At 47.3% G+C, this 97,654-nt stretch carries 83 protein-coding genes, 4 tRNA genes and 4 CRISPR repeat arrays (1 of these 91 running past the window's edge); of the genes, 63 read left to right on the forward strand and 24 right to left on the reverse strand.

What is annotated here, in order from left to right; translation table 11 throughout:
• Both DWY25_RS07950 and DWY25_RS07955 read left to right on the forward strand, forming a co-directional pair.
• On the forward strand, positions 1–673 hold the 3' portion of the coding sequence (locus tag DWY25_RS07950; protein ID WP_117894789.1) for a GntR family transcriptional regulator. 32 nt of this gene lie to the left of the window's left edge; only the last 673 of its 705 coding nucleotides appear in the window; the start codon falls outside the window, past its left edge; the stop codon is at positions 671–673.
• 286 nt (positions 674–959) lie between these two features.
• A complete protein-coding gene (locus DWY25_RS07955) occupies positions 960–1,478 on the forward strand; it encodes a metal-dependent transcriptional regulator (RefSeq protein ID WP_181981749.1) in 519 nt (172 codons plus the stop codon).
• A 240-nt stretch (positions 1,479–1,718) separates the two neighbouring features.
• Here the strand turns inward: DWY25_RS07955 and DWY25_RS07960 are convergent, their stop codons facing one another.
• Positions 1,719–2,570, reverse strand: coding sequence for a delta-lactam-biosynthetic de-N-acetylase (locus tag DWY25_RS07960; protein WP_117894791.1), 852 nt, complete (start codon positions 2,568–2,570; stop codon positions 1,719–1,721).
• A gap of 274 nt (positions 2,571–2,844) precedes the next feature.
• Here DWY25_RS07960 and DWY25_RS07965 point away from each other — a divergent pair, with 274 nt between their 5' ends.
• From DWY25_RS07965 to DWY25_RS07985, 5 genes are all read left to right on the forward strand, one after another.
• Positions 2,845–3,486, forward strand: coding sequence for an ECF transporter S component (locus tag DWY25_RS07965; RefSeq protein ID WP_117894792.1), 642 nt, complete (start codon positions 2,845–2,847; stop codon positions 3,484–3,486).
• Between the two features lie 91 nt (positions 3,487–3,577).
• A complete protein-coding gene (gene coaBC, locus DWY25_RS07970; protein WP_117894793.1) occupies positions 3,578–4,780 on the forward strand; it encodes a bifunctional phosphopantothenoylcysteine decarboxylase/phosphopantothenate--cysteine ligase CoaBC in 1,203 nt (400 codons plus the stop codon).
• A 3-nt stretch (positions 4,781–4,783) separates the two neighbouring features.
• Positions 4,784–5,566: a type III pantothenate kinase gene (locus DWY25_RS07975; protein ID WP_117894794.1), complete on the forward strand. Its 783-nt coding sequence runs from the start codon at positions 4,784–4,786 to the stop codon at positions 5,564–5,566.
• Positions 5,563–6,126, forward strand: coding sequence for a Maf family protein (locus tag DWY25_RS07980; RefSeq protein WP_117894795.1), 564 nt, complete (start codon positions 5,563–5,565; stop codon positions 6,124–6,126). Before DWY25_RS07975 ends, DWY25_RS07980 begins: the two co-directional genes overlap by 4 nt.
• A 50-nt stretch (positions 6,127–6,176) precedes the next feature.
• A tRNA-Thr gene (locus tag DWY25_RS07985) sits at positions 6,177–6,250 on the forward strand.
• Positions 6,251–6,714: 464 nt separating this feature from the next.
• Positions 6,715–7,081: a CRISPR direct-repeat array (repeat unit 33 nt; unit sequence ATTTCAATCCACGCACCGGATGAGCGATGCGAA).
• Between the two features lie 147 nt (positions 7,082–7,228).
• Here DWY25_RS07985 and DWY25_RS07990 read toward each other — a convergent pair.
• From DWY25_RS07990 to DWY25_RS08005, 4 genes are all read right to left on the reverse strand, one after another.
• A complete protein-coding gene (locus DWY25_RS07990; RefSeq protein ID WP_244925950.1) occupies positions 7,229–8,056 on the reverse strand; it encodes a SagB/ThcOx family dehydrogenase in 828 nt (275 codons plus the stop codon).
• A gap of 93 nt (positions 8,057–8,149) precedes the next feature.
• Complete coding sequence (locus DWY25_RS07995) at positions 8,150–10,087, reverse strand: FAD-binding protein (RefSeq protein ID WP_117894797.1); 1,938 nt, start codon at positions 10,085–10,087, stop codon at positions 8,150–8,152.
• Between the two features lie 97 nt (positions 10,088–10,184).
• A complete protein-coding gene (locus DWY25_RS08000; RefSeq protein ID WP_181981750.1) occupies positions 10,185–11,351 on the reverse strand; it encodes a sensor histidine kinase in 1,167 nt (388 codons plus the stop codon).
• A 169-nt stretch (positions 11,352–11,520) separates the two neighbouring features.
• The gene (locus DWY25_RS08005) at positions 11,521–12,228 is read right to left on the reverse strand and encodes a LytR/AlgR family response regulator transcription factor (RefSeq protein ID WP_117894799.1); all 708 of its coding nucleotides are present in this window, start codon (positions 12,226–12,228) and stop codon (positions 11,521–11,523) included.
• 214 nt (positions 12,229–12,442) lie between these two features.
• Between DWY25_RS08005 and DWY25_RS08010 the strand changes: the two genes are divergently transcribed.
• The 17 genes from DWY25_RS08010 (at position 12,443) to DWY25_RS08100 (ending at position 32,117) form a co-directional block, all read left to right on the forward strand.
• Positions 12,443–13,525, forward strand: a complete 1,083-nt coding sequence (locus DWY25_RS08010) for a hypothetical protein (RefSeq protein ID WP_117894800.1) — start codon at positions 12,443–12,445, stop codon at positions 13,523–13,525.
• Positions 13,526–13,770: 245 nt separating this feature from the next.
• Positions 13,771–15,214: direct repeats of the CRISPR family, unit length 33 nt; unit sequence GTCGCATCGCTCACGCGGTGCGTGGATTGAAAT.
• 194 nt (positions 15,215–15,408) lie between these two features.
• Positions 15,409–17,937: a CRISPR-associated helicase Cas3' gene (gene cas3, locus DWY25_RS08015; RefSeq protein WP_117894801.1), complete on the forward strand. Its 2,529-nt coding sequence runs from the start codon at positions 15,409–15,411 to the stop codon at positions 17,935–17,937.
• Positions 17,938–17,950: 13 nt separating this feature from the next.
• Positions 17,951–18,649 carry a type I-C CRISPR-associated protein Cas5c gene (gene cas5c / locus DWY25_RS08020; protein ID WP_117894802.1) on the forward strand — a complete coding sequence of 233 codons (699 nt, stop codon included), beginning with the start codon at positions 17,951–17,953 and terminating at the stop codon, positions 18,647–18,649.
• 1 nt (position 18,650) lies between these two features.
• A complete protein-coding gene (cas8c, locus tag DWY25_RS08025; protein ID WP_117894803.1) occupies positions 18,651–20,528 on the forward strand; it encodes a type I-C CRISPR-associated protein Cas8c/Csd1 in 1,878 nt (625 codons plus the stop codon).
• 4 nt (positions 20,529–20,532) lie between these two features.
• The gene (gene cas7c, locus DWY25_RS08030) at positions 20,533–21,390 is read left to right on the forward strand and encodes a type I-C CRISPR-associated protein Cas7/Csd2 (RefSeq protein WP_117894804.1); all 858 of its coding nucleotides are present in this window, start codon (positions 20,533–20,535) and stop codon (positions 21,388–21,390) included.
• Positions 21,380–22,042: a CRISPR-associated protein Cas4 gene (gene cas4 / locus DWY25_RS08035; RefSeq protein ID WP_117894805.1), complete on the forward strand. Its 663-nt coding sequence runs from the start codon at positions 21,380–21,382 to the stop codon at positions 22,040–22,042. The genes cas7c and cas4 overlap by 11 nt, the downstream gene beginning before the upstream one ends.
• Positions 22,039–23,070 (forward strand): type I-C CRISPR-associated endonuclease Cas1c, encoded by a 1,032-nt coding sequence (gene cas1c / locus DWY25_RS08040; RefSeq protein ID WP_117894806.1) that lies wholly within the window; start codon positions 22,039–22,041, stop codon positions 23,068–23,070. The genes cas4 and cas1c overlap by 4 nt, the downstream gene beginning before the upstream one ends.
• Positions 23,071–23,079: 9 nt before the next feature.
• Complete coding sequence (gene cas2 / locus DWY25_RS08045; RefSeq protein WP_117894807.1) at positions 23,080–23,370, forward strand: CRISPR-associated endonuclease Cas2; 291 nt, start codon at positions 23,080–23,082, stop codon at positions 23,368–23,370.
• 285 nt (positions 23,371–23,655) lie between these two features.
• A complete protein-coding gene (locus tag DWY25_RS08050) occupies positions 23,656–24,075 on the forward strand; it encodes an RNA polymerase sigma factor (RefSeq protein ID WP_002322726.1) in 420 nt (139 codons plus the stop codon).
• A 3-nt stretch (positions 24,076–24,078) separates the two neighbouring features.
• The gene (locus DWY25_RS08055; protein WP_009319880.1) at positions 24,079–24,333 is read left to right on the forward strand and encodes a helix-turn-helix domain-containing protein; all 255 of its coding nucleotides are present in this window, start codon (positions 24,079–24,081) and stop codon (positions 24,331–24,333) included.
• 370 nt (positions 24,334–24,703) lie between these two features.
• Complete coding sequence (locus DWY25_RS08070) at positions 24,704–24,907, forward strand: excisionase (RefSeq protein WP_002347229.1); 204 nt, start codon at positions 24,704–24,706, stop codon at positions 24,905–24,907.
• A gap of 78 nt (positions 24,908–24,985) precedes the next feature.
• Positions 24,986–26,176 carry a tyrosine-type recombinase/integrase gene (locus tag DWY25_RS08075; protein WP_009319881.1) on the forward strand — a complete coding sequence of 397 codons (1,191 nt, stop codon included), beginning with the start codon at positions 24,986–24,988 and terminating at the stop codon, positions 26,174–26,176.
• Between the two features lie 216 nt (positions 26,177–26,392).
• A CRISPR array of direct repeats spans positions 26,393–27,750; the repeat unit is 35 nt; unit sequence GTCGCATCGTTTGCGTACGATGCGTGGATTGAAAT.
• Positions 27,751–28,058: 308 nt separating this feature from the next.
• The gene (locus DWY25_RS08080) at positions 28,059–28,682 is read left to right on the forward strand and encodes a GntR family transcriptional regulator (protein ID WP_117894808.1); all 624 of its coding nucleotides are present in this window, start codon (positions 28,059–28,061) and stop codon (positions 28,680–28,682) included.
• 159 nt (positions 28,683–28,841) lie between these two features.
• Positions 28,842–29,969: an ABC transporter ATP-binding protein gene (locus tag DWY25_RS08085; protein WP_072684727.1), complete on the forward strand. Its 1,128-nt coding sequence runs from the start codon at positions 28,842–28,844 to the stop codon at positions 29,967–29,969.
• Positions 29,966–30,604, forward strand: coding sequence for an ABC transporter permease (locus DWY25_RS08090; RefSeq protein ID WP_117894809.1), 639 nt, complete (start codon positions 29,966–29,968; stop codon positions 30,602–30,604). The genes DWY25_RS08085 and DWY25_RS08090 overlap by 4 nt, the downstream gene beginning before the upstream one ends.
• Positions 30,601–31,194 (forward strand): ABC transporter permease, encoded by a 594-nt coding sequence (locus DWY25_RS08095; protein ID WP_117894810.1) that lies wholly within the window; start codon positions 30,601–30,603, stop codon positions 31,192–31,194. Before DWY25_RS08090 ends, DWY25_RS08095 begins: the two co-directional genes overlap by 4 nt.
• A 17-nt stretch (positions 31,195–31,211) precedes the next feature.
• Positions 31,212–32,117: a glycine betaine ABC transporter substrate-binding protein gene (locus DWY25_RS08100; protein WP_244925951.1), complete on the forward strand. Its 906-nt coding sequence runs from the start codon at positions 31,212–31,214 to the stop codon at positions 32,115–32,117.
• 222 nt (positions 32,118–32,339) lie between these two features.
• Here the strand turns inward: DWY25_RS08100 and DWY25_RS08105 are convergent, their stop codons facing one another.
• Positions 32,340–33,914 carry an ATP-binding cassette domain-containing protein gene (locus DWY25_RS08105; RefSeq protein WP_117894812.1) on the reverse strand — a complete coding sequence of 525 codons (1,575 nt, stop codon included), beginning with the start codon at positions 33,912–33,914 and terminating at the stop codon, positions 32,340–32,342.
• Between the two features lie 628 nt (positions 33,915–34,542).
• Between DWY25_RS08105 and DWY25_RS08115 the strand changes: the two genes are divergently transcribed.
• The 4 genes from DWY25_RS08115 (at position 34,543) to DWY25_RS08130 (ending at position 39,209) form a co-directional block, all read left to right on the forward strand.
• Complete coding sequence (locus DWY25_RS08115; protein WP_181981751.1) at positions 34,543–35,568, forward strand: zinc-dependent alcohol dehydrogenase; 1,026 nt, start codon at positions 34,543–34,545, stop codon at positions 35,566–35,568.
• Between the two features lie 124 nt (positions 35,569–35,692).
• Positions 35,693–36,190, forward strand: a complete 498-nt coding sequence (locus DWY25_RS08120; RefSeq protein WP_117894815.1) for a D-glycero-alpha-D-manno-heptose-1,7-bisphosphate 7-phosphatase — start codon at positions 35,693–35,695, stop codon at positions 36,188–36,190.
• Entirely contained in the window at positions 36,174–37,259 is a 1,086-nt protein-coding gene (locus tag DWY25_RS08125; RefSeq protein ID WP_117894816.1) for a phosphotransferase enzyme family protein, read from the forward strand. The genes DWY25_RS08120 and DWY25_RS08125 overlap by 17 nt, the downstream gene beginning before the upstream one ends.
• A 174-nt stretch (positions 37,260–37,433) precedes the next feature.
• Positions 37,434–39,209 carry a M23 family metallopeptidase gene (locus DWY25_RS08130; protein WP_117894817.1) on the forward strand — a complete coding sequence of 592 codons (1,776 nt, stop codon included), beginning with the start codon at positions 37,434–37,436 and terminating at the stop codon, positions 39,207–39,209.
• A gap of 389 nt (positions 39,210–39,598) precedes the next feature.
• On the opposite strand, the gene DWY25_RS08135 is transcribed toward DWY25_RS08130, so the two are convergent.
• From DWY25_RS08135 to DWY25_RS08145, 3 genes are all read right to left on the reverse strand, one after another.
• Complete coding sequence (locus DWY25_RS08135) at positions 39,599–41,161, reverse strand: ABC transporter substrate-binding protein (RefSeq protein ID WP_006060967.1); 1,563 nt, start codon at positions 41,159–41,161, stop codon at positions 39,599–39,601.
• A gap of 209 nt (positions 41,162–41,370) precedes the next feature.
• Entirely contained in the window at positions 41,371–41,871 is a 501-nt protein-coding gene (locus DWY25_RS08140; RefSeq protein ID WP_117894818.1) for an HD domain-containing protein, read from the reverse strand.
• A gap of 158 nt (positions 41,872–42,029) precedes the next feature.
• Positions 42,030–42,737: a response regulator transcription factor gene (locus DWY25_RS08145; RefSeq protein WP_117894819.1), complete on the reverse strand. Its 708-nt coding sequence runs from the start codon at positions 42,735–42,737 to the stop codon at positions 42,030–42,032.
• A gap of 38 nt (positions 42,738–42,775) precedes the next feature.
• Between DWY25_RS08145 and DWY25_RS08150 the strand changes: the two genes are divergently transcribed.
• The 9 genes from DWY25_RS08150 to DWY25_RS08190 all read left to right on the forward strand — a co-directional run bounded on the left by DWY25_RS08150 (position 42,776) and on the right by DWY25_RS08190 (position 54,575).
• Positions 42,776–44,644: a sensor histidine kinase gene (locus DWY25_RS08150; protein ID WP_117894820.1), complete on the forward strand. Its 1,869-nt coding sequence runs from the start codon at positions 42,776–42,778 to the stop codon at positions 44,642–44,644.
• 22 nt (positions 44,645–44,666) lie between these two features.
• A complete protein-coding gene (locus tag DWY25_RS08155) occupies positions 44,667–45,920 on the forward strand; it encodes a helix-turn-helix domain-containing protein (RefSeq protein WP_117894821.1) in 1,254 nt (417 codons plus the stop codon).
• Between the two features lie 112 nt (positions 45,921–46,032).
• Positions 46,033–46,161 (forward strand): hypothetical protein, encoded by a 129-nt coding sequence (locus DWY25_RS18030; RefSeq protein WP_261795723.1) that lies wholly within the window; start codon positions 46,033–46,035, stop codon positions 46,159–46,161.
• Between the two features lie 454 nt (positions 46,162–46,615).
• A complete protein-coding gene (locus tag DWY25_RS08165; protein ID WP_117894823.1) occupies positions 46,616–48,016 on the forward strand; it encodes a hypothetical protein in 1,401 nt (466 codons plus the stop codon).
• Positions 48,017–48,019: 3 nt separating this feature from the next.
• Positions 48,020–49,159 carry a hypothetical protein gene (locus tag DWY25_RS08170; protein WP_117894824.1) on the forward strand — a complete coding sequence of 380 codons (1,140 nt, stop codon included), beginning with the start codon at positions 48,020–48,022 and terminating at the stop codon, positions 49,157–49,159.
• A 5-nt stretch (positions 49,160–49,164) separates the two neighbouring features.
• Positions 49,165–50,037: an ABC transporter ATP-binding protein gene (locus DWY25_RS08175; RefSeq protein ID WP_117894825.1), complete on the forward strand. Its 873-nt coding sequence runs from the start codon at positions 49,165–49,167 to the stop codon at positions 50,035–50,037.
• Positions 50,028–52,013, forward strand: a complete 1,986-nt coding sequence (locus tag DWY25_RS08180; RefSeq protein WP_117894826.1) for an ABC transporter permease — start codon at positions 50,028–50,030, stop codon at positions 52,011–52,013. The genes DWY25_RS08175 and DWY25_RS08180 overlap by 10 nt, the downstream gene beginning before the upstream one ends.
• 230 nt (positions 52,014–52,243) lie before the next feature.
• On the forward strand, positions 52,244–53,512 hold the full coding sequence (locus tag DWY25_RS08185; RefSeq protein WP_039865326.1) for a DNA polymerase Y family protein: 1,269 nt from the start codon (positions 52,244–52,246) through the stop codon (positions 53,510–53,512).
• Positions 53,513–53,663: 151 nt separating this feature from the next.
• On the forward strand, positions 53,664–54,575 hold the full coding sequence (locus tag DWY25_RS08190; RefSeq protein ID WP_117894827.1) for a nucleotidyltransferase family protein: 912 nt from the start codon (positions 53,664–53,666) through the stop codon (positions 54,573–54,575).
• Positions 54,576–54,686: 111 nt separating this feature from the next.
• Here DWY25_RS08190 and DWY25_RS08195 read toward each other — a convergent pair whose 3' ends face one another.
• Together DWY25_RS08195 and DWY25_RS08200 are read right to left on the reverse strand one after the other, a co-directional pair.
• Positions 54,687–56,162, reverse strand: a complete 1,476-nt coding sequence (locus DWY25_RS08195) for an FAD-dependent oxidoreductase (protein ID WP_117894828.1) — start codon at positions 56,160–56,162, stop codon at positions 54,687–54,689.
• 80 nt (positions 56,163–56,242) lie between these two features.
• Positions 56,243–57,415 carry a TraB/GumN family protein gene (locus DWY25_RS08200; RefSeq protein WP_117894829.1) on the reverse strand — a complete coding sequence of 391 codons (1,173 nt, stop codon included), beginning with the start codon at positions 57,413–57,415 and terminating at the stop codon, positions 56,243–56,245.
• A 124-nt stretch (positions 57,416–57,539) separates the two neighbouring features.
• Between DWY25_RS08200 and DWY25_RS08205 the strand changes: the two genes are divergently transcribed.
• From DWY25_RS08205 to DWY25_RS08245, 9 genes are all read left to right on the forward strand, one after another.
• On the forward strand, positions 57,540–58,244 hold the full coding sequence (locus tag DWY25_RS08205) for a hypothetical protein (RefSeq protein WP_117894830.1): 705 nt from the start codon (positions 57,540–57,542) through the stop codon (positions 58,242–58,244).
• 224 nt (positions 58,245–58,468) lie between these two features.
• Positions 58,469–60,064, forward strand: coding sequence for a diadenylate cyclase CdaA (gene cdaA, locus DWY25_RS08210; RefSeq protein ID WP_117894831.1), 1,596 nt, complete (start codon positions 58,469–58,471; stop codon positions 60,062–60,064).
• Positions 60,054–61,472: a CdaR family protein gene (locus tag DWY25_RS08215; RefSeq protein ID WP_117894832.1), complete on the forward strand. Its 1,419-nt coding sequence runs from the start codon at positions 60,054–60,056 to the stop codon at positions 61,470–61,472. The genes cdaA and DWY25_RS08215 overlap by 11 nt, the downstream gene beginning before the upstream one ends.
• On the forward strand, positions 61,472–62,806 hold the full coding sequence (gene glmM, locus DWY25_RS08220; RefSeq protein WP_117894833.1) for a phosphoglucosamine mutase: 1,335 nt from the start codon (positions 61,472–61,474) through the stop codon (positions 62,804–62,806). The genes DWY25_RS08215 and glmM overlap by 1 nt, the downstream gene beginning before the upstream one ends.
• A 194-nt stretch (positions 62,807–63,000) precedes the next feature.
• Positions 63,001–63,735, forward strand: coding sequence for a class I SAM-dependent methyltransferase (locus tag DWY25_RS08225; protein ID WP_117894834.1), 735 nt, complete (start codon positions 63,001–63,003; stop codon positions 63,733–63,735).
• Between the two features lie 107 nt (positions 63,736–63,842).
• Entirely contained in the window at positions 63,843–64,502 is a 660-nt protein-coding gene (locus tag DWY25_RS08230) for a response regulator transcription factor (RefSeq protein WP_039865455.1), read from the forward strand.
• Positions 64,503–65,924, forward strand: coding sequence for a HAMP domain-containing sensor histidine kinase (locus DWY25_RS08235; RefSeq protein WP_117894835.1), 1,422 nt, complete (start codon positions 64,503–64,505; stop codon positions 65,922–65,924). It abuts the gene before it with no gap.
• A complete protein-coding gene (locus tag DWY25_RS08240; protein WP_117894836.1) occupies positions 65,905–67,062 on the forward strand; it encodes a hypothetical protein in 1,158 nt (385 codons plus the stop codon). The genes DWY25_RS08235 and DWY25_RS08240 overlap by 20 nt, the downstream gene beginning before the upstream one ends.
• 321 nt (positions 67,063–67,383) lie before the next feature.
• A complete protein-coding gene (locus tag DWY25_RS08245; RefSeq protein WP_117894837.1) occupies positions 67,384–69,483 on the forward strand; it encodes a glycerophosphodiester phosphodiesterase in 2,100 nt (699 codons plus the stop codon).
• Positions 69,484–69,773: 290 nt separating this feature from the next.
• Here DWY25_RS08245 and DWY25_RS08250 read toward each other — a convergent pair whose 3' ends face one another.
• The 4 genes from DWY25_RS08250 to DWY25_RS08265 form a co-directional block, all read right to left on the reverse strand.
• Entirely contained in the window at positions 69,774–70,514 is a 741-nt protein-coding gene (locus DWY25_RS08250; protein WP_117894838.1) for a CPBP family glutamic-type intramembrane protease, read from the reverse strand.
• Between the two features lie 147 nt (positions 70,515–70,661).
• Positions 70,662–71,576 carry an SPFH domain-containing protein gene (locus DWY25_RS08255; RefSeq protein ID WP_006060944.1) on the reverse strand — a complete coding sequence of 305 codons (915 nt, stop codon included), beginning with the start codon at positions 71,574–71,576 and terminating at the stop codon, positions 70,662–70,664.
• Between the two features lie 27 nt (positions 71,577–71,603).
• A complete protein-coding gene (locus DWY25_RS08260; protein WP_117894839.1) occupies positions 71,604–72,035 on the reverse strand; it encodes an NfeD family protein in 432 nt (143 codons plus the stop codon).
• A gap of 14 nt (positions 72,036–72,049) precedes the next feature.
• A complete protein-coding gene (locus DWY25_RS08265; protein ID WP_020224318.1) occupies positions 72,050–72,415 on the reverse strand; it encodes a hypothetical protein in 366 nt (121 codons plus the stop codon).
• Between the two features lie 151 nt (positions 72,416–72,566).
• On the opposite strand from DWY25_RS08265, the gene DWY25_RS08270 reads away from it, so the two are divergent.
• From DWY25_RS08270 to DWY25_RS08280, 3 genes are read left to right on the forward strand one after another with little or no spacing between them, the layout of a single operon-like run.
• The gene (locus tag DWY25_RS08270; protein ID WP_006060941.1) at positions 72,567–73,325 is read left to right on the forward strand and encodes an alpha/beta fold hydrolase; all 759 of its coding nucleotides are present in this window, start codon (positions 72,567–72,569) and stop codon (positions 73,323–73,325) included.
• A 1-nt stretch (position 73,326) separates the two neighbouring features.
• A complete protein-coding gene (locus DWY25_RS08275; RefSeq protein ID WP_117894840.1) occupies positions 73,327–74,934 on the forward strand; it encodes a Mur ligase family protein in 1,608 nt (535 codons plus the stop codon).
• A 13-nt stretch (positions 74,935–74,947) separates the two neighbouring features.
• Positions 74,948–75,865 (forward strand): isoaspartyl peptidase/L-asparaginase, encoded by a 918-nt coding sequence (locus DWY25_RS08280; protein ID WP_244925952.1) that lies wholly within the window; start codon positions 74,948–74,950, stop codon positions 75,863–75,865.
• Between the two features lie 113 nt (positions 75,866–75,978).
• Positions 75,979–77,015: a CRISPR direct-repeat array (repeat unit 33 nt; unit sequence ATTTCAACCCACATACCGCTCGCGCGGTATGAC).
• A 195-nt stretch (positions 77,016–77,210) separates the two neighbouring features.
• Here the strand turns inward: DWY25_RS08280 and DWY25_RS08285 are convergent.
• Positions 77,211–78,476 carry an AI-2E family transporter gene (locus DWY25_RS08285; RefSeq protein WP_117894842.1) on the reverse strand — a complete coding sequence of 422 codons (1,266 nt, stop codon included), beginning with the start codon at positions 78,474–78,476 and terminating at the stop codon, positions 77,211–77,213.
• 182 nt (positions 78,477–78,658) lie between these two features.
• Here DWY25_RS08285 and DWY25_RS08290 point away from each other — a divergent pair, with 182 nt between their 5' ends.
• Positions 78,659–79,894 carry a D-alanine--D-alanine ligase family protein gene (locus DWY25_RS08290; RefSeq protein ID WP_117894843.1) on the forward strand — a complete coding sequence of 412 codons (1,236 nt, stop codon included), beginning with the start codon at positions 78,659–78,661 and terminating at the stop codon, positions 79,892–79,894.
• 285 nt (positions 79,895–80,179) lie between these two features.
• Here DWY25_RS08290 and DWY25_RS08295 read toward each other — a convergent pair whose 3' ends face one another.
• Together DWY25_RS08295 and DWY25_RS08300 are read right to left on the reverse strand one after the other, a co-directional pair.
• Positions 80,180–81,112: a ComEC/Rec2 family competence protein gene (locus tag DWY25_RS08295; protein WP_117894844.1), complete on the reverse strand. Its 933-nt coding sequence runs from the start codon at positions 81,110–81,112 to the stop codon at positions 80,180–80,182.
• A gap of 279 nt (positions 81,113–81,391) precedes the next feature.
• Positions 81,392–82,042 (reverse strand): DsbA family oxidoreductase, encoded by a 651-nt coding sequence (locus tag DWY25_RS08300; protein ID WP_181981752.1) that lies wholly within the window; start codon positions 82,040–82,042, stop codon positions 81,392–81,394.
• Between the two features lie 160 nt (positions 82,043–82,202).
• Between DWY25_RS08300 and deoD the strand changes: the two genes are divergently transcribed.
• The 4 genes from deoD (at position 82,203) to DWY25_RS08320 (ending at position 84,893) form a co-directional block, all read left to right on the forward strand.
• Positions 82,203–82,913: a purine-nucleoside phosphorylase gene (gene deoD / locus DWY25_RS08305; RefSeq protein WP_117894846.1), complete on the forward strand. Its 711-nt coding sequence runs from the start codon at positions 82,203–82,205 to the stop codon at positions 82,911–82,913.
• Between the two features lie 142 nt (positions 82,914–83,055).
• Positions 83,056–83,802, forward strand: coding sequence for an amino acid kinase family protein (locus tag DWY25_RS08310; protein ID WP_006060928.1), 747 nt, complete (start codon positions 83,056–83,058; stop codon positions 83,800–83,802).
• Complete coding sequence (locus tag DWY25_RS08315; RefSeq protein WP_117894847.1) at positions 83,781–84,629, forward strand: hypothetical protein; 849 nt, start codon at positions 83,781–83,783, stop codon at positions 84,627–84,629. Before DWY25_RS08310 ends, DWY25_RS08315 begins: the two co-directional genes overlap by 22 nt.
• Positions 84,630–84,701: 72 nt before the next feature.
• Positions 84,702–84,893, forward strand: coding sequence for a hypothetical protein (locus DWY25_RS08320; RefSeq protein WP_006060926.1), 192 nt, complete (start codon positions 84,702–84,704; stop codon positions 84,891–84,893).
• A gap of 88 nt (positions 84,894–84,981) precedes the next feature.
• On the opposite strand, the gene DWY25_RS08325 is transcribed toward DWY25_RS08320, so the two are convergent.
• Positions 84,982–85,176 (reverse strand): hypothetical protein, encoded by a 195-nt coding sequence (locus tag DWY25_RS08325; protein WP_006060925.1) that lies wholly within the window; start codon positions 85,174–85,176, stop codon positions 84,982–84,984.
• A gap of 98 nt (positions 85,177–85,274) precedes the next feature.
• Between DWY25_RS08325 and DWY25_RS08330 the strand changes: the two genes are divergently transcribed.
• Both DWY25_RS08330 and DWY25_RS08335 read left to right on the forward strand, forming a co-directional pair.
• Positions 85,275–86,261: a LolA family protein gene (locus tag DWY25_RS08330; RefSeq protein WP_117894848.1), complete on the forward strand. Its 987-nt coding sequence runs from the start codon at positions 85,275–85,277 to the stop codon at positions 86,259–86,261.
• A 2-nt stretch (positions 86,262–86,263) separates the two neighbouring features.
• On the forward strand, positions 86,264–86,605 hold the full coding sequence (locus DWY25_RS08335) for a type II toxin-antitoxin system PemK/MazF family toxin (protein WP_039865321.1): 342 nt from the start codon (positions 86,264–86,266) through the stop codon (positions 86,603–86,605).
• A 496-nt stretch (positions 86,606–87,101) separates the two neighbouring features.
• Here the strand turns inward: DWY25_RS08335 and DWY25_RS08340 are convergent.
• The 3 genes from DWY25_RS08340 to DWY25_RS08350 form a co-directional block, all read right to left on the reverse strand.
• A tRNA-Gly gene (locus tag DWY25_RS08340) sits at positions 87,102–87,175 on the reverse strand.
• Positions 87,176–87,180: 5 nt separating this feature from the next.
• Positions 87,181–87,256: transfer RNA gene (locus DWY25_RS08345), tRNA-Asp, on the reverse strand.
• A gap of 32 nt (positions 87,257–87,288) precedes the next feature.
• Positions 87,289–87,379: transfer RNA gene (locus DWY25_RS08350), tRNA-Ser, on the reverse strand.
• Positions 87,380–87,704: 325 nt separating this feature from the next.
• Here DWY25_RS08350 and DWY25_RS08355 point away from each other — a divergent pair.
• Together DWY25_RS08355 and DWY25_RS08360 are read left to right on the forward strand one after the other, a co-directional pair.
• Positions 87,705–88,700 (forward strand): RNA-guided endonuclease InsQ/TnpB family protein, encoded by a 996-nt coding sequence (locus tag DWY25_RS08355; RefSeq protein WP_147336677.1) that lies wholly within the window; start codon positions 87,705–87,707, stop codon positions 88,698–88,700.
• A 217-nt stretch (positions 88,701–88,917) separates the two neighbouring features.
• Positions 88,918–89,433, forward strand: a complete 516-nt coding sequence (locus DWY25_RS08360) for a dCTP deaminase/dUTPase family protein (RefSeq protein WP_117894850.1) — start codon at positions 88,918–88,920, stop codon at positions 89,431–89,433.
• Positions 89,434–89,644: 211 nt separating this feature from the next.
• Here DWY25_RS08360 and DWY25_RS08365 read toward each other — a convergent pair whose 3' ends face one another.
• Entirely contained in the window at positions 89,645–91,867 is a 2,223-nt protein-coding gene (locus DWY25_RS08365; RefSeq protein WP_117894851.1) for a thiamine pyrophosphate-dependent enzyme, read from the reverse strand.
• Positions 91,864–92,958, reverse strand: a complete 1,095-nt coding sequence (locus DWY25_RS08370; protein ID WP_117894852.1) for a 2-oxoacid:acceptor oxidoreductase family protein — start codon at positions 92,956–92,958, stop codon at positions 91,864–91,866. Before DWY25_RS08370 ends, DWY25_RS08365 begins: the two co-directional genes overlap by 4 nt.
• A 210-nt stretch (positions 92,959–93,168) precedes the next feature.
• On the opposite strand from DWY25_RS08370, the gene DWY25_RS08375 reads away from it, so the two are divergent.
• The 5 genes from DWY25_RS08375 (at position 93,169) to DWY25_RS08395 (ending at position 97,478) form a co-directional block, all read left to right on the forward strand.
• Positions 93,169–94,485: a M18 family aminopeptidase gene (locus tag DWY25_RS08375; protein ID WP_117894853.1), complete on the forward strand. Its 1,317-nt coding sequence runs from the start codon at positions 93,169–93,171 to the stop codon at positions 94,483–94,485.
• A gap of 57 nt (positions 94,486–94,542) precedes the next feature.
• On the forward strand, positions 94,543–95,202 hold the full coding sequence (locus DWY25_RS08380) for an HD domain-containing protein (protein WP_006061366.1): 660 nt from the start codon (positions 94,543–94,545) through the stop codon (positions 95,200–95,202).
• A gap of 23 nt (positions 95,203–95,225) precedes the next feature.
• A complete protein-coding gene (locus DWY25_RS08385; RefSeq protein ID WP_425268591.1) occupies positions 95,226–96,095 on the forward strand; it encodes a methionyl aminopeptidase in 870 nt (289 codons plus the stop codon).
• Between the two features lie 49 nt (positions 96,096–96,144).
• Positions 96,145–96,654 (forward strand): nitroreductase family protein, encoded by a 510-nt coding sequence (locus DWY25_RS08390; RefSeq protein ID WP_181981753.1) that lies wholly within the window; start codon positions 96,145–96,147, stop codon positions 96,652–96,654.
• Positions 96,655–96,815: 161 nt separating this feature from the next.
• The gene (locus DWY25_RS08395) at positions 96,816–97,478 is read left to right on the forward strand and encodes a manganese catalase family protein (protein ID WP_006061363.1); all 663 of its coding nucleotides are present in this window, start codon (positions 96,816–96,818) and stop codon (positions 97,476–97,478) included.
• Positions 97,479–97,654: the final 176 nt, after the last annotated feature.

A 97,654-nucleotide genomic window follows, 5' to 3' on the forward strand; every position in this document is an offset into this window, starting at 1 on the left:
GGAAGAAATTATCGATCTGAAAATTGAACCGGGGGCGTTGATCAGTGAAAATGAAATATCCCGTCGGTTTGAGGTGTCCCGAACGCCGGTTCGCGACGTGTTCCTGCGGTTGTGCAACGATGGCTTGCTGGAAGTCTTGCCGCAGCGGGGAACAAAGGTGTCGCTGATTGATATGGAGTTAGTCATGGCCACGATCAATATGCGGACAATCGTGGAAATTCAAATCTTGAAAGATGGTATCGAGCGGCGGACCCCAGCCCAGCTGCAGCAGCTGAAAATGGATCTGGAACGGCAGCGGCAGGCAATCGCGCAGAAGCGGACGCCGGATGAATTCTACGCGTTGGACAGTGAATTTCACGAGCATATCTTCGCAATTGCCGGTCAGCGGGCAATGTGGCAAATCATCAATCAAATGAAAGTCCATTATTCGCGATTCCGGATGCTGGACGTCAAAGCCAATTTCTCAATGAACGAACTGCTTCATGAACATGAGGAAATTGTGGAAATTGTGGAAAAGCGTCAGCGGGAGCGCTGCGGCGAGGTGATGCGGTATCATTTGGAAGGCGGCGTGCGGCGTCTGCATGATCGGATCCAAGGGGAATTCAGCCGGTATTTTCTGTTGCCGCCAGATGAAACTGAAACGCAGCTTCCGGAAAGCGGCCAGCGTTATTAAATGAAGGAAAGCTGGAAAAACAAGCGTAAAAGGATTAAGTCGAATACAGGAAATCAGGCGGGCAGCGCTATCTGGGGTTTGATTGTTACCTTTCTGCTCGCGAATGCGTCAGATCCGGGTAAGTTTGTTTAGAAGTGAAGACTGGGGTTTTGGAACTCCGGTTTTTTTCTTGTTCTTTTCCCTGAATTCCAGGCAAGCAAGCATCTCTTTCGGTGACAGCCCGGACTGCCTGCTGATCCTGGCATAGAATGGAATGGAAGCTGTATGTGGAGAAGAGGCGAAGGTGATGGTGGAAAACAAGGGATTCCGACCGTTTCGGGAAGCGGCGCGGAATGAAGCGGATCAGCTGAGGGCCGCGATGGAAGACTATTTGGAAATGATATACCGGCTGCAGCAGGAAAATCAAACGCTTCGGGTGTCCGCCTTGGCCGGCGCGCTTCAGGTCGGGCGCAGCTCGGTCAGTAAAATGCTGCGAAAATTGGCGGCTGAAGGTTTTCTGATGGTGGAAAACTATGGAAATGTACAGTTGACAGAGAAAGGACGGAAACAAGGGAAAGCCTTGCTGGAGCGGCATCAGCGGGTAGCCCGGTTTTTGCAGCTGGCTGGAATTCAAGCGGAAAAGCTGCTGGAAGAAACTGAAAAACTGGAACACATGAGTTCCCCGGAAACGCTTCGATGTCTGGATTTACTCGTCGATTTTTTCGATCAGGATGCAGCGGCAGAAGCGCGGTTGGAACATTTGCGATCGAAAGCGCAGCATCAGCGGGAATACACTTCCCAGACGAATGAAAATGAAGATCGATGAAACGATGAATTCGCCATGGTGATAAACAAGAGTAAAAGCTTTATAAGTGCGCCTGCTCCATTAAAGCAAACTGCTAATTTTGCAGCCTTATCGCAACTTTTATCGCAAGAGGCCGCAAAGCGAAAACGTCAATCGAAAAGAAAAAGGCAAATCCTTTAACAGCTCAGTCTCTGTAGTAATATCGGATTTGTCTTTTATTGTTTATTTTAAGAAAGAGGATAAGTTTTTCATTTGTAAATCCTATTTTAAATCATAGCGGGCTACTTCATAATTCAACTTCCGCAGGCCTTCGATCAACTCGGGGAGGATCTGCATGTTGGTATCCGAGACCGCGTGCAGAAGATAAATGGCGCCGGGATGCGCGTTATCCAGGTTTTTCTTCAGCGCGGCTGCCGGATCGGGCTGATCGGCGACATTGTAATCATAGTAAGCATAGGACCACAGCACGGTCTGATAGCCTAATAAGTTACATAAGGCCAGCGACTGCTCGTTGAATTCTCCCTTCGGCGGGCGGACCAGCGTCATCTTGTATTGAAACTGATCTAATAACAACGCGTCCAGCTGCATGATTTCATCATAAACCTTCTCAATACTGATGGTCGGGAAGGAGTGATGATGATAGCTGTGATTGCCGATCACATGGCCTTCATCGATCATCCGCTGAACCAAATCCGGATTTTCCAATACATATTGCGATGTGACAAAGAAGACAGCGCTGACGTTCTTCTCTTTCAGCGTATCCAGAATCTTTGGCGTATTTCCGTTTTCGTAGCCATTGTCGAAGGTCAGATAAACCTTTTGATCCGGCCGGCCGACAAAGACAGCGTCGTAAGCTTTATACTTTTGATTCGCAAGCACAGCGTCTGCGGGCTGGCCGTTTTCGTCTTTGTCTTTGCCTAAGCCCCACGCCTGCATCCGGGCGTCCAGCGTACTGAATTGCGAAAAGTCGATATCGGTTTCCGGAATATTAATTTCCGGAACATCATCGGTTATGGATCCGACCTTTGCCGTTGGATCGTTATTCCCGGGCTGGCTCTGGCATCCGCTTAATAAAAGCAGACTGATTAAAATGACATAGGGTATTCTTTTCATCCGTTCACCTTCATTTCCTGTACCGTTAGTATGGCAGCTGTTCAACAAATTCAGAGCTGTCTATTTTTGGTAGAATTTTGTCGCCTTCCCGTCGTGAAACGGTTGAATTGAAGGGGATCTTGAGTATAATAAATATGAATTCCCACAATCCGGATTTTCACATCGCAAGGAGATCGTAACGGACTTCTATCCGATGGACGCAATTCCGGCAGGGATTCTTGAATTTCAGTACGCTGTATCCTGGAAAAGGAGCGGCAGGAGGAAAACAGAAAATATGAAATCGAAACAGAAGACGAAGAACATGGTGTTGCTGGCATTATTCGGCTGCATCGAAATTGTGCTGATGCTGACGCCGTTAGGTTACATTCCGATCGGTCCGGTGCGGGCGACGACGCTGCATATTCCGGTCATTCTGGCAGGAGTTCTGATGGGGCCGGGAGCCGGGAGCGCAATCGGCTTGATCTTCGGGATCAGCAGCGTGATTATCAACACCTTGACGCCGACGGTGACCTCGTTTGTTTTTTCCCCGTTTTATTCGGTTGGCGAATTTCACGGGGGACTGGCGAGTTTGATCATTGCGATCGGACCGCGGGTTTTGTTAGGCTGGCTGGCCGGTGTGTTGTTTACCTTGCTGATGAAAACGACGAAGAAGATCAATGTCAGTCTAATCCTGGCAGCGCTGATCAGTACGTTGACGCATACAGCCCTGGTCATGCTGGGAATTTATGTTTTCTTCGGCTCGGCGTATGCCGCGGTAAAAGGGGTTGCACTGTCAGGCTTGGCAGCCTTGTTGTTGGGGGCAGTCATGACGAACGGTCTTTTGGAAATGGCGATCGGCGTTGTGATTGTTCTCGCGGTTGGCCGTGTTCTGCTGCCGCTAACGAAAGGAAAGATCAAAAAAGCCGCCGGAGAATAATCGTAAAAACTACAGATATAGATTTTGCGATGCGCAAGCCGAAGTGAGTGAGAATATAGAAAAGACCGTTTTTGACGGCAGGGAGGAACCGATGAAAAAAACTGTGATTTTAGGCGTCACCGGCGGTATTGCCGCATACAAAGCGGCGCAGCTGACGAGTGATTTGAAAAAGCTGGATCTGGATGTTCATGTGATCATGACCCGCAACGCGACGGAGTTCGTCAGTCCGCTGACTTTTGAAACGCTGAGCGGGCATCGGGTTAGTGTGGATACATTTGACCGGAATTTCGAGTATCATGTCCAGCATGTTTCGCTGGCGAAACAGGCGGATGTGTTTGTGATCGCCCCGGCAACAGCGAATGTGATCGCCAAGCTGGCTCAGGGATTGGCGGACGATATGCTGACGACGACTTTTCTGGCCTGCAGCTGCACGAAAATTATCTGCCCGGCGATGAATACCGGGATGCTGGAAAATCCGACGACGCAGGAAAACCTGCGGTTATTGAAGGCTCGCGGAATGCGGATCGTAGAAGCGGACAGCGGTTTGCTGGCGTGCGGCGATGTCGGCAAAGGGCGGCTGGCGCCATTGGCTGTGATTGAGGATGAGATTGAGCAGGCTCTGATCAAGGAAAAGCCGCTGGCAGGATTGAAGGTTCTGGTCACTGCCGGCCCAACCTGGGAGGCTTTGGATCCGGTCCGGTATCTGACGAATCATTCCAGTGGAAAAATGGGATATGCGATTGCCAAAGCCGCACGGAACTGGGGCGCGAAGGTTACGTTAGTTCATGGCCCGACGGCTTTGCCTGCTTTGCGCGGAGTGGAGGACCAGCCGGTGACTTCCGCTCAGTCAATGGCTGAAGCGGTGTTCAGCCGGGCTTCTGAATCAGATCTGATTATCAAGGCCGCGGCCGTGGCGGATTATACTCCAGTGGAAACAGCTTCTGAAAAAATAAAAAAGACAGATGGGGAATTCCAGCTGACTTTAAAGCGGACCCAGGATATTCTGAAAGCCGTAGGTGAGAGAAAGCGGGATGATCAGGTGTTGTGCGGATTCGCGATGGAAACCGAGCAGCTGTTGGCACGGGCGCGTACAAAATTGGCATCCAAGCATGCCGATCTGATCGTCGCGAACGATTTAAGGGAAAGTGGAGCTGGTTTTGGAATCGATACAAACCGGGTCACGGTAATCACGGCCTCGGGTGAAGAAATGCTGCCGCTCATGCGCAAGGAAGATCTGGCCTATGAGCTGCTGAAGCGTTGTCTGGCAATTTTGAAAGAGAAAAGGGAGAAATAGCCTATGTTGATGACTTTGGATGTTGGAAATACCAACATTACAGTCGGCGTGTTTGATCATGACGATTTAAAAGCGACATTTCGGATGACGACGAAAACGCCGCGGACTTCGGATGAATTGGGAATGGTATTGTGGACGATGTTGTCAACCCGGCTGATTGACAGTTCTCTGATTCACGACGTCGTGATTTCCAGCGTCGTTCCGAAAATCATGCATTCCTTGGAAAATGCGGTGATTAAATATTTCCATTGTACACCGCTGATTATCGGCCCGGGAGTGAAGACGGGAATCTCTGTGAATTCTGAAAACCCGAAAGAGGTGGGCGCTGATCGGATTGTGAACGTTGCGGCTGCTTATCATTTATATCATCAGGCGTGTTTGGTCATTGATTTCGGTACGGCCACGACTTATGATTACATTTCTGCCAAAGGGGTGTTTGAATATACTGTGATTTCACCTGGAATTGAGATCGCTGCGCAGGCTTTGTGGTCGATGACGGCAAAATTGCCGGAAATTGAAATCATCAAGCCGGAGCGGGTGTTGTCAAAGAATACGGTGTCCGGAATGCAGTCGGGGTTGGTCTATGGTTATATCGGTCAGGTGGAATATCTTGTGCGTCGGATTAAAGAGGAGCTGAATCAGCCGCAGTTGAAAGTAATCGCTACGGGAGGATTGGGCCGCATTTTGGTAAACGAAACGGATTGCATTGATGAATATGATCCGGATTTGGCGTTTAAGGGAATGAAGATTATTTATGATAAAAATCAGAAAGGAAATCGCGAATGAAGCGTGAATTAATCCTTGCGAGCCAGTCGCCGCGCCGGCGTGAGCTTTTGGAACGCTGCCATGTTCCGTTTCGCATCGAAGTCGCGGATATTGATGAAGCTTTGAATCCGGATATTCCGCTGGAAGCGGCGATGGAGGAGTTGGCTTGGCGAAAAGCGCACACTGTGTTTGAAAGGCATCCGGAAGCGGTAGTGATCGGTGCGGATACGATCGTGGTGTTGGAGAGGCAGATTTTAGGGAAACCTAAAGATGTGGAAGAAGCGAAAGCGATGCTTTCTCGGCTATCGGGGAAAACGCACCAGGTCATGACCGGCGTATGTCTGCTTTCCGCTGATCAGAGGGTTTGCTTTAGTGATGTGAGTGATGTGGAATTTTATCCTTTAACAGCGGAGGAGATTGACACTTATGTAGCAACGGGCGAGCCGTTGGATAAAGCGGGAGCGTATGGAATCCAGGGCGAGGGATTTTTTCTGGCGAAGAAAATTACTGGTGATTTTTATTCGATTATGGGATTCCCGGTTGCGCGTGTCCTGCGAGCTTTGAAAAAGTTTGATTTCTAAAAAAAGACTGTTGCATTTTTTATAAGTAACTGATATTATATTAAATGCCTGCCGATATAGTTCAATGGTAAAACGGAGCAATGGTAATGCTCAGTTCCCAGTTCAATTCTGGGTATCGGCACCAGTTAACAATAAAGCCCTTAATTAAGGGCTTTTTTAATACCTTCGTTTTCCATTCGTACCCCAAACGTATCATTTTCAGATTTTTCGTGATTTTGGTCGATGTTTTGTGTTTTTACGAACAACGGGATGAATAGAAGCAATCGTGTTGGTTTCGTGGTCGTTAGAGTTTTAATTTTTTAAGTTTACCTAGTTGAACTCATTTGCTCAAGGTATTGTTTTATTTTTTTGTAAAGCAGATCCGCGGAGCAACTTAATGATAACCGATACAATGTTTGATAAGAGTTTTCTAATAAAACGTTTCTGTGTTGGATCGAATCCCGCTTATTCTTAAGTGAGATTTTTTTTCGGCCTAGTTAATTCGCATAAATTGAAAAAGTTTTAATTCATACGCTGCCTGTATTAAGAGAGGGGTATCATTTGTGTGATTCGACGTACATATCTCCGTTGGGTTGTTAACGTGCAGATATTTCAATCCACGCACCGCGTGAGCGATGCGACCCTTTGGTTAATAGATTGTCCATCGTCTGAGCCTATTTCAATCCACGCACCGCGTGAGCGATGCGACGGCGTTAGACTGGTGGAATACCTACGTCATGACGGATTTCAATCCACGCACCGGATGAGCGATGCGACAGACTACACTAAAGGTACAGATATCGATGCACCTATTTCAATCCACGCACCGGATGAGCGATGCGAATTAATCAATCCTTTCTCCTTGCTCAACGATTCACATTTCAATCCACGCACCGGATGAGCGATGCGAAATTTCCTTTCAGCAGTATGAGTCATTTTCCCGATTTCAATCCACGCACCGGATGAGCGATGCGAAGCAAATAAGAAACTTAATGACTTCTACTTGTTTCCTATTTCAATTCTATGATAAACAATCTTGGGTACACTTGCAATATTTTCTTTAATTTTCACATTTTCCCGGTGAGAACCTCCCAGGATTTTTATGTTCACTTCACGTTCGCACTTAAAGACCTTCTTCTTCCACAAATCGATAGAAACCTTTTTCTTTCTCAATATCCGCAGAACTAATCGTTCCTACAGGTGCAGTATAAATAATAAATTCCTCATCTTTATCCAATCCAAAAATGTCACTGCAAACTTTATCATCAAACGCCGCAATCCCGCAAACCCCTAAATTTAGCGCAGCGCAGCCCAGATATAAATTCTGTCCAACATGTCCCACGTCGATCAATGCCACTCGATGCGCCCGAATCCCATATCGCCACTCGCAACGATAGGCTACCAGCGACCAATAGAAAACAACACTCGCTTTGCTCGCCCAGCGCTGTCCGCACAGTGAATCCGAAATCATCTGCTCTTCATCATCTATTCTATGTAAAAATTCAAGCGCATGCTCCATTGGTAAATAATGATAAACTCCACAATCCAATCCCTCGCACATCCGCACAATCAAATACGTTTCAAATCCATGACGAGCACCGCCGGATGGCACAGTTCGCAATGTTGCGTATCTCTTTCCACGAATATCTTTCACCCCTTGACTTGCCCATAATAAATACGATAACTGAAGTAAACTAATCGGCTGCTGAGTAAAAACACGAGAACTATGCCGTCTTAATAAAATCTCAGTAAAATCCCCATCAATATCCAAATCTTCAAAATTCCGCGGCAGCATTATTCTCTGTTTGCTCATCGTAGCCTTCACGAGCGGTGGCTGCGGTTTCTTTAGCTGCTGATCAGACACAAAATCATCCTGATCCACTAGACTCTGACAATGCAAAAATTGCCGGCCTTCCCGAATAAGTCTCTGTATGCGCTTCTCATCCATCATTTTAAGACCCTCCCTTTTCTTTATTATAACAGTCCGCAAGAAAACAAAAAGAAAAACTCCATCCCAACAAAGCCAGGATGGAGAAAATCATATCTATTTTTTTCCGCAAGTGTGCCCTGCCAGCCAACCATGGGTCATTGCCATACCGACAGAGTTGCCTGCCATCGGCGTGCTGTAACCTAAGCCATAACGGCCACCTAAACAATTACCCGCCGCATACAGGTTGCCGATCTTTTCCCATTGTGTATTCAGCACGTTTTGTTCCGCATCCGTAACCAGTCCTGACAACGTAACCATTGACGGGTTGCCGCCATGACCTAAATTTCCAGTTCCGCCATAGAACGGCGCTTTTTCAATCGGGATCATGAATTCTTTATCTTTGCCATAATCTGTATCTCCCTCGGCTGAATGGCATATCTCATTATAATGCGCAATACTGTCAAGGAAATTCTGTTTTGCTTCCCCCTCATAACCTAACAAGTCTGCTAATTCTTCCAGCGTATTGGCAGCAAAAACCGTCCCCTTCATCATTTTCCGTTCTGCCAGATTTGCCCCTGTGACTGTCGAGCCTTCCGGATTGCCGATCTCAACCGCATCCATATCGGCTTTCAATACATCGTAAAAATCATCCATGCCAAAGTTAGGTGCTCCGTGATCCAGCGGCGCCTTCGCTACAGTTTCGCTCCAGTTCGCATCCGTGACATAGCAAGCTAAGCCTGCCGGCTGACGTTTAGATACGGAACCCAGCTGACTGATTGCGCCTTCGTTGCAGAAACGCTTGCCTTCAACATTCAGCATCAACATCGGGCAGGTTCCCCAAGGACCACTTACGCCGCCGCCCAGCGCCATCCATCCGCGCGGAGAAGCTTCAATCATACCGCCGGCCCAACAGCCCATTTTATGACCGATTCCGGCACGAATCGTCGTGCTCGCCCAATCTTCAGCCGTTTTTCCATCGCGTTCTGCCCATTCCATGCCTTCATTCAGCAAAGCCCAGCACATTTTCGGATCGCCGATGAAGTCACCTGCGCATAAAATAACACCTTTGTCCGCTGTGAATTTAATGTACTCTCCGTCAGCATTTTTTGCAATTAACCCAGTGACTGTCCCGTCATCTGCCTGGACTAAGACAACACCAGTATGCTCGAAGAACCACTCCGCTCCATGTTCCTGGGTATATTTAACAATGTATTTGTGGACAAATTCAATATTATTTCCCTGATAGCCATAGAACTGCGCATTGCATGGCCATGTTTTATAACCACCGCAGCGGATCGGATAGGAAACCTTTGCCCCGCTGTAAGCCGCCTGCGTGTTGCATAACGGATATTCAAACATATTGGACATGTCGAATTGCCCTTCATCCGGAACTTCGACCCCCGGAATCCGAACCATTGTGCCCTTCATGAAGACTTGGCTGTCATTCGCCTTTCGTTCTTCTTCGTATAAATTGTAAACTTCCTGATACCGGTCGAACATCGCTCCGGAATTCTGAACAAAACCACGGATGATATCCGGATTGCAGCGTCCGTTAGCACGCAGACAGAACTCGGAAGTGATTTCTCCGGTATTGTACGGGCCGAAACCTCGATTGATCAGAAACTGTGAATTGACGTGGCCAATATCCTCGCCAAACCAGCCGCCCATATTCGCCCCGGTATTTTCCAGATCGACAAAGGCACCCCAGGCCTGCTGTTCAATAACCGCGACACTCGCACCTTCATCAACCGCGCCAAGAGCCGCACCTAGACCAGAATGGCCACCGCCCAAAATGACAACATCAAATTTTTTTTCTTCTTTGATTTCTGAATCTGCAATCACAGGCTTTTCGCCCAACCAGTCGCCGGGCCCGCAATAACCTGGAACACGACCTGCCGCTGAAGCAGCATCATTGCCCGCCGTTACAACCGGTGTTGTTTCCGGCTGTGTCTCATTCGTTGAACAAGCACTGAGCAGTCCCATCGCTGCAACGCCTAAAGCGCCAGCCGCTGTTGATTTTAGAAAATCACGTCTTGAAATTCCTTTACCCATAAGTTTCTCCCTTCGTTCATGGTATTTTTATCCTACCATTGACGATATTGAAAAAAAATGGGGTATGTCTTCTTGGACATTTTTCCTGTCTGCTTAGTCAATCTTTTAACAAAGTTTCAGGTAAGGGTAAAAGAAGCGTCAGGATAAAATGATTTTCGATCACCTCTGTACTCATTGTTCCATGATATTTTTCAACAGTATAACGAATACTACGCAAACCATAGCCATGTTCGGCATCGTGTTTGGTGGATTGCAGCTGATTCTTATGCCAGATCAACATTTCACTTTGACAAGGGTTATTAAAGCAGATAACGCACCAGACTTGGCGGCGGCAGACTTTGACGTTTATTTCTCGCTGATCAACTGGTAATTCGCAGACATGTTCAATTGCATTGTCCAGCGCGTTGGCAAAAATCGTCGTTAAATCGGCTGGTGATAAAAGATCCAGCAACTCTGCCTGAATCATCGTCAAGAGCGGAATGTTATTTTTCATACACTGTTCATGCTTATCAGTCAAAATTACGTCTAAAGTTTCATTACCTGTATCGACGAAATTTTCAAACCCTGCCATTTGCTCCTGCAGCGTATTCAAATATCGCCGACGTTTTTCATGATCTTCCAGCTGTTCCAATACCTGCAGATGATTTTTCATGTCATGATATTTCTGATTCACGATCTCCATTGTCTGCTGTCGATTCTCTACCTGCCGGTATTGCAGCTTCAGCATCGTCTGCATGCGCTGCAAGTCTTCTTCCTTGCGCTGACTTTCCATCATCCACTGCACGCCGATGATCGTTAAAAACCCACAGACACTGGCAATACCTTCGATCGAAATCGCCTCCAATCCGCGCGCCCAGCTTTCCTTGCCTAGCGTTTCCGCAAACGTGCCAATATAGACCACCGGAACGACGCTCAGAGCCACCAATCCCATATAAATCGGATTTTGCCGGGTTAAATCATAACGAAAAACCATTTTTTTAACGGGTGTCAACAGCAGCAGGTAAATACCAAGCAAACTCAAGCTGGAAATTAAGCGCAGCCCCCATGCGGAACCTTCGACCAAAAAATTCGTCGATTGCGCGCTGATCATCAGATGACCGATCAAATGTCGGACAAACCGAGTCGCCAAAAACAGGACAACGACATAATAAAAACATTCCCGCCATTGGCAGCCGCAATACAGCCGAACAAAAATTGTCAGCGTTAAATAGGTTTCCAAAACATACAGGATACTGTAAATATCACGGGTTTGCTGAGAAGTCATGCTGAGTATATTCCAACAATAATAGATGATGATCAAAAGGAGTGGCCATCCCCAGCGACGCCAAAGGGAACAGGGGCGCAGAGGTGCCAGATAATACAGAATCGCCAACACTTCACAAAATGTAAAAAGCAATAGAAACGCAAGATCAAACAAAGCTTCCGGTGTCATATTACAGCGACCTTCCCACATGTTTCGTCAGAGCGTCCATAAATTCTTTCCGGCGGTACTTGCTAACTAATAATTCGTCCTTTCCAACTCTAACCGTCGTTTTATAAACCTGCTTCACATAATCCATATTGACTAAATAAGCGACATGACAGCGGAAAAAGCGTTCATCCAGCAAAGCTTGCAAATTCTGAAGGGGTTCACTGCAGCACAGTACTTGGGTGTCCGTATGGATTTCAAGATGCCGGCTGACAATTTCGACATAGCATATTTCATCCATTTTCAGCCAGACCCATCCCTGAGTTGTCTTAATTGAAATTCGTTTTTCCTTCTGCTTTCTTTCAATGCGGCGTATGGCTTTCATCAGTTTTTCTTTAAACAGAACAGGGTTCACCGGCTTCAGAATAAAATCCATCGCTTGCACAGCATAGCCTTGTATTGCATATTGGGCAAGATTCGTGATAAAAATGATGATCAGATCCTCATCTTGCTTTCGGATCTTAGCGGCAGCCTGCATTCCATCCATTTTATCCATTTGGATATCCAATAACGCCAGATCAAAAGAATGCGGAGGCATGGAGGAAAAAGTTTCACCATCCTGAAAAACAGTAATTTGCAAATTTAACTTTTCATCATGCTGGATTTGATTCAGAATTTCTTCCATACGTTGGATTTGCGGTAAATAGTCTTCTACCAGCGCCACTCTGATCATCGTCGTTCCCCCTTATGTTTCCTTGTGAAATCTTTACGTTATTCGTATCATATCATAGTTTAAGAGACCAAACAATCCGGATCCAGAAAAGCAGATTCCCTTACAAAGACTACTTGGGCATTTTTAGTGACTGATTGGAAATCGTGATCTTCTTTTTTCAGCGGCAATTCGTGATATAATGAACGAAAAGAAAATAGGAGAGGATTATTTATAGATGAATACAAATAAAACGATGGTCATGGCGATCAATTTTCCATTCTGTCTGCAGGAAGAAAATTTAGCGCATCCTTTTCAGATTCTTGGGGATTCACAAACTAAGCTGGATTATATGGAAGCGTTGAGCCGTGAGATTCATAGTGCTGCGGATGATTTTCAAGATGTTGCTTTTACTGCAGTGAAGTTTGCTGGATGTCCGACGATCATGAATGCGGATAAGTTAGGAATGTTATTGCATCAAATTCGACAGGAATACCGGCTAGCGGATTTCTGCGAAGTGAGTATTGAAACGTTGCCCAATACCGTATGTGTCCCTTTATTAAGTGGATTGAGTCAGGGACAGCCTACTCGTTTCCAACTAAGAGTTCATTCACTGCAGCCACGCGAATTGCTGACGTTGAAAGTTCCGTTTACCCTGCCGGATGTGCAAAATGCGGTCTTATTTTTGGATAAATTCCGGGTTAATAATGTTTCTATGGTATTAGATCTGGGAATTCCTGGACAGACGTTTGTTTCTTTAAAGCGCACATTGCGTTCTTGTTTGGAAATGGAGCCGGATCATCTAATGCTTCAGCCGTATCTAGGGCCGAAAGGACAGGCAGATCAAAAATTACAGCGACGTATGTTACTAGCTACAGATGAGTATTTAAAAGAGCAGGGGTGGATTGCCTATGCACCTGGGCTTTATTGTAAAAAGGAGTGCCGGGATCAATTCTTAAGTCAACTATGGTTACAAGGTGAGGTTGTCGGCTTTGGTTTAGATGCTTATTCCTGCTTTGATGGTTATCAGTACAGGAACACACGAAATTTGGAAACTTATATAAAGGAAGCTGAAAATTGTCAGCAGTTAATTGAAAATCCTCAGTCTTTATCATCGGAAGAAATGGCAATGCGAAAACTTCGCGGTCAGTTATTATTGGATCAGCAAGCTGCCGCTGAAGGATATACAGAGAATATACAAAGTGAAATTGATTCTTTTATACATCAGGAATGTCTTATCAATCGTGAAGGAAAACTATCTTTGACCGCTGAAGGATTGGGAGCTTTCTGGTTTAGCTTATTGAACGATGCTTATTATTAGAAACAGATAAAGGTCAGGAATGTTTCCTATAACATGTTCCTGACCTTTCTTTAAATTAGTAATAATTATTTACTTAGGAAAAATAAAGGATAATCTGGTGCGAACCTGAAGTGAACATAAAAACCTAGGGAGGTTCGCACCGGAAATTTGTGAAATTTATTTAAATAGTTGCAAGCTGCCAAGTGATTCGTTATTATAAGTATAGAATAAGTAACAAGTAAAACTTGTACAGTTTCTTATTTGCGGTCGCATCGCTCACGCGGTGCGTGGATTGAAATCTAAACTTGAAAATAAGCTTTTAAAGGAAAAACCGTCGCATCGCTCACGCGGTGCGTGGATTGAAATGACGGTGTCAAAATACTGTAAAACTCCCCATCGCGTCGCATCGCTCACGCGGTGCGTGGATTGAAATAGCTGCCGTTCTATTTCTTTGCGGTCTTTCGCGATAGTCGCATCGCTCACGCGGTGCGTGGATTGAAATCTCCTGACCGTCTGATCTGGCGCTGATGTTCCAGCGTCGCATCGCTCACGCGGTGCGTGGATTGAAATGATCATGCGGTACTTTCGTTCAAGTCTGCCTTCCGTCGCATCGCTCACGCGGTGCGTGGATTGAAATGCGATGTTTGTGGATTGTGGAAACGTATTGTCCAGTCGCATCGCTCACGCGGTGCGTGGATTGAAATCCCGAAGACCTATAAAAAAGGTGGCGCCACCAACGGTCGCATCGCTCACGCGGTGCGTGGATTGAAATACTTTGTCCCAGTTGATTGTTCCGTTATGCTTTGTCGCATCGCTCACGCGGTGCGTGGATTGAAATCCATCGAGCTGCCGCATCTTCTCACTGCCCGTGGTCGCATCGCTCACGCGGTGCGTGGATTGAAATTGAAATACTCGCAAACTGCGACGATGTCGGCCAGTCGCATCGCTCACGCGGTGCGTGGATTGAAATTTGGACGCTTCCACGGCCTGTTTTTCCAGGTCCTGTCGCATCGCTCACGCGGTGCGTGGATTGAAATTTCAACGCCGTTCATCGTCGTGTTTCTGACGTCGGTCGCATCGCTCACGCGGCGCGTGGATTGAAATTGTCCAATCTGGATCGTAGAATTTTAAGTAACTGAGTCGCATCGCTCACGCGGTGCGTGGATTGAAATACCTCACACCTCCTTTATTTGTTTGGAAACCTTGTCGCATCGCTCACGCGGTGCGTGGATTGAAATCAAGTTCCCACAGTTATACACGAATATCTGCGAAGTCGCATCGCTCACGCGGTGCGTGGATTGAAATAATGGCGACGGCGCAAGTAAAGAGTACAAGCTGACGTCGCATCGCTCACGCGGTGCGTGGATTGAAATATTTTGTCTGCGGTCGGCATTAAATCCTCAAAAAGTCGCATCGCTCACGCGGTGCGTGGATTGAAATTCTGTAGTAACAATGGATTGGTTGGTATTTGTTTGTCGCATCGCTCACGCGGTGCGTGGATTGAAATCAGCTGTTTGCCGCCGAACGGTGTTACAAAATTGTCGCATCGCTCACGCGGTGCGTGGATTGAAATTGTACGAGTTTCGGTATCGGGTATAAATTCTGTTGGTCGCATCGCTCACGCGGTGCGTGGATTGAAATTCACTTCCGGATTATCCGCAAGTCGGATATATCCAGGTCGCATCGCTCACGCGGTGTATTGATTGAAATAGGGGCTTTAATCTCTGCTTACTCATTAATAGTTTGAATTTGTACCTCAAGCAATGTATTAATTATTATGATAGTGTGCTGTTTTTTACTTGATTGGAAAAAGTTAGCCAGATGTAAGATTTATTTTGTGGTAGGAATAATTAGGAAATAAGATATAATATAACTATCAGAGGCTGTGTATAGGAGGTGTGTTTATGTTATTAGCACACTGGGATGGAAAAGAACATCGAGCACAATCCCTAAAAGATCATAGTGAAAATGTAGCAAGAATAATGGAAGAAAATTGTTTTTCGCTTGGCCTTACATCAACTGGACGATTAATAGGATTACTCCATGATGCAGGGAAAGCCAATCCTGTGTTTCAGCAATATATGCTTGAAAATCAAACAGAGAAGAAAGGAAAAATCAATCATTCGGCAGCAGGAGCTCAGATCCTAAGAAAACTATTTTTTGGTACGGAATTTTGGACAATGCCGAAAAAGCAGCAACAATTCAGAACACTTCTATTTCAGCTATGTTCCATCGCGATATTAGGACATCATCGTGGATTGATGGATATATATGATCCAAATGGGAACTCTCCTTTTGAGCGGATGCTGAATGCTGAGGAAAACCAATCAGTTCATGATTCGTTTTTCAATGAATTAAATTGTAAAGAAGAGATAAACCAGCTTATTGAAAAAGCACAAAATGAAATAATTCAATTAAATACCCGAATAAATATACTTGTAAAAGGACATTCCTTTGAAATAAATAATGATAAACTCAAAAAGGCGAAGTTAGAAGAAGGGATGTTCACCTATGGACTGATCGAACGTTTTCTTTTCAGTAGTTTAATAGATAGTGATCGACTGGATACAGCTTGTTTTCTAGATAAGAAAAATATTCCGGTAGAAGAAAATAGGATAGAAATCTGGGCAGAACTTCAGGAGAGATTGAATAAAGAATTATTGGGTTTAGAAAAACTCAATCCATCACAAGCTTCTTCGACTTTGAATCAAATTCGCAAGCGAGTGAGCAAATCATGCTTAAACGCAGGAAATTGGCCTTCAGGAATATATCGATTACAATCAATAACTGGATCCGGAAAGACCCTGGCAAGTCTCCGTCTCGCTTTGCAACACGCTTGTAATTTTCCTGAAACAAAACATATTATTTATGTTATTCCTTTTCTGAGTATTTTGCTGCAGAATTCACAAACTATTAAAGAAACTCTCCATTTAGAAGAACATTCGGACTGGATTCTTGAACATTACTCTGACTTTGAGAATGAGTTAATAAATGCATCAACGGATGATAATTTGCAAAAACAGGAAGAACTTCAGGAATATGAATTGCGAACAGAGCGGTGGGATTCTCCAATAATTATTACGTCTTTGGTTCACTTTATGGATACATTTTTTTCCGCAAGAAAAAAAGATGTACGCCGTCTTCATCAGTTAGGCAATTCCGTAATTATTTTTGATGAAATCCAATCTATACCGGACAACTGTATCGGAATGTTTAATAGTGCATTAAATATGCTTGAACACTTAGCCAATGTGAAAGTTGTTTTATGCAGTGCTACGCCGCCGCTTTTGGAAAAAATAAAACATCCATTACAATGGTCGCAATGCAAAGATATCGACACGAATTATTCAAAAGATATGAAAAAAATTCATCGTGTTTTTGTTACGGATAAGACTGATGTACAAAATTGTTTCTCAGTTGAAAAGATTGCTGAACTCGCTTATGAAAAGCAGCAAGAGCGATCTAATGCATTAACGATTATGAACACTGTATCTGGAGCTACTCGCGTATTTGAATGCTTAAAGAAGAAATTTGAGCAAATTCCAGAGATGAATCGACCACTCTTAATTCTCTTGACAACAAATTTATGCCCTGATCACAAAAAAAGACGGATACAACAGATGATTAACGCTTTGAAAGAAAATATTCCAGTCTTATGTGTTAGTACATCCTTGATTGAAGCCGGGGTGGATATCAGTTTTGATGTTGTTTTACGTGCCTGTTCAGGATTGGATTCATTAATCCAGGCTGCTGGAAGATGCAATCGACATGATCATAAAAAGCTAGGCGAACTCATTGTCTTTTATTCGTATGAAATTGATTTTATGCATGAATCAATAACTAAGAATACAACCATTTCACAGCTGACAAGAAAACTGATTTGCTCTCATTGTGTATTAGATAAATTCAAGAAAGCTCCAGAAGATTTTGAAAATAATATATTATCGAATAAGGCTTTGGAAATGTATTATTCTCGATATTATGAAATGATTCAGGATCGAGTTGATTATCCTGTAACAAGCCAGGGTTTTACATTATATGATCTGAATTCTTTCTGTTCTTGTTGGTGTACTGAAATTTCAAAGGCAAAGAAATCAGACGTAAACTGGATGATGCATCAAGCTTTTGAAACGGCAGGAAGGTATTTTAAAGTGATTGAAGATTATTCAATTGGGGTTTTAGTCCCTTATGAAAAAGGGAGAGAACTGATTGAAGAATTGAATAGTGGAAATATTAAATTCCAGCCAGATAATTTGCGAAAATTAAAACGTCAAGCTCAAAATTATAGTGTTAATCTGAATGAATCCTATATTCGGAAACATAAACAGAATTTTAGTTATTTTGAAGCTGCTGATCTTTATTGCTTAAAAGAAGGCTGTTATGACGAAGAAAAAGGTGTGACTGATTTCGAAGCACAGTCATGGATTATTTGAAAGAGGTGAGAAAATGCTTTATGACAATAAGATTTGTTTCCGTGTCTGGGGAAATGAAGCGCTGTTTACAGATCCACTTACCAAGGTGGGAGGAGAAAAATTCAGTTATCCTGTCCCGACTTATCAAGCTCTGAAAGGAATCACTGAAAGTATTTATTGGAAACCTACATTAATTTGGGTTATCGATCGTTGCCGGGTGATGAAAATCATTCAGACGCAGTCAAAAGGGATTCGGCCAATTCGATATTATTCCAATCAGAACGATTTATCGCTGTACACTTACCTTCATGATGTTGAATATCAGGTTGAGGCTCATTTCATTTGGAATGCAAAAAGAGCGGATTTAGCTCAGGATCGCAATGAACATAAGCATTATGATATCGCTAAAAGAATGGTTGCTCGCGGCGGCCGCCGAGATATTTTCTTAGGCACGAGAGAGTGCCAGGGCTATGTTGAACCTTGTACTTTTGGAGATGGAACTTCACCTTATGATGAAGCTGAAGAGGTAGCTTTTGGTGTTATGTTTCATTCGTTTATCTATCCTTCTGAATCACAAGATGAAAACTTAAAATCCTGTTTCTGGATGCCGGTTATGAAGAAAGGTGTGATTGAGTTTATTTCACCGCAGTCATGTACAATGATCCGGGAATTAGGGAAAATGTCGGAAAAGCAGTTTATTCCTGGCGTGAATATGACGATGGAGGACAAGTGACATGGGATGGATACAAAACTTGTGTTCGGTTTATGATCAAAATCTCGAAGAAATAAAGGCAGAAACAAAAGGCCTTTTACCGATCGGGTACATAGAACAAGCAGCTCAGTTAGAAGTATGGATTGATCAAGGCTGTTTTGAATATGCGAGGGTTTTGCCTAAATCTGAATCCATGACACGAATCCCCTGTACTATCGAATCTTCCAGCCGGTCTGGTAAAAATCCGGCGCCTCATCCGTTATTTGATAAACTTAAATATATTGCGAAGGATTTTAATCAATATTCAGAAGAAGGCGGAAGTTATTCTCAGTATCGCTTATTTTTGGAAGCTTGGTGTAAATCCTCTTATGCGTATCCATTAGTGCGGGAATTATTTGAATACTTAGAAGCGGGGACTTTGATTCAGGATTTAGTTGAGGAAAAAATACTAGTCCTTGACGAACAAGGAAAACTAATTGAAAAATGGAAAGGTTTAGAAAACAAACCAGCGATTTTTCAAATGGTTACGGGGACTCAAGCCGATGCCTTTGTCAGATTTGTTGTCGATGGTGTTCAATTGTGGAAAGATCCCAATTTAGTGGAATCCTTTACTCATTTTTATCAGGATCAATTGAGGAATAAAGAAAGAATTGATTTAGACTTAATCACAGGTCAACAGATACCTGTAACTATGAGAATTCCATCAAAAGTTAGAAATTCAGCGGATATGAGTAAATTGATTTCATCCAATGATTCTCAAGGTTTTACATATCGCGGTCGGTTTGTAAATCCGGAAGAATCGATGAGTATGGGATACGAATCTTCTCAGAAGGCAATTAATGCACTAAAATGGTTAATTAATAAACAAGGCCGCACTTTTGGAGAAGCAGTGTTTGTCAGCTGGGGGAGTAATATTACAAGTCTGATCGAGTTTAATGAAAGTGCTGACTTATTTGATCTTGATGAAAATCTGCCGGAGTATCAGTTTGATACCTATGAAGAGTTTTCAAAAGCTCTAAATCAAGCTATGAAAGGATATCTGTCAAAACCTTTAATTGCGAATGAAGAAGTTATGACCCTGGGCTTAGAAGCTGCAACTCCAGGACGACTTTCGATCATTTATTATCAACAAACCAGCAGTTCTCAGCTATTTAGAAATGTTCTGTTTTGGCATAAGACAATAAGTTGGCATAAAACCCTATTTTACAAACATGCAGAAACAGGAAAGACGATTTCACGTCAAACAATCGGTTCGCCGGACATGAATAAAATCATCAAGACATTATATGGTGAGTCAGTCAATCCTAAATTACTTGCATCTTCAGCAAAAAGACTGGTTAAATGTATTCAGGAAGGTCAGCCATTACCGCGGGATTTCATGCAGAAAGCGGTCGTTAAAGCTTTAAATCCCTATGGGAAAAGCGCAGATGAATACAATCAGATTTTAGAAGTCTGCTGCGCTGTGATCCGGAAATATTACATTGATGAAGCCAGAATAAATGGAAAAGAGGAGGAAATGCCTGTGAGAACAGATTTGGAATGCAAAGATATCAGTTATCTTTGTGGCCGCGCTTTGGCAGTAATGAATTTTATTGAAGACAAAGCAAAACCAGAGAATGAAAAGAAACGTGAAACGAATGCTATGCGGTATATGGGTCAATTTTCACGTTATCCGCAATCCACATTGATTAGTTTGCAAAGTAAACTTCAGCCCTATTTATTAAGATTAAAAACAGATTATTACGAATATCTTTTGAGTGATATTCTTTCTCAGATTGATCCAAAACAATTTGAAGACGCACCTTTATCAGGTAAATTTGTATTAGGTTTTCATGCTCAACTTCATGATTTAAAGTACGGCTATAAAAAAGATCAAGCTAAGGCTGAAAAGGAGGATTAAGTGTATGAGTTTAACGAACAAGATTGATTTTGCGGTTGTTTTTTCAGTAAAGAATGCCAATCCGAATGGAGATCCACTAAATGGCAATCGTCCGCGAACGACGTTGGACGGTCGTGGAGAAATCAGTGACGTTTGCTTGAAACGAAAAATCAGAAATCGGTTGATGGATCTTGGTGAAAATGTTTTTGTTCAAAGTGATGATAAGAACTTAGATTCCTATCGAAGCTTGAAGGATCGGGCGGATGCTTGCGCGGCGTTTAAAAATGAAAAAGATAAAGAGAAAGCAGCCGCTGCAGCTTGTAAACAGTGGTTTGATGTGAGAGCTTTTGGCCAGGTTTTCGCTTTTAAAAACGCAGGCGGAGCTAAAGGCGAAGGAGTTTCAATCGGTGTAAGAGGTCCAGTTTCAATTCATCCAGCGATCAGTGTTGATCCAATTTTTGTGAATGAGATGCAGATTACCAAGAGCGTGAATAGTGTTACCGGTGATAAAAAATCTTCAGATACGATGGGAACAAAGAATACGGTAGACTTTGGAATTTATGTGACTTATGGAAGTATTAATTGTCAGCTGGCAGAGAAAACTGGATTTAGTGAGAAGGATGCTGAGCAAATTAAACAATGCCTGATTACGTTGTTTGAAAATGATTGTTCTTCGGCACGTCCTGACGGCAGCATGGAGGTTCTGGAAGTAATCTGGTGGCGACATAATTGTCCATCAGGGCAGTATTCTTCAGCAAAGGTTCATCGTAGTTTAGAAGTACGAAGAAAAGAGAATGTGGAAATTGGCAGTAAAATAGAAGATTATGAAATTATCGTTCATAACCTTGAAGGACTGACTCCGGAAATTATCAGTGAATTATAACGAAGATCAATATTTAAATTTAGCTGGCATCCAGCATTTCAGCTTTTGCCCCCGACAATGGGCTTTGATTCATGTCGAACAGCTTTGGGAGGACAATTCACTTACTATTTTAGGTCAAATTGTTCATGAAAAAGCACATGATGAAACACAGCTTGAAAAAAGAGGGAAAGTAATTATCACTCGGAATTTGCCTGTTTATTCAAAGATATTGGGAATAAATGGGTATTGTGATGTGGTGGAATTCCATCAGGATGAAGATGGAGTTCCACTCATTCACTTTGATGGAAAGTATAAACCTATTCCTGTGGAAGACAAAAAGGGACATAGTAAAACAATTGACGCTGATCGGCTACAGCACTGCGCTCAAGCTATGTGTCTTGAAGAAATGTTGGTTTGCGAGGTTAATATTGGTTATTTATATTATGATGAAACTAGAAGAAGGGAAGAGGTCAGTTTATCTCAGGAATTACGCGATCAGGTAAAAACAGATTACAATATGATGCATCAGTATTTATCCAAAGGATTAACGCCAAAAGTAAGGAAGAGTAAAAAATGCCAATCTTGTTCTTTGAAAGAAATTTGTTTGCCAGGATTGACTGTGGAATCAGCGAAAGCTTATATAACAAGAAAACTGCATGAGGAAGAAGTATGAGAAAAATTGGAAATACGTTATATATAACGCTGCCGGATGTTTATCTTTCTTTAGATGGTGAGAATGTTGTTATTTTGAATCAGCAAAAAGTGATAAAACGAATTCCATTACATAATTTAAGCAGCATTGTCATGTTTAATTATCAGGGGATCAGTCCGGCATTAATGGGAAAATGTATGTCACAGAATATAACGCTCAGTTTTCTTTCACCTGCAGGCTATTTTTTAGGCCGTGTCGTTGGAGAATATCAAGGTAATGTTTTACTTAGAAAAAAGCAAATACTTGTTTCCGAGAATAATCAGCAAAGTCTATTGATCGCGAAGAATATGATTTTAGCCAAAGTTTATAACAGTAAATGGATTCTTGAACGTGCTATTCGGGATTATCCGCTGCGAATTGATATTGAGAAAATGCGAGCCATTTCCAAACAATTGAGTGAAATACTCAATTCGATTGAGAAGGTGCAGAGTCATGACGAACTGCGTGGTTTTGAAGGTACGGCAGCGAAATTGTATTTTAGCAGTTTTGATGATTTGATTTTGCGTCAGAAAGAAGACTTTGTTTTTACTACAAGAACCCGGCGGCCTCCTTTAAATAAGGTGAATGCCCTGCTTTCTTTTGTTTATACATTGTTGTCTCATGACTGTGCCTCGGCGTTGGAAAGTGTGGGGTTAGATTGTTATATTGGTTTCTTTCATGTTGATCGTCCCGGTCGAATGTCGTTGGCTTTGGATTTGATGGAAGAATTCCGCCCTTGCCTGGCAGATCGTTTTGTTTTGTCATTAATTAATCGTAAAGAGATAGATAGCTGTGATTTCTTTGATTATGAGAATGGCGCTGTTTATTTAAATGATGATGGAAGAAAAAAAGTAATCCAAGCCTGGCAGCTTAAGAAAAATGAAGAATTAACACATCCCTATTTGTCAGAAAAAATGAATTGGGGATTAGCTCCTTATCTGCAAGCTCAATTATTATCACGCTACTTAAGGGGGGATTTAGATGCTTATCCGCCATTTATGTGGAAGTAGAGGCAGTTTATGTTGGTTTTAATTACTTATGATGTGAATACGGAGACGAAAGCGGGGCGGACGCGTCTGCGGAAAGTTGCTAAGCAGTGTGTTAATTATGGCCTGCGAGTCCAGAACTCAGTTTTTGAATGTTCTTTGGATAATGCAAAATTAATAGAAGTGCAGCATTTGTTGGAGGGCTTGATTGATAAAAATGTTGATAGTTTGAGATTTTATATTCTCGGCAATAAATATAAAAATAAAGTAATTCACATAGGGGTAAAGCCAAGCTTTGATGTCAATGATCCACTTATCATTTGAATAATAGTTTAGTGCGAACCTGAAGTAAACATGAAATGCCTGGAATGTTCGCACTTAAAATCAGGCTAAGTTTAATGAAATATCACAAGTTAAATTTAATGAGTTAATTAAGTTATTAAATAAAAAGCTCGTACAGACTATATGTTTTGTGCGGGCTTTTTTCATACCCGAAAAAAACTTAAAAATTTTTCAAAAGAGGTCATTAAATCACACCTAGCTGTCCTTATATGGTGCGGAAAGAGGGATAAACACTTTTCAAATCATAAAGGAAAGGGGGTGAGATTGATGAAACCGTCTGACTTCCAGAAAACAGTTCAATGTCGTTTTGAAAGTTGTTTAAAGAAAGTTGTTCGTAGTGTCGTGAAAGATTATTACAAGGAATTAAACCGTCGTAAAAATAAAGAAATATCTTTCAGCGAATTGCCAGATGTCATTGTTGATAAAATGACTGTTTGGGACGACTACGAAACAGATTATACAATCTTTTCAGTATGTGGCATTGATATTCGTGTCCTTGATGATGAATTGGCAGAAGCATTGAAGAAACTTCCAGAAAGAAAACGCAATACTCTGTTGATGTATTACTTTTTGGAAATGACAGAAAGTGAAATTGCCAACTTGCAGAAAATCACGCAAAGCGGTGTATTTAGAAATCGACATCACGCTTTGGAAATTATGAAAAAAATACTCAAGGAGGAACATTAGAAAATGAAACAGTTATTTAAAAAGCCGTCCTATTACTTGATTTCATCAGCTATGGACGGAAACGAAAAAGCGATTGAGAAATTGCTGGCATTTTATGACCCGTACATATCAAAGTGCTGTTTACGTTCACTTTATGACGAATATGGCAATGTTTATATTGTTGTAGACATGGAATTAAAAGGACGTATCAGAGAAGCACTTATCAAAATGATTTTAGGTTTTAATATTGAAGATATGGACTTGGAACCAGAAAAATAAGCAGTTTTTAGCGGAGCATGATTTAATGTCCCCCTCTTTCCTGCTCTGCCCCTGCTTCTACATGAAAGCAACACGCTTTCGCTACAGCTCTTTGACAACTGAATAAAGCAGACAGATACGTTTGTGAGATAGCGAGCCACGGGAACTGTACGCCACGACCTTTTAAAAGAAAGCGAGCGACCCACGCAGTGATCCGAGAGCGACTGTTGGAAAAGTCGTTTTGCCACGACCTATCCTCACAGAATAATGATACGTCCGCATGGTGCGGTTCTGCCCACAAGAATGGGAATAGTTGAGATACTAACGGAGTTTTCCAAAGCCGTCTGCCTGCTTGTAAAAAATGACACACAGTAAAGGGGGTGCATAGATTATGAACAATACTGATGTGCCTATCTGGGAAAAATATACGCTGACGATTGAAGAAGCGTCTAAATACTTCCGCATTGGCGAAAAGAAATTGCGTAAATTAGCCGAAGAAAATCTTGACGCTGGCTGGGTTATCGTGAACGGCAACCGTATTCAGATTAAGCGAAAACAATTTGAAAAAATCATAGATACATTGGACGAAATCTAATGTCATTGAGCCGTAGATATGGTATAATAAGGTATAGCGTATCACGGCTCATTCCATGACGGAAAGGAGCTTTACACTATGTCTAATGTAAAACGAAAAGACAGTAAAAATCGCAATTTGCGTAATGGAGAGAGCCAGCGAAAAGACGGAAGATACGTTTATAAATATACCGATATATACGGAAAGCCACAATTTATTTATTCTTGGAAACTTGTACCGACAGACAAGACACCTGCTGGAAAACGTGATGATATATCGTTGAGGGAAAAAGAAACACAGATAAAAAAAGACCTTAACGACGGTATCGACACAGCAGGCGGTAAAATGACAGTCTGCCAGCTCTACGACAAGAAGAACAGCCAAAGAAAGAACATCAAAAGGGCTACTGAAAAAGGACGACAGTATCTTATGAACGCTCTGAAAAATGACCCGTTGGGTATGAGAGCGATTGATACCGTCAAGCAGTCGGACGCTAAAGAATGGGCTATCAGAATGAGTGAAAAAGGATATGCCTACAAAACGATTGATAACTATAAGCGTTCCTTGAAAGCGTCATTTTACATGGCGATACAAGACGACTGTATCAGAAAGAACCCGTTTGAATTTAAGCTAAGTGATGTTCTGGAAGATGATACGGAGCAGAAAGTTATCCTTACACCAGAGCAGGAAGAACGCCTGCTTGCCTTTATGGAAACGGATAAGATTTACAGCAAGTATTATGATGAGATTGTGCTTCTGCTGGAAACGGGACTTCGTATTTCTGAATTTTGCGGACTGACGACGCATATTGATATGCAGAACAGAATACTCAATATAGACCATCAGTTATTGAAAGATAGCGAAATCGGCTACTATATTGAAACGCCAAAGACCAAAAACGGAAAACGGGAACTTCCATTGACAGAACGGGCTTATCAAGCAATCCAAAGAATACTAAAGAACAGAGGAAAAGCACAACCGCTGATTGTAGGTGGTTACAGCAATTTTCTATTCTTAAACCGTGAGGGCTTGCCTAAAGTTGCAGGAAACTATGAGGGCATGGTGCGAGGACTGATTAAGAAGTATAACAAGTATCACACGGACAAGTTACCGAACATCACACCACATTCATTCCGACATACTTATTGTACGAATATGGCAAACAAAGGAATGAACCCTAACACTCTGCAATATCTCATGGGACACGCTAACATAACCATGACACTTGGCTATTATGCACACGGTACATTTCAATCTGCAAAAGCAGAACTGGAAAGACTGGCTTGTTAATATCGGAGCTTATATTTACTACTCATTTACTACTTTTGGTTGCATTTTCATGCTGGTAAATGCCAGCTTATGCAAGGTATCTTCCAAAAAGAAAATACCGATAAAGCCCTAAAATACGGGATATATCGGCATTTACCAACTTATGAAAAGATAATCAGAAATTTAGTAAGTTTTTGGTATAGAAACTATATTCTATATTTTTGTTTCTTATTTGCAGTCGCATCGTTTGCGTACGATGCGTGGATTGAAATGTCCAGATCCCCGATCCAGATCGGAAAACTGCCGGTCGCATCGTTTGCGTACGATGCGTGGATTGAAATCTGAATATCGACATGCAGATTATCGATGATTTAGTCGCATCGTTTGCGTACGATGCGTGGATTGAAATCGGAACATGGTGGAAGTATAAGTCTGGATCAAAATTAGTCGCATCGTTTGCGTACGATGCGTGGATTGAAATTTTTACTCGCTGAATGATATCCGATATCTTATTGTCGCATCGTTTGCGTACGATGCGTGGATTGAAATGCCATTAGGCTCGACCCCTTACGCGCCGAACTTGTCGCATCGTTTGCGTACGATGCGTGGATTGAAATTGATACGCCGAATTCGGTGCAAATTAATTTTATGTCGCATCGTTTGCGTACGATGCGTGGATTGAAATTTTCAAAAACCGATCCAGCTCATAATCGGGAACAAGTCGCATCGTTTGCGTACGATGCGTGGATTGAAATCGATAAACGTGTCTCCATGGCGCTTTGACGCGAACACCCGTCGCATCGTTTGCGTACGATGCGTGGATTGAAATAATTACGCAGATATTATTCAAGAGTTAAAATGCGTCGCATCGTTTGCGTACGATGCGTGGATTGAAATGGCACATCGGCCCCCACATCCTCACAGGGGAAGGATGTCGCATCGTTTGCGTACGATGCGTGGATTGAAATGGTCTACAATAGGGGCTATTACAGCGATAGGAAATAGTCGCATCGTTTGCGTACGATGCGTGGATTGAAATACCGGGTATCAGAATTCATACAATACCGGAACGAGTCGCATCGTTTGCGTACGATGCGTGGATTGAAATGCTAATCTCTGACGCGACCTGGGCATCGTTATGCGTCGCATCGTTTGCGTACGATGCGTGGATTGAAATATATCGTTGAGAACGATACCGGTTAATACGTCCACGTCGCATCGTTTGCGTACGATGCGTGGATTGAAATGAGAAATCCTACAACGCTGCGGTAGAAGCCGCAGGTCGCATCGTTTGCGTACGATGCGTGGATTGAAATACTTAAGGAAAGTTCTTGGGTTCTTTTCTCTGTGTGTCGCATCGTTTGCGTACGATGCGTGGATTGAAATGCTCTGGCGTTATCCAACGCCTCCTTGTCACTAGTCGCATCGTTTGCGTATGATGCGTGGATTGAAATTCGACCATGCTGCCAATTGGCGTGCACATCGCCACGTCGCATCGTTTGCGTACGATGCGTGGATTGAAATCTGTCAAATTCTCCATGACTGCTTTAAGCTGGGTCTGTCGCATCGTTTGCGTATGATACGTGGATTGAAATTTCAGAATACAGGGTGCTACTGTTAGATCTATTCAAGTCAAATTGTCAGCACTCACTGTAGGGAACATAACTAATTAGGTGATAGCATTTATAAATGTAATGTTGATCAAATCTCGAAGTATACAGGAAGTATGAGACAAATATCTATGAGGTAGAATCTATTAAATATTAGAGATATGATGCGAACCTCCGATTGGTATCTTAAGACTGAATAAACACAGCCATCTCCGATCAATTTAGGAATTCCTTTGAAATAGACTCTGATAATTAGTAAACTGTGGTATACTAAAGAAGAAGGAGTGATCCCGATGCAAGCCAAGAATGCCCCGCGCTATCAACAAATCGCAGCGGATATCGCTGCTAAAATTGCCGGCGGCGAATATAAAATAGGAGATAAAATTTTTGCCCGTTCCTCCCTGGCTTCACAATACCACGTTTCCAGTGAAACAGCGCGCCGCGCTATTTGTGTTCTTTGCGATATGAAAATTGTGGAATCCATTCAAGGCGTAGGCGTGGTGATTCAATCGCCGGAGAACGCCGTAATGTATGTCCGTCAATTTGATGAAGAATATACAATATCCGCGATGAAGGAAGGTTTAATCGAAGCGCTTAACGAACAAAATCAAAGAAATAATGAAATAAAAAACCAATTAGAAAGCCTGCTGGATACAGTAACACGTTTCAAAGCGTTGAATCCTTTCATTCCCTATCAAATTGAATTGACCGAAACCATGAATCACATCGGGAAAAATCTCTCTGAAATTAATTTCTGGCATAACACGTTGGCGACAGTCATCGCGATCCGGCATCAGGAAGAACTGGCTCTTTCTCCAGGGCCTTATGCTCGATTACATGTGGGGGATATCATTTATTTTATTGGCCAGGAAGACTGTATTATCCGGGTCGAACAGTTCTTCAGCGGAAATCGTTAGTTCCCAAATCGTTCAATAACGAACGATTTTTTTCTTTCTTTTCTTGAAATAAAAGTGAAAATTAAATGAAAGAGATTTCAGGAGGAATTGATAAAGTGACAACCTTATGATAAAATAAAGTTGTCACATAAATGGAGAAAGAAATGAGGAGGGATAAAGATGATTGAGATAAAGAATATCGTAAAACAATATAATGGCGTACCCGTAATCAATAACTTGAATCTGACGGTTAACGATGGAGAATTCGTCGTTTTAATCGGACCTTCAGGCTGCGGAAAGACAACAACTCTGAAAATGATCAACCGATTAATCGAAGCAGATTCCGGGGATATTCTGATCAATGGAAAAAGCATACATGAACTGAACGGCGAAAAGCTGCGGCGGAATATCGGATATGTCATTCAACAAATCGGTTTGTTTCCCAACATGACTGTAGAAGAAAATATTTGTGTTGTTCCTAAACTGCTGAAATGGTCAAAAGAGGAGATGAGCCAGCGGACTCACGAATTGCTTGAACTGGTGCACATGCCTTATGAAGAAAATGCAAAAAAATATCCCAATGAGCTCAGCGGTGGTCAGCAGCAGCGAATCGGCGTACTTCGGGCTCTTGCGGCAAAACCGCCGGTAATCCTGATGGATGAACCATTTGGCGCCTTGGATCCGATTACCCGCGATACGCTGCAGGATGAAGTTAAAGCGCTGCAGAAAAGTTTGGGCATCACAATTATCTTTGTTACTCACGATATGGATGAAGCGATTAAAATGGGCGACCGGATCATTTTCATGGATAAAGGCGTGATTCAGCAGGATGCCGCTCCTGAAGAAATGCTGCGGCACCCGGCCAATGAAATTGTCCGGAATTTCATGGGCAAACACAGCGCGGCTTACCGCAGCCAGGGAGAAGATATGACCTGCGAAAGCCTGATGAAAAAACGCGTCTACACGACAACCGAAAACCGCAAGACATTGGAATGTATTGAAATGATGAGCCACCGCGAAGTTGATTCTCTTGTCATTACCGACGAATCCCATCACTTCAAAGGCGTCGTCACGATTGACATGCTGAAAAGCGAAGGCGTCGCCGGCGAATCTGTCGGCAAGGTTATGCGTACGGACTATCCGACAGTTCATCTGCAGGATGAAGCCCGCAAGGCCTTTGACTGGCTGACAAAAACCAATTTGCCGTATGTTCTGGTCGTCGATAATGAAAATGTAGTGAAAGGTATCATCACCAAGACGAGCATGTCAAAAGCGCTGGCGAGTGTAGTTTGGGGTGATCAGGGATGATGGAATGGGCGAACCGATATGGCGCGGATCTCATTCAAGCCATAATCACACATCTCTATTACGTTTTGATTCCGGTGACGCTCGGCTTTGTGATCGCCGTAATTCTCGGCGTCCTGCTGAGCCGGGTTCCTAAGATTTCAGGTTATATTCTGCCAGTTCTGTCCATATTCCAGACGATCCCGGGAATTGTCTTCGTCGGTATTTTGTTCCTTTATGTAGGGATGGTACCGGCGACGGTTTTGATCGCGCTGACAATTTACGCGGTCTTTCCGATTCTGAAGAACACCTATGTCGGTCTGCTGAACGTCGATGAAAAAGTGAAAGAAGCCGCCCGCGGCTGCGGGATGTCGCCGCTGCAGATTTTGATCAAGATTGAATTGCCGCTGGCAATGCCGAATATTTTTGTCGGACTTCGGCTGTCGACGATTTATACTGTCAGCTGGGCGGTGCTGGCTGCGATGATCGGTTTGGGCGGCCTGGGTGATTTTATCTACCGGGGCGTGGGAACCAATAACAACATGCTGATTCTGACAGGCGCCATTCCGGCGGCGATCCTGGCGCTGAGTCTGGGTGCGCTGGTGGACTGGATTCAAAAACGGCTGACGCCGCGAGGGTTAGGAGGGAAGCGCGGATGAGTATAAATGTCATTGTGGATCATCTCAGCGTCGTTGTGGCGGCCATCTGCCTGACCTTGGTGTTTGGCCTGCCGTGCGGGATCCTGGCCTATTTTAACAAGACCTTCAAAATCGTGATCTTTAAAATCACGGATGTGCTGCAGACGATTCCGTCGTTGGCGCTGTTAGGCATCATTATGATTTTCTTAGGCGGCAATAAGCTGACGGTCGTCGTCGGGTTGTTCCTCTATTCCCTGCTTCCGGTCGTTCGCAACACGTATACCGGATTGTCCGGCATCGATCCGGCGGTGAAGGAAGCGGCCAAAGGAATGGGGATGGGCAAGCTGTATCAGCTGATTCATGTAGAACTGCCGATCGCCTTCCCGGTCATCTTTACCGGGATCCGCATCGCGGTGATCAATCAGATCAGCGCGGCGGTTTTCGGAACCTTTGTCGGCGGCGGCGGTCTAGGGACAGTGATCTACCGCGGCATGGCCAATATGAATATGAAACTGATTTTGTTCGGAACCGTTTCCCTGATGATCATGGCAGTCTTCTTCGACACGCTGATGGGCTTCATTGAGAAACGGCTTTATGCAAGAACCCGATAAGAAAGGAAGGGAAGATGATGAAAAAAGGACTAGCCTTATTGTTGACGCTCTGCCTGCTGCTGATCCCGGGCTGCAGTTCCAAAAAAGAAAATGTGATCAAAATTGTCGATGGCCGCGTTACGGAACAGAAGCTGGTGCATCGGATGATCAAGATGCTGGTGGAGGACCGTACGGATCTGACCGTCAGTATCGGCGAAGAGATGACTGCGGTCAACGCTTACAATGAAATGAAAAAACGGGTCTATGACGTGTATATGAGCTATGACGGCACGGTGCTGACGACATTCCTGCACCGGGATCCGTCGGAAGTGCCGGCCGGTTCCACCTTGTTTGATTATACGAATGGACTGTTTCAGGAACAGGATAAACTTGTCATGGTGAATAAGCTGGGGCTGGACAATACCTATGCCGTCGCAGTTCCGAAAGAAATTCAATCCAAGTACAATTTAAAAACCATTACCGATCTGGTTGCCGTCGCTCCGGACTTGGTCTTCAGCGCAGAACATGAATTTTTTGACGATGAAGGCACGATGAAATTTGATCCGTTTACCACTTTTTACGGCCTGACGTTTAAAAACACGCGGCCGGTTGATCTGAGCCTCAAATATTCCACAATGGAAAGCGGCAATGCGGATGTTACCGTCGCGTATGCCACCGATGGCCGAAATAAAAAAGTTCAGCTGCAGATTCTGGAAGATGATCAGCATTTCTTCCCGGAATATAACGGCGTCATCGTTGTGCAGGAAGACTTGTTTGAACGTGTAAAAGCGATTGCGCCGGATCTGGAAGCGACACTGCACTTGCTGGATAATATCTTTACGAACGAATCGATGACTGATTTAAGCTATCAGGTTGACATTGAAGAAAAGAATCTCGACGATGTCGCGCGGCAGTTTCTGGTCGATCAAGGGTTATTAAAATAGCGGGACCTGAGCGTGGCGCGAAGATGGATCGAAAACGACAGATAACTATTCCGGGATCATTAAAAGTTGCATTTACGAATGTATAATCCAATTTAACGGGAAAGAGTCAATTTGCTTCAGATTCAATCAGAAACGATGAATAACCAAGAAAAGCACGGATTTCAAGATGGCCTCCGGGTCACCGCGATTTCCGTGCTTTTTTATGGACTTCATGCGCTTTAATCAGATGAATTGCCGCAGCTGAACAATCAAGGCGTCCCGCTGATCCTGCAATGCTGGATTCTCCGGTTGTTGGCGCAGCGCTTCTTCCAGAGAAATCAGCCGCATCTGCAGGATTGTTTTTTCCAAAGGCGGCTTCGAAGTTCGGGTTGTTGACCAATCCTCCACCGCCAGGGAGATCAGCTTCTGATTTTCAAAGCGCAGCAGCTGTGTGCAGGTTTGACGAATGAGAGCCGGATCATGCGAAATAAGAATCACACATTGTCCTGCCGTCTGAAGCAGCTGAGTCAGTGCCTGAACCGAGGGCAGATCGAGGTAATGTGTCGGTTCGTCCAGAATTAACATGTTGCATGCCGAACAAAACAGGCAGACCAGGGCCAGCCGGACCCGCTCGCCGCTGCTGAGAATGGCCGCTTTTTTGTTCAAAGTATCCTGCGGAAATAACATCCGGCTTAAAACGGTACGGATCACTTCTTCTTTTTGAACGCTGAGCCGCAGCGCGTTCTGCAGGATCGTTTCGTCAGGATTTAATAAATCCAGCTGTTGATCAAGCAGTCCGGGGCGCACGCCGGGCGCAAAGCGCAGTCCTTCCGCGCGGTCAGCGATCAATCGGGCAAGCGTAGATTTTCCGCAGCCGTTGGGACCGATGATGGCGGTCCGGGTGAAATTCAAGATTCGGAACGAAGCCTGATGAAGCAGCGGCCGGCCGGGGTAACCGTAGGAAAACATTTCGGCTTCTACGAGCACCTTCGCCTGCGGGGGCGGATTGATCAGAAGGTCAAGCTTCATCACCGGCAGAACCTTGGGTTTTTCCGCAGGCGGCAGCGAATCAATCCGAGCCTGCAGATGCGCGACAGTTTTTCGCATCGCTTTCTGTTTGCCATCGAAGGATTTCCTCGTCGCAATGAATCGCCGCAGGCGGAATTCCCGGCTGTTCATCCGCTTGGGCTTTCGGTTCAACTTTGCGGCCTGGCGTTCTTTTTGTTCTGCGGCGCGCAGCAGCTGAGCTTTCTTCTTCGTTCTTTTTTCATATTCCCGCTGTTGCCGGCGGCGCTGGTTTTCCTTTTCCAGTAACCAATGGTCGAACGTCATCTCCCAAACGAGAATCTGATGATCGCGAATTTCTACGATCCGCGTGCAGAACTGGCGCAGCAGCTGTTGATCATGACTGACCAGAATGAAGCTGTCCAGCGTTGCTAGCTGAGCTTCGAACGTCTGCCGGCTGGGCAAATCCAGATGGGTAGTCGGCTCATCCAGAAACGCCAGAGCGGCGGGTTGTGTAAAAAAAGCTTGCAGCCGGGCCGCGGTTTGCTGGCCCTGACTCATCCGGGACAGGGAAGGCGTGATTTCCTCAGGCAGCGGCTGCTGATGAAAGAAACGGATCGGTACAGGATTAATGATCACGCCCTGATCGGGTTCGCATTCCCGGGCCAAGAGCTTGAGCAATGTTGTTTTTCCGCAGCCATTTGCGCCGATCAATCCAATTTTATCGCCGGTATGAATCTCAAACTGATCGAGTTGGAATAGAATTTCGCCGCGAAAACGCTGGACGAGATGAGCGACTGAACAAAGCAACATAAGATTTCCTCCTTATTTTCAAAGGAGCGGACATCGTTGAAAAAACCTTCCCCTGATTCGATTTTTTCTCTTTCCAAGAATCGCCTGTAACGATGAAATCGGATCCCAATGAATTTTAAAAAGTGGTCTGATGAAAAATGTAGAAATGAAAGAAAGCGCCGTCCGACATACCGCGAATCATGTAAGCTTTGGCTTGTATCTTATGATCCATGGATCAGAAGCGCATTTCAGACTTCTGTCCGCACGGGAATTCCCCGGGATCAGAATGAAATCGATAAAAATGAATCGCACGGCCCCAAACAATAAAGCGTGGATTCAGGCAAGACGAAAAATAGGAATCAAATTTATGAGAATGATCTGAAATTAAAGTGGGGATGACCCGTAAAACTGGAACTGGAAGCGCATGAAAAAAGAATTCGATGGTCCGCTCAGGCATGGCGAAAACAGCCGGTGCCGAATGATTTGGTTTTCAGGGGACTATCGAATTCTCATGATGGTTTTTCCTTTTCCCTTTCGTTAATTTCATTATAAGAGGCAGGGAGATGAAAGTCAACGGACATTCACTGCGAGATCGGCAGAACGTTATGGTATAATAATTCCAGAAAGAGAAAGAATGGAGGGAGTTTTAATGCAGAGAAAATCAATCGTCCTGACGGGCAAGGCTCAGGCTGAATGCCAATGTGAGGATTTCCAGTTTGACGCTGCCGAGCTTAAAAACAATGAAGCCGTTATTGAAACGTCAATGTCCTTAATCAGCGCGGGAACAGAGTTGTCGCGCGTCTATGCGATCAAACAGGGGTTCAGTTATCCAGTATATCCGGGATATTCGGCGATCGGAACCGTTTTGGCGAAGGGGCAGGGCCTGACGTCGCTGAATGTCGGCGACCGGGTTTTCTATTCCGGTCCGCATGCTTCGATCAACCGCTTTTCCCATGTTGGAACGACGCAGGGCGATAAAATTATGAAGATCGACGATCGGCTGAGCGACAAACAGGCTTGTATCATTCCACTGGGATTGATTGCGATGAATGTGATCACGGCGTGCGAGGGAAAGCTGACCGATACCGCCGCGGTGTATGGATTGGGAACGATCGGTATTTTGACTGCACTGCTTCTGAAGCAGGCAGGACTTCGTGTTTTAGCGCTGGATCCGGTGGCTTCCCGTTGTGAGGAAGCCTGCGCCTTGGGATTAGAGGAAGTGTTCAGCTGTTCCCCGCAGGAACAGGTCGAACAGATCAGGCAGCTGACGCAGGGCCGAGGCAGCGATATCAGCGTGGACGCGAGCGGGATTTCCGGGGCGATCGTCAACGCCGTTCTCGGCTCGGCGAAGCATGGACAGGTGATTCTGTTAGGTTCACCGCGGGCTTCCTATACCTGTGATATCACGCCGGTGCTCAATGCGATCCACATGAAAATGCTGAATGTCAAGGGAGCGTTCAATGAGCTGAATCCTTTCCCGGTAACCGATGGTTTGCGGCGGAATGTGCTGCGGGATTTTGAGACAGTTCAGCGGTTGATTTTAAACGGTGTTTTTGACGCGGAGAAGCTGATCAGCCATGTGATCAAACCGGATCAGATCATGGAAGCCTATCAGGGCTTGATGTTTGAGAAAGAAACATGGCATTGCGTCGCGATTGATTGGAAAGCGGATTGATTGTAACACCGCGGTATTCAAGCCAGTTAGGAAGCGGTATTCAAGGTGAGCCTGAGAACAATCAAAGCGGATTGCGATCCTCACGCAAAGAGGAGAGAAGCGTGAAATTAAGGGGAATGAAGGAATGAAAGCAGCGTTTTTAGATCGTGATGGGACGATCAACCGGGACTACCCGGATGTGGAATGGAAAGGCAAAACGGAGCCGGAGCTGATCGACGGGGCAATGGAAGGGCTGCGCTTTTTACAGGATCAGGGATATGCTTTGATCATGATCACCAACCAATATCTGATTGACGAAGGAATCATCACATACGCCGATTATCAGAATTTCACCGACCGCTTAGTTTGGCGGTTAGCGCAGCAGGGGATTCATCTGCAGGATATTTTCTTCTGCCCGCACCGCCGCGATGCCGGCTGCCGCTGCTGCAAGCCGAAACCAGGGATGATTGAACAGGCGCTGGAAAAATATCCGGAAATCGATTTGAAGCAGTCAATTTTAATCGGGGATTCAGCCGGAGACCGCGAGTTAGCCCGGTCGCTGGCGATTCCATTTTATGAAATTGCGGATGAAGGGCGGCATCCAAGGAAGAATTGGAAGGCAGTTTATGCGCTGGGCCGATGAAGCGCTGGATCAGGCAATCCGAGAACGGAGAGCTCGCTGGCTTTCTGCGTTTGCGATCCAGGCGGAGCCGCTGCGGCAGAAGATTTTATTGGCGATCGATGAATGTGATCCGGCAGCCTGGAAGCAGAAACGCATCCTGCGGCTGAGCTGGGCAGAAGGAAAGACCCGAATTATGAAAATCACACAGGAAGCGCAGGTGACTCCGGATCAGATTGAAGCTCGCTGCGGCTTCTGCGAAGCGCTTCGTCAAGGGGGCGTGCGGACAATCCGCTATCTGAAAACAAAATCCGGATATTGCCTTGAGGATGAGGGCTACTTGATTACGCTGGAGGAAGACGCCGGCCCGGCTTTTGATAAAATCAGTCTGGCTCTCGCTGCGAAAATCGGTGCACTGACAGCGCAGATGCACAAAACAGCGTTGGCGATGGAGCTGCATCTGCCCTATTCGACAATCTTTGAACCGATGGGACGGAATGAAGTCAACGCTTTGCCGCTGTTTTCACAATGGATTCAGCAGGGCCGGCTGGATCGCTGGACTGATCTTGTCCGGCAGATTATCCGGGAGAGAATCCGCGCGGAAGCGGCGCTGGATTGGGTATGGGATTCACTGCCTCACGCTGCGTGTCAGGGCGATTTATCCCTTGGCAATCTGGGGTGTACGGCAGAAGGAGATTTAATTATATTTGATTATAATATTGCCGGGGAAGCGGTCTTGGTTTCCGATATGATTCTGGAGGGGTTATTGATCTGCCGCGAATATGAAACGGAAGATCAAGCGTCGGCTGAAGCTTGCTTTCAAAGCTATGTCCGCGCTTATGGCAAGGTCAGGCCGCTGACGGAAAAGGAGCGCGTTGCGGCGGAACTGCTTTATTCGCTGAATTCGGCCTTCTGGTTTACCTGGATCGCCTATCGGGAAACCTCGCTGGAAAAAGCGCTGGTACAGAATGCGGCGGAGGCGGTCGAAAAGCATCTTCATCGGATTCTGGCAGAGCTCACAGCCAGGAACTTTTCAACCTTTTTGGAAGAATCAGAAAGAACTTCAGATAACGGTAGAGAAAAACGGAGATAGGAAAAAAAGATCACAACGGGTCAAGGGATCAAGCGGTGATCTTTTTTTGTGGCCTACGGGAAACGCTTGACATTTAAGAACTACAAATGTAGACTTAAGCTAAAAGATCGGATTGAATTCCTGATCAAAACCTGTTTGTTTTATGAATAATCAGGAAACGTGGGGTGAGGGAGAATGGAATTCTGGGCGCCTGGATTGATTGCCTGTCTTGTCTGTGCCGTTGCCGGACTTGGATTCGGAGTGAAAAAACGAAAAAAACAGAACTGGAAAAAAGTGATTTTAGGCTTTCTGCCAGCGGCGCTGCTTTGCTTGATCGCGGCGTTCAGTCCGAAGGACAACCGGACGCTTGCCGAAAAGGAAGCGGATTTTTATCGCAGGAGCTATATCCATACTCTTTACTTCGCGGATATGCCTGAGCTTCAGCGTGCGACCTATGCGGTGAACGGCGATCAGCTGTTATTAACCTGTTATTTTGAAGGCGATCATCTGCGGCTGCTTTATGATCATTCACGGCATAAGATTTTTTATCATCATGGCATGACCGAAGCCGATTGGGATGAAGCGCTGTATCTGAATGCTGCGGAGCGTGCCTATCAGGTTTGGGAAAACGGCGCTCATTATATTGATCAATACAAAACCTTAGTCAAAAGTCTGCCGCCGGAGCGGATTCGGCGGCACATCTACTTTTCCGATCGGGAAGAACTGATTTATTTCTTTGATGACCAAGGTTTGTTGTGGGTAATGAGCGATCAAGAATCGCGGTTTCTTATCTATGATCCCAAAAACGAAGAAACGATTTATTCAAAGTATTTTTATCCTGACAATTACCACAAGCACGCGGTGGAGTTGATGGTCAGGGATCTGAACGGAGAGTTGCCGGATACCGGCTGTTTAATACTCACGGATCAAACGGTTTACTGTCTGAATAAGGAAGCGCCGCTGCCGCCGGGGATTAGTGCCGTCAGTCCGCTGCGTTCTCCACGATACCTCGGAACCTTTGATAACGGGAAAAAGACAGGGATTGTTGTGATGGATGCAAACCATAGCTGGACGGATGTGACTTCCGCCGCGGCAGGAAGGGTGAGGCAAATTGAGAAAGACGAGCGCGGACTTTATCACATTGTGATCGATCATGCCGACGGTGCTTCCAGTTATTATGGATTGTTGGATCATTGTAAGGTTTGGGTCGGGGCAGAAGTCGCTGTCGGAGAATCGATCGGCAGCCTGTCTGCCGAAACATCGGCGCTCTGGTTTTCTTATGAAAATCCCAACCAGCCCTGCCTCAATGCGAAACAGGTCATAGCCCATCCTTTAAAGCTTGATTATGATTTGGATTCAAGACCGTCTCTCGAAGAATTTCGATTTCCGATATCCGCGGCTAAGCAAGCAGCTTTGGAGGTCTTATTCACTAAGAACGATGGGTTTTCCACAAAAAATCCAGTGTCGATTCAGTGGAAATTGGGGGAGGCGCATGATCTTCAGGGACGTCAGGGCGATTTTCAATTTAAAATTGATGAGGAAGACTTAAAATCAGAGACAGCTTGGAAACAAGAGGAGTCCTCTATAAGGATTAACTGGGAGTTGAATGCTATCCGTTCAGGCAACCTAACGACTGGCGAAGCAGTGAAGGTTGATATCCAAAAAGAGGATTCGTATTCATTTTATAATAAAATTCCGATGATTAAGCAACAAACCCTGTCAGATCAGGATCGATTCTTTTTTGATCTCAGGATCAGTGAATCACAAAAACTTCTCAGAGGCAGTTTTAATGCGGTTGAGCAGACTTGTCATTGGGATTTCAGCGACGATAGCGACGACTATTCCGAGGAACTTCTGGAAGCTGTCCGGCTGTTTCTCATCGATTCCGTCGAGGAATACAGGATTTATGAAAAGGATCTGTTGGATTTAATCAATCAGGCCAATCAGATTTTAACTTCCAGCGAGGAGTAAAAAAACAGGTTTTCCCCTGACCATATGAACTGAGATCTGAAGAACTTGAGCGTTAAAGTGAAGTTCCGGGAAGAAAAGACAAGTATTTTTGAAGTTGTTTGCCAGATCTTGCTTTCATTACAAAAGCGATTAAAAGTCAGATTGTTTACATAACACGTACGCTGCGTATTTATTATTAAATATATAAAAAAATGGAAGAGTTTGTGTCTTCCATTTTCTTGTGAATCGGTACAGGGATTTGGCGATGTCTTCAGCTGTCCGCAATCCAGTCGCTTTGAATTAAGCGCCGGGGCCAGCAACGATTAATTTATCTGTCTGTTTGATCCTTTGCGGACGGACTTTTTACAAGACGGGGAAATCTTATACTTCAGAAATCAAGCTTTTAAAAGTTATTTGTTGATCTGCGTATATGTGAATTCACCGGAAGCCGCTTTATCCGGAACCTGTAACGGAACGCCGGATAAATATTTCTTGATCGGCGTTTTTACGCCGTTGTCGAGCAGGATTGCCATCGGCATTTCTTCGCTCATAATTTTCTGAACTTCGCTGTAGTACGCTTTCCGTGTTTCATGATCGGAAGTCTTCAGTGCTTCTTCCAGACATTCGTCCAAACGGGCATTGGAGAAGTTCATGAAATTGTTGGAGCCGTGGGTGGAAACACGTCCGGCGATACCGGAAACGTCCGGTCCCTGGTAACCGGCGGACATGGTCATCTGATATTCCTTGTTTTGTTTGACCTTTTCGGTCCAGATCGCATAGTCCATCATATTGATCCGCATATCGATGCCGATCTCTTTCAGATTCTGCTGGATGATTTCCGCGATCTCCTTGTAGTTGCCATTTTCAAAAACAGAGAATTCCATTGAGAAATAGTAACCATCCGCATTCGCCGTATAGCCGGCCTGTTCCAGCAGCTTGCGGGCCTGCTCGACGTTGTGTTCCGGCATGGTGTAGCGATCGTCGGCGAAATCCTCAGCCATCGGTGAAATGAAGGTTTCCGCTACGCCGCCTACGCCGTTGGCGACACGGTCGTAGATCATCTGACGATCCACGCCCATGGCTACCGCCTTGCGGACTTCCGGCTTGCTGAAATGCTCGTCTTCAAAATTAAACGCCAGATACAGCCGGTTCATCGACAGCTGCAGATAAACCTCATAATCCGGATTGTCGTCGAAATCATTGGTGTTCGTTGACGGCACGCCGGTGCCTAAATAATCAACCTCATCCTGCAGAAACGCCTGGTACGCCGTCATTTCATCCGGGATGATCGAGAAGATGATTTTGTCAAGGATCGGCGTATCGCCCCAGTATTCGTCATTGCGTTCCAGCGTGATGCTGACGCCTTTTTTATGTTCGACAAACTTGAACGGACCGGTGCCGACCGGATGCTGATTATACTCGTTGCGGGTCTGATCCGTCCCTTCATAGAGATGCTTCGGCATGATGAAGGTGCCGTACCAGGAAAGCTTGGTGATGATGCTGACGTCGGTATCCTTCAAATTCATGACGACGGTGTTGTCATCGGGACATTCGATGGATTCCACGGTCGTGAAGTTATCGCTTTTCGCCCATTTTTCAGCCATCAGCGTATCATAGGTCCACTTGACGTCGGCGGAGGTAAACGGTTCGCCGTCATGCCATTTCACGCCGTCATGCAGATGGAAGGTCAGCGTCTTGTCGTTGTTGGAAAACTCCCAGCTTTCCGCCAGATCCGGCAGGACGTTATCGTTGGGGCCCAGCTTGACCAGGCGGTTAAAAACATTCTGATTGATGATATAGGCGAAATCGTCCGTCTTTAAATCTGGATGATAGGTCGCTGGATCACCGGCTAAGCTGAAGACGAAAACCTGTTCGTTTTCTTCGTCAGAAGGGGTGTTTGTCTGAGTCTGGCAGCCGCTGATCAGCAGCGCTGTGCTCAGCAGGAGGGACAGAAATAAAAAAACTTTTCGCATTGTAAAATCTCCTCTTCTTCATTCCTTAAGTCCAGTGTAAGCGCTGGCTTAGAAAAAAGCAATCTTTTCTCTTGCCCGTTCTGTCGGGTGGCAGAACAGCTTAGGGTGTGATGGGGACATAAAATGTCGGAAAATGAACGAAAAAGTCAGAAAAGGTGAAATCAATGCCGGAAGCGGACAAAAAAAGCCCGCGGCAAGGCAGACTGTTTTTATGCGTTTTCGTACTTTTCCTGCAGCTGATCCCAGAACGGAAAGGTCAGACCCAGCTCCTGCTCCAGCGCATGCAGGCGGGGGATTTCCCGCCGGATCAGCATTTTATAATTAAACACATGGTCCAAGACATCTGCGTCTTTCAGCACTTCGTCGAGCGGCGTCTGGATGTGTTCCTTGTCGCTGTGGCGCTGAACAGCCAATGCGATCTGTTCCTGCTGCTGTGGGGTGCCCAACTGCAGATCGCCCAGAATCCGCAAGGCCAGCGCCGCACCTTTGCGGGCATGGTCTTCGCCGCTGCCGGTAAGATAGGTTGAAATATCATGAAGCAGCCCCGCCAGTTCCGCCGCTTCGCTGTCTGCGCCTCGTTTCATCGCCAACATCGCCGCGAAATGAGCGGTTCCCAGCAGATGCGTGTAGACCGCGCGCCGCTGCTGAAATAAAAACGGATCCGGAATGGCCCCTTCGATCCATTGTTGAAGAATTTCTGACTTTTCCATGGTGTTCCTCCTGGTTTAATAAATTGTTTTACTGCGATCCTCGAAGAAATCCGACAGGCTTGCCGGCGGCAGTAATGAAAATAATTAAAGCCGATAATTACCGCGGCAATCTCCGTGTCCGCCTATTTGCTTTGTCTGCGTAAAGCTTTCCCGCATGATCAAAGCGCCTGCGAATTTTCGTCAATAAAGCAATAACCCTTCCCCCACACGCTTTGCAGCAGCTGCGGCTCGGCGGGATCCTGCTCGATCTTCTTGCGCAGATTGTGAATGTGAACGACGACGGTCCGGTGATCGCCATAGCTGGATTTGCCCCAGATATGATTGTAAAGCTCGCTGGCTTTATAACACTGTCCGGCATGCTGCATCAGAAACGCTAAAATCTTAAATTCCATCGGCACCAGCGGATAGCACGTTCCGTTCGTTTTCGTCAGCTCGTGGGTTTGAGCGTTGAGCGTGAACGAAGCGCAGCGCAGCTCGTTGACAGTCTTCTTTTGTTGGCGGTCATTCCGCCAGCGGCGCAGATTCGCTTGAATCCGGGCATGGAGAATCTCGTTGTCAAACGGCTTGACGATGTAATCGTCCCCGCCCTGCTGCAAAGCTGATATAATAGTGTTACTGTCATCCAGGCAGCTGATAAACAGGATCGGGCAGTCGTGCCATTGCCGCAGCTGCGCGCAGAGGTCGATCCCGCTCTGATCCGGAAGTCCGACGTCCAGCAGAATAATATCGTAGGCGTCGCGCGCTAAAAACAGCGCTTCCTCAGCACTGGCGGCGCTGACGACTTCGTACAGGTTGTCCTGGCTGAGATAATAACGGATGATGCGGGCGATTTCTTTATCGTCCTCTACGATTAATGCACGATCCATGATGATCACCTGAACTCATTATAAAGGAGCGATGCCGGATGTTCAAACGATTTAGGGTACTTGTGTTGTTTTTCGCCTTACTGCTGCTGCCGCTGGGGCTTTTTCTGCACATCAACCACAATACCGCGGCCTTGGCGGAACAGGATGAAATTCCAATTTCGATTGAAACCCGGCCAATGCGGCTTGTCAGCGGAATGAGTGCGGATCAGCAGCGCTGTTCGATCACGCTGAAAGTACCGGCGGCGGTGCAGCCGCTGACCTTGATTCTGGATAATGCGGGACCGGTCCAGGTCTGGGTAAACGATCAGCAGGTCTATCTTTCCTCGAGTCAAGATCCCTATCAGCGGATTCAATTTGTCACGCTGCCGCAGGCAGAGGGTACGCTGACCCTTTCGCTGGCTCCCAGCGAGCTGCAGCGCAACGACGCGGTTTCGACATCGCAGCCCTATTCTCCGCCGGGCATGCTGCTGGCAGGGCCGCAGGCAGCGCTTTCCGCTTCGCATGTCGCCTTCGGCATTACGATGTTTTATGCCGGCTTTTATTTGCTGCTGATGATGTCCTCGCTGACGTTGTTCCAAAAGAAAAAGGAAGAAACATATCTGCTGCTGTTGGCCGCGGCTTCGCTGGTTTCGCTGCTGCGGGTGCTTGCTTTGTCTGCTTTCCCTTTATTTCCATTGAGCTATGCGCAGTGTTCCCTGATCATGCCGGGAATCTTTTTGATGACGACCTTGTGCCAGCTGCTGATCATCATGATGCTGCTGAAACCGGCGATTCCCGCGCGGCTGCAGGCAGTGTTTACGCCGCGTATTCTGACGGCAGGCTTTGCCCTGTTGATGCTGCTTCAATATATTACTCCGGAAGGGGTGGAAACGTTGATTCGGATTCTGGCTGTGATTCCCATTCTGATTCTGTTTGTCCGCGCCGATCAACGTCATCTTCCGGGAACCTTCCCGCTGGTATGCGGATATGCAGTGTGGGAAAGCATACTTTTATTTTATTATTTAATCTATAACCGCGGGGCGATGCAGGCGGGCGAGCTGATGATCGTCTACATGCTGCCGCAGCTTGGCTTTTTGTTCTTTATGATGATGGCGGCATTGGTGATCAATCGTAAATTTGCCGCAAAATTTGATGAATCAGAATCGCTGAACCGGGAACTGGAACAGATGAACGCGAATCTGGATCATCTTGTGGATGAACGGACGCAGCAGCTGCAGAAGGAACAGGCGCAGAAGCAGCGGATGATCATGAAGGTGCTGCATGATGTGCGTTCCCCGATCTTTGTTCTAAAAGGCTGTCTTCAGCAGTTGGAGGCAAAGGATGAGGGACAGCAGCGGAACTTGTCGACGATGCGCCAGCGCTTAGAGGTGCTGGAAGGTCTGAGCGACGATTTGTTTTTAAGTGTCAAGCTGGAAAATCATGAACTGGCGTTTGTCTTTGACGAGGTGTGTCTGAACGATTTGCTGACACATCTGGCGGAAGCCCATCAGGTCAGCGCCCGGCAGAAACAGATCCGGATGAATCTGATTTTGCCGAAGCAAGCTGTTTGGGTGTGGGCGGATGATCTGCGGCTGCAGCGGGTGTTTGATAATCTGCTGCGCAACGCTCTCGCGCATACGCCGGAAGGCGGGCAGATCGACTGTGTCTGCTCGGTCAAGGGAGAGCAAATAGAAATCCGGATTCAGGATACCGGGGAAGGGATCGATCCAGAGGAACTACCGCAGTTGTTCGATGCTTTTTATACCGGCAACCGGTCGCAGGGAAGTGGTCTGGGCTTGGCGATTGCCCGGGAAATTGTCGAAGCGCACCGCGGAACGATTGAAGTCGAAGCGACAAGCAAGGAAGGCACAGTGTTCCTTGTGCGGTTAAAGATGTTAAATTCTACTTCGGATTCTATGATAAAATAATCTCATAAGGAGGGCTTTGACAATGAAAATTGCGGGATTTACCTCGATCAGCGACGATAATAAGCGGACGCTTGGACTTTTCATAAAGATAGAACGGGAAAGCCAGGGATTGTCGCAAAAAGAATTGATCAATGATGCAGATCAGAAACAAATCTGTTCTGTATCAACCCTTCATCGGATCGAAACTGGACAAATTATAAAAGATGATGTCATTTATCACGAGTTGATTCAGCGGCTGGGATATTCGTTCCAAGAAAATGCTAGGTTAGACAAAGTGCTGCCGGACTTAAATCAACAATGCCTGCATTATTTTGAAACTTTAGATTTATCGGAAGCAGAAATGATTTTAGATCGTGTTCATGCTTTATTTAAAACTTCTTCTTTCTATTATAATCAATTAAAGCAATGTTACTTGGATTTGATTCACATCAGTCTCAATAAAGAAAAGCTTTCAGACAGTAAATATAAATGGTATCGAATGATGAGAAACGTTGTTCCAAGTCCTTTGAATGTTTTATTGCTTCATCTTTGTTTTTGTCATTCGATGAATTATTTGCAGAGCTTAAATGAAATTATCAGCTACGAAAAAGAACTGAAGTTTTGCGATCATTATTTAATAATAAAATTTGATTTACTGTATGTCTTGAAATATAAAGGAAATTATGGAAAACTCATTGAATTCATTAATGAAGTTCGTGAGGAATGTGAAAAGAAGAATTTGCCGAATCAACAATTGAAATGTTTAGCATTTTTAGTTGGCATAGCCTGTATCATTAATGCTTTTGATATTCATTCAGCAATTTGTGAATTAGAAAAATTCATCATGGAGAATAAAAATAAGTTAAACCCAGAGATCCTTAATAATGGCTACTATACTCTGGCAATGACATATTATGAAGATTTACGAAATTATACGAAAGCTTTGGAAATGTTTCAGAGCCTTTTAGTTCTTAACCCGCTAAAAATATACTCGTGCGGCCTGTTTTATTTTACATGCTGTGACTACTTAAAAATAGAACCGGATTCTAAGATTCTCAAAAGCATAGACACGAAACAAGCTAATTTGTTTTTGCAGTATTTCATTTATAAATATAGCTCGAAAAGTACAATGAAAGATCTGGGCAATTATATCAATAAAACACTCCTGCCAGAGTTAAAAAAAGTGAAAAAACCAATGATCATTAGTGTGTTTAAGAAACAATGGGGATTTATATTAGAAAAAGACCATAATAAATATTATAAACCATTTTACGACTTTATGCGCGAATTTGAATGACAATTATGAAATTTGTGCTTAAAGCATGATTTTTTGTTCCAATCTTTCAAAATAATAATTTTCAGAATATAACTGATATAATGCAATTGTGAAAAGAAAAGAGGATAATCCAATGGTAAAAAAATTATTAATCTTGCTTCTTCTTGCGGCATCTCTATCTTTAATGGGTTTCGGTATTAATGCAGCAGGAAAAGTTGAAGCCCGTTGTGGATATCCTGAATGCGATTTCGGATCTTATTGAAATTCAATATAGTAGATTCTATCAAAGCAAAAGCAATAAGAATGCAATGGAAACAATGACAAGAAGTAACCTGTTTGAAAGTCGAATTATGTTAATGTTTTTTCTTTACGATGCGGTCCAAGAACTGAGGGATCAAAAACCTAACTTTTGTAACAGGAAATTATGAAGTGAGAGGATATAAAGAAGAGAAGTCAGCTGGTATTTATATCTAAGTAAAGAAGCACTGTTACACTCTGATAGTAATAGTGCTTCTTTAACATAAGTCTTTAATCTTGATTTAAATAAAAGAAGTCAAAAACAAGATTAAATTTAGGTAGTTGAGAAAGCTACGAGTGAAATAAAAAGTTATAATTCCCAATGCGAGCAATAATTAAATCATGGTAAGGAGAGGATCAAATCAGAGTAGGGTGTTAATTTCTGAATGCAATGTTCTATTAAGAGGAGGAATAGCGTTATGAAAAGAATATGCCTAATAATTATGTGTCTTGTTTTACTAAGCACAGGATGTAGTGAACAAAAATCAACAACGCTTAATATCTATTATATGATTGGAGGATATTTTCGTAAGGAAGAAACAGCTGAAATTAATGCTTATCTAAAAAAGATTAATTCCGGATATCAAATCAATTTTGTTAATATGATCAACACTATTCCTTACGATAATGAAACTGAAAATATTGTCTATACTTCAATGTCACAACGTATTTTAGAATATTTAAAAGAAGCGCGGGAACAACATCTTGAAATTGATATTTTAAATGCAAATCAGCTAGGTTCTATGGATTTTTCCAGGACATATTTGGTCGATGAAGGACTTCTAACAGAATTGGATCCTTATTTTAAAAATACGGAATCTGGAAAAATAGTTTATAACGCTTATCCTGAAATAATATTCGATTCGCAAAAAATTGATGGTAAATCTTATTTTGTCCCTGGCAGTCTTTTTGATTTAGTGGAGACGAAATCCAGCTGTTTTGATAAAGTAGCCTATATGGCAATAAAAAAAGATTATTTAGATCAAGCACAATTTGATCAACCGTTGGGATATAATCTTTCGCAATATAATGATTTTTTGCGGAAAATAGGAATGCAGGATGAAACTCAACTTTTGTTTTATAATTCGTTTAGAATTATGAACAACTTTCCTGGCTTAACGCCTGTTTGCGGAAGTTCTTTACGTGTAAGTCCATTTGTAATTGATGAAAAAACACAGACTGTTAAAATTCTTTATGAATGTGAAGATTGGCTGGATTCTTTAAATACTTTTCAGGGAATTTTCCAAGATGATTATTATGTTTATGATAGTGATTATATTGATATGAACGCTGTTGTTTGGTATGACTATGTGAATGATGAAGAAGAGAATGATCGTATTTATATAGCTGAAAATTATAATTATATAAATGTTATTCCTTATTGGGGATTAGCGATTCCATCCTGGTGTGATAAAAAAGACGAAGTTATGGATTTTTTCGGATTGTTGTACAGCGATCCTGAACTTAGCCGCTTATTTTTTCCCGATGCTCTGAATCCAGGGGAAAAGATGTTTTTTGGATATGGTAATCCATATATTGTAGAAGGTTCGACATTACCAAAAGATTTAACCAAAGAGAATCATCAGAAATTTTATGAGTCCTTAAATAAATCCTGTGCGTATGGGTTTACTTTTGATTTCAGTGAATATTTTGATGAAATGCAGGATCTTGTTGTCAAGCATAACGAATATTATACTTTCTATAATGATACGAGTTTTATCGATATGGAAAAGTATAAAGAAGTGATGAAGGATACGCGTATTGAAGAAATCCGCGATGATCTCAATGCACAATTGCAGCGATATTTGAAGGGAGATTGAGTCATGAAAAAGGGAATCCTGGCAGTCTTGATTTTTACGCTGTTAACAGGTTGTGCTTCAAGTCAAAAGGCTGTTCCAACAATGTCAGAAGAAGACTATTATTTAGTCACTTATCGAAATATTAATAATATAGGAATATTTCAATTTGGCAATGAAGAAACAGGAATGGCTTACTTTGATTTTGCGACAGGCAAGGTTATTCGTATTCCGGAAAAGAATATGAAAAATGATCCGCACATGTATCCTGCGTATATCAGTAGCATCGCATATTATGATAATTTCATTTATTATACATATCATAATGAAAATTACTTAGCTTTTATGCGAATGGATCCCGATGGGAAAAATGTAAAGGAATTGTATCGATATAAAAATAAAAAATATAATGAAATAATGCCGGACAGTTATTCGTTTATTTATCATGATCATAAAATTTATATGGAAATCATCGGCAGTCAGTTCCAGAAAAACGGAAGTTTAGTGGAAGAAAGTCAGTTAGCTTATTTTGATTTGAAGGATGACTCGTTACATTTATTATACGAACCGACCCTGCAACAGACAGCGGAATGCCGGAAGCTCGTAGCCGCAGATCATCAATTCATATTTTATAAAACATCGGAGGATCAGGAACAAAGCGAAAATCCGAAGGAATTTTTAAATTGTTATAATCTGGAGACGAAGGAAACGCTCATTTTGGATGAAGCTGAGAAAATTCGAATCACGTTGATGAAAAATATTGATCATGAAAAAAAATGTTTATATTATTTAGATCAGGATTATTCACTTGTTGAATTGAATTATCAGCAGCAAACACATCGTATCGTTTTAAATAACCCGGATCCGATCGATTTTCGCTTCTATGATCACGGAAAAGCCTTTTATTCTAATTTAACAGTCGATATGACGCAAAGACCGGAGAAAGTGACTTATGGATATATTGATATCGAAAGCGGAGAAAACTATCCGGATTTCAATAAAGAAGGTCAGCAATTTTTTGTTACAGAAAGCAATGATCAATACTTTATAGGCACGAAACGGAAGTATGGCGAAGCAGTAGATTCTCTTTGGTATTATCTTGAGAAAGAAGCGTATTTCAAACAAGAATTTGAGAAGGCAAAACCAGTCACAGGATTGGATTGGTGAAATTTATGATTTTGGAAATCAAAGAACTGACAAAGCGCTATCATGAAAAATCAGCGCTGGATCATATCAATCTAACGCTGAAAGAAGGGGTTTATGGACTTCTTGGTCCCAATGGGGCAGGGAAATCGACCTTAATGAATATCTTAGTTGGAAATATAGAAAAAACGTCGGGAGAAATTCTTTGGAATGGGAAACCACTTAAAGAATGTCGAGCTCAATTCAACCATGGTTTAGGTTATATGCCGCAAAATCAGCCTTTGTACGAAGATTTTACAGGTTATGATTTTATGGGATATTTTGCGGCGTTGAAGGAAATACCGCGGGATCAGATTACAAATGAAATTGAACGTGGGCTGAAACAAGTCTTTCTATGGCCGGAGCGAAATCAACGAATTAAAGAATATTCAGGCGGAATGAAACAGCGCCTGTTATTGGCGGCAACTCTTTTAAAAGATCCTGAAGTAATCATTCTTGATGAACCTACGGCAGGATTGGATCCAATGCAGCGTGTACAAGTAAGGAAAATCCTCGCCCAATTATCCAAGGCAAAAATTATTATTTACGCTACGCATGTCATCAGCGACGTGGAATTGATCGCAAATGAGTTTATTTTTCTGAAGCAAGGGAAAATCATCCAACGAGGAACAATGAACGAATTGACGGAGTTGTTTCCTAATCATGTTTATGAAATTACCTGTGATGAAGAAACCTGTGAAAAACTTAAGCGGGAATGCTGCGTAACTCGGATTCAGAAAAAAAATGAAGGCTATACTGTCAGAGTGATAACAAAAGAAATTTGGAAAGACTATAAATCAATATCGCCATCCCTGGAGGATTTGTATCTTAACGATTTTGAGGATGAACAGTTATGGATTTAGTAAGATATGAAATTAAGAAATGTCTGAGACATTCGCCATTTCGTAAAGTCGTTATTTTCATTATTCTTTTCCATTGTGCAGCGACGACATTTCTATTGTTTCAAAAAGAAAATGGTGTTTCATGGGTCAGCTTGGCCGGTTCATCTGACGAAATGAGCCGGCAATTTTATGAAAATCAAATCGAAGAAGCAAAGGCTTATCCACAGTTTGTTGAGCAGGTTTTAAGCGAGGATGACCGCCTTCGCCAATCCACTTTATTCAGTGACCCGGGATCTTATGCTTTTTTAAACAGTGAACGCAAAGCGGAATATTATGGAAAATTAAGCCATCGTCAATTTCAATTACAGCCAGCATTTTCGTTGAGCTTCATTTTACAGGAACCCGTGAGTTTGGTAATGGTGCTTATTTTTATAATTTTCAGTGCTTATTCGTTATTGATAAAAGAAAAAGAAGACCATCTTGAACCTTTGTTAATGCCAATCCCACGATATAAAACGAAAGCTGCAGTACATAAATTTATAAGCCTTTTTCTTATGGGAAGCGGCATGTTTATATTTTTAGAACTGCTGAAATGGGGAATCAGCCTTTCGTTATTAGGGTGGAAGTGCGATTTAAGTTTGCCGATTCAGACTGTCATGGGTTTTCTCTATGTTCCCTACGCGATGAGTGCAGGTTCTTTTTTAGCTGTCTATTTAAGCATGAAAGCTTTTATTACTTTATTTTTTCTGCTTTTTATCAGTGCTATTGTCGTTCGGTTAAATCAAGGGCCTGCATTTTATCTTTGCATAATTCTGCTGTTTGGTGCAGAGATCGGACTTTATACCAAGATTGTAAACGAATCATTTTTAATTTTATTGAAATATGTGAATCTTGCTGCTTTACTGCAGTTCAATCAATATTTATCTGCTTTTATGAGTGTACCGATAGGAAACTATCCGATAGAAATCTGTTATTTGATAATTTTAACATGTTTATTAGGTGTGGTCAGCAGCGGTATTTTCTTTCGCTATGCAACGAAGCATCCAAAACCAGAGATAAAAAGAAATTGGAGATTAAATCTGAAACATGATTTTCCCCCGCGTTCCTTATTGAATTATGAATTCCGTAAATTCTGGATGAATGGAGAAAATCTTTTTATCTTTATCGCACTGATCATTTTACAATCATTTTATTGCTGGCAATATTCACCGTATATCGGAAAAGATGAGTATTATTATCAACAGTTTTCATTTCAACTGCAGGGAACATTAGACGAAAGACAGACGAAGTGGGCTGCCAATCAAAATCAGTATTATGCCGGTATTCAAAGTCAAATATCGAAATTATATGAGCAGTACGCAGACAAAAAAATGGATCAGAGAACATTGGAAAGAGAAGTGTTTACTTTAACGTTGAATCTGGAAAGTATGGAGGGATACCAAAGAGCAGAGCAGCAAATGGAGCAGCTTCAATCATTAGGGAAAACTGAATATGTATACGAAACTCCTGTAATTCAGATTTTTAAAGCTAAAGAAGAAATATTGCTTAAAGCTGGATTTCTGTTTTTAGCGATCAGCTTCTGGATCGCGGCGGCTGTTGGAAGGGATAATGCGCTGCAGATGAATCATTTAATCCGAATTTATGAACAAAGAAAGCATAAAGTCGATGTTCAAAAACGAAAAATCGTATATTTCGTCAGTGGGGGTGTCTATAGTTTTTTGTTTCTCTCTACGGTTATTGTAAAATTAAACTATTATGAAGCCAATATTCTTTCTTACTCTGCAGCGAATGTCCTTGCCTTGGGAGTTTCCCTGCCATTTTCAATATTAGGCCTGCTTTTCATTCTGTTTGTTCTGGGCTTGGGATATGTCATCATTTTCGATGAAGTTCTGTTTCGACTGACGTCGGGTCAACGAAATCGGAATTCAGCACTATGGACAAATATTGGTTTATCGGTGATTTTCTTAATGATTCTTGGAAGTTTGCTAAGTCTTTGAAGACAGATCCGCGGTTTGCCTAGTTTTATAGTTACGCCTGAAAGTGTCTGATCTTCAGTTAGAGTAGATCATTGTGTTAAGTCCCGGAAATGACTTCCATTTCACCGGGATTTTCTTTTGTTTCACGAATCACCAGAAACTGGAAAGACGGACATATCACTCGCCTTGAACAATGTCAAGAACATAACTTGAATTTTATTCTTGTAAAATTCAAGGCAGAGGTGATGAGAATGGAACGGGCGATCGTTCACAGTGATATTAACCATTGTTACGCGCAGATTGAGGAGATGCTGAATCCCGAGCTGAAGCAACGGCCGATGGCGGTCGGCGGCAGTCAGGAAGAACGGCACGGGATCATCCTTGCCAAGAATCTGCATGCCAAGAAATACAAGATTCAGACCGGGGAAACCTTAGACGAGGCCCGGATCAAGTGTCCCCAGCTGCTGATCCTGCCTCCGGATTACCGCCGTTATCAGCGGATAACGGATCAGGTCAAGGCGATTTATCGGGAATATACCGACCGGGTTGAGGAATACGGGCTGGATGAAGCCTGGCTGGATCTGACGCAGTCGCAGCGGCTGTTTGGCCCTGCTTCGCAGATTGCTCGAACAATTCAGCAGCGGGTCTACGCGGAACTGGGATTAACAATTTCAATTGGTCTTTCGTTCAACAAGATCTTCGCTAAAATGGCTTCGGATTTCGTTAAGCCCAGCGGGTTTGTGACAATTACCCGGGCCAATTTCCAGGAGAAAATCTATCCGCTGTCAGTGCGTGAGCTGTTTTATGTCGGAGCGGCGACGCAGAAGAAGCTGGAAGCCTGGGGGATTACGACGATCGGCGATCTGGCCAGCCGCGACCGGCAGTTCATGCGCCGCTATTTCGGCAAGGTCGGGGAGATGCTGCACTGGTTCGCGTTGGGCGAGGATATCAGCGAAGTCGCGCTGGCCAGCGAGGCGATTCCGGTCAAATCCGTGGGCAACAGCGTCACGGCGGTCCATGATCTGCATACGCATGGAGAAGCGCGGCTGGTGCTGCGGGTGCTGGCGGAGTCCGTCGCTTCCCGGCTGCGTGATCAGGGCTTGAAAGGCAAGGGTATCGCTTTGAGCCTGCGGGATATTCATTTATTCCGCTGGAGTTTGCAGCGCAAGCGTGCCCGTCCGACCCAGCTGGCGGAAGAAATTCTGGAAGACGCGGAAATTCTTTTGCGCCAGGCCTGGCAGAACGCGCTGCCACTGCGCAGCATCGGGATCAGCGTATTTGACTTATGTCTGGATCAGACCGGGGAACAGCTGGATTTGTTCGTCGACGAGCAGCACCGACAGTCGTTATTGCAGCTGGAAAAGACGGTCGACGGGATCCGCCGCCGGTTTGGTTTTGAAAAAATCCAGCGCTGCAGCCTGCTGCTCGATAAGCCGCTGACCAGTTTTAACCCCAAGCAAGATCAGACGATTCATCCGATCGGTTTTCTCAAAGGCCCGATTCAAGCCGGCAGCCGATAGTAAAATTAAAGCGGAGCGTGAATCCGCCAAAGCAAGCGCAGACCGCAGGAGAGAAAGGGATTTCAAGCCGCGGACAACTCGCTGGCTCAAACCGGAAAAACCATGATATAATGAAACCAACGAAAGATGAAAAAAGGAGATTAGAAATAAGATGAAAAAACCAGTTTTAGTCATTCTGGCAGCCGGTATGGGCAGCCGCTACGGCGGACTGAAGCAGATTGACGCTCTCGGAAGTAATGGCGAACCGATCATTGACTTCTCGATTTATGACGCGCATGAAGCCGGATTCGACAAGGTCGTGCTGATCATCCGCAAGGAACATGAGGAAGCCTTCCGTAAGAATCTGACCGATAAAGTATCCAAGCACATGGAAGTCGAGTTCGCTTATCAGGATCTCAACGATGTGCCGGAGGGGATCACGGTGCCGGAAGGCCGTGAAAAACCATGGGGAACAACCCATGCACTGCTGGCCTGCCGCAATCTGGACGCTCCGTTTGCGATCATCAACGCCGACGATTATTATGGCAAGGACGCCTTCCGCGTTATTTACAACTTCTTATCCAATGAAGTTAAAGACGGCGAATACGGCATGGTCGGTTATGTGCTGGAAAATACGCTGACGGATCACGGTACCGTTTCGCGCGCGATCTGTGAGCGGGATGAAAACGGCTTCTTGCAGAAGATTGTGGAATGCCCGAAGATCGCGAAGGACGGCGATCGTGCGAAGCTGACCAACGACGATGGCAAAACCTGGGAACCAATTGCGAAGGGCTCTGTCGTTTCGATGAATTTCTGGGGCTTTACACCGAAAATCTTTGAACAGTGCGAGCCGATTTTTGAGGAATTCATCCGTAAGGGTGTCGTTGAAAATCCGATGAAGTGCGAACATGTCATTCCGACGGCAATCGGAACGCTGCTGGAACAAAAGGCCTGCACAGTTAAGGTGCTGACCTCCAACGACCGCTGGTTCGGCGTCACCTATAAAGAGGATAAACCGTATGTCGTCCAGTGCCTGAAAGACTATAAGGATCAGGGACTGTATCCGTTCGATTTGTGGAAATAATCCGCAGTCACTATAAAACAAAGGAAGGACAGTGCTGAAAAGCCATCAGCGTCTGTCCTTTTTTAATCTGTAAAATCAGAAAATAAGGTAAGGAAAAGCAATTTTATGCCTTTATTTCAAATTGGGATGCAGACTGTTGACGCCTGGATAATGCTGCAGGGAAACGTTGGACGGGGAATAAAGACTGCGACCGTCCAGCGTGAAGCGCGAGCCGTGGCATGGGCAGTCCCAGGTTTGATCGGCGGGGTTGTAGTGCAGCGGGCAGCCCATGTGCGGACAGGTCAGATCGACCAGAAATTCCAGCCCCTCCTCAGGAATGACGACGCCGTAACGGCGTCCATGCAGACGCACGACGGTTCCGGTGCGGCGCGGCTGGTTTTCCGGGGTGACGATAAAGCGATCCTTGAAGAACGCTTCCGTCAAGGTCGCGGCGTTGCCCAACGTATACAAACTGAATAAATCACCCTTGCGCCGGGCTCGCAGATACTCCGGAATGACGAAGGCCGGATCCTGCACCTGCGTGCTGATCATTTCTGCGGCGATCATTGCCCAGGTATAACCCCATTTGGAATATCCGGATGCGATCCAGTAATGATCCTGAATCTGACCGATAAACGGCAGATGGCGGCGGGGTATCAGATCCTGCGCACTCCAGCAGGCCAGCGGCTGATGCACGCCCAGCGTTTTTGCGGTTTGTAACAGCGGTGCGTAAGGATCCTTGGGATAATGATGGATGCCGATGGCCGGACCCGCCAAGATTAAAGTCGGCTGATCCTCTTTGCGCGCAAACCGCAGTGAAAGCGCCTGACCGGGGTCGACGGTGTTGAGCATCAGACCGTCGAGGGCCGGATCGCAGCGAAAGGCCGCCGCCGCTTCGCGCTGGTAGTGAAACCGTGCGGCGTACAGCTGCAGCCGGTCAAAGGCCGGGAACTGCGTGGTGAGAATTAAATCCTTGAACCGCAGGCGGTAGCTGCCGTCGCTGATCAGGCAATGATCCTGAATCTCAACGACCGGCGATTCTTCGTAGAGCGTCACTTTGTCTTTTAACGCTTCCAATAAACCAGCCTGGAACAACCAGGGATCGAGCAGCGCCTGATCCGCCATGGCCAGCTGATCGGCCCAGGTCAGCGGCAGAGGAAAGCTTGGCGGATCGCCCAGCTGGGCTCCGAGAGCTGACAGAGCAGCTTTTTCCTGGTTCAGGATCGCCGCGCCTTCTTCGCTCTGCGCCGCTAAGACCGCGCTTGTCCGCTGCCAGCGGCACGCGATGTCCGCCGTGCGGATCAGCTGTTCGTAGTGATCGACGGCCGTGCGGTTGAGCTGGTATACGGACTGCGCGATGTCCGCGGGCAGCGTGTGATAAAACGCGCCGTGCAGCGCGCTGACTTTGCCCGTGTTGCGGGCGGAGTTATTTTCCAGAAACCGCCGTTTTTCAATCACGGTGACGCGCCGGCCGCTGTCTTTCAACATCCAGGCGCATAACAATCCGGTTAATCCGCCCCCGACGATCGCAATGTCAGTTTCCTGATCCTCATTGAGCTGCGGACACTCCCACAGCGGACGTTGTTTCTGCCAATATGATTTCTGCATCTCCGCTCACCTCGTCTTGTTCTATTCGTTCCTTAGTATGGACAGGCGGACTGAACTTCAAACAAAAAAACCGGTTCTTCTCAGAACACGGTTTCCAGGAAAGTTTTGATGATGTCGGTGCCGCCGATGAAGGTGCCCAGCGAGCTGAAGACGTTGGCGAGAATGACGACCAGCAGGATCCGGGTCACGCGGTTTTTCCACATGCCTTTAACGGAATTGACGTCTTCGGTCAGATTTTCAAAATCTTTGACCTTCGGCTTGCGTACCGAGGCTTCGACCAGACCGGCGAACCAGCCGGCGGCCAGCAGCGGATTGAGCGAGGTGATCGGCGCCGCCACAAACGCCGTGAGGATCGACAATGGATGACCGCCGGCCAGCAGCGTGCCGATGGCGGACAACGTGCCGTTCCATAAGATCCAGCTTTGGATTTGTTCCCAGCCGGCGCTGTGCGAGTTCAGAAAGGTGGCGCAGACCAGCGCGATGATCGCGATCGGAATGCCCCAGCCGATCACTTTGCCCCAGATCGATTTGGGGGGCAAGGAATCCAATTCGTTCAGATCGGCCAGCTTGCCGCTTTCAATCAAAGCGCTGACGCCCGGAACGTGCGCCGCCCCCAGCACGGCGACAACCTTCGGTCCTTTGGCCTGGGCAATTTTTGTGGCGAGATATTGATCGCGTTCGTGAATCAGGACATCGGCGACGACCGGGAAGCTGTCGCCGACTTCTTTTAACGCGCTTTCCAGCATATCGCTTTGCTTGAGCTGTTCCAGATCTGCTTCCGTGATGTCTTCGTCGTCAAACAGCGAAAAGAGAATGCTGGTGAGCAGCTTGCATTTCTGCCAGAAGCTGTGTTTGCGCCAGATACGGGAGAACGTCGTCTGGATGCGCCGGTCTGCCAGCACCAGTTCGGCATTCAGTTCCTTGGCACTCTGGATGCCCTGCATCATTTCCGCGCCGGCGCTGATGTCCATTTTTTTGGCAATTTTCTTCTGGTACGAGCTTAGAATAATATTAGCGAGCAGAAAACCTGTTTTTTTCTGCTTAATGACCTGCACGATATCGGTTTGTTCCCATTGACCCGGATGCATCAGCGACTGATAGCGATCCTCGTCCAATTCCACACAGATGCTGTCGGGTTGAATTTCCTCAAGCGATTCCTTGACCTGCTGGGCGCTGACCTTGGAAACGTGCGCCGTGCCGATCAAAGTGATTTCTTTGCCCTGCGTCTGTAGAGTTGTCCATTGTTTTTCCATCAAGCTAACCTCATTTCTTGTCTATTGTACCGCAACCTGTTTTGATTTTCCATCTTTTGAACTGCGGTTTCAGGATAAAAAGGGGTTCTGCGAGCATACTTCTGGATAGAAAGGAGCCGCTTTTATGAAACCCCAATCACGGATATTCGACATCCTTTTAGCATTTTGCTGGGTCATGATCGTCGTTACTGGTTCGCTGGCGTTAGGATCCTATTGGAGCCGCCGGCCGGTTTCTTCCCTCCAGCCTCAATCCAGCGCCGCGCCCGCCGCGCCGCTGCCGCCGGAACTGTCCCAAGCGCTGCCCAGCACCGAGCAGCTGATCAGCCAGCTGACGCAGATTGCCAAAGGTCAGTTTACGGCCAAAGGGACGCAGCCGCTGCAGCTGAACCTGTCGGAACAACAGCTGGGAGAGTTGTTGAAAACCGCGGCCGGCGACATGCTTTCTGATCCGCAGATCACACTGAAAAACGGCGATGAAGCTGCAATTGAAATGACGGTGAATGATCCCGAGGCACTCGTCAAGCTGTTTCCCAAGCTGAAGGAATACGGCACGCTCTTGACGCTGGCAAAGGGCTGCCGCGTGGCGGTGGAAGCAAGACTGGCGGGGCAGGATGATGAAATTACGATCGAGCTGCAGCGGATCACGCTGGCCGGCGTGGATCTGCCGACGTCTTTAGTAAAATCCACCAATACCGCAGTGAATAAAAACTTAAAAACCATTCTGGATAAAATGGACGGCCTGCAGATCAGCGTTCTGGAACTGAAGGATGAAGCGTTTCGCTTTGAAGGCACTGTTCCGCAGATGCTGCTGCTGCAGGGAAAACCATGAAGACACAGTTCCAATCAGGAGCTGTGTTTTTTTGCTTATCCTAAAATTTTAAATTCCGATTGAATATTTTGAATCCAGTCCGACTTGCGTCCGCAGAAATCCCGGCTCCGATTTGCGGCAAGCCTGAAAAACAGATGAAACAAGCCCGGCGGGTTTCAGGCAATTTCAGTTTTCAAGGCTTTTAGAACTGTGCTATAATAATTCAATGAAAGGAGGATTCACCAATGGTTAATTATTACACTACCATTCAGTCGATCCTGAACTACACGCGGATGTTTTTCGACATCCTGATCATGTGGCTGCTACTCTATTACACAATAAAAATCGTTCGGAACAACTCCCGGACAATTCAGATATTTAAAGGAATCGTCTTGATTCTTGTGATCAAAGCGGTCGCCAACATCTTTGGCCTGAACACCGTCGGCTGGATTGCCGACATGTTTGTGTCCTGGGGCTTTATCGCCGTCATTATTATTTTCCAGCCGGAAATCCGGTCGCTGCTGGAAAAGCTTGGAAAATCCAATGTTTTTTCACGTATTTCCACCCTTTCAGGAAACGAGAAGGAGCATCTGGTCGACGAGCTGGTCAAAGCGGTGATGATTCTGTCCAAGGATCAGACCGGGGCGTTGATCTCGCTGGAACAATCTCACTCCTTAAACGATTATGTCAAAACGGGAACGCCGATGAATTCGATGGTCACTGCCGAGCTGCTGACGTCGATTTTTGTGACGTCCACGCCGCTGCATGACGGCGCGGTCATCATCCAAGGCGACCGCCTGGCGTGCGCAAGCGCGTACTTCCCGCCGACCAATCAGGAACTGCCGTCACGGTACGGCGCGCGTCACCGCGCGGCGATCGGGATCAGTGAAATCACCGATTCCGTGACGATTGTCGTTTCTGAAGAAACCGGCAATATTTCAATTGCCGAGGGCGGACAGATCACGACGGTCTCCAAAAAGGAGCTGCGCGATTATCTGCTGCGCGTCGTCTGCAACGAAGAAACCGTGGTCCGCGAAAAGAACACGAAAACACAGAACCGGAAATCCTATTTTGTGATCGACGAACCGCAGCTGGTCGTTGAAAAAGAAATCGAAACGAAAAAGAATGAAAAAGGTCTGCTGAACAAGATCGCCGTTAAGAAACAGGACGGCGGAGAAAGTGCGGAAGCCGACAAAAAGAACGCGGAGCATAAGGGCAATCTGTTCTCCGGGATCTTCAATAAGAAAAAAGAGACGGAAGTCCTGGCTGACCGACTGAGTGAACTTGAAAAAGAAGAAGAAAACATCAAGCTGCCGAAAAAGAAGAAGAAAAAAGCGCCGTCTTCCTCCATGTTTGAGGAACCGGAAATTCTTGAGCAGCAGATCGCGGCTCAGGAAGCGGAAAAGAAGGCGCAGGCTGAAGCCGAAGCGGCACCGGAAGAACCGGTACAGGCGGCAGTGATCGAAGTGCTCGAAATTAAGACTGCGCAGAGCGAAGACGAAGCCAAGGCTAAGAAAAAGCCGGCGCGGACCAGAAAACCGAAGGATTCGGAAGAATCTTCAGAAACCAAAGCAAAGCGTTCCCGAAAGAAAACTGAGGAGAAACCGGCTGAAGACAAAGAAGCTCCGATAGCAGAAACCTCAGAAAAGGCCGGAAAAGAAAATGCGGAGTCCCCGGTAAAAGCCGGCGCAGCCGCGGACATCACTGCTGAAAATCAAGATCATTCCCCGATTGATGATGTCAAGCTGGAATTCAGCGCTTCCGAGGAAGTGAACGACCACTCCCTGGAAGAAGCGGTGAACTCCGCCGATCAGGAAGGAAGTGACAAACATGAAGAATAACGATCCGAGACAGAATCCGATGAAGGATTCCGAATCCAAGCTGGAGCTGGCGAACAAAATCGCCCGCCAAAGCAAAAAAGTCGTCAAGACCTATGCGACGATTGAAGACGGACTGTTTAAAGGTGTGCGTTGGTTAAGTTCCTGGATCGACCGGATTCTATTTAATCCGCGGTATGGGAAAATCGTTTCACTGGCGCTGGCCGTGTTGTTATATCTGACGGTTAATTTCACCAACACCAGTTTATCCAACAATATTCAGAGCGTATTTGAATTGCCGTCCGTCCCGGTGACGATCAATTACAATTCCGATATGTTTGAGATTTCCGGCCTGCCGGGCGAGGTCGCGGCTTACGTCATGGGCGAAATGTCCGATGTTCAGCTGGTCCGGACGCAGAAAAGCTACAGCGTCGTGGCGGATCTTTCCGGTCTGACTGAAGGCACCTATCAGGTAAAGCTGCAGCCGAAGGATTTCTCCGAACGGGTCAATGTCAAGCTGGAGCCATCAACCGCGATGGTGACGATCAAAAAGAAAGTCACAACGCAGTTTGATTTGAGCTACGACTTTATTAATACCGATAAGCTTGACAATATTTACATTCTGGGCGAACCGCAGTTTGAAGCGACGAAGGTCAATGTCCGTGCCGCTTCCGATACGCTTGACAGCATCGCGTTTGTCAAGGCGCTGATCGACGTTTCCGGCAAGACCGCCGACTTTGAACAGGACGCAGTACTGGTCGCTTATGATCAAACCGGAACCCCGGTCAAAGCCGATATCATTCCAAGCACGGTCAAGGTCAATGTCAAAGTGACCTCGCCAAGCAAGGATGTGCCGGTCGCTGTGGAATTGCAGGGCGAGATGCCGGAGGGCAAGGCGATTGAGGAAATTATCTTTGATCACTCATCCGTCAAGATCTACGCGCAGCAGTCCGTGCTGGACAAGCTCGATAAGGTTTCCGTTCAGCTCGACGCCACGAAGCTGACTTCCGATACGAAGATGTATCAAACGATTACCTTGCCGACCGGTGTCCGGCAGATCAATCCGGCCCGCGTGAACATGGATATCAAGCTGGGCGACGCCGTATCGAAGACGATTGACAACGTCGCAATTAATGCGATCAACAACACGAACCGCTATAACGTGCAGACCAAGGATGACCAGATTGCGGTCAGCGTTACCGTATATGGAACACAGGCGAATGTGGATAAAATCACCGCCGGCGACATTTATGTATACTTTGATATGAAGGATCTGCAGCCGGGCGAACAGGAAGTGACCTTGCAGGTAAATCAGGATGCGGGGACTTATGTGAAGTACACGCTCCAGCAGGCATCCTTAACCGTCAACGTCACGGATCCAAGTAATTCCGCGGCAACTGATGACAATGACAGCGATGGAGGGACGAATTAATGGGACGTTATTTTGGAACTGACGGCATTCGCGGCAAGGCGAATGAAACGTTGGATGTACAGCGGGCTTTTCAGGTCGGACGGTATCTGGGGTATTACTTTTCCAGACAGGGAAAAGGCCGGATTCTGGTCGGCAAGGATACGCGGCTGTCTTCCGGTATGTTTGAAAACGCGATTGCCGCAGGGGCTTCGGCCAGCGGCGCCGATGTCTATTTATTAGGCTATTGCCCGACGCCGAGCGTGGCGTATCTGGTCAAGCGCGAACAGTTCAGCTGCGGTGTGATGATCTCCGCCAGCCACAATCCTTACTATGACAACGGGATCAAAGTTTTCTCCCAGGCGGGGATTAAGCTGTCCGCCGAGATTGAAGCGCTGGTGGAAGACTATATCGACGGGCTGTCGGAAATTCCGCTGGTCAGCGGCGAGAAGATCGGTCAGGTCATCCGGTATGACGAAGGTCTGGAACATTATCTGGACTGGCTGGAATCGTTGTTTGATTTCCGGCTTGAACAGTTTCATCTGGCATTGGATCTGGCCAACGGTTCCGCGACGACAACCGCGGAAAAGCTGCTGCGCCGGATGGGTGCGCACTGCACGGTCATTCACAGCGAACCCAATGGGATCAATATCAATACAAAATGCGGCTCTACGCATCCGGAATCACTGCAGGAGCTGATGAAAAGCGGGATCTTCGATCTGGGGCTGGCGTTTGACGGCGATGCGGACCGGTTGATCGCTGTGGATCCGCAAGGCAACCTGATCAACGGGGATTACGTTCTGTATATCTGCGGCAAATATCTGAAAGAAAACGGACTGCTTCACGGCAATACGGTTGTCAGCACGGTCATGGCGAACCTTGGATTCTTCAAGGCGATGGAGCAGTTGGACATCGCGACGGAATCGACGCAGGTTGGTGATAAATACGTTTATGAATGTATGGTGAAAAATGATTACATGCTAGGCGGCGAACAGTCGGGGCACATCATTTTTAAGGAACACGCGACAACCGGCGACGGTTTATTGACTGCGCTGAAGCTGTTGGAAGTCATGCATAAAACCGGGAAGGGAATCCTAGCCTTGGAGGAAGGCCTGAAAATTTATCCGCAGCTTTTAATCAACGTTCCAGTGAAAGATAAAGAAGCGGCGATGCAGGCGGATCCGATCGTCAAGGAAGTGGCGACGATCAATGAAGAACTGCACGGCAACGGCCGGATTCTCGTCCGTCCTTCCGGAACAGAACCATTAGTGCGCGTAATGGTCGAAGCGGAGAGCGACGAGCTGTGTCATCATTATGTCTACCGCGTCGTTGATCTGATTGAAAAGTCAGGGTTGTAACAAAGATTAAGGAAAGTTGAAGGGGAGGCAGAATCGGAACCTCCCTTTTTGAATCCGAACCTACTGCGATCCGTGAGCCAAGCCGTGCGGTCAAGTTCAGATAAATATAGCTTTTTAAGTATGGAAACGCTACAATGAATAAAGATAAAACAGCGGAGAAATTCGCGAATCCATGAAGAAAGAAGGAATTTAAAATGAAAGAAAATCGATATGATGATCAGGAATTTTTTGAAAAATACAGTCACATGAGCCGGTCTGAAAAAGGACTGGCAGGCGCAGGAGAATGGCCGGTACTTCAAGCGATGCTGCCGGATTTCACTCAGAAGCAGGTTTTAGATCTGGGTTGCGGATATGGCTGGCATTGCCGCTATGCAATGGAAAGGGGGGCAGCTTCGGTGCTGGGCATCGATCTGTCGGAGAAAATGCTGGATCAGGCCCAAAAAATCAATCAGCCGGCCGGTGTGGAATATTTGCGATGCGCACTGGAGGATTATGCCTATCCGGCAGAAACCTACGATATTGTGATCAGCTCGCTGACGCTGCATTACATTGAGGATCTGTCGGCTTTGTTCAGGAAAGTTGCGCAGACGCTGCGGACGGACGGAGAATTTATCTTTTCGATGGAGCATCCGATCTTTACCGCGGAAGGCAGCCAGCAGTGGCTTGATCAGACTTCTGCTGGTAATCCGGTATGGCCGGTTACCCGGTATTTCCTGGACGGCCGCCGGGATTCGATTTTTTTGGGCGCGCCGGTCGTGAAATACCATCATTCGCTGACAACGATCGTGCAGGCTTTGTTAAGCACTGGTTTTGAATTAGAGGATATCCAGGAACCGCAGCCAACGGCGGAGCTGATCCGGGAGGTTCCGCAAATGGAGGAAGAATTGCATCGTCCGATGATGATTATTTTCAAAGCGAAGAAACGGTAACGGCCGACTTCGTTTTCTTTTTACCTTTTTTATCCCGATCCCGGTTCGGGGTTTCATGGATTTCCCAGGCTAAATTTGATACAATGGAAACACGGGGTGAGATGCAAGTGAAGAAAGTAATAGCGATTGTAGAAGATGAAAAAGATCTCAATGAACTGGTTAAGCGATATCTTGAGAAGGAAGGCTATGAAGTCCGGTCTTACCTGACCTATGAGGAGGCTTCCGCCCATACCTCGGATGACGATGTTCATTGTTGGATCCTGGATATTATGCTCGATGATAAAAGCGGTTTTGATCTGATTGAAGAAATCCGGATGCAGTCTCCGGAAGTGCCGGTTGTTTTCATGTCGGCGCGCGATAAAGAGTTTGACCGGATTATCGGTCTGGAAAAAGGCAGCGACGATTACATCACCAAGCCGTTTTCGCCGAAGGAGTTGGTGCTGCGCATTAACAACATCATGAAGCGGACGTATAAAGAAGACGCCAACCGGATTGTGGTCGACGGGTATGAAATCGACGAAGCGCAGCGGCTGGTGTTTGAAAAAGGCCGCGAGCTGGATTTGACGACCAAGGAATTTGATCTGTTGATGCTGTTTGTGAAAAATAAAGGCACCGCCTTTTTGCGGGAACAGATTCTTGAACAGGTGTGGGATGTGAATTATTTTGGCTCCGACCGGGTCGTGGACGACACGCTGCGGCGGCTGCGCAAAAAGATGCCGAATCTGAGTATCCATACGATCTATGGCTTCGGCTACCGGCTCGGGTAAATGAAGCGCCTGCGTATTTGGCTCAAGGAGCTGTCGCTGTCCCAGCAGCTGCTGACGCTGATCTTCCTGGTCGTCACGGTCTTCACCGTCTTCTTTTTCGTCTATCTGTCGGAAAGTGTGAATGAATTTGTTGAAAAACAGATGTACAGCATGCTGCACCGCGCTCAGAACAATATTGCGTTCAATTATTCGATGGATATGGACATCGAAGAAATCGCTGAAAATACCGATCCCAGCATCATCCATTTATTTTATGACAAGGAAACCCGCCAATTCTCCAAAATCGGCACGACGACGCTGGATCCGCAGCTGACCTCACATCTTTTGAAAGAAGCTGATGGTTTGGCGCAGGAGGTTGCGGACCGTGCGTATGTGCAGGACCGCAAGACGTATTTTTATTCACTGGCCCGGCTGGACTCCCATACGATCTTAATCTCGCTGATGAGCGACAGCTACCGCAGTGATTTTAAAAACATGCTGCTCAACAGTGTGATTAATCTGAATGTGCTCGTCGTGTCGCTGCTGTTTGTCTGTCTGATGCTGTGGATCAGCTCTTTGATTCATCCGCTGAATCAGATCCGTAATTACATCGAAAAGGTCAGCCGCGGCGAGGAGGCCGAGCTGCATATCGAACGCCGCGATGAGATCGGCCAGGTAGCCCAGGCGTTAGTTGCGATGAAGGAAGAGCTGGACAAACAGGAGAAAATCAAGGAAGAAATGATCCAGAATATATCGCATGATCTGAAAACACCGATTGCGACAATTAAGTCATACGGGGAAAGCATCAAAGACGGAATTTATCCGTATGAGACGCTGGAAAAAAGCGTTGACGTTATCATCGAGCATGCCGATCGTCTGGAAAAGAAGGTTTACAGTCTGATTATGCTGAACAAGCTGGGCTATCTGACTGACGACGGCATGGCCGGGGATACGCTGGACATGAGCGCGGTCATCAACAAAGCGATTCTTTCCTTAAAGGTTATCCGGCCGGAACTGGAAATATCAACACAGCTGGAAAAGATTTATTTCCATGGGGAGGAAGATCCGTGGCGGGTTGTCGTTGAGAATCTGCTGGATAATTCCATCCGCTATGCGACCCATGAGATTGTCATAACCTTGAATGAAAAAGAACTGACAGTGGCCAACGACGGTCCGTTAATGAGTGAGGAACGATTAAATAAACTGTTTAAACCCTATGAAAAAGGAACCGATGGTAAATTCGGCCTTGGCTTGTCGATCGTCTACCGCGTCTGTACGACCTATGGATATCGGGCGGAAGCGGAGAATCTCAACAATGGTGTTATCTTTAGGATTTCCCGCCCAGGTGGTCTGAAACGTGAAAAACCGCGGAAGCTGGAAGGGAAACTTAAGGGAAAAAAGGAGAAAATCCGGGAGGATAAGAATGAAAATTCAAACAGTTAAGCTCAACATCAATCCCCGCCAGCCAATCCGGGCAGCAGGCTTTGCGCAGCAGGTCGAACCTTTGGAGACCGTCCGCGATTCGCTGTACGCGCGGGTTCTCGTTTTAGAACAAAACGGCTGCCGCTATGTACATGCCGCGCTGGACTCGCTGCAGGCCCCGATCGCATTAGTGAATGAGGTTCGTGAACGTCTTGAACAAGCCTGGGGATTCCCGACACGGGTGATCATCAGCGGGACGCACACCCATTTTGCGCCGGATATGCGTGTGGAAAGCTATCGCAATCAGGTTCGCGATCAGTTGTGCGAAGCCTTGATTCCCTTGACGCTGCGGGAAGCGGAGCTGACGTGCAGCTATGTGAGGGAGCCATTTACCCAGATCGGTCAGAGCCGCATCAGTCACTGGACGACTGATCAGATCTTTGCGCATGCGCTGTGCTTCTATGAAAATGACAAACGGATCGCGTCACTGTTGATTTATAACTGCCATCCGACTTCATTGAACGGGGACACGCCGTTTTTCACCTCAGAATATCCTGGTTATGCAATGCGCCAGCTGGACGCGAAGTATCCGGGCGAGTTCTTTTCCTTCCTGCAATCCGCGGCTGGCGATGTCAGCACCCGGTTTACCCGGAAGGAACAAACCACAGCTCAGATGGAACACTTCGGCGCGGTCATGGCGGAAGAATTTGAACGATTGCTAGCCCACCCCGCTGAGAAATACCCGGTGGATCTGGGCTATGCCGAACGCGCCGTCGCGCTGAAGCATGAACTGAAAGATCCGGCAGATCTGGTAATTCCGGATTATTACAGCGAGCGGGAGCGGATTACGCTGCAATATGGCATTGAGCGCAGCCGTGAGAACCTGGCGCATCCCGAGAAACTGCGTCATCAGACAACGTTCACAGCGTTGAAGATCGGCCCGTTCCGTTTGATTTTCAGTGAATTCGAGCTGTTCAGCGAGTACAATACCGCGACGATTCCGGGTCAGAGCGCTCTGATCTGTTATTCTCAAGGCTATAGCCATTATGTGGCAGGACCGTCATTTGACGGCATGACCTATGAATCGCTGCAGGATACGCTGAGCGCAGATACCCGCCGGGAATTCCTGAATGTGATTCGCTCCTTGTCACAGGATTGATCAGCGGGCTTCACGATTAAAAATCAGAATCTCATCAGGAAAAGAATAAAAATTCAATTCTAAGAATTTGAGAGTTCGAGTTGGATTGACAGCCGCGATGTGTACCGAGGATAGCGCTGTCAAAAACGGCGGTTAAAGATTAAAAAGAGCGTCCCTTCCTTGCGAACGGGCGCTTTTATCGTTTTTTTGTTGGAAATGATAATGAAAGATTAACTGCAGATCAATTCGTGTCGTGTCAGGAGAGGATCAGGAAATATCCGGGTTCTGAAACAGCGGGAACAAATCGTGGTATAATAAGACAGTTTAAAGGAGATAACGGTCATGCGTGAGAAGGGGAAATGGTTAGGCAAGCTCATTCAATTTGAAATTCTGTACCGGGTTTGTTTATATTTGTTCGTGAATCCCTTGCTGAGCCAGCTGCTGCGGTTGTATCTTAACCGGGCCCGGTCTGGGATGACATTTAATTCAGATATCGTCATGCGGTTCTTATCGCTGCCGGGGATTTTTCTGGCGCTGTTTTACATGCTGGCGGGAACCGGTTTGATCGTATTTGAGTTCAGCGTGATTCTGCATTTGATCGATAAAGGCCAGCGCGGCGAACCGCTGTCGATCCGCGAAGCTTGCCGTCAGGCGTTATTCTCGTTAAAAGGCATTCGCAATCTTCAGCTGCCGTTCTGTACGCTGTATTTCGCGCTGTTTCTCCCGGCGGCGCATCTGGTGTATATCAACGCGCTGATTCCACGGCTGCGGGTACCGGAATTTGTGATCGGCGAGCTTCGGCTGACTGTATCGGGCAGACTGTTGATCAGCGCTTTCTGGCTGGGGTTGTACGGTCTGGCGATCTTTCTCCTGTTTGTGCCGCTTTTAATGATTTTCCGCCGAATGAAGCTGAGTCAGGCGATAAAGCAGAATCTTCGATTATGGAAACAGCTGAGCGTTAAAGAACAAGGCCGGCTGGCGCTGGGCTGCGGATTCTGGTTTCTGGCAGAATTTCTGGTCGTCGATTTTCTGCCCAAGGCGCTTCTGATCAATTCCGATTTCAACCGCTACTTTTTAAAGAATTTAATCCTCTCGCCGACGTTCCGGCATTATTTAATGCAATCGCTGCTGATTCAGCTGGCGTTTTTCCTGATGAGTCTGGGCTTTCTGTATTTTCTGGTCCGGCTGATCCGGACTCATGGCGTCGTAATGATGGAAGAGGAACCGGAGAGTGAGGAAGCAGAAAGACTGAACGAAGCCGTATCGCGGGTACGCGGAGCGACGGCGGCCGGTGTGCGGAAGATTCAATCCTGGGAAGGGCTGCACCGGTGGATCAGCCGTCATCCATGGATCAGCGGATTGACGCTGATCATTCTGCTCTGTTTTGGAATCTCTGAAATTTTCCCGGATTTTATAACGCTGCTGCTGCCGGTGATTCTGATCGTCAGCGCACTGTATTTTCTGGGCGCGATCGTGACGAAGCTGCGGCCTCAGACTTCCGGAAAATTAAACTGGGTCTATGTTCGCCTTCATGGCTGGCTGAGCGGCCGGCGCGTCTATCAGCGGCATCCATGGATGGTGCGCGTGTTGTTAACCTTGATGGTCATGTATTGCGCGGATCTTTACCTGCGTCCCTTGTCCCGCGAACATCAGCCCTGGGCGATCGGTCACCGGGGATCGGCCTACGCAGTTGAAAATACAATTGAAGCTGTACGCCAGGCGGCTATCGCGCATGCCGATTATGCGGAGATTGACGTTCAGCTCAGCGCGGACGGCATTCCCATGGTCTATCACGATCCGACGCTGACGCGATTGACCGGCGTTAATAAAAAAGTGGAGGATCTGACCGCGGAGCAGCTGCAGTCGCTGACCCTGAGTTCAGAAGGACAGTATGTAAAGGGGAAAATTCCGACGCTGAAGCAGCTGATCCAGACAATGAAAACCTGGGAAGGGGAAACCGGTCTGTTGATTGAATTAAAGCTGGTTAACGGCAATCAGACAGAGCTGGCTGAGAAGGTGATCGAGGTTGTGGAAAGCGAAGACTTCGCCGCCCGTTCGATTTTCATGTCGCTGGATTATGAGGCGGTGCAGATCCTGCAGCGTCAGCGGCCCCAATGGTGGATCGGTTACTGCGTTTACGGAACTGCCGGAGAAATGGATTACCGGATCTGGAATTGGAATATTGATTTCCTGGCAGTGGAGGAAAGTCAGATTTCCGTCAGCTTTCTGGAACAAGCCGGCCGTGCCTGGATGCCGGTTTATGTTTGGACGGTCGATGATTACAATAAAATGAGCAACTATCTTGATATGGGCGTCAGCGGTTTGATTACCAATTACCCGGATCTGGCCCGGGAAGAAATCGACGATTACAGGCAGCGTTATCCGCAATACTATCAATACCAGGGTAAGGGATATCCAATCTACGAATGGGAAACGGAATAACCGTCAAGTCCTCATCAACGAAAAAATATTGGAGGAAGAAGTTCATTTGAGAACGGATCAGATTGACGGGTAAAGATTGGTGAAGATAAACAAATCAACAGGAATAGGGTCATTAAAATCTCCTGTTGGAAAAAGAAAAGCAAAATAAAAGACAGCGCAATCAGAGATCGAACCGGGCTGAAATCGAATTAACCGGGATCGCGGAGGCAGCTGTCTTTATTTTATTGATTTAGATGAGCGAAAATTAAGTTTAGGACAAATCACTTGCGGCGGCTTGCGCGAAAGACCAATTAAGCGCCGAAGACGATAAAGCGGATCAAGTCAACCAAGGCGTGCGCACCGATGGCGGCGCTGAGATTGACCTTCCATTGCAGCAGCGCAAACGGCAGACCGAAAGCAACGGACATGACGATCAGGCTGCCAATCTCGATAGTGCCAGAGAAATGAATCAGAACATGCGGCAGAATCATGATCAAAAGGCAAAGCGCCGTCTGCGCGGGGTTCGGTTTAATCTTGCCCATTACTTCGATGCATAAGGCATAAAGCAGGGTGCGGAACAGAATTTCTTCAAATAACCCTGCCCGCAGCGCATCAAACAGGAATTTCAGTTGGAAGGAGGGCGCAATTGTCAATTGGCTCGATCCCAGCCAGAGATTGAAGACTCCTAAGCAACTCCCGGCGGCGAGGATCCAGCCCATAGTTTTCCAGAGCTCGTTTTTCTTTCCGGGATGATAAAGGACAATCGGTTGGGGTATATCCCGCATCCGGGCTGCCGAAGCCACATATCCAGGTAGTACGAAAAATCCCATCAAAGGATGTGAAATTATGGCGATACTCGCAAAGACGAGACCCAGAATACAATCCTGACGACAGATTTGATTACGATAGCGAAATAGAAAATACCCGCAAAGTGCGGCGAATAAAACAAACCACAGGACCATCAGATTCAGGATCACGGTTAAAAATCCAAGACCGATTAAGCAGAAGGCCAACAGCGCCAGACGCGCGGTCGGGGAGTTCGATTTTGACATAGCATGAGGCTCCTCTCTGATTGGGTAAAACAATTTTGATCGAAACGATGACCGGGTTGCGGCAAGGCTTTCAAGGCTGTGAAACAAATGACTTGACCCGTTACGATCAGGATATGGAAAAGGCGTCAATTCTGACGCCCTGTTCCGTTATTCCTTGTTTTCGATCGGTTTGACGACTTCCGCCAGCGAAGCCAGCGTGCCGGTGATATCCTGCAGATTGCTAGGGATGATCAGCTTGGTCGCTTTGCCATCCGCCATCTTCTGCAGCGCTTCATAACCCTTCAAGGTTAAGAATTCCAGGCTTGGATCCGAATTCTTGATCATTTCAATACCTTTAGCCTGTGCGGCATACAGCCGTTCAGTAGCCTGAGCCTGGCCTTCTGCTTCCGCGATCATTGCTTCCTTCTTCGCCGTGGCACGCAGAATCATGGATTCCTTTTCGCCTTCCGCGGTCAGGATTGCCGATTTCTTTTCACCTTCGGCACGCAGGATCGCTTCACGACGTTCACGTTCAGCCCGCATCTGTTTCTCCATTGATTCCTGGATATCGCGCGGCGGGATGATGTTCTTGACTTCAACACGGCCGACCTTGACGCCCCATGGATCTGTCGCTTCGTCCAAAATCGCGCGCATCTTCGTATTGATGATATCGCGGGAAGTCAGCGTTTCATCCAGTTCCAGCTCGCCGATGATGTTTCGCAGCGTCGTCGCGGTCAGATTTTCCAACGCGCTGATCGGCCGCTCAACGCCATAAGTATACAGCTTCGGATCTGTGATCTGAAAGTAGACGACCGTATCGATCTGCATCGTAACGTTATCCTTGGTGATGACTGGCTGCGGATCAAAATCCTTAACGATTTCTTTTAACGAAACCTTGTTAGCCACGCGGTCGATAAACGGAACCATGAAATGCGGACCGGTATGCCATGTGCTGTGATAAGCCCCCAAACGCTCGACCACGTAAGCTTTCGCCTGCGGTACGATCCGAACGCAGTAACAGATCACCGCGATCACGATCAGAAAGACAACCAGGAAGATTAATATTTGTAAGAACCCATTCATAATTTATTTCCTTTCTTGACTGAAACTTCAGTCTTCTATTTTTTTCACGAGGAGTTTCGCGCCCTCGATCGCAACGATTTCCACTAGCGAACCTTCACCAATCGGATGCCCGTCGGCGCTGATCGCGTTCCAGACCACACCGTTCACCTTGAGTTCACCCCAGGTTTCCCCGGTAATGTCTTTCAGAAGCTGGACATGACGGCCGATCACCCGGTCGGCATTCGTCGCTACCACGTTGCCTCGCAAATACTGGGAAGCCATCGGCCGGATTGCCGCCAGACAAATTAACGACGCCGCAAAGAAGATGACGACCTGCCAGATAAAGGCCAGATTTAACGCCAGCGCGCCCAGGGCAAACAACGCTCCGACGCAGAACCAGATACTGACAAGGCTGGTTGCCGTCGCCAGTTCAACGACCAGCGCCCCCAAGAATACCAGAATCCATAAACCGAAATACATTTTTCCTCACCTCCTTATACGGGATTGTTCAGATCAATAATCAGCATTTTTTCGCGTTCATCAAACTGCGCGGGAACTTTAATCCCGTTGCATTCGATGCCTGTCAGCTGGGCGATTTCCTCAATCAGCGCTTTGTTGCTGATGCGGGCATATCCCTTTCCCATGGATACTTTATGCAGCTGCTCCAGCGGGATGAGTTTTAAATCTACCTCTCGCTTGGTCACGGGGCGGATCGCAACTTTCCGTTCTTCCCGGTCGAGCCCGATACAGCACCATCGAATATCTTCAAAATAGGCAGCCGCTACGTTGTTTAACGTGAAATTGTTCGGATACAAGGTCACTAACATCGTGTAGGCGTTGCCCTTAACCCACTCAAACATGACTTCGATCTCCTTTCTATACCATGTCTTTATTATACGCTGAATCCTCAAAATCTTCAATATCTTATTTTGCTTATTCTGAATATTATTTTTGTACTTTCCAAGCTTGTGAAGATTGCATATAATAAAGTAGAAACAATGGAGGATTTTTATGCCGCAAATTAAAATTAACGGACTGAATATTGAAGTTGCGACGGAAGGTCAGGGCCGCGATGTAGTGCTGTTGCACGGCTGGCGGCAGCGGATGATCATGATGGAACCCATCTACAATCATCTTAAAGCCCATTTCCGGGTTTTTAATTTCGATTTTCCCGGTTTTGGCAAAAGCGACGAACCGCCGGTTGCCTGGGGTGTCCCGGAATATCGGGAGTTTCTCGAAGCGTTTTGCCAGACCTTTGATATCCACGATCCGATTCTGATCGGTCATTCCTTCGGCTGCCGGGTGGCCGTTCACTACGCGGTGAAGAACCCCGTGCATAAGATGGTGCTGACCGGCGCGGCGGGAATCCGGCCGAAGCAAACCTGGCAGGCCAAGCTCAAAATCGCAGGCTACAAAGCGGCGAAAAAAGCGATCACGCTGGTCGGCAGCGAAGCAATGCTGGAAGACTTCAAACGTAAATCCGGTTCCGACGATTATCGAAACGCAACCGGCATTATGCGCGAAACCTTTGTTAAAGTTGTCAACGACGATGTCAGCGGGATGTTGGAAGACGTTACGGTTCCGGTCTTGTTGGTCTGGGGCGAAAACGACGAAGCAGCGCCTTTATGGATGGGGAAACAGATGGAAGCGAAGATGAAGAATGCCGGACTGGCAATTTTTGAAGGGGACGATCATTTCGCGTATTTCAACCAGAGCGCCCGGTTTAACCGGTGTCTGGATGTCTTTTTAAAGGAAGACTGGGAGGAATGACATGGAGTTTTTAAGACAGATTCAAGATTTTTTAGAGAAAGTGCTGTTTTCAGCACTGCTTTTGTGTATGATGGTGATTCCCTGGAAGCATGCTTTGCACATGTTCCAGCAGAACCGGTATGAGCCGGGGCGGTATATTCAGTGGGGAAAAGATCAGCTGAAAGTGTGGAAGCACTGGCTGTTTCCTGTGTTGATTCTCGTTCTGGCGCTCGGCTGCATCGTGATTCCGGATTACCGGCTGGGGAAGATCGCGACGGTGTGGCTGGCGGTGTTTGTCGGCGGGGTTACTTTATATCGGGAAAAGAAGAAAAACTATATCAAACCGCTGGCGGTGACTGCGCGGGTTAAAAGGCAGATCGCCGTCATGCTTGTGCTGAACTGCCTGTGGCTGATCCCGGCGGTCATGTTGACGGATTATCCGTTATGGGCGTTGTGGGTTGTCGCGGCGTGCTGGATCAACTGGCTTTTGATCTTTCCCATGGCCTGGATTACCAGTCCGTTTGAGAAGTTGATCAAAAAACACTATATGAAGTTGGCAAAGGAAATTTTGAAGAGTCATGACCGGTTGATTAAAATCGGGATTACGGGCAGCTACGGCAAGACCTCTTCAAAAAATATTCTTCAGCAGATTCTTTCTGAGAAGTTCTATTCGCTGCCGACGCCGGCGTCATTCAATACGCCGATGGGAATTACGATCACTATCCGCGAACAGTTGAAACCGACACACGAGGTGTTCATCTGTGAGATGGGGGCGGATCATGTCGGCGATATCGAGCAGCTGATGGATTTTGTGCAGCCGCAGATCGGCTTAGTAACCTCGATCGGTCCGCAGCATCTGAATACGTTTGGTTCTCAGGAAAATATCGTTACGGAAAAAATGAAGATGATCGAGAAGCTGCCGGTCACGGGCTTTGGTGTATTGAATAAGGATAATGAGCTGATCCGGAATTACTATATCAAGAATAAGTGTCCGATCGCCTGGTATGGCATCGAACAGGAAGACGTGGATTACCGGGCTGTGAATATCAGCTTTGGCCCGCAGGGATCCTCGTTTGATATCCATACGCGCGAGGGTGCGGATATTCCGTTTAAAACGCGTTTATTGGGTGAACACAACATTGCGAATATTCTGGCGGCTGTGGCAGTTGGCCGGCATCTGGGTGTCAGTTGGGAACAGCTGCAGAGTGCAGTGGCGCAGGTACGGTATGTCGAGCATCGGCTGGAAGTGAAGAAGATTAATGGTTATACGTTTATTGACGACGCGTTTAATTCGAATCCGGTGGGCTCCGCGATGTCTTTGCAGGTGTTGAAGACAATGCCGGGCACCCGGTTTATCGTCACACCGGGGATGATCGATCTGGGTCCGCGTCAGCATGAGATCAATAAGCAGTTCGGCATGAAAATGAAGGATTGCGCGGATGAGGTCATTCTGGTGGGCAAGCGGCAGACGGAACCGATTGTCGAGGGATTACAAGCTTGTGGATTTGATATGGCGCACGTGCATATCGTTGCGACAGTGAAGGAAGCGTTTGGTCTTGTTTATCAAAAGGCCGCCTACACGGATACCATTTTATTGGAGAATGATTTGCCGGATGCGTTTAATCAATAAGGAGCTTAAATCAATGAAGTGGACTTTAATCGCAACGTGGAAAATGGCGGCGGAAGGCATGCGGCTGGCGGAAGCGAATTTGCGGAAATCAGGCTCGGCCGATCAGGCGCTGGAGACGGTGATCACCGCAGTCGAAAAGGATCCGCGGTTTCATTCCGTCGGTTATTCGGGACTGCCGAATCAGGTGGGCGTCGTACAATTGGACGGTGGTTATATGAACGGTGATACGTTATCCATCGGAGCGGTCGGCTGTGTTGAAAAGGTAGCGTCGGCGTTTAAACTGGCACGGCATTGTGCGGATCAGCAGTTTAATAATTTTCTGGTTGGCGAGGGTGCAGCACAGTTTGCGGTTCAGTCAGGCATGGAAATGATGGAATTATTAACTCTGGAAGCGCAGATGATTTATGAGCAGCGCCGGGCGGAGCCGAAACCGTTATCCAGTTATAAAGGGCATGATACGGTTGGGGTTTGTTGTCTGGATGGACAGGGAACGTTGGCGGCCGGAACATCGACTTCGGGACTGTTCATGAAGAAGCCGGGGCGCGTGGGCGATTCGCCGGTCTGCGGGAGTGGTTTCTATGCGGACAGCGAGATCGGGGCTGCGGCCGCTACGGGCGTGGGCGAAGAAATCATGAAAGGGTGTCTGAGCTATGAGGCGGTACGCCGACTGCAGCAGGGACAGGATCCCCAGAGAGCGGCTTCATCGCTCGTTGCAGAATTCACGCGGAAGTTAATTCGGAAACGGGGCCGGGCTGAAGCGATTTCCTTAATTTGCGTCGATAAGGAAGGGCGCTGGGGTGTTGGCACGAATATCAAGTTTGCTTTCGTGGTCAGTGATCAGGATCATCCGGCCCGGGTTTATGTTGCGGAGCCGGATCAGGATGGTTGTACGATCCGAGCTTGGAATGATACAGATCAGGATGTAGATTAGAGTAAAATGAAAAAAGCCTGTTTTCTCAGCTTAAGGCGGGAGAGAACAGGTTTTTTAGTGTGTGAGTATAAGGTTAGTATGAGCGGATGGGGCAGCGGGTATATAGGTCTTAGATTTCAATCAACATACCGCGCGAGCGGTATGACGAAGTTTGATGAAAATCTAATCGAAATGCGACGTATTTCAACCCACATACCGCTCGTGCGGTATGACGATCGTGTAAGAGAAATGAAATTAACTCAAACCATTTCAACCCACATATCGCTCGCGCGGTATGACCAGATGGTATTGATAAACTGATGGCTGACCATATTTCAACCCACATACCGCTCGCGCGGTATGACGAGGCGCTGTCTCGCTGGCTGCCTCCTCAATGGCGAATTTCAACCCACATACCGCTCGCGCGGTATGACAAAGATCGGCGGCGCATTCGACCGCCTGAAAGCATTTCAACCCACATACCGCTCGCGCGGTATGACGATGCCGGAGCTGTAAACATACGATGATGATTGTATTTCAACCCACATACCGCTCGCGCGGTATGACAAAGATCGGCGGCGCATTCGACCGCCTGAAAGCATTTCAACCCACATACCGTTCGCGCGGTATGACCTAATTCCAGTTAAAGCCAGCCCACTGTCAACAATTTCAACCCACATACCGCTCGCGCGGTATGACAGACGCACCACCGGATGGTATATGCTTATTACCAGCAATTTCAACCCACATACCGCTCGCGCGGTATGACACCTCTTAGGATGTCGTTGATTTCACGCGACTGAATTTCAACCCACATACCGCTCGCGCGGTATGACGCAGGTAATCAGCCGTAATATTAACGGCGGATTCAATTTCAACCCACATACCGCTCGCGCGGTATGACGAAATCGAAAAATTAAAATTCGCACTCAACAAGATTTCAACCCACATACCGCTCGCGCGGTATGACTATCTAAATCTCCCAACAATGGTTCAACGCTTATATTTCAACCCACATACCGCTCGCGCGGTATGACACCGCCGTCAAGCGTCGTTATATGGTAAGGATGGATTTCAACCCACATACCGCTCGCGCGGTATGACTACATTGGAACCATTGAAACTGAATCCGGCGCAGATTTCAACCCACATACCGCTCGCGCGGTATGACCGCAGATAAGAAACTGAATTAAGATCGCATGTTTCCTATCTCACTCTTATCATAAACATTCTTGAGTGTACTTGCAACATTTTCCTTAATATTCACATTTTTACGGTGCGAACCTCCCTGGTTTTTTATGTTCACTTCATGTTCGCACCCAAGCGGACAAAAAACGCAAGGCCTTTGAAGACCTTGCGCTTAAGCTTATTGATTCTCGTTCGAAGATGAAGATTCCTGCTCAGGATTTGAAGTCGAATCCATACTGAGCAATCCGGATTCATTCAAAATCTGTCCCTTTTTCCGCATCCGGCCATTGACGAATTCACCTAACAAGGTGTAGAGAACGGCCGTTGCCGGAACTGCGATCAACATTCCGAACAACCCTAACAGACCGCCGAATACTACGATGGATAACAAGACCCAGATCCCCGGAAGACCTACGGAATTCCCCACAACCCGCGGATAAATCAAATTGTTTTCAAACTGCTGCACGATCTGGAAATAAACCATGAAAAACAAGGACATCCACGGGTTGATCGCGAAGATCAGAACACAGCCGAACGCCATTCCCAACATCGCTCCGAACATCGGGACAATACTGGTAACACCGATGACCGTGCTGATTAACATGGCATACGGCATCTTGAACAAAGTCATGGAAACATAATACAACATCGCCAGAATACACGCTTCTAACAACTGACCTGAAATGAAACTGGAGAATGTCTGATTTGTTTTTCGTCCCCATGCCAAGACGCGGTTTGCCGCCGATAAGGGAAGCAGAGCGCCGATCAATTTCTTCAGCTGGCGGATGAATTTCTCTTTGCTGGAAAGCAGATACAAACTTAACATGAAACCCATTACCCAGTTGCTTAAACCGACGGTGATCGCGGAAATGTTGTTGATTACCGTCATGCCGGTGCCGCCGACCCAGTTGGTTGCGGTCTGGAAAATTTTATCAGCGCTTAAGCCCAGCTGATCCAGCGCAGCCTGCAGCTTCGCCGTATCCAGATCCCATTCAATATTTTCCAGATGCAGACTGGCTAACAAATTGTTGATGTTTTCCACAATATTGCCGGCATAGACGACACAGTTGTTGAACAGCTGAACGATCGACGTGATCAGCTGCGGGAAAATAATACTCGACAAGACAAACAAGACAGCCAGCGCCAGAAGCAGCGTCAGGAAGATCGAAATCCCCCGCACCTTCGGTTCCCGCTGCGGTGGGTTCTTTTTGCTTCGCGGCAGCGCCTGGATCAGCTTGATCAATCCCTTTTCAATAGCTTTCATCGGCTGATTCAGCACAAACGCGATGCCGATCGCGTAAAATAATGGGGTTAACAGATGCATTACTTTCCCCAGCACACCCATTAAATCCTGAAAATGAACGAGGGCGAAAAGCAGTAAAACAATATACGTCGACAGCCACATCCAGGGCTTGATCTTTTTTAAGATATCTTTAGGAATCATAATCCTGTCCTTTCCTTCAACAGTTATCGGTTGGTTAGTTATAGATTATAATGATTAAGCTTAAAATACAAGGTCAACCTGACGAAAATCTGCTATAATAAACGAGGATTTCCTGCAAATAAAGGAAATGACAGGCTATCTCCGGCATACAGTAGGGAGAGGCCAGATTAGGAGAGTGAAGTATGAAAATTCGTGTTGGAGTTGTTTTCGGCGGTGAATCTGTCGAGCATGAAGTCAGCGTGATTTCAGCTCTGCAGGGTATTGAAGCCCTGGATAAAGAACGTTATGAAGTGATTCCCTTATATATTTCGAAGCAGCGTGATTTCTATTCATCGCCTGCATTGCTGGATGTTGAGAATTATAAAAATCTCGATGAGCTGATTCAGAAAGCGACGCCGGTTGTGCTCGTGAAAAAAGGCAAGGAAGTCGTTGTGGAACCGATTAAAAAAGGTCTGTTTACCAAACCGATCGGCACGGTCGACGTCATCGTTCCGATCATGCACGGCACCAATGGCGAAGATGGAACGATACAGGGATATCTGGAAATGCTGAAAATTCCGTATGCCGGCTGTGATGTGATCGGCGCAGCTGTCGGTCAGGATAAAGTCGTGATGAAGCATATTCTGCAGAACAGCGGGTTGCCGGTCTGCCCTTGGTTCTGGCTGTATGGCCATGAATTCGCGCAGAAGCAGGAAGCAGTCTTAGCTCAGGTGCATGAATTAGGCTATCCGGTGGTCATGAAACCAGCTTGTCTGGGCTCTTCGGTCGGCATCACGATCGCGCATAATGACGAAGAATTCATCGCCGGGGTTGAAGACGCGCGGCAATATGATAACAAGATCGTCGTTGAACAGATGGTAAAGAACCTGCGGGAGATCAACTGTTCGGTTCTGGGCAGTTGCTTTGATTGTCAGGCCAGCGTCCTAGAGGAAGTCGGCAAGCAGGACGAGATTATGAGCTTTAAAGATAAATATTTAGGCCAGGGTTCAACGAAAGGCGGTTCCAAAGGCGGAGCTAAGTGCGGAACCAAGAGCGGCGATGGCGGAATGGCCAGTGCGGCGCGGATCGTGCCGGCGCCGGTCGATGAAGCAACGACGGAAAAAATCAGGAATCTGGCGATTGAAACCTTCAAGGTGCTGGGCGCCAGCGGCGTATGCCGGATCGACTTCATGATGGATGGCGATACCGGGATGATTTACGTTAATGAAATCAATACAATTCCAGGCTCGCTGGCCTATTATCTGTGGCAGCCGGTCGGCGTCAGCTTTACCCAATTGATGGATAGACTGGTATCCCAGGCGATTGATCGTCAGCGCCGGCGGGAGAAAATGATTTTCTCCTATGAAACCAATCTGTTGGCCAGTTACAGCGCCAACAAGAACAACGGCGGAACGAAAGGTACCAAAGGAACGAAATAGTTTTTGAAGTCCAGACCGTAAACCGGATCTCTCCGGTTTGAAAAGTCTGGTGGGAAACCATCTTCTATTCGTTTCTGAGGAAAGGCTGGAAGCGCGGAACAGCCTTGGTTCTCGCTTGTGTTATTTGGGGCGAAACAGAGAAATTGAAAAATTAGAAAAACCAGTTTGATCATCCGGTGTCTTCCATGGAAGCACAGGAGTTCAAGCTGGTTCTTTTTTATCGTTTCTTCGAGTCTCTCCGGTTCACAGGGAAATCCATTGATCCTGCGATTGGGCGGGAGAGCATTAGTTATGAATCGTATAATTGACGCCGTCGCTTTCGATCAGAATCGTTCCCAGCTGATCGGTGCGGTAAATGGAAAATCCCATCTTTTCATAGCGTTTCAGCACATCTTCTGAGGGTAAATTGTAATCATTGTTCAAGCCGACGGAGAGGATCACATCCCGGGGGTTCACGGCTTCCAAAAAAGCTTGAGTAGAGGATGTTTCTGAACCATGATGCGGAGCTTTCAGGATATCGGCCTGCATGTTGGCATAGCTGGCCAGCACATCTTTCTCAGACTGTGCCTGCATGTCGCCGGTGAACAGAATGGAAGTTTGTCCATGGACATAGCGCAGAACAATCGAGGAATTATTGACTTCGGAATACTCCTCGCTTAACGGTCCCAAGATCGTAAACTGATCTTCACCCAACGTGAAGATATCGCCCGGCTGCGGATGGATCAACGGCGTCTGCGTCGTTTCGATCGCCTGAATGACGTCTTTGTACGTTTTCGAATCCAGCGTGCGCTGCGGAAGCATGACCGTTTCCACGTCGAAGGAATACAGGACGGCGTCCAGCGAGCCCACATGATCTTCATGGGCATGCGTGCCGATCGCATATTTTAAATGTGTGATTCCCTGCTGCTGCAGATAATCGGTGACCAGCTTCGCGTCCGCATTGTTGCCGGCGTCGATGATCATCGCTTCCGCTCCGGACTGAATCAGAATCGCGTCCGCCTGCCCCACGTCGATAAAATGAACGGTCAGCGCCGAATTGACCTGTGTGTGAACAGGCGTCGCCGCAGCATTGTTTCTTAAAGCATCAGATTCAGGCAGCCATTGGGGGCTGAAATAACTCAGTCCCGCTAAGATGAAAGCGCCCAGTAGCGAACCCAGCGTGACTTTAGCCGTTTTTTTCGATCGGCGGACAGGACGCCTGCGCGTTGTTTTTCTCATAAGTCTCCTTTCTTCCGTGACGGTTTTGCGTTTTCTGGAATCTTCTTTCCGTTGAACGAACCGGCACCGATTTTTGAATTGAATCCTGGAAAAGAATTCGTTTTTATTATGCAGAAAAACTTACCGGACGACAAGTCTTGTCTTTTTTTGAAACGCGGAAATGTCGGCTGCCGCCTATAAAAAAACAACTTCCCCATTCAGATTGAGAAAGCTGTCAGAATCTTGATCAAGACCCATCACCACGGCTTAAAAAGTTCAGCAGATGAACAAATAAGAAACTCAGTCCAGCGGTTGTGATGCCGGGCCGCAGCCCTCCGGCGTGCAGACCAGACCCGCCATGGTTTTTTCTGCCTGATCTAGAAGGATTGCCCGCCATTCTTCCGGCGTGTGATAGCCCCGAATCTTTTCGCCGTTCATCTGGTAGGCCGGGATGCCTTCGAGGTTCAGCGCTGACTTCGCCTCCCAATCCTGATCGACCTCCGCGCGGAAAGTCCCGTTCGTTAAAGCCTGCGCAAACGCTGCGCCGTCCAGTCCCAGCTTATCCATGATCATTCGCAGCACCGCCGGGTCGCCGATATCTTTCTGCCGCCGGTAGAAAACGTCAAATGTCAGCCGCACATAATCCAGTTCCCGGCCCGCCTGTCTGGCGAAATAATACCCTTGAAACGCGTCGGTCGTATAGGGATGCGGACTGATCCAGGGCAGATTCATCTCGCTTCCCAATGCCTGAGCCATCGGCTTTAATACTTCGTAAAACCGCTTCAGCCGCTTTTCATCATGCATCGGATCGACCTTCGGCGTCGGAAAGCGCCGCAGCTCATAAGGGTGAAAATCCAATTCGACATCCAGGTCTTCGATCGCCCGGGATAACGAATGAAGCCCAACATAACAAAACGGACAGACAAAATCAAAGTAAATCGAAATTTTCATAACAGGCCTTCTTTCTAAACCGATCAACCCCGAGCGGCGCCTCACTGTCAAGACCGGCGCCTTCCTGGGGAAATTTCCTGCGCAATCCCCGCCGCTTATCCATCGCTTCCCGCCGTTAAACATGCTATAATACAACTGGAAAATAAGGAGGAACTCAACTATGTCAACACCGCACAACAGTGCCGAAAAAGGGCAGATCGCCAAAACCGTTCTGATGCCGGGGGATCCCCTGCGCGCCAAATTCATCGCTGAAACATTCCTGGAAAATCCTGTCCAGTTCAACGCCGTCCGCAATATGTTCGGCTACACCGGAACCTATAAAGGCAAAACGATTTCCGTCATGGGCAGCGGCATGGGAATGCCGAGCATCGGTATTTATTCCTATGAACTGTTCAGCCAGTATGGCGTCGAAAACATTATCCGGATCGGCTCAGCCGGCGCGTATTCCCCGGATTTAAAAGTCTTTGATGTGGTTCTGGCCGACAGTGCCTACAGCGAATCCAGCTATGCGAAGGTACAGAGCGGTTACGATCAGGATAAAACCTATCCGTCGGAAACACTGAATCAGCGGATCAAAGACGCGGCGGAAAAACTGGGCATGCCGCTGCACATCGGCTGCATTCATTCCAGCGACGTTTTCTACCGTGAAGGCGGCAACGATTACATCAAGGAACTGACAGACGTCCATCACTGTCTGGCCGTAGAAATGGAAAGCTTCGCGCTGTTCCACAACGCCCGGGTCTTAGGCAAAAACGCCGCATGTCTGATCACGGTCTCCGATTCCTTTGTCACTTCGGAAGTGACGACGCCTGAACAGCGCCAGACATCCTTCACCAAAATGATGGAGATCGCGCTGGAAGCAGCGGAATAAGTCCATTTCCTGGAATCATAATCAATCTAAAAGCAGAAAGAACCGGTAGCCGCCGGTTTTTTCTTCGCCTCCGTTTGGGCAAGCTCCCGGTTGCCTTGAGTTCTCCCTCATAGTCTAGGTTGAAGACGAAAGGGGCTGGATTATGGAAATCTGTGTTATTAAATTCGGGGGGACATCATTAAAAGAGGAAGCTGCCCGCAATCGAGCTGTCCGCCTGATCCGCCGCCTGATTCCGGAAATGAAAGTGATCGCCGTAGTTTCCGCGATGGGCCGCTATCCCGATCCCTATGCGACGGATACGCTGATGTCCCTGGCCAAATATCTGACCCCTCAGCAGCGCGACCGGCTGGTATCGGCAGGCGAGATGATCAGCACGCTGGTGATCAATTCGCTGTGCCGGCAGAATGGGATTCTCAGCGATACCCTCAGCACGCAGGAATTGGGAATCATCACTAACGATCACTACGGCGAGGCCGAGGTATTGACCGTGACGACCGGAAAGCTGCTGGAAAAACTGGATCACTGCGACTGTCTGATCGTTCCCGGCTATCAGGGAATCACGCTCGATCATGAAATCACGACGCTGGGTCGGGGCGGCAGCGATTATACGGCGATGCTGCTGGCCCAGGCGCTGGGATTGGAGGACGTCTATATCTTAACCGACGTCAGCGGAATCTATGAAGCGGATCCCAAGCAAAATCCGGACGCCCGGCATTGGGATGAAATCGATTACGATCAGATGCTGAAAATGATCGACGCCGGCGCACGGGTGATGCAGCGTCAAAGCATTTTATTTGCGCGTGAGCACCAGCTGCGCGTGTGGGTAGGCTCATCGCTGCAAGTCGGGAAAGGAACGTGGATTCAATCATGCGAAGACTCCGAACGCTAGTCGTTACCGACAAACCGGCGCAAGTCCGGCGGCTGATCAGCGAATGCACGGTGTTAGGCTGCCCGTGCAGTTTAAATTGGGCGAGCAGTCAGAAAGGATTGCTTCCACTGAACTTCGGCGAGGGTCAGATCCGCCCGCAGCCGCTGACCCGGCTTCTGCTTGAACGGGCAGAGCTTATTGTAATTCTGCCGCCCAGCCGGGATGGGGAAAAGATAAGTCAGCTTCGTCACCGCTTAAAAGCCTGTGTTGTGAGCGGGCAGTATTCTGATAGTCTGCCGTGTCAGCTTGGCTTGGAAGCCGGCTCAGCTCGACAATTTCAGCTGCCTCTGCCGGAAGCCTGGATGATCGCCACCGCATTGCAGCCCTTACTTCAGCGGAAGCTTATAACCCAAATTGAAATTCAGACAAAGCGACAAGCTGAAAATTTGAAACTGACTCCCGAGCAGGTTTCGCAGCGCTTGCGGAGTCAGCTGGCGCTGTTCATGCCGGGCGCTGTCATCCATGTCAAAAATACCCAGCTGCTGCCGGGTGATCCGTATGTCGAAGCCCAGCTGAATCTCTTATTGAATCAGACAATCAAGGCCGGGAAACTCTGCGCCCTCTTGCAGGATCCGGATCATTCGGTCCTGCTGCCGGCAGAAAAGCCATTGGACCATCGCCAGGCGGCCAGCCAGGAAACCCGGATTTTGATTGACCAGATCGAAAGCGGGCAGAATGATAAACAGTGGCATCTGCGGTTGATTTCCGATCCGCTGCAGGCTTGCCAAATTGCGGCGGCCGCTCGTCAGATCGCCGTGGCCGCCCGGCTGACTCTGAAGAATTCCTGAAACTTTAAGTCTTCACCTTGGCAAGCGGCAGGAAAATCGCTATAATGAACACGCAGAACAGGAGGCCAGAAAATGAAGACGATCATTTTTGTCCGGGACATGAAAACTGAGGATCAGGCAGACCGCATTCGCGCGGCGCTGGAGGATACCCGTGTGGAATATAAAGTAGCGCTGGAAAGCGGCGCAGTCGTTATTGAAGGCTCCAACGACCTGGTATACGCCGCTAAGACCGCGATCCGGGAAGCGGGATTCACAATTCAATAGAAAATAAGAAGCAGAGCGCCGAGACCGCTCTTTTCTTTTGCCTTCCCGGCTGCCCTGATGGCAGGCGAGGGTTGCCGTCAAATGACTTTTAATGAGCGTCGTCGGAGAACCATAAAATATTAATCATTCCGCAGGCGGCAAAGATGACTTTTAAAATCACCGCGGCGCTGGGGGCGCGCAGCGACAGACTGGCGATCAAATCTAAATTAAAAATGCCGTCGAGCCCATAGAAAAGACAGGCGAGGATCGACAGGAAAAGACTGACGTTAAGAATACGCTTCATGGACAATTCCTCCTATTACAGAATAGCGGACATGCACGGATTTATGCATGAACCGACACAAAAGCGCATACCTTGTGTTGAAAAGGAAAGGTGGAATTATGAAGAAGAAAGTCGCAGTGATCGTTGGGGTCCTTTTGTTGGCCGTCGCTCTGTTTCTCGTGCTGAAACCCAGCTCGTTTGAAAAGAAGGCAGACAAAACCATGCAGAAGCTGACCAGTTACAAGCTGGAAGGAAATATGGAAATTTCCAGCGGCGAAGAATTTAAGAACTACGCGATTACATCCTCATGGATGAAGGAGGGCGAAGACGAGTATTTCAAGGTCAGCATGATCGATAAATCGCTGAACCAGGAACAGATTATTCTTAAGAATAAAGAAGGCGTCTTCGTTGTCACCCCTTCACTCAACCAAGTGTTTAAGTTTCAAGGTGAATGGCCGATGAACTCACCGAAGCCATATTTACTGCAAACGATGATGGACGTGCTGAAAAACGATCATCAGACGAAAAAAGAAAAGGACGGCATTCTGATCAGCGCCGATGCGAAATATCCGAGTGCCGCGCAGCTTGTCCGGCAGGAGATTAAGTTCAATAAGGACACGAAACCCTTGTATCTGATCGCTTATGATGCGAATAACGCTCCGGCACTGACGATGGAATTTACGGCGGTCAGCTATAATGAAGGCTTTGAGGCAGGCTATTTTGATACGCCGAAGAGTTCGATTGAAACGCCGACAAGCAGTTATACCGGTTTAATCGAATTGCCGTTGTATCCGATGACTGTTTTTGATTCCAAATTAGTCGCGTCTACGGTATCGTCAGTCAACGGTCAGCCGCAGCATATTCTGGAATTCAGCGGCGAGCGGGATTTTACGGTCGTGCAGACGGAAAGAGCGCCGAGTCAGGAACTGACGGTAACGGAAGTCAGCGGCGATCTGGTCGAGGGGCTGGGACTTGTAGGCTATTATGATGGAAACCGGCTGACCATTACGAACAGTCAGGTCGAGTATTCCGTATACTCCAACGATCTGACGCCGCAGGAGATGATGCAGGTTGTAGAAAGCATGCAAGTATCGGTCATGAAATAATGATGGTGCGCCGAGGGGATGTGTATTATGCTGACCTGGCGGGGAGCGTCGGAAGTGAACAGGGGGGATTGCGGCCGGTTGTGGTCATCCAGAATGATAAAGGGAATCGATTTTCGCCGACGTTGATCGTGGCGCCGATTTCCAGCCGGCTGACAAAACCGCCGATTCCCACGCATGTGATCCTGCCGGCGGATTCTTTGGAAAAGGCGTCGATCGTCCTGCTGGAACAGATCCGGACAATTGATAAACAGCGGTTGGGGCAGTGGGTTTGCTCCCTGGATCGAAAAACCTTACAGGCAATCGACGAGGCCTTGTGCGTGAGCCTGGGGTTGGAGTGGGGATAACCGAGGGGTTGTCTTGAAAGCTATGACTGGTTTTGGGCAGTGTTCTAATTTCTATTTATTAAAAACTGACGGCGTAAAGGTAAATGACACCTTGAGCCGTCAGTCTTTTTCGTTGGAAAGGGAAGAGAAAGGGTTTCTGTTCCAGGTTGAGTTAGATTGATGAAATGGACAGATTATGAAAAATTAGCATTTTCCTAAATGAAGTTAAGAAAATTCGGTTTAGAAATCAGCTAGGATTGGGTTGTCTGACGGAGGCCGGGTGAAGGCGGCATGGGGAGCGAAAGTCGGAATGGAGGGGCTGGTGGGAAAGCGGAGGCGAGCACGGGTTCAAGTTCTGGATTCGGGAAAAATCGCAGGGGTGATTGAGTTAAGGGCAAGCTTGCCTGAACAAATCGGCCGGGAGATTCCCGATGACTTCTGAAACGGGGATTGCGAAACAGAGTGCGGATGACATAAAAAAATGACCTTGATTGAATCAAGGTCATTGTTATCGCAATGGAGCAGGTGAAGGGAATCGAACCCTCGTGTCAACCATGGCAAGGTTGCGTTCTACCATTGAACTACACCTGCGATAATGGCGGTCCGGACGGGACTTGAACCCGCGATCTCCTCCGTGACAGGGAGGCATGTTAACCACTACACCACCAGACCAATATCGTTGTTTCGGCGCGCGCACTGTAATGTGGCGAAGAAGGCGGGATTTGAACCCGCGCGCCGCTTTCGCGACCTATGCCCTTAGCAGGGGCACCTCTTCAGCCTCTTGAGTACTTCTTCACTTGGTAACTCACAGCGCTTTTATATACTACCATGAAGAAGTACATTTGACAAGTCTTTTTTTAAAAAATTTTTGAAAAAAATAAAAAAATTGAGATTGTCCAAATCGGACGCTTTTATTCCAAATAAGGATTACCTTAAATTATGCCTGTATTCCAAGGCTTAGAAAAAATTTTAAAAGTTTTTTGACTTTTTTAGGGGGCTTTTTCAAAAAACGCGCAATATTATAAGTGTAGGGATTATCACTCAAGGAGGTGATATCATTTATCTTACCAGTCGCATTTTATTGAAAACGGATGAAAACACGTCGCGGATACTCACAATCATGGCGAAAGCCTACCAAAATGAAGTAAACAACTTACTTCAGCTCTACATCGAGAAAAAACGGCCTGTTTACGTCTCATACGGTGATTTCTGTACCTTCATCCCGTTTTGGAGCCGGGCCATGGTCGTTCAGGATGCGAAGGACATTTTTAAATATGTTCAAAAATTTAACAATCCGAAGCTTAAACTAAAAGCTCCGCAATGCTGCTGGCATCAACCTAACTTTCGAATTACGAACAACGAACTCGAAATTCAAGTCGGCGGCCGTTTTGGCATCGGCGACACGTTGAAATTGCCGATAATGGCTGAACCCTATCAGCAGCGTTATCTGAAAATGGAACTCGGAAAGCTGACCATCCATCCCTACAAACAATGGTGGGCCGCCGAATTTAATGTGAAGGTTCCGGAAAAACCACGGAGCCTATCGACAAAACGAATGGGAATCGATCTGGGAATTAAAGTTCCGGCGGTCGCGTATACCGACGATGGCAAAATTCGTTTCTTCGGTAATGGCCGTGAGGCCCGCTTCCGCCGCAATGCGTTTTATGCCAAGCTTACGGAGCTGCAGAAAAAAGAAGACTACAAGCGAATCAAAGAATTAAATCATGGACTTTATCGCTGGGAGATTACGCAATGTCATATTCTCAGCTCGCAGTTGATTCAGTTTGCGCTGGAACAGAATGTCGGCGTCCTTTGCGTGGAACAACTTCATGGAATTGGAAAACGCGAAGTCAAGCATTCCCGGGATAAGCGGGATTTAAATCAATGGTCCTACTATCGGCTGATTGACAACCTTCGTTACAAAGCCCGGCGCGAGGGACTTCGCGTAGTTTTCGTTAACCCCCGCAATACATCAAAACGATGTCCGCAATGCGGCAGACTCAACACCCCTGACAAACGTTTTTATCACTGTGTCTGCGGTTTTCGCTGTCATCGGGATCTTGTCGGCGCGATGAATATTGTTCATGCGCCTGAATCCGGTCCTGTGGCCGGATAGCCTGGCAAACTATACGTTCTGTGCCAGGACGGGTCTTTGCGTGCCCTTATCTCAATCACGCTGTGAGGTTTGAACCCAAAAATAATCTTTGAGATAAGGGGATCTCAAAGTGCATAGGGATCGGTCTGTGCCGCTGTTGACAAAAGCCGATCCTTTTCTTTACAATGAAGGCGATCTTTGAAGCAGAATCGAATCCCAAAGGAAAGGAACAAATTCCATGCAGAAAATCGCGAAATTTCAAAAAGTAAGTGAAACACAATTCATTCAGGACTGGCTTGATACGTTTCCTGCCTCTACGGCGGAGGAAGCCGTCCAGATTTATGCTCAGATTCAACTGCCGAAGCGGGCGACCCTCGGTTCCGCCGGCTATGACTTCTTTGCACCGCAAAGCTTCAGTCTCAACCCCGGCGAGTCGCTTAAAATTCCAACCGGCATCCGTGTCCAAATCGCGGCCGGTTGGGTGCTGAAATGCTATCCGCGCAGCGGTCTGGGATTTAAGTACCGGCTGCAGTTCAACAATACCGTCGGCATTATCGACTCGGATTATTATGGCTCCGATAACGAAGGTCATATTTTCTGCAAGCTGATCAACGACTCCCGTGAAGGAAAGACGCTTTCCCTGGCGCAGGGGGAGGGCTTCATGCAGGGAATTTTTGTTGAATATGGCATTACGGTCGACGATGACGCGGATCAGCTGCGCAACGGCGGCTTCGGTAGCACGACCCAGAAATAAATTGGACAACGAGGAATCAAGATCGTAAAGAAAAAACGCAGGTTTTCCTTCCCCTTCGTAAAAGTGGGGCAGGATGAATCTGCGTTTTTCTGATGTTTAAAAACTTTAAAACGGTCACGCCGGGTTATCCTGCGATCTGATTTTTCTGAATGAATATCAAGCGTTCGTTCCAGCGCATTAGCATTTACTTAGTTAAAATCCGCGTTTGTTTCTACAACACTTCGCTTTCCGCGCGCGCCTTCAGCCGGATCCAGCGTTTGTCAATTTCCTTCTGGATGTGATCGACAACCTCGGCGTACTCCGGTTTTCCCAGATGCCGCGTGCGGCCCATCATTTTCAGCCAGTCGATCGCCGGGATCTGTTTTCCCGTTTTCTCCGGATTGTAATTGATCGTCGTGACACCTTCCTCAATTTCGTACAGCGGGAAATAACCACAGTCCACCGCGGCCTGGATCACCTTGCGTTCCTGGCTCGGCACATCCGCCCAGTTCAGCGGACAGGCAGACAGTGCTTTTAAATAAACAAAGCCTTTATTCTTCGCGTAATATTGTGCTTTGGCTGCTTTTTTCAAGAAATCCACCGGCTGCGATTCGGCAACGGTAGCCACATACTGCGCGCCCGCGGCCGCCATGATCTGCGGCGTATCCTTGTTGACAAACGGTTTTCCATACTGTGTCTTGCCGATATGCGAAGTAGAACTCCGTGCTCCCATCGGTGTCGAGTAGGAGAGCTGGTAGCCGGTGTTCATGTATCCGCCGTTGTCATATTCCATTAAAATAAACGCATCGTTGCGCAGCGCTGCACCAATGGCAGAACCCAGACCGATGTCCATGCCGCCGTCGCCGCTGATCATGATGAAGGTGATCTCTCCCTCCGGTAATTCTCCGCGCTTCTGACGTTGATGAAACATTTCAGCCAGTCCGGCGACCGTCGCCGCGCCGTTTTGGAATAAATTATGCAAATAAGGGACTTTAAAGGAAGTCTTCGGATAGGAGGTCGTAACGACCATGCCGCAGCCAGTCTGAAACAACAAAACGACCAGACCTTCAATGCCTCGCAACAACAAGTTCACATTGACCGGAATGCCGCATCCCGGACACGCTCCATGACCCGGCGCCAGCCGTTTCGGCATCGCGGTCGTTGCCGCGATCTGTCCGCCCTGCACCTGCGGCCGGCCCTGTTCATTGAGCACACAGCGGGTGAATCCCAGCTCGGTATCGCCGGCGGACAACGGTTTAAAATACTCAGGCTCCTGAACTGTCTGACCTTCGCTGATCTGCAGATAATCGAACTTCGGCAAATCCTGTCCAACGCATTCCTTGACCAACTTTACCGCTTCTTCATAGTAAAAATCCTTGCCGCCCAAACCGTAGATCCGCGTATAAACCTCGCAATCCAGCTTTGCCTCCTGCAGCGCCGCCCGGATTTCCAGCGACATATTGCCGCCTTGCGCTCCATAGCTGTCCTGCCGGTCCAGGATGATCAACGTCTGAGCGTGCGCGATTTTCTCGATCAGTTTTGCTTTGGGAAACGGGCGGATCATTGTCAGGGTTGCCGCTCCCGCTTCGATGCCCTCTTTGCGCAGTTGATCGACGGCTTCTTTTAAGGTGTGAAACGTCGAGCCGAGTGCGAAAATCACGACGGCGGCGTCCTCGGCCCGGTAGGTTTCGACCAGGTGTTGCGGCCGTCCGCTCAGTTCCTCAAATTCCTCAAACAACGGTTCGATTTCATTCAGCGCCTGTTCCATCGCTTCGTGCAGCTGATATTTGTTGTTGATCAAATCCGGCTCATTCATATAAGATCCGATTGTCACCGGATGTTCTGTGTCTAAGATGTCGGTGCGTTTTCTGACCGGCCCGACGTAATCCTGAACATCCTGATCGTCTGCGAAAATCATGCAGCGGCGTTTCTGATGACTGGTAAAGAAACCGTCGAAAGCGACCGCGACCGGCAGATTGACGGCTTCCGCCAGCTTCAGTCCGATCAGGTTGTAATCGTAGACCATCTGCACGCTGTTGGCGAACAGAATAATCCAGCCGCAGTTCAGCATCATCATAATATCGCTGTGATCGCCCTTGATCGACAGCGGTCCGGACACCGTGCGGCAGGCGACGTTCATGACCATCGGAAACCGGGTACCCGACTGAACCGGCAGCTGCTCCAGCGCATAAAGCAGACCGTTGGCGCTGGTGGCGTTGAACACGCGTCCGCCGCCGGTGCTGGCGCCATAACAAATGCCGGCGGCGCTGTGCTCGCCTTCAGCTGCGATCAGGGAAATATCATGCAGTCCCTGGGCTTTCATGAGATCGAGGTTTTCGGCGATCTGCGTGGACGGAGTGATCGGATAATAGCCCATCACATGATAGTTGATCTGTTTGGCGGCCATCGCGGCCAGCTCGTTGCCGCTTTCATACAGACTGATCTGTTTTTTCATCGCACGGTTCCTCCTTTTTCCAGTATTTCTTCATTCGGCGATTCACTGGTGACCCAGCTGTTGGCGCCGGTCTGCGTCTGCCGCAGGTCTGGCGTTAACAGATCGCGCACCGGGGTAAAATAATCCGGCTGCGGATGTTCTTTTTCCTCACCGCGGGTCAGCGCGTGGGTCGGGCAGATGTCAACGCAGCGCAGGCAGCCTTTGCAGAACCGGTAGTCCAGACCGCGGTTAAGCATCGTCTTCCGGCCTTTCAGCTCACCGGGGAAGAACTGAAACACCATATCCGGACAGGTTGAATCGCACAGACCGCAGTGAATGCACTTTTCCGGCTCAAACAGAGGCAGATAGCCTTCGCGGCTGGCGGACAGGTCGTTGCGGACAGAACTGCCGGGAATCGGGTTAACGCCGCCGATCGGCGCGGTTTTCCAGCCCCAGCCGCCGCTTTCGCTGTCAAAGGGAATCTCAGGATAGCGGTCATCATCGAAATGATAGGCCCGGACTTCATCGTAGCCGCGCTGCACGCCTTCCAAGTTGGCGCCTAAAAGATCCGGCGCTTTTGTGCCCAGCGTGGCGATCACGGCCTGCTTTACAGCGTCTAACGGAATAAAGCCGCTGACCTTCGCAATCGCGCCGAGCATGACCATGTTCACGCGGGATTTGGACTGCAAGGCCAGCGCAAGGGCGTCGACGCAGTAGATATCCCGGGCGGCCAGCTGCATCCGCTCACGGATGGCCGCGCCCTCGAGCGCGGTGTTGACGACAACCTGACAATGCCGCTGCACGCCGGCGTTCACCGGCAGCTTGCCGGCCATCGCTTCGTGAAACAATGCCAGGCAGTCGGGATGGCGGACCGGTGAATTGATGCGGATCTCCTGCGTCGGGGCGCTGTAGCGGATAAAGGCCTTGACGGGCGAGCCGCGTTTCTCCGAGCCATAGCTGGAAAAACTGGCGGCATTTAGGCCCAGCTGCACCGCGCCCAGCTCGCCCAGCAGCTTGCCGCACAGATTTGCGCCCAGGCCGCCGATGCTTTCCAGCCGCATTTCATAGTACCCCAGCTCGTTGACCCGGGGCAGAGTGGTTTGGATGGTCATGTCGTTTCCTCCTTGAATTCGTTCTTCATGATTCTGCTAGTCATTCTGTCCGTTTTGCGTTGTTTTAACAGTCAAATCCGCCGGGAATTGATGTTTTTTATGTGTCGCCGGCGAGGAAAATGAGTATAATTGAGATGACGCAGTTTTCTGCGGCTAAGTTTTAGGAATGAAAATTTCGGGAATTTCCGAAAATCAAACGAGGTGAAGAAAATGGAATACACAGAAATTCAAGACATGCTTGATTTTATCGCGGCCAGTCCAACCAGCTTTCAGGCGGTGGAACAGCTGAAAGCGCGGTTGACGGAAGCCGGGTATGAAGAACAAATGGAGAGCGCAGCCTGGACGCTGACGCCGGGCGGCCGTTATTTTACGATCCGCAATCATTCGAGTCTGTTGGCGTGGCAGATGCCGGAAACACTGGACCAGCTGAGCTTCAACATCGTTGCTTCCCACAGCGATGCTCCGACCTTTAAGCTGAAGCCGAATGCCGTTATTTGTGAAAACGGATATCTCAAGCTGAACACGGAGGGCTACGGCGGCATGCTTTGCAGCACCTGGATGGATCGTCCGCTGGGGTTGGCCGGCCGGGTGATCGTGCGCGAGGGCGAACAGATTGTCAGCCGGTATCTCAATATAGAGCGGCCGTTGCTGACGATTCCTTCCTTAGCGATCCACATGAACCGGGAAGCCAATACCAACGCCAGCTACAACGCTCAGAAGGATATGCTTCCGTTGATCGGCCTGGGCAGCGAGCCGTTTGACATGAAAGTCCTGCTGGCGGAAGAGCTGGGGATCGCTCAGGCGGATGTGCTCAGCTTTGATCTGTACTTAACTTGTCTGCAGAAAGGCTATGTCTGGGGCCGGCATCACGAGTTTATTTCGAGTCCGCATCTCGATGATCTACAATGCGCCTATACGACGCTGCAGGGATTTCTGCAGGGACACAGCCGCCGGTCGCTGAACGTGTACTGCTGCTTCGATAACGAGGAAGTCGGCAGCCGCACGCGCCAGGGCGCGGCTTCGACCTTTTTAATCGACACGCTGCGGCGGATTTTGTCCGCGGTGCAGCTGAAAGAAGAGGAGCTGCAGCGGGCACTGGCTTCGTCGCTGATGATTTCCGCCGATAACGCTCACGCCGTTCATCCCAATGTGCCGGAGAAATCCGATCCGACCAACCGCGTCTATCTGAACCAGGGCATCGTAATCAAATACAATGCCAACCAGAGCTATACCTCCGACGCGATCAGCTCCGCGTTGTTTGTTGAGCTGTGCCGTCAGGCTGGCGTCAAAACGCAGTATTTCACCAACCGCTCAGATTTGAAGGGCGGCGGCACGCTCGGCAGCATCAGCACTTCACAGGTCAGCATCGCTTCAGTCGATATCGGATTACCGCAGCTGGCCATGCATTCGTGCAATGAAACGGCCGGGGTCGAAGACAGCGCGGCGATGATCCGGGCGATCAAGCAGTTTTACAGCACGCACCGCTGTATGCCGGAGGAAGGCGTGCTGATTCAGCAGGCGGATTAAAACGCGGCTGCCGGTCCATAGTAAAAACAGCGGAAACCGCGGGAAGGAGCGAGGCCGATGATTACCGTTGAACAAGTCAGAAACAATCCCCAGGTCAGAACTTATATCCAGAAGGCGGACGAAGCGCTGGCGGCGCTGGGGTACACAGAGCACAGCTTCGCGCATGTCGGCAAGGTCGCCAAGGAAGCCCGGGAAATTTTATTAACGCTCGGCTACAGTCCGCGGGAAGCGGAGCTGGCGGAGATCGCCGGATGGCTGCACGATATCGGCAACGTGATCAACCGGGTCGATCATGCGCAGAGCGGCGCGGTCATGGCCTTCCGCATTCTGGACAAGCTGGGTGCAGAGGCGGAGGAGATCTCGACGATCATCAGCGCGATCGGCAATCATGACGAAAGCACGGCTTATCCGGTCAATCCGATTGCGGCGGCGCTGATCCTGGCGGATAAAACCGACGTCCGGCGCTCGCGTGTGCGCAACCGCGACTTCGCGACGTTTGACATTCACGACCGGGTCAACTATGCGGTTCATCAATCGCGGACGGAAATCACCGCTGATCATCAGAAGATCATTCTGGACTTAAAAATTGATACGCAGATTTCTGCGGTCATGGATTATTTTGAAATTTTTATGCAGCGCATGCTGCTGTGCCGCAAAGCGGCGGAAAAACTTGGTCTGACGTTTTCGCTGGTGATTAACGATCAGATCATCTTATAGAGAGAAGGCGAAATATGAAGCGAATTCATCTTAAACCCCAGGATCCATGCTGGTGCGGCAGCGGCCGCCCGTATGGCGAATGCCATCAGGCGTTTGATCAGAAAATTGCGTATTATAAAAAACGCGGCCACATCGTTCCTCCGCACAGCCTGATTCGCACTCCGGCAGAAATCGCCGGGATTCAGGCCAGCGCCGAGATCAATACCGCGGTGCTGGATGCTGTGGCGGCGGCGATTCATGAAGGAATGAGCACGGAGGAGATCGACAAGATCGTCGATGAGACGACGACTGCGCGCGGGGCAATCTGCGCTCCGCTGAACTACGAGGGCTATCCGAAAAGCGTCTGCACCTCCGTCAACAACGAGGTCTGCCATGGAATTCCCAGCCACCGGCGGAAGCTGAAGTCCGGCGATATCGTCAACGTCGACGTTTCGACGATTTACAACGGATTTTATTCCGACGCGTCGCGGATGTTTATGATCGGACAGGTCAGCGATGAAAACCGCCGGCTGGTTGAAGAAACGAAAGAATGCCTCAACCGCGGCATTGCGGCGGCTCAGGCCTGGCATTTTGTCGGCGATATCGGCGCGGCCGTGCAGAGCTATGCGGAAAGCTGCGGTTATTCCGTCGTGCGCGAGCTGGGCGGCCATGGCGTCGGTATCAAGTTCCACGACGATCCGTTTGTTTCCCACGTCGGCAAGAAAAACACCGGGATGCTTTTGGTGCCGGGGATGGTGATGACGGTCGAGCCGATGATCAACATGGGCGGCGCACGCGTGGAAATGGACCGCTATAACGGCTGGACGATTTACACGCAGGACGGCAAACCGTCGGCGCAATGGGAGCATACGATCCTCATCACCGAGGAAGGCCCGCAGATTCTGACGTATTAACATGCTGTTCAAGCAGCACGACGATGAAAATCCGAAGGGAGATCCACGCATGGAAAATCAAGTTTTAGACGCGATCTTTAACCGCCGCAGTATTCGCCGATACACAGATCAGCCCGTCAGCAGCGATCAGCTGGATTTAATTCTCAAAGCGGGGCAGGCGGCGCCGAGCGCGATGAATCAACAGCCATGGTATTTTGTGGCGATCCAGCGTAAGGATATGATCGAACAGCTGGCTTCCTTATTGACGGAAAACGAAGATCCCTATTATAACGCGCCGTTGTTAATCGTCGTGTTCGCCAATAAAAAGGCTTATTCGCCGGTAACCGACGCTGCGCTGGCGATCGCCAATATGATGCTGGCGGCGCAGGCGCTGCAGTTGGGGACGTGCTGGATCGATTACAGCCGGCATGTGTTCAATCATCCGAAGTTTGCCGGATTATCCGCCTCGCTGGGCGTGCCGCAGGACTATCTCTGCGTCGGTTCGCTGGTCGTGGGAACCCCGGCAGAACAGCCGGAAGCGCATCCGGTCAAGTCGGAAACGATGACGGTTGTGGCCTGATTATTCATCCCCAGATATAAAATAAAGCCGCGATTTCACGGGTTGTTAACCTGGAACCGCGGTTTTTCTATAGTTTAATGAATTTTACGTTTGAGTTTCCTCATTTCTGTTCATCCTAATACCAGCGAACAAAGCTTGAAAATACCGAAGGAGGAAACGTCATGTTTAAACATCAGAAGAAACTGCTGCATCCGGTCAAGGTTAAGAAACCGAATCCTACTTATGCTGCTCTGCTGCAGGAACAGTTAGGCGGACCGCAGGGTGAGATGAAGGCGGCAATGCAGTATTTCGCCCAGAGTCTGCGGATTCAGGATAAGGAAATCAAGGATTTATTTCTCGATATCGCGGCGGAGGAATTATGCCACATGGAAATTGTCGCCGAGATGATCAATCAGCTTAACGGCGATCAGCTCAACGCCAAGGAAGCGACCGTCGGCGGCATGGAAGCTCATGTGCTGACCGGCTTAACGCCGTTGCTGGCAAACGCTTCAGGTTACTTGTGGACGGCGGCGTATGTGAATGAAACCGGCGATCTGGCGGCTGATTTATTGTCCGATATCGCGGCGGAGCAGCGGGCAAAGGTCGTTTATCAGTATTTATACCGGCAGATTGAGGACGAAGGCGTGCGCGAGGTCATCGACTTTTTATTAAACCGTGAGGAAGCGCACAACACGATGTTCCGGCAGGCGTTTAACCGGATTGTCGACAGCGGTTCCCAGAAAGACTGGGGCGTGACTTCCGATTCCCGGATTTATTTCGATTTGTCGGGCGATGGCCAGCACTTCGATCCTGCACGTAAAAACCCGCCGGAATTCAAGGAATAAGGGACGCAGGAAAGAACTGGAAAGCTGTTAATTTCCGGTGAAATGCCGGCTTTCTGTATGCATTAACGTTAGCTAGAACATCAAATGAAAACCGCGCCAGGATCTTCAATTGTAAGCGCGGTTTTTTTTAGTACACCCGACATGGGTGATAACTAGACGGTGAAAGTCCGTTGCGC

The sequence above is a fragment of the Holdemania filiformis genome, from assembly GCF_003459085.1.
Classification (GTDB): domain Bacteria; phylum Bacillota_I; class Bacilli_A; order Erysipelotrichales; family Erysipelotrichaceae; genus Holdemania; species Holdemania filiformis.

Coding starts and splice junctions, on each gene's coding strand:
- DWY25_RS08250 (WP_117894838.1), bottom strand. CDS start 70,514: ATGTCAAAATCGAACTCCCCGACCGCGCGTCTGGCGCTGTTGGCCTTC.
- DWY25_RS08310 (WP_006060928.1), top strand. CDS start 83,056: ATGGAAATCTGTGTTATTAAATTCGGGGGGACATCATTAAAAGAGGAA.
- DWY25_RS08300 (WP_181981752.1), bottom strand. CDS start 82,042: ATGAAAATTTCGATTTACTTTGATTTTGTCTGTCCGTTTTGTTATGTT.
- DWY25_RS08125 (WP_117894816.1), top strand. CDS start 36,174: ATGCGCTGGGCCGATGAAGCGCTGGATCAGGCAATCCGAGAACGGAGA.
- DWY25_RS08360 (WP_117894850.1), top strand. CDS start 88,918: ATGCAGAAAATCGCGAAATTTCAAAAAGTAAGTGAAACACAATTCATT.
- DWY25_RS07995 (WP_117894797.1), bottom strand. CDS start 10,087: ATGGGTAAAGGAATTTCAAGACGTGATTTTCTAAAATCAACAGCGGCT.
- DWY25_RS08275 (WP_117894840.1), top strand. CDS start 73,327: ATGGAGTTTTTAAGACAGATTCAAGATTTTTTAGAGAAAGTGCTGTTT.
- DWY25_RS08355 (WP_147336677.1), top strand. CDS start 87,705: ATGGCGAAAGCCTACCAAAATGAAGTAAACAACTTACTTCAGCTCTAC.
- DWY25_RS08370 (WP_117894852.1), bottom strand. CDS start 92,958: ATGACCATCCAAACCACTCTGCCCCGGGTCAACGAGCTGGGGTACTAT.
- cas5c (WP_117894802.1), top strand. CDS start 17,951: ATGCTTTATGACAATAAGATTTGTTTCCGTGTCTGGGGAAATGAAGCG.
- DWY25_RS08090 (WP_117894809.1), top strand. CDS start 29,966: ATGATGGAATGGGCGAACCGATATGGCGCGGATCTCATTCAAGCCATA.
- DWY25_RS08185 (WP_039865326.1), top strand. CDS start 52,244: ATGGAACGGGCGATCGTTCACAGTGATATTAACCATTGTTACGCGCAG.
- DWY25_RS08155 (WP_117894821.1), top strand. CDS start 44,667: ATGAAAATTGCGGGATTTACCTCGATCAGCGACGATAATAAGCGGACG.
- cdaA (WP_117894831.1), top strand. CDS start 58,469: ATGGTTAATTATTACACTACCATTCAGTCGATCCTGAACTACACGCGG.
- cas3 (WP_117894801.1), top strand. CDS start 15,409: ATGTTATTAGCACACTGGGATGGAAAAGAACATCGAGCACAATCCCTA.
- DWY25_RS08100 (WP_244925951.1), top strand. CDS start 31,212: ATGAAAAAAGGACTAGCCTTATTGTTGACGCTCTGCCTGCTGCTGATC.
- DWY25_RS08070 (WP_002347229.1), top strand. CDS start 24,704: ATGAACAATACTGATGTGCCTATCTGGGAAAAATATACGCTGACGATT.
- DWY25_RS08325 (WP_006060925.1), bottom strand. CDS start 85,176: ATGAAGCGTATTCTTAACGTCAGTCTTTTCCTGTCGATCCTCGCCTGT.
- DWY25_RS08245 (WP_117894837.1), top strand. CDS start 67,384: ATGCGTGAGAAGGGGAAATGGTTAGGCAAGCTCATTCAATTTGAAATT.
- DWY25_RS08395 (WP_006061363.1), top strand. CDS start 96,816: ATGTTTAAACATCAGAAGAAACTGCTGCATCCGGTCAAGGTTAAGAAA.
- cas1c (WP_117894806.1), top strand. CDS start 22,039: ATGAGAAAAATTGGAAATACGTTATATATAACGCTGCCGGATGTTTAT.
- DWY25_RS08010 (WP_117894800.1), top strand. CDS start 12,443: ATGAATACAAATAAAACGATGGTCATGGCGATCAATTTTCCATTCTGT.
- DWY25_RS08055 (WP_009319880.1), top strand. CDS start 24,079: ATGAAACAGTTATTTAAAAAGCCGTCCTATTACTTGATTTCATCAGCT.
- cas8c (WP_117894803.1), top strand. CDS start 18,651: ATGGGATGGATACAAAACTTGTGTTCGGTTTATGATCAAAATCTCGAA.
- DWY25_RS08285 (WP_117894842.1), bottom strand. CDS start 78,476: ATGATTCCTAAAGATATCTTAAAAAAGATCAAGCCCTGGATGTGGCTG.
- DWY25_RS18030 (WP_261795723.1), top strand. CDS start 46,033: ATGGTAAAAAAATTATTAATCTTGCTTCTTCTTGCGGCATCTCTATCT.
- DWY25_RS08365 (WP_117894851.1), bottom strand. CDS start 91,867: ATGAAAAAACAGATCAGTCTGTATGAAAGCGGCAACGAGCTGGCCGCG.
- DWY25_RS08335 (WP_039865321.1), top strand. CDS start 86,264: ATGGTGCGCCGAGGGGATGTGTATTATGCTGACCTGGCGGGGAGCGTC.
- DWY25_RS08170 (WP_117894824.1), top strand. CDS start 48,020: ATGAAAAAGGGAATCCTGGCAGTCTTGATTTTTACGCTGTTAACAGGT.
- DWY25_RS08205 (WP_117894830.1), top strand. CDS start 57,540: ATGAAACCCCAATCACGGATATTCGACATCCTTTTAGCATTTTGCTGG.
- DWY25_RS08075 (WP_009319881.1), top strand. CDS start 24,986: ATGTCTAATGTAAAACGAAAAGACAGTAAAAATCGCAATTTGCGTAAT.
- DWY25_RS08050 (WP_002322726.1), top strand. CDS start 23,656: ATGAAACCGTCTGACTTCCAGAAAACAGTTCAATGTCGTTTTGAAAGT.
- DWY25_RS07975 (WP_117894794.1), top strand. CDS start 4,784: ATGTTGATGACTTTGGATGTTGGAAATACCAACATTACAGTCGGCGTG.
- DWY25_RS08140 (WP_117894818.1), bottom strand. CDS start 41,871: ATGGAAAAGTCAGAAATTCTTCAACAATGGATCGAAGGGGCCATTCCG.
- cas7c (WP_117894804.1), top strand. CDS start 20,533: ATGAGTTTAACGAACAAGATTGATTTTGCGGTTGTTTTTTCAGTAAAG.
- DWY25_RS08130 (WP_117894817.1), top strand. CDS start 37,434: ATGGAATTCTGGGCGCCTGGATTGATTGCCTGTCTTGTCTGTGCCGTT.
- DWY25_RS08190 (WP_117894827.1), top strand. CDS start 53,664: ATGAAAAAACCAGTTTTAGTCATTCTGGCAGCCGGTATGGGCAGCCGC.
- DWY25_RS08085 (WP_072684727.1), top strand. CDS start 28,842: ATGATTGAGATAAAGAATATCGTAAAACAATATAATGGCGTACCCGTA.
- DWY25_RS08240 (WP_117894836.1), top strand. CDS start 65,905: ATGAAAATTCAAACAGTTAAGCTCAACATCAATCCCCGCCAGCCAATC.
- DWY25_RS08380 (WP_006061366.1), top strand. CDS start 94,543: ATGATTACCGTTGAACAAGTCAGAAACAATCCCCAGGTCAGAACTTAT.
- DWY25_RS08265 (WP_020224318.1), bottom strand. CDS start 72,415: ATGTTTGAGTGGGTTAAGGGCAACGCCTACACGATGTTAGTGACCTTG.
- DWY25_RS08375 (WP_117894853.1), top strand. CDS start 93,169: ATGGAATACACAGAAATTCAAGACATGCTTGATTTTATCGCGGCCAGT.
- DWY25_RS08255 (WP_006060944.1), bottom strand. CDS start 71,576: ATGAATGGGTTCTTACAAATATTAATCTTCCTGGTTGTCTTTCTGATC.
- DWY25_RS08260 (WP_117894839.1), bottom strand. CDS start 72,035: ATGTATTTCGGTTTATGGATTCTGGTATTCTTGGGGGCGCTGGTCGTT.
- DWY25_RS07955 (WP_181981749.1), top strand. CDS start 960: ATGGTGGAAAACAAGGGATTCCGACCGTTTCGGGAAGCGGCGCGGAAT.
- DWY25_RS08145 (WP_117894819.1), bottom strand. CDS start 42,737: ATGGATCGTGCATTAATCGTAGAGGACGATAAAGAAATCGCCCGCATC.
- DWY25_RS08215 (WP_117894832.1), top strand. CDS start 60,054: ATGAAGAATAACGATCCGAGACAGAATCCGATGAAGGATTCCGAATCC.
- DWY25_RS08315 (WP_117894847.1), top strand. CDS start 83,781: ATGCGAAGACTCCGAACGCTAGTCGTTACCGACAAACCGGCGCAAGTC.
- DWY25_RS07960 (WP_117894791.1), bottom strand. CDS start 2,570: ATGAAAAGAATACCCTATGTCATTTTAATCAGTCTGCTTTTATTAAGC.
- DWY25_RS08180 (WP_117894826.1), top strand. CDS start 50,028: ATGGATTTAGTAAGATATGAAATTAAGAAATGTCTGAGACATTCGCCA.
- glmM (WP_117894833.1), top strand. CDS start 61,472: ATGGGACGTTATTTTGGAACTGACGGCATTCGCGGCAAGGCGAATGAA.
- DWY25_RS08115 (WP_181981751.1), top strand. CDS start 34,543: ATGCAGAGAAAATCAATCGTCCTGACGGGCAAGGCTCAGGCTGAATGC.
- DWY25_RS08225 (WP_117894834.1), top strand. CDS start 63,001: ATGAAAGAAAATCGATATGATGATCAGGAATTTTTTGAAAAATACAGT.
- DWY25_RS08320 (WP_006060926.1), top strand. CDS start 84,702: ATGAAGACGATCATTTTTGTCCGGGACATGAAAACTGAGGATCAGGCA.
- DWY25_RS08290 (WP_117894843.1), top strand. CDS start 78,659: ATGAAAATTCGTGTTGGAGTTGTTTTCGGCGGTGAATCTGTCGAGCAT.
- DWY25_RS08080 (WP_117894808.1), top strand. CDS start 28,059: ATGCAAGCCAAGAATGCCCCGCGCTATCAACAAATCGCAGCGGATATC.
- cas2 (WP_117894807.1), top strand. CDS start 23,080: ATGTTGGTTTTAATTACTTATGATGTGAATACGGAGACGAAAGCGGGG.
- DWY25_RS08105 (WP_117894812.1), bottom strand. CDS start 33,914: ATGTTGCTTTGTTCAGTCGCTCATCTCGTCCAGCGTTTTCGCGGCGAA.
- DWY25_RS08235 (WP_117894835.1), top strand. CDS start 64,503: ATGAAGCGCCTGCGTATTTGGCTCAAGGAGCTGTCGCTGTCCCAGCAG.
- DWY25_RS08150 (WP_117894820.1), top strand. CDS start 42,776: ATGTTCAAACGATTTAGGGTACTTGTGTTGTTTTTCGCCTTACTGCTG.
- DWY25_RS07990 (WP_244925950.1), bottom strand. CDS start 8,056: ATGATGGATGAGAAGCGCATACAGAGACTTATTCGGGAAGGCCGGCAA.
- DWY25_RS08005 (WP_117894799.1), bottom strand. CDS start 12,228: ATGATCAGAGTGGCGCTGGTAGAAGACTATTTACCGCAAATCCAACGT.
- deoD (WP_117894846.1), top strand. CDS start 82,203: ATGTCAACACCGCACAACAGTGCCGAAAAAGGGCAGATCGCCAAAACC.
- DWY25_RS08135 (WP_006060967.1), bottom strand. CDS start 41,161: ATGCGAAAAGTTTTTTTATTTCTGTCCCTCCTGCTGAGCACAGCGCTG.
- DWY25_RS07980 (WP_117894795.1), top strand. CDS start 5,563: ATGAAGCGTGAATTAATCCTTGCGAGCCAGTCGCCGCGCCGGCGTGAG.
- DWY25_RS07965 (WP_117894792.1), top strand. CDS start 2,845: ATGAAATCGAAACAGAAGACGAAGAACATGGTGTTGCTGGCATTATTC.
- DWY25_RS08165 (WP_117894823.1), top strand. CDS start 46,616: ATGAAAAGAATATGCCTAATAATTATGTGTCTTGTTTTACTAAGCACA.
- DWY25_RS08195 (WP_117894828.1), bottom strand. CDS start 56,162: ATGCAGAAATCATATTGGCAGAAACAACGTCCGCTGTGGGAGTGTCCG.
- DWY25_RS08270 (WP_006060941.1), top strand. CDS start 72,567: ATGCCGCAAATTAAAATTAACGGACTGAATATTGAAGTTGCGACGGAA.
- DWY25_RS08175 (WP_117894825.1), top strand. CDS start 49,165: ATGATTTTGGAAATCAAAGAACTGACAAAGCGCTATCATGAAAAATCA.
- DWY25_RS08200 (WP_117894829.1), bottom strand. CDS start 57,415: ATGGAAAAACAATGGACAACTCTACAGACGCAGGGCAAAGAAATCACT.
- DWY25_RS08330 (WP_117894848.1), top strand. CDS start 85,275: ATGAAGAAGAAAGTCGCAGTGATCGTTGGGGTCCTTTTGTTGGCCGTC.
- DWY25_RS08120 (WP_117894815.1), top strand. CDS start 35,693: ATGAAAGCAGCGTTTTTAGATCGTGATGGGACGATCAACCGGGACTAC.
- DWY25_RS08295 (WP_117894844.1), bottom strand. CDS start 81,112: ATGAGAAAAACAACGCGCAGGCGTCCTGTCCGCCGATCGAAAAAAACG.
- DWY25_RS08000 (WP_181981750.1), bottom strand. CDS start 11,351: ATGACTTCTCAGCAAACCCGTGATATTTACAGTATCCTGTATGTTTTG.
- DWY25_RS08280 (WP_244925952.1), top strand. CDS start 74,948: ATGAAGTGGACTTTAATCGCAACGTGGAAAATGGCGGCGGAAGGCATG.
- DWY25_RS08095 (WP_117894810.1), top strand. CDS start 30,601: ATGAGTATAAATGTCATTGTGGATCATCTCAGCGTCGTTGTGGCGGCC.
- DWY25_RS08390 (WP_181981753.1), top strand. CDS start 96,145: ATGGAAAATCAAGTTTTAGACGCGATCTTTAACCGCCGCAGTATTCGC.
- coaBC (WP_117894793.1), top strand. CDS start 3,578: ATGAAAAAAACTGTGATTTTAGGCGTCACCGGCGGTATTGCCGCATAC.